The organism is Candidatus Tisiphia endosymbiont of Metellina segmentata (assembly GCF_964030715.1).
Lineage (GTDB): Bacteria > Pseudomonadota > Alphaproteobacteria > Rickettsiales > Rickettsiaceae > Tisiphia.
The window spans coordinates 229,037-344,379 of record NZ_OZ034919.1 but is presented as its reverse complement, the minus strand read 5'-3'; the positions used below and the strand labels follow the sequence as shown (position 1 = coordinate 344,379).

At 32.6% G+C, this 115,343-nt stretch carries 121 protein-coding genes, 7 tRNA genes, 2 other RNA genes and 2 pseudogenes (1 of these 132 cut by a window edge); 60 read left to right on the top strand and 72 right to left on the bottom strand.

Annotated features, from left to right (window positions below; genetic code table 11):
* Positions 1-152 precede the first annotated feature (152 nt).
* The 5 genes from AAHM80_RS01970 to tnpA (AAHM80_RS01950) all read left to right on the top strand — a co-directional run bounded on the left by AAHM80_RS01970 (position 153) and on the right by tnpA (AAHM80_RS01950) (position 4,295).
* Positions 153-527: a cupredoxin domain-containing protein gene (locus AAHM80_RS01970; protein ID WP_342260115.1), complete on the top strand. Its 375-nt coding sequence runs from the start codon at positions 153-155 to the stop codon at positions 525-527.
* Between the two features lie 16 nt (positions 528-543).
* Entirely contained in the window at positions 544-1,371 is an 828-nt protein-coding gene (locus AAHM80_RS01965; RefSeq protein WP_341747632.1) for an FTR1 family protein, read from the top strand.
* A gap of 8 nt (positions 1,372-1,379) precedes the next feature.
* Positions 1,380-1,922, top strand: a complete 543-nt coding sequence (locus AAHM80_RS01960) for a septation protein A (RefSeq protein WP_341751322.1) — start codon at positions 1,380-1,382, stop codon at positions 1,920-1,922.
* A 229-nt stretch (positions 1,923-2,151) separates the two neighbouring features.
* Positions 2,152-3,012, top strand: a complete 861-nt coding sequence (lpxC, locus tag AAHM80_RS01955) for a UDP-3-O-acyl-N-acetylglucosamine deacetylase (protein WP_342260114.1) — start codon at positions 2,152-2,154, stop codon at positions 3,010-3,012.
* 851 nt (positions 3,013-3,863) lie between these two features.
* Complete coding sequence (gene tnpA / locus AAHM80_RS01950; protein ID WP_342260113.1) at positions 3,864-4,295, top strand: IS200/IS605 family transposase; 432 nt, start codon at positions 3,864-3,866, stop codon at positions 4,293-4,295.
* Here the strand turns inward: tnpA (AAHM80_RS01950) and AAHM80_RS01945 are convergent.
* The 6 genes from AAHM80_RS01945 to AAHM80_RS01920 all read right to left on the bottom strand — a co-directional run bounded on the left by AAHM80_RS01945 (position 4,240) and on the right by AAHM80_RS01920 (position 9,343).
* A complete protein-coding gene (locus AAHM80_RS01945; RefSeq protein WP_342260112.1) occupies positions 4,240-5,220 on the bottom strand; it encodes an MFS transporter in 981 nt (326 codons plus the stop codon). The genes tnpA (AAHM80_RS01950) and AAHM80_RS01945 overlap by 56 nt on opposite strands.
* 737 nt (positions 5,221-5,957) lie before the next feature.
* A tRNA-Arg gene (locus tag AAHM80_RS01940) sits at positions 5,958-6,034 on the bottom strand.
* A gap of 57 nt (positions 6,035-6,091) precedes the next feature.
* Positions 6,092-6,856, bottom strand: a complete 765-nt coding sequence (locus tag AAHM80_RS01935) for a M23 family metallopeptidase (RefSeq protein ID WP_410521507.1) — start codon at positions 6,854-6,856, stop codon at positions 6,092-6,094.
* A gap of 78 nt (positions 6,857-6,934) precedes the next feature.
* Positions 6,935-8,212: an APC family permease gene (locus tag AAHM80_RS01930; protein WP_341748489.1), complete on the bottom strand. Its 1,278-nt coding sequence runs from the start codon at positions 8,210-8,212 to the stop codon at positions 6,935-6,937.
* 329 nt (positions 8,213-8,541) lie between these two features.
* Positions 8,542-8,616: transfer RNA gene (locus AAHM80_RS01925), tRNA-Glu, on the bottom strand.
* A gap of 265 nt (positions 8,617-8,881) precedes the next feature.
* Entirely contained in the window at positions 8,882-9,343 is a 462-nt protein-coding gene (locus tag AAHM80_RS01920; protein ID WP_341747623.1) for an outer membrane protein assembly factor BamE, read from the bottom strand.
* Between the two features lie 108 nt (positions 9,344-9,451).
* On the opposite strand from AAHM80_RS01920, the gene rpmF reads away from it, so the two are divergent.
* The 3 genes and pseudogenes from rpmF to AAHM80_RS01905 all read left to right on the top strand — a co-directional run bounded on the left by rpmF (position 9,452) and on the right by AAHM80_RS01905 (position 10,905).
* Positions 9,452-9,652, top strand: coding sequence for a 50S ribosomal protein L32 (gene rpmF, locus AAHM80_RS01915; RefSeq protein WP_342260110.1), 201 nt, complete (start codon positions 9,452-9,454; stop codon positions 9,650-9,652).
* Between the two features lie 6 nt (positions 9,653-9,658).
* A complete protein-coding gene (locus AAHM80_RS01910) occupies positions 9,659-10,612 on the top strand; it encodes a beta-ketoacyl-ACP synthase III (RefSeq protein WP_342260109.1) in 954 nt (317 codons plus the stop codon).
* Positions 10,606-10,905: pseudogene (locus AAHM80_RS01905) on the top strand (HU family DNA-binding protein). Before AAHM80_RS01910 ends, AAHM80_RS01905 begins: the two are co-directional and overlap by 7 nt.
* Here AAHM80_RS01905 and AAHM80_RS01900 read toward each other — a convergent pair.
* Positions 10,886-11,143, bottom strand: a complete 258-nt coding sequence (locus AAHM80_RS01900; RefSeq protein ID WP_342260108.1) for a palindromic element RPE1 domain-containing protein — start codon at positions 11,141-11,143, stop codon at positions 10,886-10,888. The pseudogene AAHM80_RS01905 and the gene AAHM80_RS01900 overlap by 20 nt on opposite strands.
* 90 nt (positions 11,144-11,233) lie before the next feature.
* On the opposite strand from AAHM80_RS01900, the gene AAHM80_RS01895 reads away from it, so the two are divergent.
* A complete protein-coding gene (locus AAHM80_RS01895) occupies positions 11,234-11,536 on the top strand; it encodes a MerR family transcriptional regulator (RefSeq protein WP_341751314.1) in 303 nt (100 codons plus the stop codon).
* Positions 11,537-11,689: 153 nt separating this feature from the next.
* Here AAHM80_RS01895 and AAHM80_RS01890 read toward each other — a convergent pair whose 3' ends face one another.
* From AAHM80_RS01890 to mnmE, 9 genes are all read right to left on the bottom strand, one after another.
* Positions 11,690-11,845: a hypothetical protein gene (locus AAHM80_RS01890; protein WP_342260107.1), complete on the bottom strand. Its 156-nt coding sequence runs from the start codon at positions 11,843-11,845 to the stop codon at positions 11,690-11,692.
* 329 nt (positions 11,846-12,174) lie between these two features.
* Positions 12,175-13,923 carry an ABC transporter ATP-binding protein gene (locus AAHM80_RS01885; RefSeq protein WP_410521518.1) on the bottom strand — a complete coding sequence of 583 codons (1,749 nt, stop codon included), beginning with the start codon at positions 13,921-13,923 and terminating at the stop codon, positions 12,175-12,177.
* A gap of 23 nt (positions 13,924-13,946) precedes the next feature.
* Positions 13,947-14,021, bottom strand: a tRNA-Thr gene (locus tag AAHM80_RS01880).
* Between the two features lie 193 nt (positions 14,022-14,214).
* Positions 14,215-14,550: a 30S ribosomal protein S16 gene (gene rpsP / locus AAHM80_RS01875; protein ID WP_342260105.1), complete on the bottom strand. Its 336-nt coding sequence runs from the start codon at positions 14,548-14,550 to the stop codon at positions 14,215-14,217.
* Positions 14,551-14,564: 14 nt separating this feature from the next.
* Positions 14,565-14,735, bottom strand: a complete 171-nt coding sequence (gene rpmG / locus AAHM80_RS01870; RefSeq protein WP_341747615.1) for a 50S ribosomal protein L33 — start codon at positions 14,733-14,735, stop codon at positions 14,565-14,567.
* 130 nt (positions 14,736-14,865) lie between these two features.
* The gene (locus AAHM80_RS01865) at positions 14,866-15,156 is read right to left on the bottom strand and encodes a SemiSWEET family transporter (RefSeq protein ID WP_342260104.1); all 291 of its coding nucleotides are present in this window, start codon (positions 15,154-15,156) and stop codon (positions 14,866-14,868) included.
* A gap of 281 nt (positions 15,157-15,437) precedes the next feature.
* Positions 15,438-15,857, bottom strand: coding sequence for an RNA polymerase-binding protein DksA (gene dksA / locus AAHM80_RS01860; protein WP_341747613.1), 420 nt, complete (start codon positions 15,855-15,857; stop codon positions 15,438-15,440).
* A 63-nt stretch (positions 15,858-15,920) separates the two neighbouring features.
* Positions 15,921-16,865: a tyrosine recombinase XerC gene (locus tag AAHM80_RS01855; protein ID WP_341751310.1), complete on the bottom strand. Its 945-nt coding sequence runs from the start codon at positions 16,863-16,865 to the stop codon at positions 15,921-15,923.
* Positions 16,866-16,868: 3 nt separating this feature from the next.
* Positions 16,869-18,287 carry a tRNA uridine-5-carboxymethylaminomethyl(34) synthesis GTPase MnmE gene (gene mnmE, locus AAHM80_RS01850; protein ID WP_341755243.1) on the bottom strand — a complete coding sequence of 473 codons (1,419 nt, stop codon included), beginning with the start codon at positions 18,285-18,287 and terminating at the stop codon, positions 16,869-16,871.
* 323 nt (positions 18,288-18,610) lie between these two features.
* On the opposite strand from mnmE, the gene AAHM80_RS01845 reads away from it, so the two are divergent.
* The 7 genes from AAHM80_RS01845 (at position 18,611) to tnpA (AAHM80_RS01815) (ending at position 27,613) form a co-directional block, all read left to right on the top strand.
* The gene (locus AAHM80_RS01845; RefSeq protein WP_342260103.1) at positions 18,611-23,434 is read left to right on the top strand and encodes an NAD-glutamate dehydrogenase; all 4,824 of its coding nucleotides are present in this window, start codon (positions 18,611-18,613) and stop codon (positions 23,432-23,434) included.
* 6 nt (positions 23,435-23,440) lie between these two features.
* Entirely contained in the window at positions 23,441-23,785 is a 345-nt protein-coding gene (locus tag AAHM80_RS01840) for a helix-turn-helix transcriptional regulator (protein WP_341751307.1), read from the top strand.
* A 5-nt stretch (positions 23,786-23,790) separates the two neighbouring features.
* Entirely contained in the window at positions 23,791-24,000 is a 210-nt protein-coding gene (locus tag AAHM80_RS01835; RefSeq protein WP_341751306.1) for a hypothetical protein, read from the top strand.
* 2 nt (positions 24,001-24,002) lie between these two features.
* Positions 24,003-24,320: a cell division protein ZapA gene (locus AAHM80_RS01830; RefSeq protein WP_341751305.1), complete on the top strand. Its 318-nt coding sequence runs from the start codon at positions 24,003-24,005 to the stop codon at positions 24,318-24,320.
* Positions 24,321-24,362: 42 nt separating this feature from the next.
* A non-coding RNA gene (ssrS, locus tag AAHM80_RS01825) (6S RNA) lies at positions 24,363-24,521 on the top strand.
* A gap of 15 nt (positions 24,522-24,536) precedes the next feature.
* Entirely contained in the window at positions 24,537-26,762 is a 2,226-nt protein-coding gene (locus AAHM80_RS01820) for a DNA translocase FtsK (RefSeq protein WP_342260102.1), read from the top strand.
* A gap of 419 nt (positions 26,763-27,181) precedes the next feature.
* Positions 27,182-27,613 (top strand): IS200/IS605 family transposase, encoded by a 432-nt coding sequence (gene tnpA / locus AAHM80_RS01815; RefSeq protein WP_342259383.1) that lies wholly within the window; start codon positions 27,182-27,184, stop codon positions 27,611-27,613.
* Between the two features lie 208 nt (positions 27,614-27,821).
* Here the strand turns inward: tnpA (AAHM80_RS01815) and AAHM80_RS01810 are convergent, their stop codons facing one another.
* The 3 genes from AAHM80_RS01810 to AAHM80_RS01800 all read right to left on the bottom strand — a co-directional run bounded on the left by AAHM80_RS01810 (position 27,822) and on the right by AAHM80_RS01800 (position 29,812).
* Positions 27,822-28,676: an Rpn family recombination-promoting nuclease/putative transposase gene (locus AAHM80_RS01810; RefSeq protein WP_341755239.1), complete on the bottom strand. Its 855-nt coding sequence runs from the start codon at positions 28,674-28,676 to the stop codon at positions 27,822-27,824.
* A gap of 81 nt (positions 28,677-28,757) precedes the next feature.
* Positions 28,758-29,318 carry an IS630 family transposase gene (locus AAHM80_RS01805; protein ID WP_342260101.1) on the bottom strand — a complete coding sequence of 187 codons (561 nt, stop codon included), beginning with the start codon at positions 29,316-29,318 and terminating at the stop codon, positions 28,758-28,760.
* Positions 29,312-29,812, bottom strand: coding sequence for a helix-turn-helix domain-containing protein (locus AAHM80_RS01800; RefSeq protein ID WP_342259385.1), 501 nt, complete (start codon positions 29,810-29,812; stop codon positions 29,312-29,314). The genes AAHM80_RS01805 and AAHM80_RS01800 overlap by 7 nt, the downstream gene beginning before the upstream one ends.
* Positions 29,813-30,069: 257 nt before the next feature.
* On the opposite strand from AAHM80_RS01800, the gene AAHM80_RS01795 reads away from it, so the two are divergent.
* Entirely contained in the window at positions 30,070-30,231 is a 162-nt protein-coding gene (locus tag AAHM80_RS01795; protein ID WP_342260100.1) for a hypothetical protein, read from the top strand.
* Here AAHM80_RS01795 and AAHM80_RS01790 read toward each other — a convergent pair.
* On the bottom strand, positions 30,223-30,930 hold the full coding sequence (locus AAHM80_RS01790) for an IS630 family transposase (protein WP_342260099.1): 708 nt from the start codon (positions 30,928-30,930) through the stop codon (positions 30,223-30,225). The genes AAHM80_RS01795 and AAHM80_RS01790 overlap by 9 nt on opposite strands.
* Positions 30,931-30,988: 58 nt before the next feature.
* On the opposite strand from AAHM80_RS01790, the gene AAHM80_RS01785 reads away from it, so the two are divergent.
* Positions 30,989-31,522 carry a hypothetical protein gene (locus AAHM80_RS01785; protein WP_342260098.1) on the top strand — a complete coding sequence of 178 codons (534 nt, stop codon included), beginning with the start codon at positions 30,989-30,991 and terminating at the stop codon, positions 31,520-31,522.
* On the opposite strand, the gene AAHM80_RS01780 is transcribed toward AAHM80_RS01785, so the two are convergent.
* The 3 genes from AAHM80_RS01780 to AAHM80_RS01770 form a co-directional block, all read right to left on the bottom strand.
* Positions 31,493-31,569, bottom strand: a tRNA-Arg gene (locus AAHM80_RS01780). The two genes, AAHM80_RS01785 and AAHM80_RS01780, sit on opposite strands and share 30 nt — an antisense overlap.
* 494 nt (positions 31,570-32,063) lie before the next feature.
* Positions 32,064-33,227: a lipid-A-disaccharide synthase gene (gene lpxB / locus AAHM80_RS01775; RefSeq protein WP_342260097.1), complete on the bottom strand. Its 1,164-nt coding sequence runs from the start codon at positions 33,225-33,227 to the stop codon at positions 32,064-32,066.
* The gene (locus AAHM80_RS01770; protein WP_342260096.1) at positions 33,220-34,794 is read right to left on the bottom strand and encodes a phosphoethanolamine transferase; all 1,575 of its coding nucleotides are present in this window, start codon (positions 34,792-34,794) and stop codon (positions 33,220-33,222) included. Before AAHM80_RS01770 ends, lpxB begins: the two co-directional genes overlap by 8 nt.
* Before the next feature lie 39 nt (positions 34,795-34,833).
* On the opposite strand from AAHM80_RS01770, the gene ruvX reads away from it, so the two are divergent.
* Positions 34,834-35,307, top strand: a complete 474-nt coding sequence (gene ruvX / locus AAHM80_RS01765; protein ID WP_341748294.1) for a Holliday junction resolvase RuvX — start codon at positions 34,834-34,836, stop codon at positions 35,305-35,307.
* Positions 35,308-35,550: 243 nt separating this feature from the next.
* Here ruvX and AAHM80_RS01760 read toward each other — a convergent pair.
* The 6 genes from AAHM80_RS01760 to AAHM80_RS01735 all read right to left on the bottom strand — a co-directional run bounded on the left by AAHM80_RS01760 (position 35,551) and on the right by AAHM80_RS01735 (position 38,464).
* Positions 35,551-35,627 (bottom strand) — tRNA-Met (locus AAHM80_RS01760).
* 262 nt (positions 35,628-35,889) lie between these two features.
* The gene (rpmE, locus tag AAHM80_RS01755) at positions 35,890-36,117 is read right to left on the bottom strand and encodes a 50S ribosomal protein L31 (protein WP_341748295.1); all 228 of its coding nucleotides are present in this window, start codon (positions 36,115-36,117) and stop codon (positions 35,890-35,892) included.
* Positions 36,114-36,407, bottom strand: a complete 294-nt coding sequence (gene rpmB, locus AAHM80_RS01750) for a 50S ribosomal protein L28 (RefSeq protein ID WP_341748296.1) — start codon at positions 36,405-36,407, stop codon at positions 36,114-36,116. Before rpmB ends, rpmE begins: the two co-directional genes overlap by 4 nt.
* Positions 36,408-36,510: 103 nt before the next feature.
* Positions 36,511-37,263 carry a 4-hydroxy-tetrahydrodipicolinate reductase gene (gene dapB / locus AAHM80_RS01745; RefSeq protein ID WP_342260095.1) on the bottom strand — a complete coding sequence of 251 codons (753 nt, stop codon included), beginning with the start codon at positions 37,261-37,263 and terminating at the stop codon, positions 36,511-36,513.
* The gene (locus AAHM80_RS01740; RefSeq protein WP_342260094.1) at positions 37,260-37,742 is read right to left on the bottom strand and encodes a flavin reductase family protein; all 483 of its coding nucleotides are present in this window, start codon (positions 37,740-37,742) and stop codon (positions 37,260-37,262) included. Before AAHM80_RS01740 ends, dapB begins: the two co-directional genes overlap by 4 nt.
* A complete protein-coding gene (locus AAHM80_RS01735) occupies positions 37,727-38,464 on the bottom strand; it encodes an ABC transporter substrate-binding protein (RefSeq protein ID WP_341755231.1) in 738 nt (245 codons plus the stop codon). Before AAHM80_RS01735 ends, AAHM80_RS01740 begins: the two co-directional genes overlap by 16 nt.
* A 220-nt stretch (positions 38,465-38,684) precedes the next feature.
* On the opposite strand from AAHM80_RS01735, the gene ssrA reads away from it, so the two are divergent.
* Both ssrA and AAHM80_RS01725 read left to right on the top strand, forming a co-directional pair.
* Positions 38,685-39,042, top strand: a transfer-messenger RNA (tmRNA) gene (gene ssrA / locus AAHM80_RS01730).
* Between the two features lie 244 nt (positions 39,043-39,286).
* Entirely contained in the window at positions 39,287-39,769 is a 483-nt protein-coding gene (locus AAHM80_RS01725; protein ID WP_341762000.1) for a ClpXP protease specificity-enhancing factor SspB, read from the top strand.
* Positions 39,770-39,866: 97 nt separating this feature from the next.
* Here the strand turns inward: AAHM80_RS01725 and htpG are convergent, their stop codons facing one another.
* From htpG to AAHM80_RS01690, 7 genes are all read right to left on the bottom strand, one after another.
* Positions 39,867-41,726 (bottom strand): molecular chaperone HtpG, encoded by a 1,860-nt coding sequence (gene htpG / locus AAHM80_RS01720; RefSeq protein ID WP_342260093.1) that lies wholly within the window; start codon positions 41,724-41,726, stop codon positions 39,867-39,869.
* A gap of 116 nt (positions 41,727-41,842) precedes the next feature.
* Positions 41,843-42,403, bottom strand: coding sequence for an IS630 family transposase (locus tag AAHM80_RS01715; RefSeq protein WP_342259384.1), 561 nt, complete (start codon positions 42,401-42,403; stop codon positions 41,843-41,845).
* Entirely contained in the window at positions 42,397-42,897 is a 501-nt protein-coding gene (locus AAHM80_RS01710; protein ID WP_342259385.1) for a helix-turn-helix domain-containing protein, read from the bottom strand. The genes AAHM80_RS01715 and AAHM80_RS01710 overlap by 7 nt, the downstream gene beginning before the upstream one ends.
* Before the next feature lie 47 nt (positions 42,898-42,944).
* Positions 42,945-43,208, bottom strand: a complete 264-nt coding sequence (locus AAHM80_RS01705) for a DUF167 family protein (RefSeq protein WP_342260092.1) — start codon at positions 43,206-43,208, stop codon at positions 42,945-42,947.
* 21 nt (positions 43,209-43,229) lie between these two features.
* Positions 43,230-44,318, bottom strand: coding sequence for a methionine adenosyltransferase (gene metK / locus AAHM80_RS01700; protein ID WP_410521506.1), 1,089 nt, complete (start codon positions 44,316-44,318; stop codon positions 43,230-43,232).
* Positions 44,319-44,364: 46 nt separating this feature from the next.
* On the bottom strand, positions 44,365-44,925 hold the full coding sequence (locus tag AAHM80_RS01695; protein ID WP_342259405.1) for an IS630 family transposase: 561 nt from the start codon (positions 44,923-44,925) through the stop codon (positions 44,365-44,367).
* The gene (locus AAHM80_RS01690; RefSeq protein ID WP_342259385.1) at positions 44,919-45,419 is read right to left on the bottom strand and encodes a helix-turn-helix domain-containing protein; all 501 of its coding nucleotides are present in this window, start codon (positions 45,417-45,419) and stop codon (positions 44,919-44,921) included. Before AAHM80_RS01690 ends, AAHM80_RS01695 begins: the two co-directional genes overlap by 7 nt.
* Before the next feature lie 46 nt (positions 45,420-45,465).
* On the opposite strand from AAHM80_RS01690, the gene AAHM80_RS01685 reads away from it, so the two are divergent.
* The 6 genes from AAHM80_RS01685 (at position 45,466) to AAHM80_RS01660 (ending at position 51,358) form a co-directional block, all read left to right on the top strand.
* Positions 45,466-45,951 carry an IS630 family transposase gene (locus AAHM80_RS01685; protein ID WP_342260395.1) on the top strand — a complete coding sequence of 162 codons (486 nt, stop codon included), beginning with the start codon at positions 45,466-45,468 and terminating at the stop codon, positions 45,949-45,951.
* A 274-nt stretch (positions 45,952-46,225) separates the two neighbouring features.
* A complete protein-coding gene (locus AAHM80_RS01680; protein WP_342260091.1) occupies positions 46,226-47,395 on the top strand; it encodes an MFS transporter in 1,170 nt (389 codons plus the stop codon).
* Complete coding sequence (locus AAHM80_RS01675; RefSeq protein WP_341755225.1) at positions 47,396-48,643, top strand: lipoprotein-releasing ABC transporter permease subunit; 1,248 nt, start codon at positions 47,396-47,398, stop codon at positions 48,641-48,643.
* Positions 48,636-49,301: an ABC transporter ATP-binding protein gene (locus AAHM80_RS01670; RefSeq protein ID WP_341751125.1), complete on the top strand. Its 666-nt coding sequence runs from the start codon at positions 48,636-48,638 to the stop codon at positions 49,299-49,301. The genes AAHM80_RS01675 and AAHM80_RS01670 overlap by 8 nt, the downstream gene beginning before the upstream one ends.
* 15 nt (positions 49,302-49,316) lie before the next feature.
* Complete coding sequence (gene truA / locus AAHM80_RS01665) at positions 49,317-50,072, top strand: tRNA pseudouridine(38-40) synthase TruA (protein ID WP_341751124.1); 756 nt, start codon at positions 49,317-49,319, stop codon at positions 50,070-50,072.
* Between the two features lie 245 nt (positions 50,073-50,317).
* Entirely contained in the window at positions 50,318-51,358 is a 1,041-nt protein-coding gene (locus AAHM80_RS01660) for an HlyD family secretion protein (protein ID WP_342260090.1), read from the top strand.
* 38 nt (positions 51,359-51,396) lie between these two features.
* Here AAHM80_RS01660 and AAHM80_RS01655 read toward each other — a convergent pair whose 3' ends face one another.
* The 8 genes from AAHM80_RS01655 to AAHM80_RS01620 form a co-directional block, all read right to left on the bottom strand.
* Positions 51,397-51,954, bottom strand: coding sequence for a phospholipase D family protein (locus AAHM80_RS01655; protein ID WP_342260089.1), 558 nt, complete (start codon positions 51,952-51,954; stop codon positions 51,397-51,399).
* Positions 51,955-51,963: 9 nt separating this feature from the next.
* On the bottom strand, positions 51,964-52,875 hold the full coding sequence (lipA, locus tag AAHM80_RS01650; RefSeq protein ID WP_342260088.1) for a lipoyl synthase: 912 nt from the start codon (positions 52,873-52,875) through the stop codon (positions 51,964-51,966).
* A 66-nt stretch (positions 52,876-52,941) separates the two neighbouring features.
* Positions 52,942-53,937, bottom strand: a complete 996-nt coding sequence (locus AAHM80_RS01645; RefSeq protein ID WP_342260087.1) for an Mrp/NBP35 family ATP-binding protein — start codon at positions 53,935-53,937, stop codon at positions 52,942-52,944.
* A gap of 89 nt (positions 53,938-54,026) precedes the next feature.
* The gene (locus tag AAHM80_RS01640; protein WP_342260086.1) at positions 54,027-54,758 is read right to left on the bottom strand and encodes a coenzyme F420-0:L-glutamate ligase; all 732 of its coding nucleotides are present in this window, start codon (positions 54,756-54,758) and stop codon (positions 54,027-54,029) included.
* Positions 54,739-55,401 carry a CADD family putative folate metabolism protein gene (locus AAHM80_RS01635; protein WP_341755221.1) on the bottom strand — a complete coding sequence of 221 codons (663 nt, stop codon included), beginning with the start codon at positions 55,399-55,401 and terminating at the stop codon, positions 54,739-54,741. Before AAHM80_RS01635 ends, AAHM80_RS01640 begins: the two co-directional genes overlap by 20 nt.
* Complete coding sequence (locus AAHM80_RS01630; RefSeq protein ID WP_342260085.1) at positions 55,389-55,910, bottom strand: dihydrofolate reductase; 522 nt, start codon at positions 55,908-55,910, stop codon at positions 55,389-55,391. Before AAHM80_RS01630 ends, AAHM80_RS01635 begins: the two co-directional genes overlap by 13 nt.
* A gap of 4 nt (positions 55,911-55,914) precedes the next feature.
* A complete protein-coding gene (gene folP, locus AAHM80_RS01625; protein WP_342260084.1) occupies positions 55,915-57,183 on the bottom strand; it encodes a dihydropteroate synthase in 1,269 nt (422 codons plus the stop codon).
* Positions 57,183-57,545, bottom strand: a complete 363-nt coding sequence (locus AAHM80_RS01620) for a dihydroneopterin aldolase (RefSeq protein WP_410521517.1) — start codon at positions 57,543-57,545, stop codon at positions 57,183-57,185. The genes folP and AAHM80_RS01620 overlap by 1 nt, the downstream gene beginning before the upstream one ends.
* A gap of 890 nt (positions 57,546-58,435) precedes the next feature.
* On the opposite strand from AAHM80_RS01620, the gene AAHM80_RS01615 reads away from it, so the two are divergent.
* The 9 genes from AAHM80_RS01615 (at position 58,436) to AAHM80_RS01575 (ending at position 67,086) form a co-directional block, all read left to right on the top strand.
* Positions 58,436-59,941, top strand: a complete 1,506-nt coding sequence (locus tag AAHM80_RS01615; RefSeq protein ID WP_342260083.1) for an Npt1/Npt2 family nucleotide transporter — start codon at positions 58,436-58,438, stop codon at positions 59,939-59,941.
* A 97-nt stretch (positions 59,942-60,038) separates the two neighbouring features.
* Positions 60,039-60,114, top strand: a tRNA-Phe gene (locus AAHM80_RS01610).
* A 157-nt stretch (positions 60,115-60,271) separates the two neighbouring features.
* Positions 60,272-61,300 carry a UDP-3-O-(3-hydroxymyristoyl)glucosamine N-acyltransferase gene (gene lpxD, locus AAHM80_RS01605; protein ID WP_342260082.1) on the top strand — a complete coding sequence of 343 codons (1,029 nt, stop codon included), beginning with the start codon at positions 60,272-60,274 and terminating at the stop codon, positions 61,298-61,300.
* Positions 61,290-61,724: a 3-hydroxyacyl-ACP dehydratase FabZ gene (fabZ, locus tag AAHM80_RS01600; RefSeq protein ID WP_342260081.1), complete on the top strand. Its 435-nt coding sequence runs from the start codon at positions 61,290-61,292 to the stop codon at positions 61,722-61,724. Before lpxD ends, fabZ begins: the two co-directional genes overlap by 11 nt.
* Positions 61,725-61,726: 2 nt before the next feature.
* Entirely contained in the window at positions 61,727-62,545 is an 819-nt protein-coding gene (gene lpxA / locus AAHM80_RS01595; RefSeq protein ID WP_341751114.1) for an acyl-ACP--UDP-N-acetylglucosamine O-acyltransferase, read from the top strand.
* Between the two features lies 1 nt (position 62,546).
* Positions 62,547-63,374: an LpxI family protein gene (locus AAHM80_RS01590; protein ID WP_342260080.1), complete on the top strand. Its 828-nt coding sequence runs from the start codon at positions 62,547-62,549 to the stop codon at positions 63,372-63,374.
* Between the two features lie 317 nt (positions 63,375-63,691).
* On the top strand, positions 63,692-65,050 hold the full coding sequence (locus AAHM80_RS01585; RefSeq protein ID WP_341748317.1) for a PleD family two-component system response regulator: 1,359 nt from the start codon (positions 63,692-63,694) through the stop codon (positions 65,048-65,050).
* A 217-nt stretch (positions 65,051-65,267) separates the two neighbouring features.
* Entirely contained in the window at positions 65,268-66,209 is a 942-nt protein-coding gene (locus tag AAHM80_RS01580) for an IS110 family transposase (RefSeq protein WP_342259457.1), read from the top strand.
* A gap of 373 nt (positions 66,210-66,582) precedes the next feature.
* Entirely contained in the window at positions 66,583-67,086 is a 504-nt protein-coding gene (locus tag AAHM80_RS01575; RefSeq protein WP_342260079.1) for an RNA pyrophosphohydrolase, read from the top strand.
* A gap of 67 nt (positions 67,087-67,153) precedes the next feature.
* Here the strand turns inward: AAHM80_RS01575 and AAHM80_RS01570 are convergent, their stop codons facing one another.
* Positions 67,154-67,654, bottom strand: a complete 501-nt coding sequence (locus tag AAHM80_RS01570; protein WP_342260393.1) for a Na+/H+ antiporter subunit E — start codon at positions 67,652-67,654, stop codon at positions 67,154-67,156.
* On the bottom strand, positions 67,644-69,197 hold the full coding sequence (locus AAHM80_RS01565) for a DHA2 family efflux MFS transporter permease subunit (RefSeq protein ID WP_342260078.1): 1,554 nt from the start codon (positions 69,195-69,197) through the stop codon (positions 67,644-67,646). The genes AAHM80_RS01570 and AAHM80_RS01565 overlap by 11 nt, the downstream gene beginning before the upstream one ends.
* 157 nt (positions 69,198-69,354) lie before the next feature.
* Between AAHM80_RS01565 and AAHM80_RS01560 the strand changes: the two genes are divergently transcribed.
* Positions 69,355-70,281 (top strand): hypothetical protein, encoded by a 927-nt coding sequence (locus tag AAHM80_RS01560; RefSeq protein WP_342260077.1) that lies wholly within the window; start codon positions 69,355-69,357, stop codon positions 70,279-70,281.
* Positions 70,282-70,414: 133 nt separating this feature from the next.
* Here AAHM80_RS01560 and AAHM80_RS01555 read toward each other — a convergent pair whose 3' ends face one another.
* The 3 genes from AAHM80_RS01555 to AAHM80_RS01545 all read right to left on the bottom strand — a co-directional run bounded on the left by AAHM80_RS01555 (position 70,415) and on the right by AAHM80_RS01545 (position 73,884).
* A complete protein-coding gene (locus AAHM80_RS01555; protein ID WP_342260076.1) occupies positions 70,415-72,040 on the bottom strand; it encodes a hypothetical protein in 1,626 nt (541 codons plus the stop codon).
* Between the two features lie 140 nt (positions 72,041-72,180).
* Positions 72,181-73,593 carry a DASS family sodium-coupled anion symporter gene (locus tag AAHM80_RS01550; RefSeq protein ID WP_342260075.1) on the bottom strand — a complete coding sequence of 471 codons (1,413 nt, stop codon included), beginning with the start codon at positions 73,591-73,593 and terminating at the stop codon, positions 72,181-72,183.
* A gap of 21 nt (positions 73,594-73,614) precedes the next feature.
* On the bottom strand, positions 73,615-73,884 hold the full coding sequence (locus AAHM80_RS01545; protein WP_342260074.1) for a BolA family protein: 270 nt from the start codon (positions 73,882-73,884) through the stop codon (positions 73,615-73,617).
* 81 nt (positions 73,885-73,965) lie between these two features.
* On the opposite strand from AAHM80_RS01545, the gene AAHM80_RS01540 reads away from it, so the two are divergent.
* The 3 genes from AAHM80_RS01540 (at position 73,966) to AAHM80_RS01530 (ending at position 77,785) form a co-directional block, all read left to right on the top strand.
* A complete protein-coding gene (locus AAHM80_RS01540) occupies positions 73,966-75,177 on the top strand; it encodes an EAL domain-containing protein (RefSeq protein ID WP_342260073.1) in 1,212 nt (403 codons plus the stop codon).
* 488 nt (positions 75,178-75,665) lie between these two features.
* A complete protein-coding gene (gene lipB / locus AAHM80_RS01535) occupies positions 75,666-76,289 on the top strand; it encodes a lipoyl(octanoyl) transferase LipB (RefSeq protein ID WP_342260072.1) in 624 nt (207 codons plus the stop codon).
* A gap of 167 nt (positions 76,290-76,456) precedes the next feature.
* Positions 76,457-77,785 carry a DUF2748 family protein gene (locus tag AAHM80_RS01530; RefSeq protein WP_342260071.1) on the top strand — a complete coding sequence of 443 codons (1,329 nt, stop codon included), beginning with the start codon at positions 76,457-76,459 and terminating at the stop codon, positions 77,783-77,785.
* 136 nt (positions 77,786-77,921) lie between these two features.
* Here the strand turns inward: AAHM80_RS01530 and AAHM80_RS01525 are convergent, their stop codons facing one another.
* The 3 genes from AAHM80_RS01525 to AAHM80_RS01515 all read right to left on the bottom strand — a co-directional run bounded on the left by AAHM80_RS01525 (position 77,922) and on the right by AAHM80_RS01515 (position 80,451).
* Positions 77,922-78,512, bottom strand: a complete 591-nt coding sequence (locus AAHM80_RS01525; protein WP_342260392.1) for a ribonuclease HII — start codon at positions 78,510-78,512, stop codon at positions 77,922-77,924.
* A gap of 154 nt (positions 78,513-78,666) precedes the next feature.
* The gene (locus AAHM80_RS01520) at positions 78,667-79,536 is read right to left on the bottom strand and encodes a hypothetical protein (RefSeq protein WP_342260070.1); all 870 of its coding nucleotides are present in this window, start codon (positions 79,534-79,536) and stop codon (positions 78,667-78,669) included.
* Positions 79,537-79,539: 3 nt separating this feature from the next.
* Positions 79,540-80,451, bottom strand: coding sequence for a ComEC/Rec2 family competence protein (locus AAHM80_RS01515; protein WP_342260069.1), 912 nt, complete (start codon positions 80,449-80,451; stop codon positions 79,540-79,542).
* Positions 80,452-80,507: 56 nt separating this feature from the next.
* Here AAHM80_RS01515 and AAHM80_RS01510 point away from each other — a divergent pair, with 56 nt between their 5' ends.
* Positions 80,508-81,008 (top strand): helix-turn-helix domain-containing protein, encoded by a 501-nt coding sequence (locus AAHM80_RS01510; protein ID WP_342259385.1) that lies wholly within the window; start codon positions 80,508-80,510, stop codon positions 81,006-81,008.
* The gene (locus AAHM80_RS01505; protein ID WP_342259384.1) at positions 81,002-81,562 is read left to right on the top strand and encodes an IS630 family transposase; all 561 of its coding nucleotides are present in this window, start codon (positions 81,002-81,004) and stop codon (positions 81,560-81,562) included. Before AAHM80_RS01510 ends, AAHM80_RS01505 begins: the two co-directional genes overlap by 7 nt.
* A gap of 3 nt (positions 81,563-81,565) precedes the next feature.
* On the opposite strand, the gene AAHM80_RS01500 is transcribed toward AAHM80_RS01505, so the two are convergent.
* Entirely contained in the window at positions 81,566-82,537 is a 972-nt protein-coding gene (locus tag AAHM80_RS01500) for a ComEC/Rec2 family competence protein (RefSeq protein WP_342260068.1), read from the bottom strand.
* A gap of 120 nt (positions 82,538-82,657) precedes the next feature.
* Between AAHM80_RS01500 and AAHM80_RS01495 the strand changes: the two genes are divergently transcribed.
* Complete coding sequence (locus AAHM80_RS01495) at positions 82,658-83,410, top strand: IS5 family transposase (RefSeq protein ID WP_342259437.1); 753 nt, start codon at positions 82,658-82,660, stop codon at positions 83,408-83,410.
* A gap of 234 nt (positions 83,411-83,644) precedes the next feature.
* Here AAHM80_RS01495 and AAHM80_RS01490 read toward each other — a convergent pair whose 3' ends face one another.
* The 3 genes from AAHM80_RS01490 to AAHM80_RS01480 all read right to left on the bottom strand — a co-directional run bounded on the left by AAHM80_RS01490 (position 83,645) and on the right by AAHM80_RS01480 (position 87,687).
* Positions 83,645-85,525, bottom strand: coding sequence for an LTA synthase family protein (locus AAHM80_RS01490; RefSeq protein ID WP_342260067.1), 1,881 nt, complete (start codon positions 85,523-85,525; stop codon positions 83,645-83,647).
* A gap of 196 nt (positions 85,526-85,721) precedes the next feature.
* Positions 85,722-87,023 (bottom strand): sensor histidine kinase, encoded by a 1,302-nt coding sequence (locus AAHM80_RS01485; protein WP_342260066.1) that lies wholly within the window; start codon positions 87,021-87,023, stop codon positions 85,722-85,724.
* Positions 87,007-87,687 carry a response regulator transcription factor gene (locus tag AAHM80_RS01480; RefSeq protein WP_342260065.1) on the bottom strand — a complete coding sequence of 227 codons (681 nt, stop codon included), beginning with the start codon at positions 87,685-87,687 and terminating at the stop codon, positions 87,007-87,009. The genes AAHM80_RS01485 and AAHM80_RS01480 overlap by 17 nt, the downstream gene beginning before the upstream one ends.
* Before the next feature lie 53 nt (positions 87,688-87,740).
* Here AAHM80_RS01480 and AAHM80_RS01475 point away from each other — a divergent pair, with 53 nt between their 5' ends.
* The 5 genes from AAHM80_RS01475 (at position 87,741) to AAHM80_RS01455 (ending at position 91,234) form a co-directional block, all read left to right on the top strand.
* Positions 87,741-88,643, top strand: coding sequence for a branched-chain amino acid transaminase (locus AAHM80_RS01475; protein ID WP_342260064.1), 903 nt, complete (start codon positions 87,741-87,743; stop codon positions 88,641-88,643).
* Between the two features lie 25 nt (positions 88,644-88,668).
* Entirely contained in the window at positions 88,669-89,547 is an 879-nt protein-coding gene (dapA, locus tag AAHM80_RS01470; RefSeq protein ID WP_342260063.1) for a 4-hydroxy-tetrahydrodipicolinate synthase, read from the top strand.
* On the top strand, positions 89,534-89,992 hold the full coding sequence (gene smpB / locus AAHM80_RS01465) for an SsrA-binding protein SmpB (RefSeq protein WP_341752258.1): 459 nt from the start codon (positions 89,534-89,536) through the stop codon (positions 89,990-89,992). The genes dapA and smpB overlap by 14 nt, the downstream gene beginning before the upstream one ends.
* A gap of 96 nt (positions 89,993-90,088) precedes the next feature.
* Positions 90,089-91,003 carry a signal peptide peptidase SppA gene (gene sppA / locus AAHM80_RS01460; protein WP_342260062.1) on the top strand — a complete coding sequence of 305 codons (915 nt, stop codon included), beginning with the start codon at positions 90,089-90,091 and terminating at the stop codon, positions 91,001-91,003.
* 3 nt (positions 91,004-91,006) lie between these two features.
* On the top strand, positions 91,007-91,234 hold the full coding sequence (locus AAHM80_RS01455; protein ID WP_341747642.1) for an HU family DNA-binding protein: 228 nt from the start codon (positions 91,007-91,009) through the stop codon (positions 91,232-91,234).
* Between the two features lie 46 nt (positions 91,235-91,280).
* Here the strand turns inward: AAHM80_RS01455 and AAHM80_RS01450 are convergent, their stop codons facing one another.
* A complete protein-coding gene (locus AAHM80_RS01450) occupies positions 91,281-91,586 on the bottom strand; it encodes a hypothetical protein (protein WP_341755193.1) in 306 nt (101 codons plus the stop codon).
* Positions 91,587-92,378: 792 nt separating this feature from the next.
* On the opposite strand from AAHM80_RS01450, the gene AAHM80_RS01445 reads away from it, so the two are divergent.
* The 4 genes from AAHM80_RS01445 (at position 92,379) to AAHM80_RS01430 (ending at position 94,999) form a co-directional block, all read left to right on the top strand.
* Positions 92,379-93,008 carry a hypothetical protein gene (locus AAHM80_RS01445; protein WP_342260061.1) on the top strand — a complete coding sequence of 210 codons (630 nt, stop codon included), beginning with the start codon at positions 92,379-92,381 and terminating at the stop codon, positions 93,006-93,008.
* A gap of 21 nt (positions 93,009-93,029) precedes the next feature.
* Positions 93,030-93,635, top strand: coding sequence for a hypothetical protein (locus AAHM80_RS01440; protein ID WP_342260060.1), 606 nt, complete (start codon positions 93,030-93,032; stop codon positions 93,633-93,635).
* Between the two features lie 256 nt (positions 93,636-93,891).
* Complete coding sequence (locus AAHM80_RS01435; RefSeq protein ID WP_342260059.1) at positions 93,892-94,518, top strand: superoxide dismutase; 627 nt, start codon at positions 93,892-93,894, stop codon at positions 94,516-94,518.
* A 46-nt stretch (positions 94,519-94,564) separates the two neighbouring features.
* Positions 94,565-94,999 (top strand): hypothetical protein, encoded by a 435-nt coding sequence (locus AAHM80_RS01430; RefSeq protein ID WP_342260058.1) that lies wholly within the window; start codon positions 94,565-94,567, stop codon positions 94,997-94,999.
* Here AAHM80_RS01430 and AAHM80_RS01425 read toward each other — a convergent pair.
* Genes AAHM80_RS01425 through AAHM80_RS01415 form a run of 3 tightly spaced genes read right to left on the bottom strand, consistent with a single transcriptional unit; the run spans position 94,969 to position 96,425 of the window.
* Positions 94,969-95,361 (bottom strand): transposase, encoded by a 393-nt coding sequence (locus AAHM80_RS01425; RefSeq protein ID WP_342260057.1) that lies wholly within the window; start codon positions 95,359-95,361, stop codon positions 94,969-94,971. The genes AAHM80_RS01430 and AAHM80_RS01425 overlap by 31 nt on opposite strands.
* A gap of 9 nt (positions 95,362-95,370) precedes the next feature.
* Complete coding sequence (locus AAHM80_RS01420) at positions 95,371-95,931, bottom strand: IS630 family transposase (RefSeq protein ID WP_342259384.1); 561 nt, start codon at positions 95,929-95,931, stop codon at positions 95,371-95,373.
* Entirely contained in the window at positions 95,925-96,425 is a 501-nt protein-coding gene (locus AAHM80_RS01415) for a helix-turn-helix domain-containing protein (RefSeq protein ID WP_342259545.1), read from the bottom strand. The genes AAHM80_RS01420 and AAHM80_RS01415 overlap by 7 nt, the downstream gene beginning before the upstream one ends.
* A gap of 109 nt (positions 96,426-96,534) precedes the next feature.
* Between AAHM80_RS01415 and AAHM80_RS01410 the strand changes: the two genes are divergently transcribed.
* On the top strand, positions 96,535-96,735 hold the full coding sequence (locus AAHM80_RS01410; RefSeq protein ID WP_342260056.1) for a hypothetical protein: 201 nt from the start codon (positions 96,535-96,537) through the stop codon (positions 96,733-96,735).
* A gap of 56 nt (positions 96,736-96,791) precedes the next feature.
* On the opposite strand, the gene AAHM80_RS01405 is transcribed toward AAHM80_RS01410, so the two are convergent.
* Positions 96,792-96,882: transfer RNA gene (locus AAHM80_RS01405), tRNA-Ser, on the bottom strand.
* Between the two features lie 217 nt (positions 96,883-97,099).
* On the opposite strand from AAHM80_RS01405, the gene AAHM80_RS01400 reads away from it, so the two are divergent.
* The gene (locus AAHM80_RS01400; protein ID WP_341751650.1) at positions 97,100-97,513 is read left to right on the top strand and encodes a helix-turn-helix domain-containing protein; all 414 of its coding nucleotides are present in this window, start codon (positions 97,100-97,102) and stop codon (positions 97,511-97,513) included.
* On the opposite strand, the gene AAHM80_RS01395 is transcribed toward AAHM80_RS01400, so the two are convergent.
* The 7 genes from AAHM80_RS01395 to AAHM80_RS01365 all read right to left on the bottom strand — a co-directional run bounded on the left by AAHM80_RS01395 (position 97,510) and on the right by AAHM80_RS01365 (position 104,894).
* A complete protein-coding gene (locus tag AAHM80_RS01395) occupies positions 97,510-97,950 on the bottom strand; it encodes a tetratricopeptide repeat protein (protein WP_342260055.1) in 441 nt (146 codons plus the stop codon). The genes AAHM80_RS01400 and AAHM80_RS01395 overlap by 4 nt on opposite strands.
* Before the next feature lie 11 nt (positions 97,951-97,961).
* Complete coding sequence (locus AAHM80_RS01390) at positions 97,962-99,230, bottom strand: hypothetical protein (RefSeq protein WP_342260054.1); 1,269 nt, start codon at positions 99,228-99,230, stop codon at positions 97,962-97,964.
* Between the two features lie 78 nt (positions 99,231-99,308).
* Entirely contained in the window at positions 99,309-99,746 is a 438-nt protein-coding gene (locus AAHM80_RS01385) for a hypothetical protein (protein WP_342260053.1), read from the bottom strand.
* Positions 99,739-100,989: a hypothetical protein gene (locus tag AAHM80_RS01380; protein ID WP_342260052.1), complete on the bottom strand. Its 1,251-nt coding sequence runs from the start codon at positions 100,987-100,989 to the stop codon at positions 99,739-99,741. The genes AAHM80_RS01385 and AAHM80_RS01380 overlap by 8 nt, the downstream gene beginning before the upstream one ends.
* Positions 100,990-101,555: 566 nt before the next feature.
* A complete protein-coding gene (pgsA, locus tag AAHM80_RS01375) occupies positions 101,556-102,104 on the bottom strand; it encodes a CDP-diacylglycerol--glycerol-3-phosphate 3-phosphatidyltransferase (protein WP_342260051.1) in 549 nt (182 codons plus the stop codon).
* 145 nt (positions 102,105-102,249) lie between these two features.
* Positions 102,250-103,683, bottom strand: a complete 1,434-nt coding sequence (locus AAHM80_RS01370) for a hypothetical protein (protein ID WP_342260050.1) — start codon at positions 103,681-103,683, stop codon at positions 102,250-102,252.
* Positions 103,684-103,952: 269 nt separating this feature from the next.
* The gene (locus AAHM80_RS01365) at positions 103,953-104,894 is read right to left on the bottom strand and encodes an IS110 family transposase (RefSeq protein ID WP_342259457.1); all 942 of its coding nucleotides are present in this window, start codon (positions 104,892-104,894) and stop codon (positions 103,953-103,955) included.
* Positions 104,895-105,062: 168 nt separating this feature from the next.
* On the opposite strand from AAHM80_RS01365, the gene AAHM80_RS01360 reads away from it, so the two are divergent.
* The 4 genes from AAHM80_RS01360 (at position 105,063) to AAHM80_RS01345 (ending at position 108,937) form a co-directional block, all read left to right on the top strand.
* On the top strand, positions 105,063-105,731 hold the full coding sequence (locus tag AAHM80_RS01360; RefSeq protein WP_342260391.1) for a phosphatidate cytidylyltransferase: 669 nt from the start codon (positions 105,063-105,065) through the stop codon (positions 105,729-105,731).
* Positions 105,709-106,026, top strand: a complete 318-nt coding sequence (locus tag AAHM80_RS01355; RefSeq protein WP_341751337.1) for an FtsB family cell division protein — start codon at positions 105,709-105,711, stop codon at positions 106,024-106,026. The genes AAHM80_RS01360 and AAHM80_RS01355 overlap by 23 nt, the downstream gene beginning before the upstream one ends.
* Positions 106,027-106,040: 14 nt before the next feature.
* A complete protein-coding gene (locus AAHM80_RS01350) occupies positions 106,041-106,652 on the top strand; it encodes a ribonuclease H-like domain-containing protein (RefSeq protein WP_341748490.1) in 612 nt (203 codons plus the stop codon).
* A 209-nt stretch (positions 106,653-106,861) separates the two neighbouring features.
* Positions 106,862-108,937, top strand: coding sequence for an ATP-dependent DNA helicase RecG (locus tag AAHM80_RS01345; RefSeq protein WP_342260049.1), 2,076 nt, complete (start codon positions 106,862-106,864; stop codon positions 108,935-108,937).
* Between the two features lie 11 nt (positions 108,938-108,948).
* On the opposite strand, the gene AAHM80_RS01340 is transcribed toward AAHM80_RS01345, so the two are convergent.
* Positions 108,949-110,592, bottom strand: coding sequence for a hypothetical protein (locus tag AAHM80_RS01340; protein ID WP_342260048.1), 1,644 nt, complete (start codon positions 110,590-110,592; stop codon positions 108,949-108,951).
* A 193-nt stretch (positions 110,593-110,785) separates the two neighbouring features.
* Here AAHM80_RS01340 and AAHM80_RS01335 point away from each other — a divergent pair, with 193 nt between their 5' ends.
* A complete protein-coding gene (locus tag AAHM80_RS01335) occupies positions 110,786-111,508 on the top strand; it encodes an alpha/beta hydrolase (RefSeq protein WP_341747662.1) in 723 nt (240 codons plus the stop codon).
* Between the two features lie 37 nt (positions 111,509-111,545).
* A complete protein-coding gene (locus AAHM80_RS01330; protein ID WP_342260047.1) occupies positions 111,546-113,627 on the top strand; it encodes a hypothetical protein in 2,082 nt (693 codons plus the stop codon).
* Positions 113,628-114,028: 401 nt separating this feature from the next.
* On the opposite strand, the gene AAHM80_RS01325 is transcribed toward AAHM80_RS01330, so the two are convergent.
* The 3 genes and pseudogenes from AAHM80_RS01325 to AAHM80_RS01315 form a co-directional block, all read right to left on the bottom strand.
* On the bottom strand, positions 114,029-114,337 hold the full coding sequence (locus AAHM80_RS01325; protein WP_341755269.1) for a nucleoside triphosphate pyrophosphohydrolase: 309 nt from the start codon (positions 114,335-114,337) through the stop codon (positions 114,029-114,031).
* 26 nt (positions 114,338-114,363) lie between these two features.
* The gene (locus tag AAHM80_RS01320) at positions 114,364-114,618 is read right to left on the bottom strand and encodes a PD-(D/E)XK nuclease family protein (RefSeq protein ID WP_410521516.1); all 255 of its coding nucleotides are present in this window, start codon (positions 114,616-114,618) and stop codon (positions 114,364-114,366) included.
* A gap of 456 nt (positions 114,619-115,074) precedes the next feature.
* Positions 115,075-115,343, bottom strand: a pseudogene (locus AAHM80_RS01315) (UvrD-helicase domain-containing protein) (its annotated part continues 2,209 nt past the right edge of the window); the annotation flags it as partial.

Below are 115,343 nucleotides of genomic sequence, written 5' to 3'. Positions count from 1 at the left end.
TATATTGTATAATATAGGGAGGGTGCTTATGAATTTACCCAAAAAAATGAAGGATCATAAAAAACAAAAAAACTACACTCTATTATATATGCTTGTAGCTATGATTGTATTGGTGTATTTTGTAACTTTAATAAAGCTTTCAAGTTAAAACTATGGAAAAAAAAACTATCCTTCAATTTTTTGGAGGTATTATTCTAGTGGTAGGTGTAATAATTTTTGCAATTAATCATAAAAGCACATCTAAGAATGATGTAGATACTAATATAGTAGAAATTGTAACGGTTATAAAGAATCATAGATTTGAGCCAAATATTATTAGAGTAGAAAGTGGTAAGAAGATTCGTTTTACTATCCACAACCAAGATAGTACAGTAGAAGAGTTTGAGAGTCATGATCTGCACCGTGAAAAGATTATTATGCCAAATGACTCTATAAATATCATCCTTGCCCCTTTAGCCCCGGGTAAATATGATTTTTTTGGAGACTTTCATCAAGAGACAGCACAAGGGTCTCTCATTATTAATTAAATTTATTTAGGTTTAGATGTTTAAAATAGCATTAGTGGTATTCAGGGAATGCCTAGAAATAGCTTTGTTGCTTGGTGTAATACTTGCTGTGACAAAACAATTAGAAAAATCTAGAATTTATATAATTGCTGGAGTCATGCTTGGTACAGTTTCTGCTGCGTTATTTGCTTTCTTTACTCGTAGTATAACCGTAGCATTTAGTGGTCTAGGTGATGAGATATTTAACTCTGGAGTTATTTTGTTAACAGTTGCATTAATTGGTTGGACTATAGTATGGATGCAAGGTTATGGTATTAAGATAAAACAAAATCTTAATGATTTGTCTGTAAAAATTAGTAGCGGTGATAGTAGTTATATAATGCTAGTACTGATTGTTGCGGCAACTATTCTTCGAGAAGGAATGGAAATTATTATATTAGTTTATAGTATTTCTTCAGTCGAAATTATTGACAGTAATAGCTATCTATTAGGATTAATTATTGGTATAGTCAGTGGCCTAACTTTGGGTATCATTATCTATTTAGGTTTAATAAAAATAGTAAATCAACAATATATATTTCGTATATCTTCCATTTTATTAATGCTTGTTGCTAGTGGTTTTGCAGCAGAAGCTGCTGGTATATTGAGTTCTTCAGGGATTATTACTATTTTATCCGACCAGCTTTGGGATAGCTCTTGGCTCATTTCTGACAGAAGTATCTATGGTAAATTCCTAAAAATGATTACTGGATATATTGCTAGACCTAACGGATTACAAGTTGTTTTTTATGTTTGTACTCTAGGTTTAATTAATATCTTAATACAAATAAAAATCAGACACACAAAAGTAGTAACAGAGAAATAAAACTATTTATGATTAATTTTTTATCAGAAGTTGCTCCGCTTATAGCTTTTTTTATTGGCTATTTTTATGGCGGTAGTATACAAAGTGCGACGTTATATATACTTATTACTTCAATTATTTGTATTAGTCTGTGTTATCTTATAGAAGGCAAAGTTTCCAAATCCTCCTTAGTATCTTCTGGAGTGTTGTTAGTCTCAGCTAGTATAGTTTTGATTAGTGGTAACTCTATGTATATCAAAATCAAACCAACTATTCTATATGTAATTTTTAGTAGTACATTTTTTATCAGTGCCATAAGAAATAAGGCCTTTTTGAAATATATGTTTAATCATTTTGTCCAACTTGAAGATAAGAACTGGAATATTTTAAGCTATAGATCTGCTGGTTTTTTACTGTTTATGGCAGTGTTAAATGAAATAATATGGCGTAATTTTGCAGAATCTACATGGGTTATATTTAAAATATTTGGAGCAATACCTATAACGATCATTTTCTTTTTACTACAACTACCTTTTATACTGAAGAACAGACTTCCAGATTCAACAGAGTAAGGTATACTCTTCTGTTCCTACGAATTGTTTTTTGAAAATATCATGGATTCGCATGCTCACGTACAACTAGTCACACTACTACCATGATTTTAATTCTATCGTCTATCAACTCTTCATTTACGAGCAGTATATAGATTGATGAAATATTTTGTAACATAATGTAACTTGCATGTAATTGTTTAAGGCATTAAAATAAGTTGAATTTCTAAAATGTTAGCAAAATTAACCAATGCAAGTATCAATACTAAACCCAGTAAGTTGTTATGGTGTAGGCGTTCATTCCGGTAACATTACTCAGATGACTTTAAGACCAGCTGTAGAAAATACCGGTATTGTTTTTGTCAGAACTGATGTAAGGCAAGAGATAAATTTTATTCAAGCTAGTTGTTTAAATGTTTCAGAAACTTCTTTATCTACTACCATAAAAAATGAACATAATATTTATGTTTCAACTATAGAACATTTAATGGCAGCTCTTTGGGGATGTGGAATCGATAATTTAATAATTGAAATCGATGGTCCTGAAATCCCGATAATGGATGGTAGCAGTAAACCATTCGTCTTTATGATAGAATGTGCTGGTAGACAATTACAAAATGCTCCAAAGAAATACCTAAAAATCTTAAAAGAAATTAGGGCAATTCACAGAGATTGCGAGTTATTAGCTAACCCTGCTCATAGCATGACAGTTGATATGACAATAGATTTTGCTAGCAAAGCTATTGGCAAGCAAAATTTAGTCTTCTCAGAGAATGAGTCTTTCAAGAATAACATTGCTGATGCTAGAACTTTTGGATTTATCCATGAACTTGAATATTTAAAAAGCAAGGGCTTAGCACGTGGTGCATCTCTCGATAACGCTATAGGTATAGATCAAGATATTATAATAAACCACGATGGACTTAGATATAAAGATGAATTTGTACGGCATAAACTTCTCGATCTGTTCGGAGATTTATATACTACAGGAGGTCATCTAATAGCTGACATCACGGGTTATAAAACTAGTCATGCTCTGAATAACCAATTCTTACGACAAGTGTTTAGTGATCGCAGCTCCTATCAATGGGTTAGTGCTAGAGAAATTTAGGTTATTTTTTACCCAAAAACTTGAAAATTGGTTTACCAACTCTTCAAGTTTTTGCAGTATACTCGAATAATTTAAAGAGGGGATATTTATACGCCTTATGTGCAGCTATCGTTAACTCTAGTATCGGTATTATGTCAATTCGGGATAAGGTCATAATTTAGTGCTATAATAGGTCTCTTTTTTTTAACTAGCTATGGTAGAGGGATTGTGACCACAAAATTACCTCTCGAAACTAGTATTCAGATAATAAGAGGTTTATATGAGAAAAATAGTAGAAACGCTTAACACGTTACAAGATACCCGATATCTTAGAAAAATTATGCGTAAGGTCTATGGATTAATAAAACCAGCTTGCTTCTCTAACTTTTCAAAGTGATAGATGCCAAAAGCAAACCCTAGGGTTATTGGGATCATGAGAAATAATAACCCATAATTACCAAAATATTCTATTAGATATACAAGACCAAAAGAAGCAATAATATAGATTAAAGTACGCGATAAAGCGAAAGACAAACTAACGTAAGTACATCGTCTAAAAATAGGAATATGCCGGAAAAAAATTGTATCCGCTGGCATGGTACAGATACCAAATAGCCCCGTCATTAATTGGATTAGAAATATGACAATTGGGGTTTTATAATGGTCTAGTAAATAAGGACAACTAACAATAAAAATACAGAATATCGCTAGTCTTACCTTAAGAATTATTAATGGGTATATTTTATAACTCAATGATAGGTAAGCCACTAGTTTGACTAGTGAGACCATCAAGGCTTGGCCTTTAGATTTAGTATAAAATAAAAAGTTATCATATATAACTTCTTTGGCTTGACGGTCAAAGGAGAAAATATATGACAACATACGAAAGTTTAAATCATTCTAAATGGGATTGCAAATATCATATTGTGTTTATTCCAAAGTGTCGTAAAAAAGAATTGTACGGGAAGGTTAGAAAATATCTTGGGAACGTATTCCATGAGTTAGCTTTTCAACGTGGGAGAAAGATCATAGAGGGGCATATGGTACAAGATCATGTGCATATGCTCATCAAGATTCCTTCTAAATATTCTGTAGCTGAAGTAATAGGCTATATCAAGGGGAAAAGTGCTATAGCCGTTGCTAGGCAGTTTGGTGGACGAAAACGTAATTTTAATGGAGAAAAGTTGTGGGCTAGAGGTTATGCGGTCTCAACTGTAGGATTTGAAGAGAATCAGATCAAACACTACATTAAGAATCAAGAGCAACTTGATAGTTTAGGCTCTGACGAATCAGGAGAATTTTAATTAACAATGGCAGCCCTTTGGGCTGCTCATAACCGTCAAGCCCCTCGCTTTGCGAGGGCGTTCTGACTAAAGATAGCATTACAAGAAGAAAATTATGATGAATTACTGCCTCCGGCGAATAACCACAAGAGTTTTTTAAAATGCTACTACAATGGATATAAGCAAAATAGAAGCATATAGGCCATCCACACTGTATCACGAAGTAAGCTAACATTGTTGTCATGTTAAATTTTGTCGGCCCAATAGAATTATCCACTACTGATTTTTGTCTTAGAAATTTTGGTGTTTCTTTCAGCATCGTCCTAGCCATTGTCCCAACAATGGCTATTGTTGCACCTGCCCAAAAAGCTAGACGCCAACTAATTCCAAATGACGTACTAAAAGATGCTAAACCAAGTGCAAATATTCCTCCTATGATAGTACAAACTGAAACTAACGCTACAATTGGATATTGGATAGGTGGTTTGGTCATTTCAGTCAGATATAGTTCAACACCTATTATCTCTCCTACGGAAGATATACCTTGAAGAATCCGACATATTATAATTATCCAAGTAGAGACAATACCTATTTGATCATAAACAGGTAAATTAGCTATAGTAATACATGAAATAGCCATTATAAACGTTGTTATAATGATTGTTGCTTTATAACCAACATTATCTCCTATATAACCAAAAATCAAAGCACCAACAGGTCTAAATATATAGGTCAAACAAAAAGTTAAAGCAGCTAGGAGTGAAGCAGCGTGTGGATCAGTCTTAGGAAAAAATAGATCATTTAACAGAATTGCTAAATGAATATACAGCATCAGATCAAAATACTCTAAAAATGTACCTATTAAAAGTAAACCTGTAGTATATTTTTGCTCTGTTGTTAGATGAGTCTGAGTAAGTATTACCTTTGATTGAATAATTTCATCCATAGTTATACCCTTTGCATACTAATTTTTAGTATATCTTAACATTATTAATATTTAAGTTAAAATGAATTTCTTACTAATAGTATGTTAATAATAACAAATGTGTGTTATAAAAGTAATTAGATAAAAAAATAGAACTATGCACGTAATAGAAAAGAATATTAAGCTGCTTTGATAAAGCTAATTACTTCTTGGTTTTAGTAGATAGAGAAGCTGGAGATACTATAACTCAACTAAAATTGCAGAAATTAATTTATTTTGCACAAGGGGTAAGCCTTGCTTTATTAGATAGACCTTTGTTTAATAGACCTTATATCTTAAGAATGTGTTATAAGTAATTAAAGAGGGTACTTATTCTCTTAGCGACTATTTTAGTCAAGGTCTATTCAAGTCACCCTCTTTAATTACTTATAACACATTCTTAAGATATAAGGTCTAATGAAGAAATTGAAGCGTGGAAACAGGAGGCTGTAGTTAGGGTATTGCAGAAAATATTTGATAATTTTAAATATGTAAACATGTTGTACAATTTCAGGACGAATAACTTTGCCTTTATTATCTCTTGTAAATGCAGGAGGAGTAATTTTGTCTATAGCCTCTTTAGTAAAAGTAAATGAATTGTTTTGCATATATACTACCTAAATAAATTACAGTTATTAAATTAAATTGTTAAACTAAATCTAATTGTTCTAAAATATTAGAAAAAAATATGGAAATGTAGGGAATTTACTACATTTATTTGGCGAAGCCGGGGGGATTCGAACCTCCGACCTAGCGATTAGGAATCGCTCGCTCTATCCTGCTGAGCTACGGCTTCTTTTTTACTGTTTTTGAAGATTAATCATTAGACAAGAGGTCTATTATAGCAAAATTTTCAACAGTTACAAGCGTGTGACACAAAATCAAAAGGATTGACATGTTTATTATTAAGCCAAACCTCAAAATGTAAATGTTCTCCAGTACTATTGCCACTATTCCCTTGAAGCCCAATCATTTGACCTTTTATAACCATATCTCCTTCTTTTACATGTATTTTTCTCAAGTGAGCATATTTGGTGATAAATTTATTTGAATATTTTATTTCTATCAAATTTCCATAAGCACGTTCTCGCCTTATGGTAGTAATTATTCCATCAGCAGAGGCATAAATAGGAGATTTACTATAGCCTTTTAAGTCTGTCCCACAGTGGAATTTCTTTTGTTTTTTCCTAGGGTGTTTGCGTATGCCATAATGACTGGTAACCTTCACTTTATATTGTGGTAACATTATAGGAATAGTAGCAGTTAGCTTGTCTAATTGTGCTAGTTCATTAATATTATGGGAACTATTTTTATTACTAGCTTTTTGAACAAGCCGTAATTCTTCTTGGGATAAGAACTTATACTTACAATTTAATTTTAGTAGCAAGTCCTTAATTTTGGTTGACCGGATCATTGCTTGGTTATTAATATTCTCAGCACAGCTGGCTTTAAATTTTTGTAAAAAAACCTTATTATATTGGCTATTATTAATAATAAGACCAAAATCTTTTGCATAGATGCAGTTATTTTTACTTAGTGCTGCTAAATTATATTGTATAATTAAAGTGCCGTGATTTAGTTTATGATCTTTTTGTAATTGCTGAGTAGTAATAGTCAAAAGCGTCTTGTTGGTAGATGAGGAGCTACATCCTTGTAATAATAGTGTAGTTAACAACAATATACAAAATTTAAGCATTTATTGCCTTTTATACCAAAGAAAATAAACCGGTACTCCGCTTAATATAAATGAGATAGCTGGTATTATGACCTTTAATGGTGTCTCACAAATAATCCATAGGCAAAAAGCAATTGATCCGAAAGCAATTAACCATTTATATAGTGAAGATTCTTCTAACTTTGCTAGCAGTAATTTTAAAAAAGCTACACTACAGGCTAGATATACAAATAAAAAAGAGATAACTGAAAAACTAATTATTGCGGTAACTTGTTCTGACAAATCTTCATTTGTTGTACTAATCAATAATAATAATATTCCAATGCAACTTACAAACAAACTCCAAATTGGAGCTCCATTTTTATTTTTCTTAGCAAAAAAAGATGGCATTAAACCGTCTTGTGCTAATCCTAAAGCAATTTGTCCGCTGATTAATACCCAAGCATTTAACGTTCCAATGCAAATAATTGAAGCAAGCAAAGAAATAAGTAGATGCCACTGACCGCTAAAAATTATTTGAGTAGCATCTACATAAGGGGCGTTAGAATGTATCAAATCTTCTCGTGGAATTAAACCAATTATTCCAATACTATTAATAAGGTATAAAATAGCCACACAGAGTGTACCCATTACTATTGCTCTTGGTATTGTTTTTGATGGGTTAATTACTGAACCAGCTTGAGCAGTTGCTGACTCTACACCAATAAATCCCCAAAATGTCAGTAACGTTACTTCACCAAGAATTTGAGAAAAAGTTAAATTAGTTATTCTCTTATCCATAACAAAATTATTACTATCAAACTGATATAATGCTACAACTGGTATTATTATTAATGGAATAAATTTTAACATTGCTAGTATAAATTCAGCACGCCCCGCTACTCCTATACCTTTAAAATTTAGTAACATAACAGCAAATAACAATAATATTTGCAGAATTAAGCATATAAAACTATTATGCACACCAATTAAAGGTGTTAAATATGTAACAGCTGAAATAACTACTACAGCTGTACTAACCCATGAAATAATCCAATAAGTCCAGCCAGTGAAGAATGCTACATCATTGCCAAATGCCTGCTTTAAATAAACATGAGGTCCACCTGTTTGTGGAAATCGTGCACAAAGTATACCAAATAAAAGTGCTATTATTATGGCACCACAGGAAGATACTATCCATCCAACTAAACTAAAAATACCAAATGGGGCTAAACCTGCTGGTAATATCAAAATAGCAGTGCCAAGTTGGCTACCAATAACTAAACCCAAAACTGACCAAAAACCAAGCTTTTGTGACATGTAATCTTGTGACATATAATCCTTAAGATGTAGTAATCATAAACTTTACATAAAAAAATAAAAACTTGAAAACTGATCTATCAATTTTCAAGTTTTTGCAAGCAATATATTACATTCGACAATTATATTGTTGTTTCTTACGACCGCATATAGCTTTGCCGGCGTAGATCATGAGTAGGTCATTCCTAGCTAAAAGCGGGAATCCAAAAAATAGCCTGCAAAGGCTATTAGATATTATAGATTTCCATCATTGCTAAGAATGACATACTAGTGATCCACGTTGACAAAGTCTACGCAAGGATGACATCATTTTTACCACATAAAGATACTGGTGACCCCTACGGGACTCGAACCCGTGTTTTCACCGTGAAAGGGTAACGTCCTAACCACTAGACGAAGGGGCCATAAACTCTTTGGTATAGCTAAACAGAGAAGGTTTTAGCCATAGCAATGGTGATAGCCTTAATGTTCATTCCCACGTAGGTAGCGGAATCTAAAAAAATAGCCTAAAAGACTATTAGATATTATAGATCCCGCTACCTTCGCAGGGATAACATATTTTTAACTAAGATATCAACATGCAACTAAAACATTCTCAGATTATCTAATATTCTCAGAATCAGAGCGTTCTAGTTTATACAGTATCTATGAAATATTGCAAGTATGATTTTATCGTTTCTTCTTATTTTTTCCGTCGGTAGTTTTATTAAACCTACCAATATTTTTTACAAACTTTTGTAGTCCATTTAATTCTGTACCATAAGTTTTAGTATATTCTTTAATTAACATTATATCTTCTTTATGTGAGTCATTAAGTACTAAAACTTCTTCAATTATATCATTTTTATTAAAAGTAATTCTTACTATTCTTTGTTCAATCACTTTTGGTTTAAACCATGCTCTCCTAGCTAAAGAACGTTGAATATAATACCAAGTATTCGGTGTATAGTCAGGTATAATTGTTGGTGTGCCAATTAAATCTTTTACCTCGGACTTACTAAGCCTCCTCTCCTCAAGCGTAGGTAATAAATTATCATCCACATACTGCCCTCTTGATTCTATAGTTTGACAACTACATAATGTAAAGAATATTGATGAAACAAGAAAAGTCCGAATTATAAAAAATTTCATAAAATTTATGTTTGAAATACCTAGATTTTGCAATGGAAGTATAATATACTGCTTCATCGATTTGACAAACACTTTTTCACAAATTAAGTATAATTTTTAAGAGGCTATATGGCAGTTCCAAAGAAGAAAACATCAAAATCAAGACGTAATATGAGACGCTCTCATCTTGCACTTGGTAAGATTAATGTAGTAGTAGATTCTCAAACAGGAGAATATAAACTTCCTCATCATATATCTTTAGCTGATGGCACATATAATGGTCGTCAAGTTATTGTGAAGAAAGAAGCAAAAGATGAAGAAGTAGCATAAACCAGTATGGCTTGTAAAATTCTTGGGTGTGGTGCATATTTGCCGGAACGTATTGTTAGCAATGCAGAATTATCATTATCGGTTGATACCAACGATGAATGGATTCGCTCAAGGACAGGTATATTACAAAGGCACATTGCCGGGAATGATGAATACACTTCACATTTAGCTCTTAAAGCCAGTCAGAATGCTCTAGATGATGCTGGATTAAAGGCATCATCTATAGATTTAATAATTACCTGCAGCACCACTCCAGATAATAGTTTTCCTTCTATAGCTTCTAAGTTACAAGGTTATCTTGGGCTTAATAATGTACCTTCATTTGATCTCCAAGCGGTATGTTCGGGTTTTGTATATGGTTTACATGTTGCTGACTCTTTGATTGAATCTAGAAAATATAGAACAATATTACTGGTTGGTGCTGAAAAAATGTCGTCTCTACTAGATTGGAGCGATAGAACTACTTGCGTCTTATTCGGTGATGGTGCTGGTACTGTAATTCTGCAATATAGTGAGGATAGTTCTGGTATAATAGATAGTAATATTTACTCGGATGGTCGTTATTTTGATATTCTTTACACTGATGGTGGTGTAAGTACAGATGGCAAAAGCGGTAAAATAAAAATGAAAGGACGGGAAGTTTTTAGGCATGCAGTAGAAAAAATGAGCAAATCAGCTGAAGACATATTACATAATAATAATTTTACCATAGATGATGTTAATTATTTTATTCCACATCAGGCAAATATAAGGATTATAGATGCAGTTATAGAGCGACTAAAAATTAATCCAAGTAAAGTAGTAAAAACGGTTGTGCAGCATGCCAATTGTTCTGCTGCTTCAATCCCTTTGGCTCTTGCTTCTCTTAAATCTTATGCTAATATCAAAAAAGGTGATATACTCCTTTTTACAGCTATCGGTGCTGGAATAACTTGGGGATCGGTTTTAATCAGATGGTAACAACTAAGACTATTACTAGAGAGAAAATTGCTCACATATTAAAATCTAAGCTAGGGCTATCAAGTATTATATGCGAGGAAATAGTCGATCAAATATTTAAGAATATTTAGCAAATGGCAAGCAATCAAAGATTGACGTTAGCAGGTTTTGGAAGCTTTTGTACTAGCACAAAAAAACCTAGGCCTGGCATAAATTTTCATACAAAAGAGATAGTGATAATTCCAAAAAAAGAGGTAATGCGTTTTATACCAGCTAAAAAGTTAAAATTATTAATTAATTCACCTTACGTATAGCATTTAAAAATTGCATAAAAGTACAAGACGTTATTAGAAGACCATGTGAGTGTAGTGGCAATCCACATTCATTAGACTTCTTTCGAAACTCTACTTCTGCTGGTGATTTGTACGTCGATGCGGTACTCGAATCCTCACGTACATTAGAGTACGCTGCGGTTCTGCGTTCCGCGTCTCCTTCAAATCCCTCAGCACAAGCGAGTTTCGAAAGAGGTCTATTAGATTGCTTCGTCGCCACAAAGTGCCTTCTCGCAATGATGCCAAGCTATTTTTCCTATGACTTTTAAATTGCCAGCAACAGTAGAATTATGCAAGAGGTCTATTAAAAATGCAGAATAAGAAATATTACTCCATTAGTGAAGTAACAAAACTTCTAAATATTCACTCTCACCAGCTAAGATATCTAGAGCGGCTACTACCAAATCTAACTATACATAAGATACGTAACAGACGATATTATACAAGACAAGATATTGAATATTTGAAAACCTATATGACAACCAAGAATATACCAATAGAATCGCAGCCTATTATCTCAAAGCTATCCCATAATCAAATAAATAAAATTGATTGCCTGATCAAAAATTTTTATGACTTATCGTTGACTATCCAGCGAATTATTTCTAGATAAAAATTAATAATTCTTACATAGAATTGCACTTAAATAGGAATACTCTGTATGAATTGCCAAAGAAAAGCCTTGAAAAGACTGAATACGATTAATAATCATATTACAAAAAAGCTGGCATAGAAAAACTCCACACCAGCTTTAGAAAACAGGGATTTATTTTTTCACTTCTTCTTTCTTCGGGTCTTTCTTGTTCATGTTGTTTTCATCCACGTTCACTTCGTCTTGCTGCGGATTTTTCTCAGGAGTCGCTGCAGCAAAAGCAGAAATAGAGAAAGCTAAAGTTAGAAGAATAGTTAATAAATTTTTCATAATAAACCTCATTTTTTTGTATTGGTGATTCTAGCTTAAACTGTATAATATTCAAGTCAAAATAGGTAGAATTACCCTTTATTATAAAAATATATTATTAATGTAATAACTCTGTGTCATTTTGGTTAACATATTTATTCTAAACCTCAATTTCTGATTAATGAAATTAATCCAAAATTGGAATAAGAATGTAAACAATCAGGCTTAAATCGGGTTGACGCCTAGCGATAATAGATTAAAATGCATTCGTGCCAGCCGCTTCAAGAATGCATTTTTCTGAAGAACTTAAATTATTCTAGCCAGTTTTAACGAACTCTCTATTCATATTTTTACAAGTTTATTGACTGTTCTGTGCAAATTATTTTATAAATTTCACATTTCTCAAGCAGTTTAGCGTGAGTATCCCTTGCAATTAACCGTCCATGATCAATTACCAAAATTTCGTCAGCCTGCTCTATACTTGAAATACGATGAGCGATAGATAATATAGTTTTGTCTTTCATTATTTTTTGTAATCTATCTAGTAATTTTTGTTCACTCTCGCTATCTAAAGCACTCATTGCTTCATCTAGAAGTAAAATTTCTGGGTTATATAGAATTGCCCTACTAATAGCTATTCGTTGTTTCTGTCCTCCAGATAATTTAATGCCCTTCTCACCAATTTCGGTATCTAGTCCTTCTTGAAGATTTTGAACAAAATCCATTATTCCGGTATAATTAGCTACTTTTATTATTTCTTCTTCACTAGCATCTGGTTTAGCAAAAACAATATTTGACCTAATCGTACCAGAGAAAATACTTGAATCCTGTGGGACATAGGCAATCATACGCCTTATCTGCTGGTCATTAGTCTCTGATATATCTTGCTTGGCAATTCTAATAATTCCTTTTTTAGGAAAATAAAATTTTAACATTAACTGCATCATGGTACTTTTACCAGCACCTGATCTGCCAACTATACCAATAAATTTACCTCTATCTATTTTAAATGACAGATCATCTATAACTAAACTATCTAATCTTGATGGATATATAAAGCTTACATTTTCAAACTCTATAATCCTAGAAGTCTTATTATCTTGATAATCACATATTTGGATATTGGTGTGTTGATTATTTTTGGAAGAATAATCTATAAGAGCAAAAACCCTTTCTGAAGCTATAAGAGATGAATGTACCTCACTTAGAAGCTCAAAAATACCCCCGCTGCTCATACCGGCGATTATAGCGTAATAAATAAATGATATCATCTGACCTGATGATAAATCGCCATGTACTATATCTCTGCTACCTACCCATATAACTATAGTGATAGAGAATAGTATAACTGAAATAGCTATCGCGAAAAATATAGAACGGATTTTTAAGCGATCTGCCGTATACTTTAAATAATCAGAAATTTTCCTATTGAAATCAGCTATTTTATTTGCCTGCTGATTAAAAGCTTGTATCGTGCAAATATTTGATACAGTTTCTTCTAAATTAGCTGCAATATTGGCTTGCGACTTGAGAGCATTTTTTGATAAATTTCTTACATATTTGCCAAATTTCATTAGTGGTAACAATAATAATGGTATAATGGTAATGACAATCACAGCGAGTTTAGGGCTCTGAAAGAACATCAATATAATTCCACCAATTAGCATTATTGAGTTACGAACAAAGAAAGAGAGAAAATTGATAATCAACTTGGAGATAAGTTCTATATCTATAGTCAGGCGGGAGATGATATCACCAATTTTTAGCTCTTCAAAACAAGCAATATCAAAATTAATTATATTACTGTAAGCTTCTTGCCTAATTGTACTCACAATTTTTTCAGCAATATTATTAATGAAATAAGAACGGAAAAAACTACCTATACTAAAAATTACTATTAAAATAGTAATATATAATATCGATTGATCAATTGATTGCAGATAATGTGTTTTTAGACCATTATCAATTAACTGTCTAAAACTACTACCTATTGCTAGCAACGAAATTGACACACATAATAAGGCCAACATAACAATTGCTAGATCTAATTTATAGAGCTTTAAGTAACTAATAAATCTATAAGGAATTGTCTTATGTATTGTAAACATAATTATTAAATAGCTGGTGCCGGATGTCGGATTTGAACTGACGACCTACCGCTTACAAGGCGGTTGCTCTACCACTGAGCTAATCCGGCAAATAAGAAAAAGCTCTAAAGTCAAGCACCTATTAAGGTTGTTGTCATCTTCGCGAAAGCTGAAATCCAAAAAATAGCCTACAAAGGTTATTAGATATTATGGATTCCCGCCTACACGAAAATGACATCGATTTGGGTGTTTTATATTCCTGCCGCAGCTCGAATGACCTCCCCCTCAGAGGGGAAATCCACCTTAAGCTTTTTTTGACTCTTTCTTAGAAGGTTTTATTTTACGATTCTTAATTTTAACTTCCATTTTCTTTTTGATTGATGCCGGAAGTAATATACCGGCTTCCTCAATAAACCTAGCAACACGATCTGTAGGCTGAGCCCCCGTACTTAACCAATATTCTATACGATCAGATTTTAGAACCACACGATTTGCATCACCTCTGACAAGCATTGGGTCATAAGTACCTACTTTCTCCAGAAAATCACCATCCCTAGGAGCTGTTGCATTAGCTACAACTACTCTATAATGAGGACGCTTCTTTGCCCCACCTCTTGCCAAACGAATTTTTGTTGCCATATACCTCTATTTCACTATTTAATCTTTTCTTCTTTAAAAGGAACATGCTTCCTGACTACAGGATCATACTTCTTAAATGATAACTTCTCAGTTTGAGTTTTAGGGTTGCGTTTCTTTACCAAAAAATACCCTGTACCAGCTGTACTAACAAGTCTTACCAAAACATTCTTATTTTTTTTAGCCACAACTATCAGACCTTTTTGTATTATTTATAAAATAAACTGTTGGTCATAATAAAGTAAGCTGGAAAATAGTCAAGAGTAAAATAACGGTTGTTCAACTGTTTATCGTCCTTAATTTATCCCAAGACCGAGTTCAAGAAGCATAAAGCAATATACCAATCACCACCATTATCATTCCTACTAATCCAACTATTTGAGCAACAATGATTGTAATGTTATGGTGGATTATACCATAAATTAACCAACTCAAAGTAACAATAATTATCACAAGAAAACCATCAAGAGATAAATCATCTGCACTCTTAGTAGTAAAAATTTTATAGGCCTGAGTATAAAACAAATGTTGTCCCATTGTACCAGCAAGTATCATATACCTATCAAAAAAAATAATTAGTTTATTTTTTGTTTTCTCTGTATATGCCATATATGCACCTATTTAACTATTAGAACCTAAATAACCTCAGTTTTGGATTAAAATTAAAAATTTTAATCCAAAACTAGCTAAAATATCAGAAAAATGCATTCTTGAAACGCTTCTACGAATGCATTTTAATCTATTATCGCTAATAATCTTATTTTTATTGGTATAAAAATAAGATTATTAGCAAATGAAATATTTAACAATCAGGCGTCAAACCGCTTTAAACCTGATTGTTTACATTCTCATTCCAATTTCGGATTAATGAAATTAATCCGAAATTGAGGTTAAATATCTATATGCTGTTTCTCATAACTCTCATGTCGCTCTTGTGCTTCAATACACAAAGTTGCAACTGGTCTTGCCTCTAGACGTTTTAAGCCAATTGGCTCTCCAGTTTCTTCACAATAACCATATTCATTTTTTTCTATCCTTACCAAAGCTTCTTCGATTTTATCAAGAAGCTTACGATACCTATCTCTTGTCCTAAGTTCAATTGCTGTATCCGTTTCAATTGACGCACGATCATTTAAATCCGGCTCATTCCAATTTTCTTCCTTGAGATGGGTTAAGGTTTCTCGTGATTCCTCTAGTAAAGAACTTTTCCACTCAAGGAGTTTTTGTCTAAAATATTCTAACTGTTGAGGATTCATATATTCTTCATCATTGGAAGGTTTATACCCTTTTAGTAAAATAATTTTAGACATACAGGCTTCTCATATTCAAACATGGGATAATATAACCTATAATTAAAAAGCATGGCAAGAAGATTATAATACTTCCCCTTTAGATTTTGATATTGGGTGAGCATTATTATAAATATTTTCCAAATGTTTTAGACTAATTTTAGTATAACGCTGGGTAGTTGACAAACTTTTATGCCCAAGTAATTCCTGAATAGACCTTAACTCTGCTCCATTCTCAAGCAAGTGCGTGGCAAAACTATGTCTAAAGGAATGAGCTGATAAATGTTCTGATAATCCATAGAAGCGACGTAATTTTATCAGTTCACGATTAAATACTGGAGCTTGTAATTTTTTACCCATTTTACCTCGAAATATCGGATCTTTTTCATCTATACTATAAGGTAATTTACTTAAATATTGTTCTATTAAATTTCTAGCAACTGGTGTCCATGGTATTATCCGTTCTTTTTTACCCTTCCCTGTTATTTTTATAAAATCTAAGTTTTGTAAATGAGATGTAGTCATAGATAATGCTTCGGATATTCTAAGCCCAGCAGCATAAATAAGCACTAAAAGGGCTTTATTTCTTAACTCCACCCATTCTAAATCAGCGAAATCATCAATATGTTCAATGGATAATTGAGCATCTGACTGCGATAAAGATTTCGGTAATATTTTAGCTTTCCTAGGATTTTTGACGGAGAAAATTGCATGGCAAGTGATATTAGCAGTCTTCTCTAGATATTTATAAAAATTCTTTATAGCAGACAAACTTCTAGAGTTAGAAGCTGTTAGGTAATTATCTTGTTGCCTTTTAGAAAGCCAGCTCCGTACTAATCTTATGTCAACTTGCCTTATAGAACTAATGGTTATGATTTCAGAATTATAGTGAGTCATAAAATTCAGAAAATGTTCTAAATCATTCTTATAAGAAATTATGGTATGTTCTGAACAATTTTTTTGTAATTTCAGATATTTTTGCCATTTATCTATTAGCTCTAATACTTCTTGTGTTTTTTTCTGAATCATGGATCATTTACCTATACAAAAATTACTAAATATCTCTCCTAAAACTTCTTCAACACTAATCTTACCAGTAACATTACTTAAACTTCTGATAGCCATTCTAACATCTTCTGTGGCTAGCACTAAGTCATTTTCAATATTAAAATTTTCTAAATATTCCAACGCTTTTTCTATACAGGTTCGTTGACGTTGTCTAGTAATATGCGGCGATTCGGTTAAACCTGCTATATTATGAGCAATATTTTCGATTTCCTTTAATAAAATATCCAGTCCTATTTTTTCTTTTATAGAGATTTTTAAATAATTTTTGTTTAATGGCAGCAACCTATCTTCCATGATGTCATTCCCGCGTAGGCGAGGATCTATATCCCGCACTGAAGCAGGATGACAATGCCCCAAACTTTTATCCAAAAGATCAATTTTATTGACCAGCATTATGCTATTATCATCTATTAAATCTATAATATCAGCCATCTCCTCAAAATATGAGGGTGAGTTGCTTAACTTTATAGCATCAAGCATAATTATTTTGATATCAGCCATTTTTGCTGACTCAATTGCACGTTTGATACCTTCTAGCTCTATTAGATCATTACTAGACCTTATACCAGCCGTGTCTTGTAATATAATTGGGTATCCTCCTATATCTAGATGCCCCTCAATTATATCACGAGTTGTACCTTCAATGTTTGATACAATAGCAACGTCTCTTTGCATCAAAAAATTAAGTAAGCTAGATTTACCAACATTAGGAGTTCCTAAAATAGTCAATTTAATACCGGTTCGAAGCAGCTCCCCCCGTCTATTATCGTTAAGGTGTTTTATTATAGCATATTTAAGTTCACCACTAAGAGTCATAACTCTATTTAATATTTCTTGTGGAATATCTTCATCGGGGAAATCAATATAAGCTTCTAGGAAACCGATGATGGTCAGTAAAGTTTGTCTCCACCCATTGTAAAGTTCTTCAAGTCCTCCGCCAACTTGTTTAACCGCCTGCCTATGTTGCCAAACAGTTTCTGCTTCAATTAAATCAGCAATACCTTCTGCTGCAGTTAAATCAAATTTGCCATTTAAAAACGCCCTACGGGTAAACTCTCCAGGCTCTGCCATTCTTAAACCATCGATGGTTAACAATGTTTCAGTTAGCATGGCAGCAATTGCTATACTGCCATGTGTATATATTTCTACTACATCTTCTCCAGTAAAGCTAGCTGGAGCTTGGAAGTATACTACCACCGCATCATCAATTAATTCTTGATTCTTAGGATTTATGAGTTTTTTACAGTACATAATTCTTGGAACAAACTCTATATTATTATTAAGCAAATGTTTTAAGGCAAATAGGCTTTTATGTCCAGAGATACGAAAGACTGCAACACCAGCTTTTCCTAGTTTAGAGCTTTGAGCGAAAATAGTTTCCACAATAGTAGTGATCCTCTTGCTTAAGTAATTTATTTAATTATAATCAATAGCAAGTAGACAAGAATTAAACAACTTAAATTCTACACAAAGATGTCATTTCCGCTTTGACAGGGGACTATATTACTTAATGTCATTCGAGCTGCAGCGGAAATCTATATGCCTGCCTGCTTAGGAATGACATTAAGGGAAGTAGGAATGATTGCATGAACTTTGTCCATATATGACATCGAGTATACTGTGATATTATTCCTAATTTAAGCTATTTAAACACTTGTTGCCTACTTGGTAATCTATTGAAACAATTATAAAGTTTGGTAACAGCTATGACAACAGAAAAGACATCTTTAGCTTTGAGTAAGCTTACCTGTCAAGTTCCTAATTATAAATCAGAAATTTTATCACTGAGTACAGTAAAAAATGGGAATCCATTTTATAGCACCCCTCTTTATAGTAAGTTTGTACAGAAATTTCTAGCTTATATCCCTGTAGACTATAGATTTAGAGATAGACTAGAATTATTTGATGAGTTTACAAATAAGGCCTTTCAGTTCTTTCAAGAAAAACAGCCTGATAAAAGAAAGTTGCAGATTGTCAGTACAGTAATTGAAAATGATCCTGCAATTAATATTTTGCTACTGAATGATAACAAATCATTTATAGTTGATTCGATCATTTGTTTATTAACAAGTCTAAATTTAAAAGCTAAATTTTTACTTCATCCTATTATAGCTTGTGTAAGGAACAATGATGGTAACTTACAAGAAATATTGGATATAAAGAAAGATAGAGAGGAATCTTTAGTCCATATCACTATTCTAGGAAGTTTTGATCAAAAAGATATTAGCTCTTTGGAAATGACTTTAAATGAAGTTCTAGATCAGGTAGATACTACTTATAATGTATGGTCTAAAATCTTAAACAGAGTGACGTTAATTTCAAACGATATCCAAAATAATCAGCAATTATATAATGAGAATCATTTAGATTATCATGAATCTATAAATTTCTTAGATTGGTTAAAAGATGATAATTTTACTTTTCTAGGTATGATTAACTTTGATCTAACTTCTAAAAATTTTTCATTGGAAGATGGTATTAAAAAGATATGGCAAAATAGTGGTGAAGTGCTTGATATTATAGAACGTTCAGCAAATTCATTACATGAAAATAAACTAATTATTTTAGGTAAAATTAATATCTTATCAAAAGTACATAGAAGTAACTTAGTAGATTATATTTTAATTAAGAAAATTGATCAGGAAAAAAAATATCATTCAGGTAGTATAATTTTTGGCTTATATAGCTCTGCAATGTATTATCAATTAGTTACTGATATTCCCATACTGAGACAAAAACTAAAATTTGTTGTAGATAAAGCCGCTTTCCCGGTTGGTGGATATAATACCAAGAAACTTAAAAATATAATTCAATCTCTGCCTAAAGAAGCTTTGATACAAATTGATGAAGGTGATCTATACTGTATGTGCTTACATGTATTCTCAGGGATAACGAGTAAAAAACTCAAATTATTTATTCAGCAAGATTGGTCTGGTTCGTTTATTAATGTCATAATATTTTTACCAAGAGATCGTTTGACACTAGAAGTACATAGTAGCATAAATTATTATTTATCAAATATACTTAGTGGTCTAATACTTTTAGATTATACTGCAGAAGTGGTAGAAAATTTTTCATATTTATTTATTACGTTGGAGCTACAGGGTAAAAAGAATATTGATTTTGATGTTGAACTAATAGAGCAAGAATTAGATAAGCTCTCCACTCGTTGGAGTGAAGATTTTTACCAAAAGTTATGTAAAGAATTTGGTGAATACCAAGGGGGAGTAAATTTTAAGCTTTTTGACCCAATTTTTCCTATCGACTATAGAGAAAAATTTAATGGACAAACAGCTTTAATAGATATTGACTATTTAAAGGAAGCTAGTATTTATCGCAAACCGATATTTAATTTAATTGCTATAAATAATAAAGAGTTCCAGCTAAAAATTTACAGCCCAACACCTAAATTAGCTCTTTCAGACTTATTACCATCTATAGAAAATTTGGGATTCAAAGCTATAGATGAACAAAGCTTTACCATAAAAGGAGCAGGAGATATTGAAGAAAGTTGGATATATGAGTTCACTCTCGAAACATTGATAACTATTGAAAGCAATATTGATTTACTTAAAGCAAACGTAGAAGAGGCTCTAGATAAGATATATCTTGGACTTTTGGCTAATGATTCTTTAAGCAAATTAATAGTGTTATCGGGCTTTAATTGGTGGCAAGTTAAGTTGGTTAAAGCATTAACTAGATATTTACATCAAACCGGCTTTGTCTATGGCAAGGGCTACGTTCAGTTGACCTTAATAAAGCATTTTTTATATACTAAAATGTTGGTTGATTTGTTTGATACTAAATTTAATCCCGCAAATTTCTCAGATGAACGTTTAAAAACTATAAAAGATAGTATCTTTAACTATCTTAATACAATTACTAGCAGTAGTGAGGACAAGGTTTTAAGACAGATGTTTGATATTATTGAAGCTATTGTAAGAACTAACTGTTATCAGCCTAGCTCTAATGACTTAAAAAGTTCAGCTAACAAGCATAGTACAGTCAGTAAAAATTATTTTTCTTTTAAATTTGACTCGCAAAAAGTTCCTCACTTGCCTTTGCCAGTACCATTTGCCGAAATATTTGTTTACGATAATGATTTTGAAGCTATCCATTTACGAGGGGGCGTCGTCGCTCGCGGAGGTATTAGATGGTCTGACAGAGGTGAGGATTATAGAGTAGAAGTATTAGGACTAATGAAAGCCCAAATGACCAAAAATTCAGTTATTGTACCTGTTGGCTCAAAAGGTGGATTTTTCGTTAATTTCACTGATGATAATATGACTCGCCAAGAATATATGGCAAGAGTGGTGCAGTGTTATAAAAATTTTCTCCGTGGATTACTTGATATTACTGACAATATAATTGATGGTAAAGTTATTCAGCCAAAAAATACTATTATCTACGACCAAGAAGATCCATATCTCGTGGTTGCAGCCGATAAAGGTACGGCAACGTTCTCGGATTATGCAAATAGTGTGTCGGCTGAATATAATTTTTGGTTAGGCGACGCTTTTGCTTCCGGTGGATCAGTAGGTTATGATCATAAGAAAATGGCTATTACCTCAAAAGGAGCTTGGATTTCTGTAGCAAGCCATTTCCATGCTATGGGTATTGATGTACAAAAAGACCCTATTACTGTTGTTGGTATTGGCGATATGTCTGGGGATGTTTTTGGTAATGGCATGCTTAGGTCTAATACCATAAAACTTGTTGCGGCATTTAATCATAAACATATATTTATTGACCCACAACCTGATCCAATTATTAGTTTCAATGAACGTATGCGACTATTCAAGTTACCTACATCAAATTGGTCTGACTATAATCAACAATTAATTTCAAAAGGTGGCGGAGTTTTTGAGAGAAGCAGTAAGTCTATATCATTATCCCTAGAAGCCAAGTTATTGCTAAAGATAAACATTAACGAATCATCTCCTGAACATCTGATTAGAGCTATCCTACAAGCAGAAGTTGATTTGCTTTGGAATGGCGGTATAGGAACCTATATAAAAGCTTCAACGGAAAATCACCTAGAGATAGGCGATAAGGCAAATGATAATCTTAGAGTCAATGGTAAAGATATCAGAGCTAAAGTAATAGGAGAAGGAGGAAATATTGGCGTATCACAACAAGGTAGAATAGAATATAGCAAGCTAGGCGGGAGAATAAATACTGATTTCATTGATAATTCAGCTGGTGTTGACTGTTCGGATCATGAGGTAAATATCAAAATTGCTCTTAATCAGGCTATGTCCTCTAATAAGATTAGTTTAGAAGAACGTAATAAGTTCTTATTTACTATGACAAAACACGTCGAGGAACTGGTTCTAGTTGATAACTATAAACAAACTCAGGCACTTGATATAATGCAATTATCTAGTACTTCAACTATCGGAGTATTTAGCCAATTTATTGATACTTTAGAAGAAGAAAAATTAATTAATAGAACTGTTGAGTTCTTACCAACTCAGGAAGAACTCAGTAAAAGGGCAGTTAATAAGGAAAATATGACCCGTCCCGAGCTTTGTGTATTACTTTCTTATAGTAAACGCTCAGTCTATCATGATTTAATAACAGCAACATTTTCAAAAGATAAGTATTTTGAATCTTATCTGATTAATTATTTTCCAAAACTAATGCAAGAAAAATTCCGTGAGGAAATTTTAGCTCATCCGCTTAAACATGAAATTATTCGAACCGTTGTAACAAATAAAATTGTTAATCAATTAGGCGGACCATCACTTAATCTTATAAAACGTGAAACTCAGGCTGCTCTTTGTGATATAGTTCGTTCGTATACTATTATCTGTGAAATTTTTGATTTAGATAATCTATGGGCTATAGTAGAATCTCTAGCAAGTAATATAGATCATAAAGTTAAAATTGACATGTTCACTGAGCTTGCTAAAATTATGCGTAGAGGTATCTCTTGGTTTCTAAAGCATATAAAACATCCTATCAATATTAGCAATACCATTGATGAATTTTATGAACCAGCTAGAATGCTTAGTAAAGTGGTTGGTAATCTTCTTTTAGGAGAAGCAAAAAACAAATTCGATAATAAAGTTAAGCAATATACTTTATCAGGAGTGACAGATGAAATAGCTCGCAGGATTGCAACTCTTGACAGCCTAGTGTCTGTCTTTGATATAATATATATTGCAAAAAAGACAAAAGCTAAAAATAATGATGTTGCTAATTTATATTTCACTACTGGTAATAAATTTAGTATTGATTGGCTTCGGAAATCTTGTGATAAACAACTAAATGATTCCTACTGGAATAGATTATCAATTCAATCATTAAAAGATGACTTATATGATAAACAAAGACAATTATTGGCTAAAATAATTAACAACTCTAAATTAAATATTGATTTAGAGTTATGGATTGATAATAATATAGATGCCGCATGTATTTTTTTAGATTTTGTAAAAGGAATTAGATTGCAAGAAACTATTGACTTAAATATTTTAATTTTAGCAAACAAAAAATTTGAAACTTTTTTGCGTAAGCTTGAGTAATGCGTTATGTCGTCATCCCTAAAACAAGCGAGAATAGAATCTGGTAAAACTCTTGAAGAAATATCTAGCTATTTGAAGATTAGGAAGCAATATTTGGTAGCTCTTGAAGAGGAGGATTTTAGTTCGATGCCAGCGGAAGTTTATGTAAAAGGTTATCTTAAATTATACTCAAACTATTTAGGGATAGATGTAAATCTCAGTGAAAAAGACAATCAGGAATCTTCAAAAGATATTGACCTCAGAAATAGGTCAGATCCAATGATATTGGACTATAAATGGAAAAAACAACTAATTATTATTTCTGTTTTAATATTAATAATAATTCCAATAATTTATCACTTAATATTATAATCTGAATGAAAATAACTAATGATTTATTACTTAAGTTAATGCAAGAAGTGGATCAAGGTCTTGAAGGTCTCTTATCAAATATCGCTAGACAGCATGAAGAAATCAATAAACTGCAGGATGAAAATAAACAGCTCAGGGATAATTATGCAAAAATACTTGAGCAAATAGCCATATATATTGCTGAACTTGAAGCAATAAAACATAAAAATACATAAAGATGTCTATAGTAACAATAACACTTGGTAGCAAAACTTTCCAACTCGCATGTAGTGAAGGATCAAGAGAAGAATTATGCAATCTTGCAGCCAAATTAAATGAAAATATTGCTCAGATAAAAAAAGTTAACCCATCAGCATCATTTGAACTATTATTAGTTATGTCTGCATTGAGTTTACAGGAGCAAGTACAAAACTTGACTAACAAAATTGCTAAAATTGATGGTGCTAATATACCTCCCGAAGAAGAAAAATTTGCAGAAACGTTAAGTACTATAGCAGGATATTTAGAAGACCTTGCGAGAAAGATTGGAAAGTGATATTATATAATCCCGTGTATGAAACATCAATGTTTGAAATGTAATGGGCTGCTTGGTTCGTGAGCTTAACGTATTGCCCCGGGACTATAATTTTTATTATTAGGAAACCGTCCCTGTCTGAATCTATTATACAGATATATGGATTCCACCTTACATACAGGTTCTTTGAGGATCTTAGGCAACGACCGAAGTGGTTCATTTTTTTAGGCAACTTTTGTGCTATATTACATAAACAGGATTTTTACTAATAATAGAGTGCAGTCTGCTTTATTAATGCTGGTGGGCTGTTCTACTGCTCTATTACTAGTGACTTATAATCCAAATGATCCTTCCTTTAATTCTGTCACAGACAAATATCCTAGCAATTTATTAGGTCATTTCGGTGCTTATTTGGCAGATATTTTTTACCAGTTTTTTGGTATAGCGTCCTTTATTTTACCAATTTGTTGTATTTTTTGGTCTCTGAGTGTATGGCATTTAAAGAAGAAATGGGCTACCGTCAGGATAATTGTGATGCTGCTGTCAATTATATCATTATCGATAGTCTGCACTAATATAAAAATTAATTATTTACCGGCAGGTGCAGGTGGGACAACAGGTACTATTATTTATCCAATAATCAAGCAATTGGACGCTAGAGCCGATTACGTTTTAATTATTACTACATTTATTTTATTATTTTTATTGACTGAAATAAAATTTTCAGTTTTTGGGATCGCTATAATTAAATTATTCAAACTAATACCTTATAAAAAATTTATACTTTTACCTACAATATCAACAAATAGCAACTCAACTAAACCAGTTCTGACAAAAAAGACTCCTTTTATTAATCAAGAAGAAGCAACGTATGCTCATAAAATAGATGCATTACAAGAAAAAAATAATGACATACACTCCCATTGTTCAAAACAACAATCTCCATTCAAAAAAGAAAATGGCGAATTACCATACTTGCCCCCTATCGAATTATTAAAACAAGCTGACAGTCAAAATATAAAAGTAGAAACTGCATCAGAATTACAACATAATGCCCAAACGCTGTTAACTGTTCTGAATGATTTTGGTGTTAAAGGTCAGGTCATTAATATTAGCCAAGGTCCAGTGGTAACGTTATATGAATTTGAGCCAGCTGCAGGTACTAAATCTTCTAGGATTATCGGTTTATCAGATGACATTGCTAGGTCTTTATCTGCGATATCAACTAGAATAGCTGTAATACCAGGTAGAAACGTTTTAGGTATTGAATTACCCAATAAACAACGAGCTTTCTTTTGTCTAAGAGAATTAATTGAAACACCGGAATATCAAGATAGCAGTATTATGCTACCATTGATTCTAGGAAAGGATCTCGCTGGCAAACCTTTTGTTGCCGATTTAGCAAAAATGCCCCATTTGTTAGTTGCGGGTACAACTGGTTCCGGTAAATCAGTAGCAATTAACGCAATGATAATTTCCCTACTTTACCGTTATACTCCAGAAGAATGTCGGTTAATAATGATCGATCCCAAAATGCTTGAACTATCAACCTATGATGGCATACCACATCTTCTGACCCCAGTGGTTACCGAACCAAGTAAAGCCGTGGTAGCCCTGAAATGGGCAGTAAAAGAGATGGAAAATCGTTATAGAGCAATGTCAAATATTGGGGTCAGAAATATAGCAGGTTATAATGCTAAAATTTTGGAGGCTGCGTCAAGCGGTAAAATATTAGAACGCTCTGTCCAAACAGGATTTGATCCGGAAACTGGTAAACCTATTTATAAGACAATTGAAATGAATATGGAAAAATTACCATTCATTGTAGTAATTGTTGATGAAATGGCTGATTTAATGTTGGTAGCTGGCAAAGACATTGAATTGTCAATACAGCGTCTAGCTCAAATGGCAAGAGCAGCAGGTATTCATATTATCATGGCAACCCAAAGACCTTCTGTTGATGTTATTACTGGGGTAATCAAAGCTAATTTCCCGAGCCGTATCAGTTTTAAAGTAACTTCTAAGATTGATAGTAGGACTATTCTTGGTGAACAAGGTTCTGAGCAATTACTTGGTATGGGAGATATGCTTTATATGGGTAATTCATCCAAGATTACCAGGGTTCATGGTCCATTTGTTGATGATAAAGAGGTAGAAAAAGTAACCCAATATTTAAGATCAACAGGAGTACCTGAATATCTTTCAGCAGTGACTCAGCAATTAGATGATGATGAAGTAAATGCCGAAAGTCTAGGAGATGATTCAAGCAATGATGAAACTTTATATAAAAGAGCAGTACAAATCGTACAATTAGAACGAAAAGTATCAATTAGCTATATACAAAGATGTTTACGAATTGGCTATAATAGAGCGGCTACTCTTGTTGAAAAAATGGAACAAAATGGGGTAATATCTCCTCCTAACCATACTGGTAAGAGAGAAATATTATTGCCAGAAAATTAAGTTCTTATATATACTCAGGTAGAACTTCAAGAATTGGCGTTCCCGCGACCAAAGATCGAAGCTGCTCCGTTACTCATGTACGCTATGCCGCTCGACTTTGCTACTGCCTAGCTCTTCTTGAAGTTATACTATCGTCTACCAACTCTTCATTTACGAGCAGTATATAGTTATTATCAACTCTTCTGCCAAAAAAACCTACAAATTAATTGTAAATTGACAAGTAATAAAATTTTCTATACTATTAAATATTTAGTCTAATTAACCGGAGGAAATACCATGAGTATCATGCTTCTAACTCAATGATAGGTAAGCCACTAGTTTGACTAGTGAGACCATCAAGGCTTGGCCTTTAGATTTAGTATAAAATAAAAAGTTATCATATATAACTTCTTTGGCTTGACGGTCAAAGGAGAAAATATATGACAACATACGAAAGTTTAAATCATTCTAAATGGGATTGCAAATATCATATTGTGTTTATTCCAAAGTGTCGTAAAAAAGAATTGTACGGGAAGGTTAGAAAATATCTTGGGAACGTATTCCATGAGTTAGCTTTTCAACGTGGGAGAAAGATCATAGAGGGGCATATGGTACAAGATCATGTGCATATGCTCATCAAGATTCCTCCTAAATATTCTGTAGCTGAAGTAATAGGCTATATCAAGGGGAAAAGTGCTATAGCCGTTGCTAGGCAGTTTGGTGGACGAAAACGTAATTTTAATGGAGAAAAGTTGTGGGCTAGAGGTTATGCGGTCTCAACTGTAGGATTTGAAGAGAATCAGATCAAACACTACATTAAGAATCAAGAGCAACTTGATAGTTTAGGCTCTGACGAATCAGGAGAATTTTAATTAACAATGGCAGCCCTTTGGGCTGCTCATAACCGTCAAGCCCCTCGCTTTGCGAGGGCGTTCTGACCGAAATGTTGCTAAAAGTATTGGTGGACTCTAGTGGATGATTTACGAACCCAAATCGATGTAAGAATTGCTATAAATCAGCATCTATATTATAATACCAGTACACAACCCTAAAACTTCCAATAACCATATGGCTAATATACTATTTTAGTAGTTTGTTGATTTCTTCAATACTTAAACTAGTAATATTAGCTATATGCTCAGATGTCATATTTTCTTTAAGTAATTTTCTAGCTATAGCTATTCTTTCTTCCACTCTACCTTTTTCTAGTTGTTTTTTCAGAGTATTAGCTTCGATACGCAGCCATTTAAGATGATCTTCATAAGCCTCCCTTTCTTCGTCAGTAAAGTTCATAACACCTAGCACTGTTAGAGCTTTTTTTAAGCTGGCATTGTCTAATTCTTTAGGCAAATTATCTTTGTTCAGTAGATCGTGTCTTGTTAGAAAAGCTGTCCACATATCTAAAGAGTTTTTTACTTTAGCTACGATGTCAGGTAATTCTTCTTGAGAATTCTTAGTAAACTTATTGAGTTCGATAGTGTGTAATTCGAGATCCTTGAAATACACCAATCCACTATCTTTTTCAACTATATGAAAAACATTATGATATTTATCAACACTTGGAATAGAAGTGAAGTTTAGAATATGAATACCAATAGCTTTAGATAAAAGAGAGTAGTCCTCAGCGATTTTTAATTGCTCAGTATACAATTTAGCCCAATAATATAAAGCTCGCTTATCATAATCAGCTTCGTCGCTAATTTGAATTTCAATATTAAACCTTTTGCCATCAACAGATTTGGCTTTAATGTCTAATATTGAGAGTTTATCCTTCTTAAAGTTTTTAGGATTATATGGATTAAGCAGCGTTATCTCTGCCACTTGATCCTCTTGTCCAACGATAGAATTAATCAAGGATATCAGCAAGTCCTTATTCTCTTCTACACCAAAGATTTTCTTAAATGCCAAATCGACTCGAGGAGTTATTTTATCCATATATGCTATTAGGTAGTTATCAATTATAAAGCTAGTATAGCACAGAAATTATAAAGCACTAAGTAATACCAATTGCAATAATTAACACGGTGTATTTATCCAGTCTCTATACATAATTGATTTTACTAAATCTACATTATGAGCAAATTGATTCCAAGCGTAACAAGCCATAGTGACGATATCTTCATATACACCATAACATTGGTTAGACAAGAAATGATTTTTGATCCATGCCCAAACTTGTTCCATTGCATTAAGTTCCGGTGCATAGGGCGGAAGCGGTATCAAAGTGATATTGCTTGGCACAGTTAGTTTTTTGGCTGTGTGCCAACCTGCATTATCCGTTAGTAAAGCTATATGTCGGTTGCCTTGAATACTGCGAGAAAGGTCTTCTAAGAATTTATTCATTGCCTGTGTATTTGCATATGGTAAAATTAATGCAAAAGCTTCTCCTGTATCATGGCAAGTAGCTCCATAAATATATGTTGAAATGAATTGCTGTTGCCGAACTTTACGGGGTCTAGTGCCACGCTTAGCCCATATACGAGTTAAGCTACCTTGTTGCCCAACTCGAGTTTCATCCTGAGACCATATATCAACTTTACATCTATCGATATTTTTTGGTAATAATTCTGTTAGCATGTCTGGGAAGTTTTTTTATATGTATTTTGAGTCTCTTGATTTGACTTTGGATGCATTGAACGAGAAGTAATCCAGCTAAAACCAAGGCGGTGCATAGTATTGTAGACTGTTTTTAAAGTACATTTAGCACCATATTCCTCAAGTAACATGATATGTAGCTCCTTTCCAGTTATATACCCACCAGTTTTACTTTCACTGAGCGTATTGATTTTATCAAAAAGAGCAGACTCTTGTATAGTGTTAATCTTCCTAGGGGCACCGCTTCTTTGTGATTCAAATAATCCTTCAAAACCATGATTCCTAAATCTTCTGAGCCATGATTGCACAGTTTTCCAGTGTGACTTCACTATTTCAGATATGGCTTTAAAAGATTTGCCTAATTGAAGGTAATACATCGCCAATAAACGTATACGATTTCGACCATGCGGCTCATGTTTCATCATTTTTATAAAATCATGACCATGAAAACCTTGCGGTAATATTAACCTAGCCATTTGAGTACCTTTATCAGTTAAAAACCCATTTTACACCACTGCGTTAATTATTGCAATTGGTATAATATAATGTAAAAAATATAATGCAGGAATTAATAGCATAGTATCCATGAAAATTCAATGCACGCTACGCTATAAATGCATTGAGTTTCCATGGATACTATGCTGAAAAGGTCGCCTCAAGGATGAATGCCAAAGGGCATTCATATGATTATTTCTATTTTTTTATTAAATTTAACATTTTTTTGAGGTGATTTATGACTAAATATTTTAATAGTGGGCTTTATGAACTGACATTTTATGCCAAACATGAAATAGACTATCACACTGATACTATTATCGAGGATATAGAATATAATATGGAATTACTAATGGAATATTATGCCCCTGATCTTGAAGAGTATACTCAATTAACCTGAAGAGTTGGCAAAATAATTAAAAGTTATAGTCTGAAATTGGTCAGTTATAAGAGTAAGCAAATTACCTTTGTATTTATCAATATTAGAAAAAAATCTATCTATAGCTTCTGAGAATTGAGCAAAATTATGGTAAAATTTATTATTTGTTACAGTTCTATGCATAAATTTCCATAATCGTTCAATCGGATTAAGATTAGGGCTATAGGGAGGTAAAAATACTAATTCTATTTTGCTATTTACTAGATACTCCTTTACTGCCTTTGACTTATGATACCCAGCATTATCACAAATCAAATATATCTTCTCTTTATTAGGATTTTCTGCTTCTAATTTTTGTAAAAAATTGATTATATAATCACCGTTTACTTTAGGATTATCTGTACTAACTAATTGCAAATCAGATAAATTAATTGCTCCTATTAAATGCTTCCTTTTCCAGCCACTAAATGTTGGTAAAGTTTTATTTTGATTCTTTCTGATCCAACCATAACGGGCTTTTGTTTGATACTGAGGATGAACGCTATCCATAAAATATATAGCTTCTTCACTTAACAGCAATGCTTCTGCTATTTCTCCATAGCTCCAACCTTTATCATACAGCAAAACTGCCTTAATTCGGTCACATACTCTCCTATCTCGTTCATTACCATGACGTGACTTCAGTGCCGTTCTTTGTTCAGATGTTAAAATATTTCCCATTATCATATTCTAGCTTCTTTCTTCTCTTCCTTCAACTCTTCATTTACGAGCAGTATACGTGAAAGAAGAAATAATACTACAAGAAGTAGAAAAAGTATTAGCAACACTCCATTTAGAGCCTGAATTGCATTCTGAAGTAATTAGTTATATTAAAAGCTCGGCAAAAATAGAGCAAGGTTTTCATAAAATGCGTATAGGAGAGCTACATGCTGAGCATACTAAGATCAAAACGCGTATGGATAGGTTAACTGATTTATTTTTAGATGGTGATATTAGCAAGGAAGATCATGAAGGAAAACGTCAGCAATTAATACAAAAACGTGAAGATATCGTGAGAGAAATAGAAAGCCATAATAATGCTGATGATAAATTTTCAGAATGCTTGGTTAACCTAGTAGAACTGGCTTCCGGAGCGTTAGAAACCTTTAAAGGTTCGACTACGGAAGGAAAACGTAAATTGATGAATTTAGTATTTGCGAACCTAGAATTAAAAGACGGAAAGCTAGACTTTATGCTACGTCCACCGTTTGATGCATTCGTAAAATGCACTAAAATCGAAGAATGGCACACCCTAGAGGATTCGAACCTCTGACCTACGGATTAGAAATCCGTTGCTCTATCCAGCTGAGCTAAGGGTGCGTATACTCAAATGATTTGGAGAATTACGACAATAAATAAACAAGGGATGAGCGAACGCAAGCAGTACATAAAGTACGTGAGTACGCGAAATTCCTGCAAGTATTCGCAAAAGCCAATTCTTCAAAGCAGAAGAGTATATATACAAAGATGTTTTTTTATATCAGCTAAGATGATCTTTTTCAAGTGCAAAAAATAATAACTTTTCTTCTAATATAACTGGTTCTTGTATCTAATAGTCAACTTCATCGTTATTTTTGTTCTCGAGTTCTTACAAGAGGGGTGTTATCATAGTACCCTACATTTTTCTATAATCGTCATAGCAAGGCTCTTTAGATGCCGTGGCGATCCAAGTAAACAGCGAGGCTGTTTTTTTAGAGTAACGCTTCGCGTATCCTGGATTGCCGCGTCGCTGCTTTTTCGTGACTCCTCGCTAATAGACGATCAGTAGCCATTTTAATAGTGGTTATATAAAAAATGTAGGGTACTATGATATATCAGTTTAAACATTCTGACTTTATAATATGCGCTGCTACGCTTGAAGGAGAGCTAGGACTTTTAAAACCTAATTCTATTAAAATCTTCCTGCTTTCTTTCACTTGCTGTGCTGCTTTTTTCCTGTCAACTAATAGTGATGTAAGCTTATCTGCTATATTTGATTTAGTACAGTTAAACTGGATAAATTCTGGTAATATCTCTTTATTAGCAATAATATTAATCAAAGAAATATAAGGTATTTTTATTAGTAACTTTATTAATAAAAAGCTTAAGATATTTAATTTATAAGCAACAATCATTGGAGTATTACAAGCGGCAATTTCTAAGGTATTAGTGCCAGATTTTGCTAGAGCAAGGGTAGCTACAGCAAAAATCTTAAGTCTATCACTTGAGAAATGGTAGTTAAATGCTGCATCTGATAAAAATGGTTCAATTAAAGATTTATGACTAGACTCAGCCGTGACAAATATCACTTCAAGATTAGGGAATTTTTTTGCTAGTAGATTGATCGCCGCCGTGAATACCGGGGCATGTCTTGTTATTTCACCTTTGCGGCTACCACAAGTGACACATAACACTTCTGAATGAACAGGTATTTGTAATTCTCGCTTTAATAGCTCTTTATCTTTATCATCATAAAAATACTGCTCTAATATTGGATGACCAATATACCGACAATCTAGACCTACCTTCTGAAAGTACGGTGGCTCGAATGGCAGTAAAGCCAACAAATGATCATAAATTTTAGCGTATTTCATAGCCCGAGAAGGTTTGTATGCCCAAACGGATGGTGCTACAATGTGAATAATCTTTAAATTGGGCCGGACTGCTCGAATCTTCTTTGCTACTCTATAAGTAAAGCCTGGCGAGTCTATGGTAATTAACAAATCTGGGGCATGCTGAATTATATCAGCAATAGTACGCTTGATTAGCTTAGTGATCTTAAAAATATGTGGTATAATTTCGACGAAACCCATAAGATTTATTTGACTAATCGGGAAAAGGCTATGCTCTAACCCCGCTTCTTCCATCTTGCTTCCCCCTACACCAACGAACTCTAATTGTATCTCCTCCAGCTTATAGAGATCTTTTAGGCTTTGTATCAAATGACTCCCTATAAAATCTCCCGAGATTTCACCAGCAATTAGATAAATTTTAGCCATTTAACCTCTGCTTACTACATAGGCTTAAATTTTTGTCAATCACAGCAGAATGAATGCCAACACAATCAAGGATCGAATGAAATACATAGTCATGACTAATTTCAGTGCCTAAATGATTGGCTATAGAACTTACCAAATCAGGATGTCTTTTTTTAAATTCATCCGATATCCAAACTAGAAAAAGCACTGTGGTTTGTTCTGGGATCATAGGTCCACCGTGACCGTAATAACCATATTCTCCCAAAGATTCTGCATGATCAGAAACATATATTAGGATAGCGTTACTATTTTTTAATAGATCTATTACATTATACAAAAAAAAATCTGTATATAAAATGGTGTTATCGTAATCATTAATCAACTCTTCAATATCACAACTGCTCTGATCTACCTTAGTAATGGAATTACACTTAGGAGTAAATTTTTGAAATTCTTTAGGATATCTAGCAGAATATTTCCAATGACTACCAGCTGTGTGGATAACTAAAACATTTTTAGTAGTAGAATTTACAATATTATTTTCAATATGAGGTAACATTTTTCCATCGTGATCAAGCCTCCTTAATAAAATAGAACCACCAGGTATCATAGTAAACCTAACTTCATCATAAATTGTAATTGGGTTTTTACTTCTTAAGTATCCTACTATATTCTGAGTGCCAATCCAATTAGTGTTAAAACCAAGCATGGTAAAAATTGACAAAAAACTCGTTTCTTCTGTACTTTTGTCTAAGCTACTCGCAGGATGGCGAGATAGAAGAGATGGAACAGAAAGATGTGTGTGATTGGAAGCAGACTGTGCTTTAAATGAAAAAAGATTTTCAACAGAACTTAAATATGGCGTAGTATCCCTGTGATAACCATTAATACCAAAATGATCAAATCGTGCTGATTCTCCTATTACAAGTACCACTGTAATATTTTGATCCGATTGATCAATGAAAGAAAACTTCTTACTTATATCATCACGCATTGCACTTCTTTTGTTATTTAAAGATAAATATGTGTTATGTAAATATTGGATAGGAAAATAACCCCTTAGCAAATTAAACTGCGGCATAATAATATTATTAATGGTAATTAAAAGACAAATTGCCGCTAGTAATTTTGTAACAAATAGTTTACTATCTAAAATAGAGAAATGCTTCATCGTATAAATACAAGTAGCTATGCTAAAAATTAGCCAAACAATTAGCCTAATACTAACTATCTCATATACTTCATTGAAGTCAGTAGAGAAAAAGCTACCCATCATCTCTTTTGTAGGAGAAATTTTGAAAAGATATAGATAATAGCTGGCAATTGCTCCCGTTACAAATAAAAAGATTGCTCCTATTATAAAAACAAGTCGATGGATAGTTAAACCAAAAAAAATGATAAAGCAAGTAAAGCAAATATAAATAGAGTCCTTACTCAACTCCAATATTGCTTTAAAAAAAGTGAATTTGTAGTAGCTGAATTTATAAACAATAACTGCTGAATTAAAAAGTAGACAATAAATAAAAGAGAACACCAAAGATAGTTTGATTAGTTTACTATCTAAATGTTTTTGGATTAGTTTTAACATATAAATAACGTACTTTTGTATGATTGTAACTTAGGTATCATGATAACATCAACACTGCAAGAGTTTTTTCAACTTTTACAAGTTAATAGACCAATTATATCTGTTGATTATGGGACACGAAAAACAGGCATCGCTGTCTCAAATCAAGAACATACCATCGCTATGCCTATAAAAACTATATATGAGATAACAGAAGAAAATAAGATCAAATCAATATTAGACTTGATCACAACCTATTCTAGCTGTGGTGTTGTCGTAGGGCTGCCGATTAGTATGAATGGTCAGGCTAGTAATCAAACTGCGATTGTATTAAAATTTAGCAAAAAGCTTAGTTTAGCCATAAATCTTCCTATATATCTACAAGATGAAAGACTTACTTCCCTTGCTGCCAATAGTTTATTAAAATCGCTAGGAATCAAAAGACGAGAACGTAACCAAAAAGATGATTCAATCGCAGCAAGTATGATTTTAGAAACTACTTTAGATTCTATTAAGAAACTCCACAGAACCTAAGTGTATCCTAGTGTAATAAAAATACATAGACGTCATATACTGTTCGTAAATGAAGAGTTGATAGACGATAGAATCAAAATCCTGATAGTAGCAGGAATTACCAAATCGAGGTGCTAGGCATACATATTAGTACGTGAGTATCGCTAGAATCTTGGATAATGACAACGCAATTCTTGATTTTCATCGAGTATATATGGGATACTGCAAGAACAAACTCAGATAGACTAAAACTCGTACCATAATTGGTTGCGGGGGTTGGATTTGAACCAACGACCTTCAGGTTATGAGCCTGACGAGCTACCAAACTGCTCCACCCCACGATAATGGAAGTACCTGTGAATTGATTCTTCTTGGTAATTTTATTGTCAAAACTTGCTTCCGTTCCTTACGTATATTTGCGTACTGCTTGCGGTATACTCTTCTACATTTTTCCTAAAAATTATTCAATTCGTAGACACTCCTATAATACACGCACACACTTACCATGACGTCACCCTAAATTTATTTCAGAACCTAAACTACTTAGTTTTAACAAATCCTCCACCCCGCTTAGGATGACATCCACCTTGAGTAAAAGCCTAGCTATACTTTTTTACCAAAACTAAGCCCAGCAAACTTCTTATTAAAGTCACTGATATTTTTATTAGATTGGTTAACAACATTTCCAGATTCTTTAGTCCATGCTGGATGTTTCCTATAATCAACATCCATCAAAATCTCTTCTGCATGACCACCGGAGTTTGTTTCAAAAACATCCTTACTAATAATAATTTTGAATTTTTTATATTTTGGGTGTATTCCAGTTTTCATAATGAAGCACCAACTTTTTTCTCAGCTATCTTTCTTTTAATTACCTTTGCTTTATCTGAGAGTACATCACATGATATTTTAAGCATATATGCATCAAAACCACCTACTTTCTCAACAGAACGCATACATTTGGCATTTACCGAAAGCTTATATTCTTGCTTCGTCAGATCACTTGCAAACCTCACCACCCTTAGGTTAGGTTCAAATCGTCTTCTAGTTTTTCTTTGTGAGTGTGATACTTTATTACCATATAAAACACCTACTCCACTAAGCTCACATCTACGAGACATCGTGATCTCCCTTCCCATAATTTATAACACAGGATTATACTATATAATAAGGTCTTATGTCAATATGTATATTAATATTATATAAACTTTAATGTAAAAATCGTCAACACCTTTGAAGTAGCGAGAACATATCACGCATTGAATAAAGACCGGCTGGTTTATCAAATAACCAAATGGCAGCCTGAATTGCCCCATCAGCAAAGGATTCTTTACTTAATGCTTGATGTTTTATACTAAGAACTTGGTTATTACCTAAAAATAACACTTCATGTTCCCCATGTACCTGCCCTCCCCTAATAGAACTAATACCAATTTCATCAGGCTGTCTTTGACCTTTCTGACTACGATCAAATACTGCATATTCATCAAAATCTAAATTTCTAGCCTTAGCTACAGCCTTACCCAACATTATAGCTGTACCAGAAGGTGCGTCTTTCTTCATACGATGGTGACAATCTAGAATCTCTATGTCGTAAGTATTATCTAGAATTTTTGCTGCCTTTTCTGCCAGTACTGTAAGTAAGTTCGCACCTAAACTCATATTAGCTGAATATAATATAGCCAAGCTTTTGGAAGCTGCGTTTAAGTGATCAAGCTGATATTGAGTTAGACCAGTAGTGCCAATCACTAATTTATTGTTGTAGCTAATAGCATAATCAAGTAATTTTTCTAATATTTCACTGCTAGAAAAGTCGATAATTACATCAGAATTCTGACAAAACTCAGCAAGATCATCTATGCTATTTTTTCTAGTAAATGTTGTAGAAAGTGTACAAGCATTAAATCCATTCATTCTTTGAATTATCATCTGCCCCATTTTACCAGTTGCACCACAAACACCTATACAAACAGTCATTTTAATCCTCTATATTGTCTTAAACAATGTACTAGTGGGTTTAAGTTACTGTTCACTATAGTATTTATCACCTCACCAACCAATATAACATGATCTCCTACTTCATATTGACTAAATTTGTTGCATTCAATATGGCAAACTGCTCCCTCAATCAAAGGACAATTAGTAGTACACCCTAAATTATACGAAATACCTGCAAATTTATCAGTGTTAAACTTAGAAAAATGCCTAGAAATATCTTCTTGATTCTCAGCTAGAATACTAACAGCAAAATATTTACTACTAGTAAAAGCACTCATACTAAAAGCCTGTTTATCAAGACAAAACGATACCAAAGGTGGTAACAAGGAAACTGAGGTAAAGGAATCTGCAGTAAAACCAAATAGCTTATTATTGTATAAAGTAGTGATAATAGTAACACCTGTAGGCAAAGTGCTAAGAGCTTGTTTAAATCGTTCGGAATTCACTGTTGAAGCCATTTTTTAGTAATACGGCTAATTGTTCCATCTTCTGTCAATTCAGCAATAGCTTTATTAACACTATCAATAAGTTTAGAATTTTCTGGCATAGCAATAGCTAGTTCAGATGAAAACTCTGTTAAACCGAAGCTAGCAAGATCAGGATTATTCTCAATAAATTTCTTAGATTGGGATGCCTCTAGTACCACCGCATCTATAACTTTTGACTTTAACTCTTCGACTAGCATTAAATTATTTGATAAATAATTTATTCTAATATTAAACTGCTTAGCTAAATCCTGAACTATTACCGCCCATGTTGTACCAAGTTGTACACCCACAGCTTTATTATCCAAATCTCCAGTATTCTTTAAATTATCTGCTGATCTATACAATATTGACACATTTGTTGATATATAAGGAACTGAAAAGCTAATATGTTTTTTACGTTCTTCGGTTACCGATAACCCAGCTATCACTATATCAACATTTTCAGTAGTCAAAGATGCAAGTAGACCATTAAAATCAAAATTCTTAATTATAACTTTTTTCCCTATTTGTTCTCCTATAGCATTAATAATGTCAATATCAAATCCTACTATTTGACCATTTTGGATAAATTCATAAGGGGGGTTATCTGCAGAAGTTGCAACTATTAAATTTTGTTCTTTAGATTGATTATCACAACCAATCATTAAAAAGGAACAACATATAACAAGGAAGAATAGCTTTATTAGTTTCATAAAAATCAAATAACTGTTTTAATTAATCTGAGTTACCCGAATTTGGGATAAGAATTAGTCAATTCTTATCCCAAATTCGCGTGAGTTCGATGTAATAATTATCCTTCTATACTGGGTATAATGCCTACGCGGGAATGACATCGAGGGAATTAGAATCGAACTCATGTTAATTGATTATCGCACTTCTTATAAGTATATACAATAGACTTTTTTAAAATTTGCCCTTTACATCCTATTATAATTGTTGTAGTATAAGATTGCTGCTTTTGTAGCTATAGTAATAAACGTGATTTAGAATAGAGGTTGCGGACTCGGGGGCGGTACCCGACGCTTCCACCAAATTAAGTTGTGATAGAAGGATACTACAGGTTTTATCCATAAGCTTTCATGGGGGCGAAATAGGATCGACGTGCTTAATAAAAAAATTATCTTTACTCGGTATAATTCCGCCGGACCTTGTGTCGTTGGGTTAAAAAAAAGAAACGCAAATGATAATGAACGTTTCGTAGGAACTGCAGCACTAGCTGCCTAGTCCTACGCGGTTGGGGGCTTAACCGGGCAACAGAAAAAGCCCCGCTAGAATTTTACTTGCATAACTAGAGATATACAAAACCTCATGTGAATAAGGCTTGAATAAGACTATTTAAATTTTGTTCAGCCTATAGCTAACCTGAAAAGGTTTTAGTTATAATGTGACCTAGCTATAAGCTATGTCATTCCCGTTTTTAGCTAGGAATGACATCAAGGTTGTTACTATGGATCAAACATTTTCGGATTAGCTATATCTAGTTTTGTGTTATTTTCTTTGTTTAGTTTATAACTATGAAGACCCCATATCAACAATTTCTTAACGAATGTATGTTGGAATTTGTAAAAAAGATTCTTTCAAAAATTCGTACCGATAAGTTGCAGCTGAATCAACTCTTGTATATTTCTTACAAAACTGATAATCCTGCCGTAGTTTTATCTTCTAGGATAAAAGAACGTTATCCCAAAGAAATAACTATAGTAATACAATATCAATTTGAAGATTTAACTGTAGGACTCAATGGCTTTTCTGTAACAATTAGTTTTGATGGTATCAAAGAAACTATCTATGTACCATTTGATTCGCTTATCAGCTTTGTTGATCCTAATAATGGTTACAGCCTAAAGTTTAAGCTAGAAACAATCAAATCTAATGAATTGCCTAACGAGAAGAAAAGAGAAACAATTAAGGTGTCTAGCGATTCTAAAAGTAAATCTAATTCAGCAGATAATATAATAGTTTTGGACAAATTTCGGAAACCCAGTAAACCCGTATAACGCGAATTTGGGATAAGAATTTGTCAATTCTTATCCCAAATCGGTGAAATTATAGAAACAATCAGATTTAAGACGGCTCTGCATCTGATTGTTAAGTTTATAAGATAGCTTTTTGCATAATATCATTAAGTCTTTTTGCAAATCCACCAGTATCATTGACTGGCTCACCTTCTAAAATACAGGCTTGGTCATACATTAATCTAACCAATTCTTCATTAGCAGAATCTTTATTATTTGAGATTATATCAGCATTAATTTTCTCAATAATTTTATGCTTAGGGTTTAGTTCAAGTATTTTAGCAGATGCTGCCATTAATTGTTTTTGTTCAATTAAGAATCTTTCCATACGAATATCCATAGCTCCGTCTCCAACGGCGAGGCAAGCTGGGCTTGAAGTAAGTTTTTTAGAAATCCTTACATCTTTTACTAAATTACCTAATATTTCTTTAAAATACTCTGTTAATTTGGCATATTCATCATTGTCTTCTTTGATATCCTCAGTTTTTTGCTCAGATTTCTCTAAATCAATATCACTTCTAGTAACTGATTTGATTGCATAACCTTTATAGCTACTATTAACATTAACCCAAAAATCATCAACTGTATCAGTAAACAGCAGTACATCGATATTTTTACTTAAAAATCCTTCTATTTGGGGGCTAGAGAGTAATTTTGCTGGATCATCACCGCTAAGATAATATATAGTGTCTTGCCCTTCTTTAAAGTTACTAATATAGTCATCAAGGCTAATCATTTTACTTAAAAGGCTACTACTAAATATACATGTTTCAAGTAATTTGTCATGATCACTAGTTGCTTCACACAGCCCTTCTTTTAAAGCAGCTCCAAAATTGGACCAAAATTTGCTGTATTCCTCTATAGACTCGTCTTTTTTCTTTTTAAGTTCACTCAAGACTCTTTTAGTTATAGCTGCTTTAATCTTTTCTAAAGTACTATTATGCTGCAAAGATTCACGACTAATATTTAGAGGTAAATCTTCTGAGTCTACTACCCCTCTTAGGAATCTTAGGTAAGAAGGTATTAAGTCTACATTCTCATCAGAAATGAAAACTCTCTTGATGTATAATTTTACTCTTCTCTTACGATCGGGGTGGAATAAATCAAAAGTCTTAGTTGACGGAATAAATAACAAATTAGTAAATTCAACAGTACCTTCATTTTTATTATGAATAGTTAACCAAGGATCGTCCATCGAATAAGATAAAGCTTTATAAAATTCTTTATATTGCTCAAAAGTCAAATCAGACTTAGGTCTTGTCCACAATGCTGAAGCTGAATTAAGTTGTATTTCATTAGCAGTTGACTCATCAATAAAATATATAGGTATGGCTATATGATCAGAATAACTTTTAACTATATGCTTCAATCTAAAATGATCAATATAACTATCTTCATCTTGTTTGACGTGAATAACCACCTCAGTTCCCCTTGTAAAATCATGGTCTAGATCATCCACAGTATATTCTCCAAGACCATCTGACTGCCAAACATAAGCTTTTGTTTCTCCTGCTTTTCTTGAGGTAACGGTGATGCTATCAGCAATCATAAAAGCTGAATAAAACCCAACCCCGAACTGTCCTATTAACATACTGTCTTTTTTAGCATCTCCAGACAGATTGTTTAAGAAATTCCCTGTACCAGACCTTGCAATAGTTCCTAGATTATCGATCAAATCTTCTCGATTCATACCAATACCATTATCTCTAATAATAATCTGCCTTTTATCTTTATCAATTTTTACAGTAATTTTAAAGTGAGGATCATCTGCAATAAGTTTTGCATCGCTTTGGGCTAAGTATCTTAATTTATCACAAGCATCCGAAGCGTTAGATATTAACTCACGCATAAAAATCTCTTTATTAGTATAAAGAGAATGGATCATTAAATTTAAAATCTTACCAACTTCAGCGTCAAACTTCTTTTTTTCTTGGGTCATATAAGTCCTATAAAATACTATACTTCGATCTTATGTATATAATGCTTTAAATGTAAATTTAAATAGTCTAATTCAATATTTTTTATTGCTAAGAGTTTTAATACCAATTGCAATAATTAACACGGTGTATTTATCCAGTCTCTATACATAATTGATTTTACTAAATCTACATTATGAGCAAATTGATTCCAAGCGTAACAAGCCATAGTGACGATATCTTCATATACACCATAACATTGGTTAGACAAGAAATGATTTTTGATCCATTCCCAAACTTGTTCCATTGCATTAAGTTCCGGTGCATAGGGCGGAAGCGGTATCAAAGTGATATTGCTTGGCACAGTTAGTTTTTTGGCTGTGTGCCAACCTGCATTATCCGTTAGTAAAGCTATATGTCGGTTGCCTTGAATACTGCGAGAAAGGTCTTCTAAGAATTTATTCATTGCCTGTGTATTTGCATATGGTAAAATTAATGCAAAAGCTTCTCCTGTATCATGGCAAGCAGCTCCATAAATATATGTTGAAATGAATTGCTGTTGCCGAACTTTACGGGGTCTAGTGCCACGCTTAGCCCATATACGAGTTAAGCTACCTTGTTGCCCAACTCGAGTTTCATCCTGAGACCATATATCAACTTTACATCTATCGATATTTTTTGGTAATAATTCTGTTAGCATGTCTGGGAAGTTTTTTTATATGTATTTTGAGTCTCTTGATTTGACTTTGGATGCATTGAACGAGAAGTAATCCAGCTAAAACCAAGGCGGTGCATAGTATTGTAGACTGTTTTTAAAGTACATTTAGCACCATATTCCTCAAGTAACATGATATGTAGCTCCTTTCCAGTTATATACCCACCAGTTTTACTTTCACTGAGCGTATTGATTTTATCAAAAAGAGCAGACTCTTGTATAGTGTTAATCTTCCTAGGGGCACCGCTTCTTTGTGATTCAAATAATCCTTCAAAACCATGATTCCTAAATCTTCTGAGCCATGATTGCACAGTTTTCCAGTGTGACTTCACTATTTCAGATATGGCTTTAAAAGATTTGCCTAATTGAAGGTAATACATCGCCAATAAACGTATACGATTTCGACCATGCGGCTCATGTTTCATCATTTTTATAAAATCATGACCATGAAAACCTTGCGGTAATATTAACCTAGCCATTTGAGTACCTTTATCAGTTAAAAACCCATTTTACACCACTGCGTTAATTATTGCAATTGGTATAAAATATTAGTGTGACCTAATATTATCTCAAAATTATTTTTACAAATTTTCCATTCTTTGGATAGAAAATTGACAATAGCATCGTTAGCCTTACCATCCTTTGGAACTGCTTTTATAGATAATTTTAGATGATATTGAGTATTAATTATGACAAACTCGCCTATCTTATTTGTCTTTGCGTTAGCTTTAACCTTAAGAGCAATAATGGCTAATTTCTTATTGGGGTTATAGTTAAAAATCTTACTCATATATTGCATTATCAACTTATTTTATAGTCCCATTATATTATCTATTCTTTCCCAAGGAAAATCTTGATCTTCCCGTCCAAAATGCCCATATGATGCTGTTTTAAGATAAATTGGATTATATAAAGATAGTTTTTTTATAATACCGCCTGGGCTCAAATCAAAATTATTCTTTATTAATTCAATTATTGCTGATTCACTCATTTTGCTAGTCCCAAACGTTTCAATACTTATAGAAACTGGCTGGGCAACTCCAATAGCATAAGAAATTTGAATCTCACAACGCTGTGCAACACCTGCTGCTACAATATTTTTTGCTAGATATCTTGCTGCATAAGATGCAGATCTATCGATTTTTGTTGGATCCTTACCAGAAAAACATCCGCCACCGTGGCGTGCTATTCCACCGTAAGTGTCAACTATTATTTTTCTTCCTGTAAGTCCACAGTCTCCCAAAGGTCCTCCAATTACGAACCTTCCTGTTGGGTTCACAAGATATTTAGTATTTTTATCAATCCATTCATCTGGTAACACAGGCTTAATGATTTCTTCAATTACTGCTTCTACTAAATCAGCATGAGAGATATTAGGGTGATGCTGCGTAGAAAGCACAACGGTGTCTATACCAACTGGTTTATTCTCAACATATTTAAAAGTGACTTGGCTTTTAGCATCTGGTCTTAACCAAGGCAAGATGCCCTTTTTTCTGAGTTCAGCTTGTCTCATAACTAATTTATGAGCATAGATAATTGGTGCAGGCATAAATGTAGGAGTCTCATTCGTTGCGTACCCAAACACCAAACCTTGATCACCAGCACCTATTTCATGATCTTCACGATTATCTACACCTAATGCAATATCCGGAGATTGATTACTTATTGAAGTAATCACACTACAAGAGTCTGCGTCAAAACCTATATCAGAGCTAGTATAGCCTATCTCTCTTATAATATTGCGTACTATTTGATCAATGTTAACCCAAGCATCTGTTGTGATTTCTCCAGCTATAAATACTAGTCCAGTCTTTATAAGTGTTTCGCATGCTACCCGACTCTTTTTTGGATACTCCTTAAGAATTGCATCCAGTATAGCATCTGAAATTTGGTCAGCCATTTTATCTGGATGTCCCTCAGAGACAGACTCATACCAATTGCAATAATTAACACGGTGTATTTATCCAGTCTCTATACATAATTGATTTTACTAAATCTACATTATGAGCAAATTGATTCCAAGCGTAACAAGCCATAGTGACGATATCTTCATATACACCATAACATTGGTTAGACAAGAAATGATTTTTGATCCATGCCCAAACTTGTTCCATTGCATTAAGTTCCGGTGCATAGGGCGGAAGCGGTATCAAAGTGATATTGCTTGGCACAGTTAGTTTTTTGGCTGTGTGCCAACCTGCATTATCCGTTAGTAAAGCTATATGTCGGTTGCCTTGAATACTGCGAGAAAGGTCTTCTAAGAATTTATTCATTGCCTGTGTATTTGCATATGGTAAAATTAATGCAAAAGCTTCTCCTGTATCATGGCAAGCAGCTCCATAAATATATGTTGAAATGAATTGCTGTTGCCGAACTTTACGGGGTCTAGTGCCACGCTTAGCCCATATACGAGTTAAGCTACCTTGTTGCCCAACTCGAGTTTCATCCTGAGACCATATATCAACTTTACATCTATCGATATTTTTTGGTAATAATTCTGTTAGCATGTCTGGGAAGTTTTTTTATATGTATTTTGAGTCTCTTGATTTGACTTTGGATGCATTGAACGAGAAGTAATCCAGCTAAAACCAAGGCGGTGCATAGTATTGTAGACTGTTTTTAAAGTACATTTAGCACCATATTCCTCAAGTAACATGATATGTAGCTCCTTTCCAGTTATATACCCACCAGTTTTACTTTCACTGAGCGTATTGATTTTATCAAAAAGAGCAGACTCTTGTATAGTGTTAATCTTCCTAGGGGCACCGCTTCTTTGTGATTCAAATAATCCTTCAAAACCATGATTCCTAAATCTTCTGAGCCATGATTGCACAGTTTTCCAGTGTGACTTCACTATTTCAGATATGGCTTTAAAAGATTTGCCTAATTGAAGGTAATACATCGCCAATAAACGTATACGATTTCGACCATGCGGCTCATGTTTCATCATTTTTATAAAATCATGACCATGAAAACCTTGCGGTAATATTAACCTAGCCATTTGAGTACCTTTATCAGTTAAAAACCCATTTTACACCACTGCGTTAATTATTGCAATTGGTATAACTCGTATATGGGCTAAGCGTGGCACTAGACCCCGTAAAGTTCGGCAACAGCAATTCATTTCAACATATATTTATGGAGCTGCTTGCCATGATACAGGAGAAGCTTTTGCATTAATTTTACCATATGCAAATACACAGGCAATGAATAAATTCTTAGAAGACCTTTCTCGCAGTATTCAAGGCAACCGACATATAGCTTTACTAACGGATAATGCAGGTTGGTACACAGCCAAAAAACTAACTGTGCCAAGCAATATCACTTTGATACCGCTTCCGCCCTATGCACCGGAACTTAATGCAATGGAACAAGTTTGGGAATGGATCAAAAATCATTTCTTGTCTAACCAATGTTATGGTGTATATGAAGATATCGTCACTATGGCTTGTTACGCTTGGAATCAATTTGCTCATAATGTAGATTTAGTAAAATCAATTATGTATAGAGACTGGATAAATACACCGTGTTAATTATTGCAATTGGTATCAGAAGTAAATAAATGATAATTTGTCATAATATTATTTCCTAAAAGTTAGTATTGAACATTAAGATTGAATATTAAGGAGTTATAGAGTAAGTATTACAAATTGTGAAGTTTAAGTATATAATGGACTAGAAAATTTAGACAAAAAAGCAGGTGGTTAGCAGGTAGCTTTGCTTATGTTTATATTAACTGTTGATTATGACGTTTAGATTGCCTTGTTGTTTATCAACTCTTCATTTGCAAGGAGTATATATATTTTTATGAATTTGTTTATTACTATTTTAATTATGGAAGTTTTAGTTGGGGCTGAAGTGGATTTATTTGTCCCTAGTTTTCCAAACTTACAAGATACCTTTAATCTTTCTACTTTTAAGGTAGAATTTCTATTAGGAATAAATCTCATAGCCCACTGTGTTACTTCCTTGATAGTAGGAAATTTAGGAGATAGGTTTGGCAGGAAGTTAATTATTATTATAGGTCTTATAATATTTGTTGTTGGTAGTATCTTTTGTGTATTTGGCTCTAATTATTACATGGTACTATTTGGTAGATTTCTGCAAGGAATTGGTATATCTGGGGTGGCCGTGTTGGGTTATGTAGTACTTGCTGATTTATATTCGGTTAAGCAACAACAAAAAATGATGGGGACTTTAAATGGTGCAGTTAGTTTAGCCATGGCTTTTGCACCGGTAATAGGAAGTTATGTAAATTTTTTGCTTAGTTGGCGAGGTAATTTTGCTATACTGTTAATATTTGGGATATTTTGTTTGATAATCGGTCTATTATTTATTCCCAAAGGGCAGGTAAATTATAATGTTGAAATATCTCTAAAAGAGTATGGCTTGGTCTTTAAATCGAGAAAAGCTATTTATTATATAATAACCTTATTAATGCTTTTTCAAGGTTATTGGATTTTTATTGGTATCTCTCCTATCTTGTATATGCGAGATATAGGAGTGTCTATTCAAGAATTTGGTTTTTATCAGGGAGCAATGGCTGCAGTATTTTCAGCTGTAAGCTTTAGCAGTGGTTATTTATTGAAGAATTTTGGACAAAAAAAATGTTTTTTCTTTAGTATTTTAGCACTTGTAGCTTTTATAATTGCCGCTATAGTTTTGGTGATATGCAAGACTAATGATCCATTAACCATAACCATAGTAACACAACTAGTGGCTATTGGTATGATATTCCCTTGTAATATTTTATGGCCTTTGGCGATAGAGATTATACCAAATGCTAAAGGCAGGATTACTGCTGTATTGGTATCAGGAAGATTGATTGTTACCGCATTATGTTTGCAGTTGGTTAGTTATTTTTATCATGGTACTTTTAAGTCATTAGCAATTGTTATGTGTATCACTACAGTTATAGCATTGATTAGTTGTTATAAATTATTGCAAGTAGATAGAATATTTGATGAACCTAAATAAATGATAAAAGATAATTTTATTCTAAAAATAGCAGTTCGATATTTTAGAGCTAAGAAGAATGAGCGATTTGTTTCTATTATTGCTGGTGTTTCTTTGATGGGTGTAACTATCGGTGTTGCTGCATTGATAGTGGTTATGTCCGTTATGAACGGTTTTCATTATGAACTGACTAAAAACATTATTGGTCTTAATGGTGACATTAGCATAACACCAGTATCACGTTCTATCGCAAATTATGATGAAATTAACAAAAAATTAATTAGTCAGAATTATATAAAACATATTTCTCCAAGCATTGTCGGTCAAGCTCTTGCACTAGGTAAAAGAATGAATAGTGGTGCTATAATTAAAGGTATAGATTTAACTGAACTCAAATATAAAAATCAAATTTTACAGAATGTTAATACTGGAGATTTTACCGATTTTTTTGGTACAGATGTGGTAGCAGTTGGTAATGAACTTGCTAGTAACCTAGGAGTTCAAGCGGGTACAAAAATAAAATTAATTTCTCCCAATTCAATTTCTACTGCTTTTGGTAGTATGCCTAGATCTAAAGAATTCAGGGTTGTGGCTACTTTCACTAGCGGTATGTATGATTATGATTCAGCAACTATTTTAATGCCACTTATTGCTGCCCAAAATTTTCTGTCTTTCAAGGAAGTTATTAATCTAATCGAAGTAATAACGATAGAACCGAGTAACGCGGGAATTTATGCTTGGGAGATACAAAATCTTTTAGGATCAAAATTACGAGTGACAAGTTGGCAGAAATCACATTTACAGTTTCTAAATGCTTTAGCTGTTGAAAGGATAGCAATGTTTACTATTCTCTCTTTGATTATTATGGTAGCAGCCTTTAACATCGTGTCTAGCTTGTTTATGTTAGTTAAAGATAAGACTTCAGATATTGCAGTGCTTCGTACTATTGGTGCAAGTACTAGGCAGATTATGCTTATTTTTATTTGTAATGGTATGTTTATAGGTTTGCTCGGTACGATTTTAGGTATCATATTGGGTACAAGCTTTGCTTATAATATCCAGTCTATTAGAAATATCTTGGAGAAAGTAACCGGTACTAAAATTTTTGAAGCAGCGATTTATTTTTTATACACTCTACCGTCAGAGGTAAGATTAGAAGATGTTATATTAGTATCAACTATCTCTATAGTTTTATGTTTTTGTGCAACAATTTATCCTTCATATAAAGCTGCTAAGTTAAATCCTGTGGATGCCTTGCGTTATGAATAAAGCTGTATTAATGTTAAAAAATATTTCTAAAAAATATAAGCAGGGAAAATCTATTATTGAAGTATTAAGTAATGTTAACTTAACTGTAATGCAAGGAGAACTAGTTGCCATAATAGGCTCTTCTGGTAGCGGTAAATCAACTTTACTGCATATAGCTGGTCTACTTGATACCCCAAATAATGGAGAGGTGCAGATAGAGTCAACAAACTATTGCCAAAATCATGCTCATATAATAAGACTGCGTAATATAGGCTTTGTCTATCAACAACATCATTTACTCAAAGATTTTACTGCCTTAGAGAATGTAGCAATGCCAAAATTAATTGCTGGCGATAGTTATAAATTAACTCTTAAGAAGGCAGAAGAGCTATTATCAGAGTTAGGACTAGCCAATAAAATACATAATATGCCGGGTGAGCTATCTGGTGGAGAGCAACAAAGAGTAGCTATCGCTCGTAGCTTAATTAATAATCCTAAAATTATTTTAGCTGATGAACCTACTGGTAATCTAGATCCTAATACTGCTAATGAGGTTTTTAACTTATTACTTAAAACCGCCAAACAACAACATACCTCTATTATTGTGGTAACTCATAATCATGAAATGGCACATAAGATGCATAGAGTGTATGAATTGCAGTATGGAGAGCTGAAATAGGCGGTAAATAAATTCATGAATCAACTAGTAGATTTTTATAGGTATAAAATTACCATTGAATATTTAGGAACTGCTTTTGTTGGTTGGCAAAGGCAGTGTAATGCTATATCTATTCAACAAATACTGGAAGATGGTATATACAAATTTACTGGTGAAAAAGTAGTGGTTCATGGAGCTGGCAGGACTGATGCAGGGGTTCATGCTTTAGGGCAAGTAGCACATTTCGATTTAGTGAAATATATGCAGCCCTATAAAGTTATACAGGCTATTAACTATTTTGTAAGATCTTATCATATAGGGGTAGTTGATTGTATTCTAGTCGACGGAGATTTTCATGCAAGATTTTCTGCTGTAGAACGTCATTATGTATATAGAATTATTAATAGACCTAGTCAAGTGATAATAGATTTAAATCGTGCTTGGTGGATAAAACAACCTCTTGATGTTGAAGCAATGAAATATGGAGCTTTCTATCTCATAGGAAATCATGATTTTAGCTCATTTAGAGGTAAATATTGCCAAGCAAAGTCACCTATAAAAACCTTATCTAAGTTAGTTATTACACAAGAAAACAACGATATAAAAATATATGTTTCTGCTCGATCTTTTTTACATCATATGGTTCGAAATATTGTTGGTAGTTTAGTATTAGTTGGACGCAATATATGGCAGGAAGGTGATATACAAAAAGCTTTGGATGCTAAAAAAAGAGAGGCAGCAGGTATAAAAGCTCCAGCATGTGGGTTGTATTTTCTTAGAGTTGACTATTAACTCATGTATGGAGCTTCTGCGTACTAAACTCGCAATCAGGCTCTTTCGGCACTATTGCCTCGACGGTCTCTAGGTTGCTAACACTTTTTATACCATTTGTCATTTTTTTTGTACCTAAAAATTTATTTTTGGTGGGTAACTTGTAATGACGGTTTTTTAACTTTCAACAGTTGTGGACATCACCCCTAATGGCGATGATTACTTGAGGTTACTATTAATTTATTATATCAAACTGAGGTTAATTTATGTTAAAAATCTTTGAACAATATAAGTCTCATCCATTTGCTAAATATTTTCTGATTTTGTTTGGCGTAATAGTCGTCTACCTAGCTTATCATATTTATATTTGGAGTCATACAGAATCGACTGATAACGCGTATATTGAGGCTGACATATCCAACGTTAGCTCTGAGATTAATGGAGTGATTAAGAATGTATTTATTTCAGATAATATGAGGGTAAAAAAAGGTGATCTTATTGCTGAGATCGATGATCAGGATTATAAGTCGCGTCTTGCTTCACTGGAAGCTTCTATTAAGGCATCTATTAAAAATATAGAAATCATAGAACAAAAGACTTTAATAGCTCAAATTAGTTTAGAGCTTTGTCAAGAGGTTGTTGATTCTGCTAGTACTAATTTGGAGATTAACTCAATTGATTATATAAGAACTCAAGAACTTAACAAAGAAAAATTTGCTAGTAAAAAGACATTAGATGAATCTAAAATGTCTTTTACTAAAGCAAAGACTGATTATAATCAGGCAAAGTTAAACTTGCAAATTGCACAGCAGAACTTACTACTTTTAGCTTTACAGAAAACTGCTGAGGAAGAAAAAATGAAAGGGTTACTGGAAGATAAAAATATAGTAGCTAGAAGTTTAGTAAATACCCAAATTATAGCCCCAGTTAACGGAATAATAGCAAATAGTAGCTTGCAGGTAGGTAATTTTATTAATCCAGGGAGAGTATTATTTTTTGTTGTGCAGGATGAACAAATGTATGTAAAAGCTAATTTTAAAGAGACGCAAATTGCAAAATTGCAACCAAAGCAAAAAGTTAAATTACAGTTTGATTCTTTACCAAAAAAGATCATATACGGCAGAATACGTAATATATCACCAGCTACCGGCTCAAAATTTAGTCTAATTCCGACTGATAATGCAACTGGTAACTTTACTAAGATTGTTCAACGAATTCCTGTGCTAATAGATTTTGAGACTCCTAAAGATATTACTAGTAATTTGATACCAGGAATGTCTGCTATAGTTTCGGTCAGAACTAATTAACCCAAATTCGCAGAATCATTCGAGTATACCTCAATTAATTAATTTTTTGCTCGACGACTAAACCAGCTTTGCAAATAAGTTGCTGCAATATCGCTATTCTCTATTAATAATACGTTTTCGGCATTTCTATTATCAGCTGCATTGGTAAAATTAAAGCTACCGGTAATCACCTTACTTTTATCAATGATCATAACTTTGTTGTGAGCAATACCTGGTACTTTATCTATTGAAACATCAATACCAGCCCGTTTTAATTCATGTATTTTAGAATATCTATCGTGTAAGTTACTACGATCCAATAATACCCTTATTTGAACACCGTTTTGCTTAGCTTTAATTAGTTGTTCCACTATATTTTGCGAAGTTAAACCAAATGCTTGAACATAAATACTATCCTTAGCCTTGGATATTTCTTTTGCTATTAATGATCCGCAGCCGGATGGCGGGGTAAAACAAACATTTAAATTATCAGTTTCGGTATGAAAACTGTGCCAAGAAGCTGTTTCTCGTACCTCATTATATCCTATCCCTATAGTAATGCCGAGTAAGAACGATATTATTATGTGTAAATTAAGCTTTTTAGGTAGTTTTTTCATTTTCTTATACTATGCCGAAACCAAGGTCTTAGCCCCCTTTAATTTTTGGAAATCATCACCAGCATGATAAGAAGAACGGGTTAATGGACTGGCGGAAACCATCAAAAACCCTTTAACCCTTGCTACTCTTTCAAAATATTTAAATTCTTCTAGGGGAACATATCTAGCAACTGCTGCATGGTTTTTGGTTGGCTGTAAATATTGTCCTATAGTTAGAAAATCAACTTTAGCTTCCCTTAAATCATCCATTACTTGTATAATTTCATCGTTTGTTTCTCCAAGACCAACCATCATACCTGATTTAGTAAAAATCTCAGAGTCTAATTTTTTTACATTATGCAAAAGACTTAATGAATTATAGTATCTCGCTCCTGGTCTGATAGTTTTGTATAGAGAAGGCACTGTCTCTACATTATGATTATAAACGTCAGGTTTTGCTAATACCACTATTTCAGCTGCCCCATCTTTCTTAAGAAAATCTGGGGTTAGAACTTCAATTGTGGTATTAGGAGCAACTAGTCTTATTTCCTTTATACAATTGGCAAAATGCTCAGCCCCACCATCATCTAAGTCATCTCGATCAACTGAAGTAATTACTACATGTTCAAGCCCTAATTTCATCACAGCTTGAGCTAATCTTTGTGGCTCATGCGGATCGAGTAAATCGGGACGACCAGTTTTAACATTACAAAATCTACAAGCACGAGTACAGACAGATCCCAAAATCATAACTGTAGCATGTTTTTTTGCCCAACATTCCCCTATATTAGGGCAAGCAGCTTCTTGACAAACTGTATTTAATTTTAAACTCTCAATTAGTTTTCTTGTATCATGATATTGATATGAATTTGGTGCTTTAACCTTTATCCAATCAGGTCTTTTAAGGGGTTGAGCTTCTTCTATCTTGATTATGTTTGACATATAATCCTGCTTTATTTATGGTCTGCTTTTTTATGAATTTTATATTCAAATCATTTTAGTATATCATTAAACAAATTGTTTTATTGGTAGTTTAACTATATCTGTAAGGCTAGTGCTGTTATCACAGTTGTAAGATAATTTGGGTTCAATAGGAATCTTACAGATTAAAGGTATATTATATTCTTTGGCAAAATTTTCTCCACTATTACCGTTAAATATCTGAATTTTCTTTCCCGAACTTGGTTCAACTAAATAGCTCATATTTTCTATAATACCTAAAATTGGTAGGTTAAATTTTCTGTATAAATCAATCGATCTAACGACATCTATTGCAGCCATTTTTTGTGGAGTAGTTACTATTATTACTCCATCTAATTGATAATTTTCTAAAATACTCAAGTGAATATCACCAGTACCAGGAGGCATGTCAATAATTAAATAATCTAACTCCTGCCAATGGGTGAGAGATAATAGTTGATAAATGGTCTTGCTGGCAATTGGACCACGCCAAACAATAGCTGAATTATCCTTAATAAGAAATCCAATAGAAATAATTTCAATACCCCGCGATTTTAAAGGGGTCACTTTATTATACACTATTTCAGGTACACCACTAATACCAAATATTTGCGGAATTGACGGACCATAAATATCAGCATCCACTATTCCCACCTTATACCCTTCAAGATTTAATTGCTCCGCTATCAATGCTGTTATAGTAGATTTACCAACTCCCCCTTTACCGGATGCCACCAATATTATCTTCTTTACTCCGTCAATGAAATGCTTAACTTTTGGATTAGTTGATTTTTTAGCTACACCTTTGCTACTAGTTAAAACTATAGTTATTTTCCCAATATTAGGTATTTCATTTAATTTATTAATAGCTTTAATTTTTATTTTATCGATTTCCTTGGAATCTTTACCAAGAATATCAATGGCAAACCCAATATTTTTATCCTTAATTATAATATTAGATATAATACTGACTAATTTTGTATTGTCACTAAAAGTGATATCTGAAATTTTATTTAGTATTTGTTGTTGGTTTATATCAATCATCGTTTTTAAGTAAAATGAAGCTCTTACCGTTAATAATCTTATTTTTCAACGCACATTAATCCATTTACCGGATCATTATTGCACGCTTTTTAACCCACCCATTTCGCCGATTTTAATAATGGACCATATAAATCTTCTTCCATACTAATGACAATGCTAAGTTTTTCTTCTTCCGATGGAGGTCTGTCAAGAAAGGTCAAACGGGGAGCATGCTTAATAATAGTGATAGGGGTTTGCTCATTGCCTTCTCCCATAACAAAAACAGCTGCTCCTGCTAATGAATCTAATATATTAATTTGTGTGACATTTAAAGATTGATTATAAATATCATGCTTACCAATATAGGAATATACGGGGCTAAAACCACACCAACCAAGAGCAATTCCAGTTACACCTCGTCTCATAATAGTTGTATGACTATCGGTTATAACAATTCCCAGATCGCGAATATTATGTTTATTGCGTAAATATTGCCAAATCCAATAGGCTGTTTTCTGAACATCTTGAGGATATAATACATAAACACCATCGACATTAGATTCATCAATACCAGCAGAGGGAATTAGTAAGCCATTTTTTATAGTTAAGTAAATATTATACCTATTTTCTTCTGTCTCTAATATTTGATCTGCCTCTTGTAGAATTAATGTATATTTATCAATATCACCTTTTTTAACAAACCTTCCCTCTAATACACTAATTACTTTTGAAGTTATAGCTACAACATCACCTTCTTTTAAATCTGCAATATACTGAGTCAATATAGTTTGTAATGACTCACCATATTGGATTTTATGAGTCTTAATGGCATGAATTTGCATATAACCCTTCCATCCCATCAAGAAATTGCCAGAGTAATTTAGCCCCCTTCACAGCTCCATAATGTACTTGTTTTTGTTCTATGCTATTAAGTTTGTTAATCAGCTTAATAAGTTCATTGGTATGCCATATATCAGTTTTTGCATGGACAACGAAAAATTCTAAGGTTCTTTGATTGTGAATATTATAATGTTTTTTCAGACCATCAATCTTGACTTTTGATACTGTTGGAGTTTGTCTTTCATAAGCATATAAGGCTCCAAGTCCAGTAGGATAATCTGTTTGAGTTAACTCAAAAAAACCATTAACCAATCTTTTTGTTGACTCAAATTTTGGATTCTTATCATCATCTCGAGAACCCCCTAATCCTTCAATAAAACGTAACCATAGCTCCGGATGATTATTGTCCCCTTGTTCTTCATCAACCAAATTCTCTAATAAGACTTGTCTTGCCTGGATATCAACACATAAAGCGTGAATCTGACTGATATATCTAGGAAAAGCAGCAACATGATGATAATATTCTTGAGCATAAACGTTCAGTGTATTCTTATTCAAAATACCATTATTCCAAGCTTGATAAAATGGATGTTTAAGTAAAGACCATTTTTCCAATACATCATCTAAATTATTTATAAATTCCATGAAACCTCCTCAGGGTTTTTTAATAGATAAATTGTATAATCATTTGATTTCTTTAGTATATATCTTGTCCACCTGCTAAAATACCGAAGATCCAAATATACATCACCAGAATATAATTTATGTATTTCTGTAAGAATAAAGGAAGAAATTAAATTATGTTCTAGAAATAAATGAGCTATTTGCCTCCCTCCGATCATAAAAATCTTATCGTTAGTTTTCGATTCTTTAAGATGTTCTAAACATTTTTGTAGAGAGGTAAAAACTTTAGTATCATTTAATTGTAAGTTGTTATCATTAGATAAAACAAAGGCCTGCCTGTCTATAAATAGTGTTTTCGGCATAGATTGATAAGTATTACGCCCCATAATAACTATACTATTGTGGGTAGTAGCTCTAAAATGCTTGATCTCACCTGGATAATACCATGGTAAGGCATTATTACAACCTATGACCCCATCTTTTGTTGCTGCCATGATTCCTATAATAGATCTAGATTGTTTGCTTATCATGCCATTACTCGTTATTAGATGAGTGATAGGCAACCAAAGCCTTCATATGATCTTTCACATTATGTACTCGTAAAAAATCTACTTTATCTTTAATAGCCAAGGAAACTCCAATTGTTTCTATGTCTCTAGCATAAGCATGGGATTCTTCAGAAAAAGCATGAATATATGACTTTCTAGAATGACCTATCATTATCAAGGAATCTAAGGTTTTAAGCTGATCTATACTTCTTAATATTTCAATATTTTGATAAGCCGTTTTGCCAAACCCTATACCAGGATCTAGAACTATATTCTCTAAAGTAAATCCAAGCTTAGTAAGTCTTTGTATAGCACACTTGCCCCATTGAATCATATAATCAATTGGCTTGACGTTTAAAGGTATAATCTGATTTTTGCTTGGTGGAATAGTAATAGAGTGCATAAGACAAAATTTGCAACCAGCTTTTGCTATAGCCCTTAATGTGTTATCATCAAATCCTCCACCAACATCATTAATCCATCTTATATGATATTTTTCTATAAGATTTACAGCAATAAAAGGATGTAGTGTATCAACACTTATATCGATCTTTTTATCAGCAATAATAGGTGCAAGTTCCCCTAACACTTCATCTAACTTAGCATATTCAGATTCAATAGGTTGAATAGTTGCCTTAGGCCTTGTTGATTGAGTACCAATTTCAATAACGCTAGCTCCATCTTCTACAAGCTTTATCACTTGTTCTATAGCTCTATTTGTTTCATAAAAATTTCCGCCATCTGAAAAAGAATCCTTAGTTATATTAACGATTCCTACCAACCGAGGATTTAAAACAGAGCTTTTTATAAAAGAGTTCTCTATACTTGGTTGGAATTTCCACGGCTCTTTACCCATTAATGCTAATAGATGTTTGAGGAAATCACGATTTTCCAGTTTAGGATGGGGAATAATAAGATATTCTGTATTTATAATTAGATCGTTATAAAACAAAATATCTAAATCAATAATACGTGGAGCCCATAGTTCATACTTTCTAGGACGTCCTATAGTTACTTCTATATTTTGCAATGATTGCAATAATTCTGTTGGTGATAAGTTTGTTTCTCCAGCAACTATCATATTTAAAAATGGCTTATCCCAGTCAGCAGAAGCGCTGCATGGTAAAATTGCCTTAGTTTCAAGGATTATAGAACATCTAATATTTGATAAACAATATTTCCTAATTAAGTTAACAGATTCCCATAAATTATCAAGGCGATTACCTAAATTTGATCCCAAGCTTATATAAATCATCACGCATCCTCTAGGTTCTTATATCTTAAGAATGTGTTATAAGTAATACCCCCATGAATGTTGGGTACAGGAGGAGAAACTTTACGAGTCTCAATTTTAATTGATTGGATTAGATGTTGGAATGAATTTAAGTAATCAAAAATTGCCTTATAAATAGATTCTGTCAAATGCTCAACAACATTAAAGCACTTTCCTTGACAAAAAACGGTAATTAACTCAACTATCTTAAGATAACAAACAACATCCTTTAGATTATCTGTATAAGCACCTTGAGGACACACCTTAAAACACAAGTCAATATTGAAACTAACCATTTGGGGATGAACCTTCTCTTCCTCAGTACATCCAAGATGAACCCAAATACGAAAATCTATAATAGAAAGCTTAAAAATATTTTTATTGAATATAACCTCATTTTACTGATTAAATGTATTATGAAAAAATTGTTCTGTCAACAGTTTTCCGGACAGTTAATACGAGACAATATTAACAGAAAGATTAACAGAAAGGAAGTACAAAAATGACTAATAGCAAACCAAAGGTTTATTCGACCGAATTTAAAGAATCAGCAGTCAAATTGGCAATTGGAGACTATTCAAAAGCATGGACAAAGCTAAATTTGAATTAGAAATCTACGCCAAATCATTGGACTTATATCTTTAAAATGTACTTTAAATTGGTAAATCTTAGTATTGTCAGACATATAAAAGCAATTTATCAGTTACTATAAAAAGCTAGGCATATTTTTTAGCAAAATTTAGCTTTGCCCATGCTTTTGAATGGTCTCTACTCCGTATCAACTACAGGTAACTGGAGTGGATTACTCGACTTTATTTTGGTTGTACATAATAATGATAAGGAGTTAATAGAGTATATTTTGTATGCTGCGGTTGTGTGTTCCGTGTCTCCTTCAAATTCCTCAGAATAAATTAATTTTGGGAATTGGTATTACATCTAGACCTATTATTTTATTCTATAGTATAATTTCCTTCATCTTATTGTACAAGACTACTGCATTGCAACATCTTCCACAATTTGTTCAAAGCAAACTTAACGATAAGAGGGTACTTATTCTATGCACGACTATTTCAGTCTAGCTCTTATCAAGTCACCCTCTTATAACTACTTATAATATGTTTTTAAGATATAAGAACCTATAATTATATCTATCTAGCAAAAAATAATCATTTCGTTTGACTTTTCTTGTATATATCTGTATAAGTCCACTGACTTATAATGATAATAAAACAGTATGGATAAAGTGAAAGATAATAGTTATTTCTCAGAAATAAGAAGAGTAGTTTGGCCAATTGAAGGGCATGAAAATAAGAAATTCTTGCCTATGGCGGCTATGATGTTTTGCATTTTGCTTAACTATTCTACTCTTAGATCAATAAAAGACGGGTTTGTAGTAACAGCTATTGGTCCTGAATCGATAAGTTTTGTAAAAACTTATGTAGTTTTACCAATGGCAATACTGCTTATGGTTGCTTATGTAAAGCTTTGTGATCTTTTAAAAGCAGAAAATGTTTTTTACACTGTGACCAGTTTTTTTCTAGCATATTTTGTGCTGTTTACTTTTGTATTATATCCATATCCAGAGTTGGTACATCCTAATCCTGAAACAATTGATGCATTAAGTATTGCATATCCAAATTTTAAGTGGTTTATTAGGGTAGTTGGTAAGTGGAGTTTTGCAATTTTTTATGCTATATCCGAACTTTGGGGAAGTATGATGCTTAGCTTATTATTTTGGCAATTTGCTAACCAAATTACTAAAACTGAAGAGGCGAAACGCTTTTATTCTATGTTTGGTATGTTAGCAAATTTATCTTTACCAGTTACTGCATTAATACTTGGTTATTTTTTAAGCAAAGAAACTCAAATAGTTTCAGAACATTTAAAATTTACCCCACTGCTTCTTATTATGATGGGTAGTGCTGTAGTTATCATGTTATTGTATAGATGGATGAATAAGCATGTTTTAACCGATCCTACTTTATATGATCCAACAAGTAAAGCTAGCAATAAGAAAAGCAAGGTTAAGCTATCTCTTATGGAAAGCTTTAAAATGATTTTTAGCTCAAAATATTTAGGGCTTATTGCCTTACTAATTATATGTTATGGGGTGTCAGTAAATCTTGTAGAAGGTGTATGGAAGTCAAAAATTCAGCAACTATATCCAACTAAAGAAGAATATACTATGTATATGGGGCAGTTCCAGGCTTGGCAAGGTGTGGCAGCTATATTGTTTATGATTGTTGGTTCTAACATTTTAAGAAGGGTTTCTTGGTTTATCGCCGCTATGATTACTCCTTTGATGATGTTAATTACTGGGGTTGCTTTTTTTGCTTTTATTTTCTTTGATAGCACTATTGCGATGTATGTTACTGGTCTATTCGCTTCTGGACCTTTGGCAGTAGCAGTGATGATTGGGATGATTCAAAATATTTTAAGTAAGGCAACAAAATACTCACTATTTGATGCTACCAAGAATATGGCATATATCCCTCTTGATAAGGATCTTAGAACAAAAGGTCAAGCGGCAGTAGAAGTTATAGGTGGTAGATTCGGTAAATCTGGAGGGGGTATCATCCAGTCAACGTTCTTTATTTTGCTTCCTACTTTTACTTTTGTTGAGGCTACGCCTTATTTTGCTAGTATATTTTTTGTTATCGTAATATTGTGGCTATATGCAATTAAAGGACTTAATAAGGAATATCAAGCTCAGATATCTGATGTCAAATCCAAAAGTTAGTTGTAACGAAATTAGATTTATGGGACTACAACGCGAATTTGGGATAAGAATTTGTCAATTCTTATCCCAAATGGGGGTACAATAGGTCTGTTCATGCGGCTAGATAGCTCAGTTGGTAGAGCAAAGGACTGAAAATCCTTGTGTCGCCGGTTCGATCCCGGCTCTAGCCACCATCTCTATGATAAATCTCTTATACTATACTTCTAGATTGTATAATAACTATTATACAATAATGAACAATATTCTGAAATACAAATTATTGTAAGAAAACTTGAGTATTTTCTAACTGGCGTTTATACTGTTGCCATTATTTTATAAAATTAAATAACCATGATAAACTCACGTTTTTATAAAAAATCTGCTCCTTATAAATTATCAGAAATTGTAAAATTAATAGGTGCTGAGATAGTATACTCAAATGATTTGTTAATCCATAATGTTAAGTCATTAGAAGAGGCTGATGTTGGTGATATAAGTTTTTTAAGTAATATCAAATATATTACTCAATTCCAAAACACTAAAGCTTCATGCTGCATAGTTCCAGAGAATTTTTTACAAGAATCTAATAATGGAACAATATTATTAAGAGTAAAGAATTCATATTTCTTTTATGCAAAATTAGTGGATCTATTTTATAGTAAAGCAAAAACTTATCCTAACAAAATTATGCCATCTGCCTATATTTCGGATTCTGCCACTATAGGAAGTAATTGTTATATAGGACATAATGTTGTTATTGAAGCTCATGCTGTAATAGGTGATAATTGTGTTATAGAATCTGGGACTTTTATAGACTATGGAGTAGTAATAGGTAACAGAGCGTTAATATACTCAAATGTTTCAATAAGTTACAGTATAATAGGTGATGATGTGGTAATATTACCGGGAGCAAGGATTGGACAAGATGGCTTTGGTTTTGCAACAGATAAAGGGATTCATAAAAAGATTTTCCACACTGGTATGGTAAAAATAGGTAATAATGTTGAAATAGGTAGTAATACTACTATTGATAGAGGATCAATGAATGATACGGTGATAGGAGATTTATGTAGAATAGATAACTTAGTGCAGATAGGACATAATGCTATAATAGGAAGGGGGTCGATTATTGTCGCCCAAGTCGGTATATCAGGTAGCACTACAATAGGAGCATATTGTGCTCTTGGAGGACAGGCGGGATTATCTGGACATATAGTGCTAGGCGATAAAGTGCAAGTAGCAGCAAAAGCCGGTGTTATAAAAGATGTTGAATCAGGAGTAACAGTTGGTGGATTCCCTGCCGTACCTATTAGAGATTGGCATAAACAATCAGTAATTATGAAACAGCTCACAAAAAAACGGGATATAGATGAAAATTAATATTATAGAAATAATGGAAATGCTACCTCATCGTTATCCATTTTTATTAATAGATAAGGTACTAGAATTTAAGCTTCATGAGTCTATTGTTGGTATCAAGAATATCACTTTTAATGAGCCGCAATTTACTGGTCATTTTCCCACAAAACCAGTAATGCCTGGTGTGCTAATTATTGAGGCTATGGCTCAATTATCTGCTATTTTAGTAGCCAAATCAATGGATTTCAAAGATAAAGATGTTTTCTTTATGACTATTGAAGAGGCAAAATTTCGTAAAGTTGTTGAGCCAGGTGATACATTACATATTTATGCTAAAATAGAACAAAATAGAGGCTCTGTTTGGAAATTTTCAAGTAACAGCAAAGTTAATGATCAGATAGTTGCAGAGAGCAAATTTACTGCAATGGTTAAAAATAGGAATTAACAATGACCTTATCAGCTATACACGTAACTGCCATAGTAGATCCAAAGGCTTCGATTGGTGCAAATGTCAGAATCGGTCCTTTTTGTACTGTTGGGTCGGATGTGGTTTTGGCAGATAATATTGAGTTAAAATCACACGTAGTTATAGAGGGAAAAACAAAAATTGGTGCTAATACAGTTATATATCCATTTGCTTCTATTGGTCAGCCCCCTCAAATACTTAAGTATGAGGGAGAAGAGTCAGAGGTTATCATAGGTAATAATAATACTATTAGAGAATATGTCACTATTCAAGCCGGTAGTAAAGGTGGTGGTATGGTTACCTCTGTAGGTAATAATTGTTTATTGATGGTTGGAGTGCATATAGCACATGATTGTATTGTGGGTAATAATGTAATTCTTGCTAACTATGTTAGCCTAGCTGGTCACGTTAAAGTTGATGATTATGCCATTATAGGAGGACTTTCTGCTGTTCTGCAATTCGTACGTATAGGACAACATTCGATGGTGGGTGGTATGTCTGCAGTGAGCAAAGATGTGATTCCATTTGGGCTAGCTACAAATGAAAGGGCATTTCTTGAAGGAATAAACTTAGTTGGGATGAAAAGACGTGGCTTTGATAATCAGGAAACGCTTGATACTATAAAAGCCGTAGATGAGATTTTTATTGGCGAAGGTATTTTTACTGATAGAATTGAGATAGTTTTAAAGCAATATAAAGGTAATCCTATTGTAGAACAAATTATCACTTTTATAAAACAGGATATTAGTAGAGCATTTTGCCAGCCAAGACAAGTTGAACATGATAAGGTAAGTAAGTAAAATGTTGCAAATATACCCTTTAAAGCAAAAGAGTATAGTTGGAATTATAGCAGGAAATGGCTTATTGCCAATTTCACTCGCCAATAGTTTCCTTAAGCAAGGCGGGCAATGTTATATCGCAGCTTTGGAGGGAGAAGCAAATCCGGTATTGTATCAGGATTTTACCCACCAATTTTTTAAAATCGGTATGGTTAAGCCAATAATTGAATATTTTCGTAAGTATGATGTAAAAAATATAATTTTTGCTGGTAGTGTAAATCGTCCTAATTTGCGATCAATTAAAGTAGATTTAATGGGATCAAGGTTACTTGCACGCATATTGAAACAAAAATTTTTAGGAGATGATAAACTTCTTAGTATAGTAACAGATTTCCTAGAAGAAAAAGGGTTTAAAGTAGTTTCTAGTTATGAAATATTAAGAACAAATAATGATGTTATGACCATAGCTGTTCCATCTAGAATAGATAATACAGATATCGAACTGGGGATAAAGCTATTAGATAGTATCGGATATCTTGATGTAGGACAGTCAGTAATTGTTGATAATGGGTATATTATAGGTATTGAAGCGGCTGAGGGTACAGATAATTTAATAGAAAGATGTTCATATTTACGTAAAAATTCTACAGGTGGTGTACTTATTAAAATGATGAAGAAAGGTCAAGATACTAGAATTGATATACCTACAATAGGAGCAAAGACAATAAGTAACTTAGCTAATTATGGTTATAAAGGGTTAGCCATACAAAAAGATAAAGTGATTATTCTAGAGATAGAAAGAACTATTGAACTCGCTAATGAATGCGGACTTTTTATTAAACTTATTTAGTGTATCTAAAGAATTAGGGTAATAAATTTTATCTTACAACCCCTACTATAAAATTGTAGTAACTGATTTTCTTGACAAAACAGTACAAAAAATTCAGAATAAAATTCTTTCGCGTATAAATGATAATTTCTAGGCTATTATACCAAATTTTATTGATCTTTGAAACATCTTCTTCAAATTATTTGAGTAATATTACTTAGTGCTATGAGAAATTCATGCTAAAATAAAAAAAAAATTCTTCCAAGAAACATGAGACCTATTACAAAATTCACTTATGTGTAAGGATTTGAAGAGTCTGTAGAAAAATATATTACTTTATGACAGCCAATGTACTAGTAGTTGATGATATAGAATCAAATGTTAAATTACTGGAAGCTAAACTTTTAGGAGAATATTACACAGTCTTTACTGCCAATAACGGCAAAGATGCATTGGATGTTCTTGCCCTTAATAGAATTGATATTGTATTACTTGACGCCATGATGCCTAATATAGATGGATTTGAAATCTGTAAACGAATTAAGTCTAATCCTTACACTATTCATATACCAGTGATTATGGTTACGGCTCTTTCTGATACTGAGGATCGCATAAAAGGTCTTGAAGCTGGAGCTGATGAATTCTTAACAAAACCTATTGATGACACTGCTCTTTTTGCAAGGGTACGATCTCTTGCTAGAATGAAGGCGGTTATTGATGAACTCAAGCTTAGAAACACTACTAATGCTGAATTAGGTGGTGACGTTATAGAGGTAAAAGATAATTTTTCAGATAGTAAAATACTTTTAGTTAACGATGATATAGTGCAGGCAAGAAACATAAATAAAATGCTTCTAAGCCTTACCCCCAATATCAAAATAATATCTGATATTAATGAATTAGAGAAAGATAGCGAATATACCCCGGATTTAGTAATTATCAGCTGCCAATTAGAGCAAGGAGATCCTTTAAGAATAAGCGTGATGCTACGGTCTGATGCTAAATTCCATGATACGGTACTCATATTACAAGCTGAAGAAGAAAATACATCGATAGTTATCAAAGGTTTAGAGCTGGGTATTAATGATTATTTTACATACCCAGTAGACAAAAACGAGCTATTAGCTAGAATCAGAACTCAATTGAAAAGAAAACATTACCAAGATACTTTACGCAATGATTTAGAGTTAAGCGTAAATTTGTCGATCAAAGATGGTTTGACAGGCATATTTAATCGTCATTATTTTGATACACACATAAAGCAAATGGTAAAAAAATCTACTGATAGTAAAAGACCTTTATGCTTACTTATGTGTGATATTGATCATTTTAAGCAAGTTAATGACACTTATGGTCATCAAGCAGGAGACATAGTGCTAAAAACCATTGCTAATGTTCTGAAGAGTATTTTTAGGGTTACAGACTTGGTTGCTAGATATGGCGGAGAGGAATTTGCTATCCTTTTAAATGACATAACGATTGACGAAGCTATGTATATAGCGCAGCGGGCAAGAACAAGAGTGGAGTCTATCGATTTTAAAGTTAAAACGCAAAAAGACCCTATTAAGAAAACTATCTCCATAGGAGTAACTGAATACAAAATTGGGGAATCTATTAGTGATTTTATAGAACGTACCGATAAAGCTCTGTATCAAGCAAAGGAGGACGGAAGAAATAAAGTGATAAGAATAATTTAGATACACAAATGAAGACTAATCAGGTATACTAGACTTATTAGACCTTATATCTTAAGAATGTGTTATAAGTAATTAAAGAGGGTGACTTGAATAGACCTTGACTAAAATAGTCGCTAAGAGAATAAGTACCCTCTTTTTGGTAGTTTACCTTGAACAAATTGCAGAAGGTGGTCTTAAAAAGAGCAGCCTTGCACAATAAGAAGAAGGAGATTATATCATGAATAAAATAATAGGTCTAGACGTAAGTAAAAACTGGCTTGATATATGTGTATATAATACAAGAGATAAACCTAAATATCATCGTTTTGCCAATGATGCAGCTGGTCATGAAGAGATGATTAAATTAGCAAAAGAGCAAGAGATTAAGCTAATAATATGTGAACCTACTGGAGGATACGAAGCTGAGATTTGTCAAAAGCTGGATAATAATAACCAACAAATACATAAGGTCAATACATATAGTTTTAATTCTTTTAGTAAATCGGTGAATTTGTGTAAAACTGATAGGAAGGATGCATTTAAATTAGCATATTATGCGGATAAGATGCAGCTTTCAGCGAATTATATATATCAAGTTGAATCAGAGACTTTGAAGAGATGTCAACAAAGACGAGAAGATTTAGTATTAATGCTTAGCAATGAAAAGAAAAGACTACATCATAGCATTGATGGTATTGATAAAGAGAGTATAGAAAAGCTCATTAAATTTTTACAGAATGAAATAGCTGAGCTTGATAAAAAGTTAAACAAAACAATAGATGAGTCAGAAGAGTTAAAAGAGAAGGTAAAAATATTAGAGACTGTACCTGGTATTGGTAAATGTTTAGCTACAAAACTAATTAGTTTTGTACCTGAATTAGGGGATAAAAATTATAGTAGCAATGAATTGTCATCAATTGTTGGTATAGCTCCATATGCTCGTGATAGTGGTAATAAGCAAGGACGAAGATTTATTCGAGGAGGCAGGAAAATACCTAGAGATGCTTTATACATGGCAGTATTAGCTGGTAAGAATGGTTTCCAATATTTAAAAATTTTATATGATAGGCTTGTTAATAATTTTAAACCTAAGAAAGTTGCGATAGTTGCTTGTATGCGTAAGTTACTTGAAGTGTGCCATAAACTTATTCAACAAAAACGTGTTTTTGTTATTAAATAATATTTATCTATTTTTATAAAATTTAGATAAAAGATAATTGCTCTTTCGAAACTCGCTTATGCGCAAGGGTGTGAAGGAGACGCTTCACCTCGAACCGCAGCGTATACTCAAATGATTTGAAGAATTGGATTTGAAAATGAATGGTGAGCAAGCGGAGTGTACATATAGTACATGAGCATGCGAATCCATGATATTTTCAAAAAACAATTCTTCAAATCATTTGAGTATACTCTAATTCCGTTACGGATTCGAGTGCCGCATCGACGTGCAAATCACCAGCAGAAGTAGAGTTTTGAAAAAGGTCTATTGTAAAATTAGCTTATGAGATGGTAGTTCTTAAAGAAGTCTACCTTTCATATAAAAACCTAAAATCATGAAAAATGAAACTATTTGTAAATGTTATCGTGAATTGCCATATAGGCCAAGTGTAGGCATGATGATAATAGATAGTGCTAATAGAGTATTTGTTGGTAAAAGAATAGATACCAAAATAGCAGCTTGGCAAATGCCTCAAGGTGGTATAGATCTAGGAGAAACACCTAGTGTTGCTGCCCTTAGAGAAATGTTCGAAGAGATAGGTTGTAATAAAGGTTATATTATTGCAGAAAGCAAATATTGGTATAGTTATGATGTACCTAAAATTTTAATACCTAAATTATGGGGTGGTAATTTCCGAGGTCAAAAACAAAAATGGTTTCTAATTAGGTTTACCGGTACTAACGAAGATATTAATATTAATACTCATAACCCAGAGTTTGAGGAATGGCGTTGGGCTAAGTTTGATGAGTTATTATCAATTATAATTCCCTTTAAACGCAAGCTTTATAAAGCTGTAGTTAAGGAATTCGCCCCTATCGTTCATGATATAGTCAATTGATGAGAATTTGGTGATGTCGTCTTCGATCGCTCGCCTATTATCTATAGGCTTCGCTCCATCGTTCCTGCTATCCAATTCTCCTGAATTGACTATAGTTGTTCTTTGAAATGTGCTGAACTCTTTTACTCATAGTAAAATTACCAAATTTTAGATTGTCGATGGATGATTGTTCTAGAGCATGAACTAATAACATACCATTTGATATGTTAAGTGTTACAGTTCCTGGTGTAAGAGTAATAGAATTACCATATATTACAAGACTTGTATCGTTTTTTTGTTCTGAATTAATCCACTCAAAGACTGGCTGTAGATTAAGATTTCTACGCCATATGATCTTCATTACTCCTAAGCTAGATACAACTATTTCTTTAATTAACCAAATAAAATATAATATAGAACGATAATTTAAATAGATCCTATCAGGGATCAAATTGAGTTTTATTGCCACAAGATAAGATATACTGGGGATAATCAAGAAAACCAACAATGCAAAAATATCATTAGGTACTCCTGTTAGACCAAACAACACCAATAACAAAGTAATTAAAGTAAAGATTTTAGTGTGCATCATACTTTCCTCCACCTTTAACAGTTGATGTAAACGGTAGAAAGATCATTACCACAAAAAATAATGCACTTATAATACCAAAAATGCTATTTATCGCAATTACAAATGCTTCCTTATTTATATTACTGGCTAACCAAAAATACGAAGCCTTTTCTGGATCAACCACTTTACCATCCAATAATTGTCCTAGAAATTGTAATTTCATTAGAATAGAGGGTGAAGTGGAAGAAATATTCTCATTTAAATATTGGCTAAAAATCTTAGTTTTATCTGTAAGAAGGGTGCTAATAACTGCAAGACCAACAGCTCCTCCAAGATTACGAGTAAGATTATACAACCCACTAGCATTCCCCACCTTGTCTTTACTCATACTGCCTAAAGCAATATTATTAGTAGGTAAAAAGCAAAACATCATCGCCAGTCCCCTAATAAATTGTGGTAAAAAAAATTCGGCAAATTTAGCATCTGCTGTTAAAAAACTATTTAGGTAGCAACCTAAACTAAACGTAGCTAGACCGATAGCCAAAATAATTCTTAAATCTAATCCAGAACTAAGCATTTTTCCTGCAAGTGGAGCTGACAGAAATTGTGCTATACCAGTAACCATCATGGTGAAACCAATTTGTACAGTATTAAAACCAGCTATTGTAAATAAAAATAAAGGTAATAAATAGACTGCACCATACAATCCTATACCTATGACAAAAGAGTAGATACAACCAAAGGTAAAATTTTTGTTAGCAAAAGTTGTTAAATCTAAGATTGGATTAATAAATGTCAGTTCTCTAATAACTAGCATAATAAATCCAACAACAATTAGTATGATAAGGAATAATATCAAATTATCTTCTATCCAACCTTTCTTATTTCCTTCTTCTAAAACATATTGCAAAGAAGCAAGAGTAACAGTCAATAAAATAATGCCAACAAAATCAAAATTCTTGAGCAAATTGTAATTAGGTTGATCAAAATCAGCGTATAAATATACGACCACACAAACAAAAATACCAGGTATTACATTGAGTAAAAACATAAAATGCCAAGATAAGTTTTCAGTAATGTAACCACCAAGTGTTGGTCCAAGTGTTGGGGCTATTGTTACGACTAATCCTACTATCACAGTAACTACGGGGCGTTTTGAGGCAGGAAAAATTATAAATATTGTACTAAAAACAGTTGGTATCATTGCTCCACCAAAAAATCCTTGTAAAGCTCTAAAAATAATCATTGTTTCTATATTGCTGGCTAGAGAACATAGAATACTCATAACGGTAAAACCAAGAGCAGCAATAAAATAAGAAATTCTAGTGGAGAGAAGCTTGGCTGTAAAACCGGTTATTGGTATTATAATCACTTCTGCTATAAGATATGATGTTTGAACCCAAGATAATTCATCACTAGAAGCAGAAAGACCGGCTGCAATGACTGATAAAGAACTGGCAACAATTTGAATATCCAACACTGCCATAAACATTCCCACTATCATTGCAAAGAATGCAAGTAACTGCTTATTTGATAGTGGAGGAGCAAGGTCTTGTTGCATAGAAAATAAGCTATAATTATAGCATATAACTTATATCACAAAAGTAACAATCTTACAAGCAAATATCTTAAAAAATATACATTTGATAAAATTATTTAGTAGTATCTAATAGAATAAACTATAATAATTCATGTATTTAAATAGCGGGTTAGTTACTATGTCCAAGAAAAAATCTAATAATTTGAGTAAGAAAATACAAAATATTAATGAAAAATTTGAGAAAACACTTGGCGAGTTAGATAAGAAATTGTTGGAATCCGAGATGGTGACAGATATGATTAATGACTCATTAGATAGAACGGGTGGTTCTGTTTCGTCTTCGGAAGTAGATAAGTTGATGGAAGAAATGCAGTCTGAAGTTAATTTAGATAATAAATCTGCTGAATTAGGTAAACGAAAAGATCGAGAAATAGAAGCTAGACTTAATAAATTAAAAAAAGATCCGACTCCAACTGTGGAAGGTCCAATTCCAACTGTAGACGATTTGCGAGAAACACTGAAAAAATTAAAAGAAGATGAGAAAAAAATACTTCAGTCAACAAAACCAATAGGTAAAGTAGCCCCACGCCCAAGGAATAATAACCCAAGGAATAATAATTTAGCAGCTAATTCTCGTAGGGTACAGGAGCAGAAACCATCTAAGCCACCGGAAATTAACAATAATAATAGACGATACGATGTTCCAAAGGAAAACGCTATTTTGGATGATATAAAGCCGGAAAAAAGCTGGTTTGCAAAGATTATAGATAAGGTTATTGATATTGTTAAAGAACTCTTGAACAATTCACAAAATCAAGATACTCCATCTCCTAAACAACAAGATTTACAACAAGAACTACAGGAGTTCAGGCAGAGAAAACAAGAAATATTAGCACCAGTAATACAGGCACAAAAGAAAGCAAAATTATTAAAAGAAGAACAAAAAACAAGCAGAGAAGTATCTAGGGCAAAAAGACTAAGGCGTAATTTAGCAGGGCATGATACTCATAAACCTTTGCGTTCTAGTACTTCATCTATTACTTCACCTCCTAGTACTCCTCCAGTAAAACCACCAGTAAATAAGAACGATAGGGGTGGTAGGTAACTTACATCTTTTTAAAAGCCATAAACTTTGAAGCTATTGACGTCATCCTGAATTTATTTCAGGATGACGTCCCATGAGTTCAAAGATGTGGGTAATAGTAATGGTATACTCAAATCAGAAGAGTATAGGTAAGTCACATAGAATGTTGATTATGGTTATCTATAGAATTACTTCTCTGCAGTTTTTTCCGATGAAGAAAGCTTTCTTCTTCTTGTAATAAATTTGGTGCAGATTTACTTTTTCGTAACTGTGCTATAACCTCAGGTGTTACGATCTCTTTAGCAGATTTTTTAGCAGCCTCCATAGCTTTTGTTAATGGGCTATAATCCCTTATTACCTTAGGTTGTTTATAAAAAGGATTATGTGTCCTACCTAGATCTTTTAAAAGGCTTAGTGTACCTTTTGCAGCTGCTGTCAGTATATTATTACTTTTGTTCTTTTCTTTAGTTTCAGGTTCAGTTGCTTTTTCATTAGGTTTTTCTTCAAACTTATTGACTGTTGTATGAAGTGTAGCTCGTTTTTGCTCATCGGTTAACTTGTTATAATTTTTGTCAAACATCAGTTCAGTTAAAGCTTGTTGATATATATCAAATTTATTTTGTTTTTGCTCATCGGTTAACTTATAATAATCCTTATCTTGCATTAATTCAGCTAAAGCTGCAGTTTGGATATGTTGTTTTTGGGCGATCTCACGTAGTTCTCGTAAATTCCTATAATAGGCAACATCATCCTTACGGAGTTCATCATTAATATTGATTTTAAATGCTGTAGTAAGGTTAGCTGAGTCCTTTTCAGTTACACCTGAGCCAATCATAGAAATAGCTGAAAGTGTACCACTTTTTAGTGCTGTAAGAATCTTAACAGGATTCCCACTAGTAGCAGCAGTTATGTTAGACGCTAAATTAGCGGAATTTTGAAGATTATCAACTATGAATTTGCTTGCACTAAATGCCATTTCTACTTTGGGATCTACATAGTGGTAATGTTTATCTTTGCCATTTGGAACATGGTTATTTGGGACATGTAATTTCTTTTCCAATGTCTTGGCTAATTTGGGATCGAGTAGTAGTAAGTATTGTTGCTTGTCTATGTCCCCTCGATTTTGCATCAATAGGTCATTTTCTTGTGCAAGTTTACGGAGTCTTCTTGTTTTGATAACATCAGCTACTATTTCGCTAGTTACTCCAGCTAATGCTATTGCAGCCGCGGTCAAGGCTACTGGAGGGGAAACCCCGGCTAGTGTTACTACTGCAAGTGCAATTGTAACAGTACGACCTATAGCACTACCAAATAGCACCTTCGCCAATTTTGTATCTAACAGCCACTCTATACCTTTGAAAAGCCTCGTACTCTTTGTCCAATCCCAAGCAGCTTTAATTTTATTTAAAAGTCTCTTAAATTTTGATTCTGTCTTTGGTTCTGTATTTTCCTGTTCTAAAGATTTTGCAAATTCATCTGAAATTTTAACTTCATTTGTTTTAACCGATTTTAATCTTTCACTTTTCTCTTGCTCAATTATATGTAAATCATCTTTACTTTTTACAGATTTTTGAGAGAGAGTACGTTTTAACTTATTTTCACGTTCAAGCTCCATATCATCAAAGCTTTTGGAAAGCTCTGCTTTTCTTTGCTTGGGTTGCACTGTTTGATTGTCTAACGTATTAGCTATTTCTATCTCTTTAGGCACAATTGTAGTACTACCTATCTCAGAACTTTCAAGGTTTTCAAACGGCGTAGATTCTTTTTTGTCATCTGTCATAATATATAACCTATTGGTATAGACTCCTATCATATTTAATCTTAAAAGAGAGTCTAACAGCAAATTATACAAGGTTAAAGACTAATTTTATAATAAATAAAATTAGTCAGCAATGATTGCTATATATTCTAGTAGCAATTCTACCACAAACCTAGTGTTTTCCACCACATACCGCCTATAAAAATCCATATAATGCCATATACTAGACTCAAAACTAAACCAAGATACCACCATGTTCTGATCTTCATATATCCTGTCTCAAAATATATTGGAGCACTACTAAGTCCATAATGAGTAAGACCCGAAGATAATATTGATAAAAAACTAAGTAGCAATGCAGATAGTAAACTAGGCATTTTAGCATGCATAAATAACGCTAGAAAAGTAGGAAAAAGTATAGCAATATGGGTTGTAGTACTGGCAAAAAAGTAATGTATATAAAAATATATTATAGAAAGTATAATTATACCAATCATTGGAGAGAAAAAACTTAATAAATTGTCTCTAAGTTTATCACTAACCCATGATATTAAACCAAAATCAGACAAAAAACTTGAAATCATAACTAAAGTGCCATACCAAATAAAGGTATGCCATGCCCCTTTATCTGCAAGAGTATCTTCAAACTTAATTACTTTGCATAATAATAAAATACATACTCCCAACAGTGCAACTGTAGTAGCTGATAATCCCCATTTGCTGCCAAGCATCCATAAAAAAATTAGAATTACAAAAGTCATTAGCATAATAATCTCTTGCAATGATATATCACCTATTTCTTGCAATTTTGCCCTAGCTATTTGTATAGCAGATGGATCGTATTTAATTGAGGGTGGATGTAAATAATAAATAATAAGAGGCATTACAGCAAGAGAAACCACGCCTGGCACTATAGCTGCTATTGCCCAGTCACTCCATGTAATTATAATCCCAGCATCAGCTGCAAACTTAACAGCTAAAGGATTAGCGGCCATAGAGGTAATAAACATAGCACTAGTTATCACATTTGATTGAAAGACTACTTTCATGAGAAACCCACCGTTTGAAACGGATGCTTTGTAATTTGTTTTATCAGAGTAAGCGGTGCAGAGTGACTGAGCGATAGGAAAAATTATCCCTCCTCCCCTAGCACATACACTAGGAATAAAAGGTGCAAGTATAAAATCAACAATTACCAAAGCATATGAAAGACCAAGGGTACTTTGTCCGACAAGTAGAATGATGTGATAAGCTATCCGTTCCCCACAGCCTGTTTTTATAAAACCCTGAGCAATAAAAAAAGCAAACAGCACCAGCCATATAATGCTATGACTAAACCCGGATAGACTTTGTTCTAAGGAAAGGGTTTGCGTCAGAATACAACAGAGTATGCTAAATAAGGCTATAGCACCCATAGGTAAAGGATTAAGAATTATAGCTGCAATAGTGGTAATAAATATAATAGAAAGATGCCACACCTTAACATCAAGTCCTTCAGGGACCGGTATATACCATATTACACAAGCTAAAATAACAAGCATTAGAATAGGTAAATTTTTGTTCCAATTACACATATTAAGCATAATAAATTTATTTCAAGATCGAGTAAGGTGAGTGGGGGGGTTCGTATCAATTGATAATGCGTGTAGTCCGCTCGCTAGTTCATCTGCTAAAAGATTGTGAATTATTTTATGCTGTTCTAGCAAACTTTTTCCTATAAAAACTGCTGTAAAAATTTTGATCTTAAGATGACTTTCAGTAATGCCACCATTATGGCTGGCATGTTTGTAACTTTCGTCAACTATTTCGCAATAATGTGGTTTTAACACATCTAGTTTTCTTTTTATTCTATTTATTTTGGTCATAGTTATATATATATAAAACTTTTACTTGTATCAAGTCTACTGGGATTTTAGTATTTAGCAAATATTATTATTTAGTTGGTTATGGCAAAATTAGATACAAAAATTAGAAATTTGCAATCTGAGCTTGATAAAGCCGGGCATGGGTATTGTATCTCTTTTAAGTTATTAAATTACGACGAATTGAATGCTATGATGGGAGGAGATATTTATATAATTGACAAATTTAATAAAATTATTTCTGAAGTTTGTAATAAATTAATTACTGCTCCTTCTATATCAGTTTATAAACAAATTGAGCATGATAGAATATTGTTGCTTTTACCCACACTAGACCAAAATCTAGTTAAGGAAGTTGTCCTAAAAATATATTTATTATCTCAACTTTATGTCGATGATCTATTACCTGCAGTTTATATGAATTGCAGTAGTGCTAGCATAGAGTTTCCCAAATTTACCAATAAAGCTGAAGAAGTATATAATCTATTAAATTGGCTAGGTTCTTATCAAGGTGACCAAAGTTATTATCGTGAGTATGATAAATATTATAATATAGAGTGTGTTAAAGAGTCTAATAAGCAGCTGAATCTCTTAAGAAAAGCTTTATTAAACAAAACAATGGTTTTTGCTTATCAGCCAGTTATTGACCGTAAAACAATGAAAATTCATTACTATGAATGTTTACTAAGGATTCCTGACACAAATAACAATCTATTTTCTGTAGGAGCAATAATTCTAGAAGCTGAAAAGAAAGGTTTAATTTTTATAATAGATCAAATAGTGCTAGAAATGGCAATCAAAGAACTAGATGCTAACCCTAGCTTAGTGCTTGCAGTTAACATTTCAAATATTGGTATATTAGATGCTTCTCTCCTGGAGATAGCAGAAAAACTATTACAAACATATGATGTTTCAGGAAGGTTAATTATTGAGATTACTGAGACTACCCTTAATCAGCATTACCAACAAATAAAATCCTTTATGCACAGACTAAGAAAATACGGTTGTAAATTTGCTTTGGATGATTTTGGAGCTGGGTTTACTTCATTTAAACAATTACAAAATCTACCGATAGATATTATTAAAATTGATGGTAGTTACGTACGTAACATCACTAGCGATATACAAAGTCAAGATTTCATTAAACGATTAATTAAAATTTCTGAGAATTTAGGCGTTCAAACTGTAGCAGAATTTGTTGAAAATGGGGAGATAGCCAATTTTTTAATCAACTTAAAAGTTGATAATATGCAAGGCGATTTCTTCTCACCGGCATCGGTTAACAGAATAAAATAATCATCAGAACGATGCCCCCACAACTGTTGAAAGTTAGAAAAGGGAGCGGTTTTAAAGCTCATCATGGCAATTTAAAAGTTGCAGAAAAATAACCAAGGTCATTGCGAAGAGGCGATTCCATCGCCTCCTCGCAATGATGGTTAAGGAAAAACTTGATTATCGAGTTCTACACCTGATTGTTAAAATATAATACTCCATTCAATATGTGATTTTAATTATTAAAATCACATATTGAATAATGAAAAAAGTTAAAATGCACCCGCAGAATTACTTCAAGAGTGCATTTTTCCTTATGACAAAGCCAGTTCTAATAGTTTGTTTATGTTTTTACATAATGCGTAGCATTTTGTTTGGTGCTTATATCGAACTTAGGTTATTATAATATACTCTTCTGCTTTGAAGAATTGGTTTTTGCAAATAATTGCGGGGATTTCGCGTACTTATGTACTTCATGTACTGCTTGCGTTCGCTTACCCTTGGTTAATATTATGGTTCAATTTGTTACCTTATCAGGCTTTTCAGAATATGAAGACACAGTAAAGTTGATGGAAGATAAGGTTACAAGTTTAATCAATAAATCTTCACAAGAGATTGTTTATTTAGTTGAATATAAGGATATTTATACCGCAGGTACTAGTTTTAAGGCAAATGAATTATTAAATCCTAGAGATATACCGGTAATTTATACTGGTAGGGGGGGGAAGTTTACCTACCACGGTAGCGGACAAAGAGTAATATACCCCATTCTTGATTTAGCCTCAGAGCGAAGGCAAAAGGATTTAAAACTATATATTAAACTATTAGAAGAATGGATTATAAATAGCCTTTTATATTTTGGGATTAAAGCTTTTACTATAAGTGGTATAGTGGGAATATGGGTAAAAGAAAACGGTGTACCCGCAAAGATTGCATCAATAGGTATTAGAGTTAGAAAATGGGTTACATATCATGGTATTGCTGTAAATATTTCAACAAATCTTGATATGTTCTCCGGAATTATTGCTTGTGGTTTGAGAGATATGCCTGTAACCTCGTTAAAGAAACTTGGTGTTGATATAACGTTAGATCAGTTTGATGAAGTTATTAAGGATAAAGTCTTTGAGGTCTTTTAAAATATTCAGTATATACTCGGTGAACTTCAAGAATTGGCGTTGTCGTGTCTAAAGATCTCCGCTGCTCACGTACTAATGTACGCTCCGCTGCTCGACTTTGACACTCCTAGCTCTTCTTGAAGTTGACCTTCGTCTACCAACTCTTCATTTACGAGCAGTATACCACTATGAGTTCAATTTATCATATACTTGATAAGATTCCTGCTATTTATCCTGAGGACATGCAAATAGAATATGAACAATTAGCTCAGCAATTAATCAAATCAGGAAAACTTAGAATAGATACCGATAATAGTTGTAATTTTGCAAGATTTTCTGATCCAAAGTTCAATATTAGTTTGATGGTAAGTAAAGAAGAAATAACTGAGCCAAATTTAATTGAACAAACTAATCAGTTATTAAGATATCTATACAAATCTTCTATATCAGATAAAAAATTGGCATCGATTTATACAGATCTGAAAAAACAAATTCAAAAATTACAACCAGTTGACCAATCTATTACTGAAAAATTAACAAGGCTTTTTGTTCAGTCAGCCCATCCTATAGTTATTAGGTGGTTATTACATGATAAGGTCCAAGTATTTATTACTTATTCCCATAATATTGGTGATATGATGGATATAGTTGATTGGCAACGTTCTGGTTCTAATAGCGGTATGCAAAGTACTGACGGTAAGAATGTAGCAGTCTTTGTTTCCTGTGGTGGAAATCCATTTGCTGAAAATGATAAAAATCACCCAACTTATGGTGATGGATGGGCAGCAGTTGCTAGGTTGCAAATTATAGCTGGGCAGGAACTTGGGCATTTTGCTGATATTAAAAGAGATGCAAATGGTCGTCAAATTAGTCGTCATTCAGCAAATTTCTCTGGAACGAAAGCAACGCCTCATGTAAAACAGGCGAGGAAAGATGATATTATTAATTGCAATAAATTATTAGCTAATCTTCTCTCTATGGGGATGAGGCAAATGATTATTTATGAAGAAAAGGTAGAATTTTATAATAAAAACAAGGTACATGGCATAAGGGTTTATTGGGCAAAATTACTTGGATTAATCCATAAACAGAAATTTTTATTTTCTGTTAATAGGAAGGGCTTGCTCTTTATTAAGAGATTTGCAAGGGAACAATATATGGGTTTGATGATTAGAGCTATGATTGAAGATATGCAGTTTAATTTAGCACCAGTCGCAGATGTTTATAAAAATAGTGACCCTGAGATCGAAGAGACAATTGCCTGTATAGAAGCTCTAGCAAGAGTACCCCAACAAGTGATGAAATGGGGATATTTAACGACTATGGCAACAATGCAAGGATTATATAAAGTATATTATTCCGAAGTTATACCTTCCTTAATTTCTAACTATGTATTAATGACTAAGCAAAGCTATAAACGTGATATGTCAAAGCCAAGATCTCTAACTAATTTTTTTCGTAAAATAAACATATTTAGTAAAAAAAAATTAGTATTTAAACAAATCAGAGAAGTATAATTAGCTTTAAAAAGGTTTAAAATGCATTCGCAAAACCGCTTTAAGAATGCATTTTTCTTTTCCATGATATTTTCAAAAAACAATTCGTAGGAGCAGAAGAGTATAATCAAGTTTTTTTAAATAACCCTGTTATAGCCTATAATGTAGAACTTCTTATCTTAAAACTTTTTCTATGATAAGGCGAAAGACCGTGAAGGCTTATAGCATTTAAATGTTCTTTAGTACCATAACCGGAGTTTTTGTGCCACATATATTCCGGAAATTCTTTGGCATATTCAAGCATTAAGCGATCTCTAGTAACTTTCGCAATAATAGACGCTGCTCCAATAGAAATTGATAAATTATCGCCATTTATTATACTAATAAATCTTGGATCGTGAAATTTCATGTTACCATCTATTAATACCGTATCCGGTTTAACAGCAAGATTTGCTACTGATATAGTACAAGCTTTTTTAGTTGCTTCAAGGATATTAATTATATCTATCTCATCGTGATGCACTATACCAACAGACCAAACATAATTTTGGGTTATTTGTTTATATAACAACTCCCTCATTGTTTTAGTAAGTTTTTTAGAATCTTTGATACCATGTATGATTTTTGTTTGATCAATGATAACAGATGCAGCTACTACAGGACCAACTAGCGACCCTCTGCCAGCTTCATCTACTCCAGCGACTAATCCTGAATATGTTTGTTCTAATTTAAACATCATGCCTCCCATAAAATGACAGTCTATGTATTTCCACCTTATATATAGTTCCTTATCACCGCTATCATCTATTGTTACTGTAGTAACAGACATTATGAACTCAAAATAAAACAGACTACTTAAACTACTTAAATTGACACCCATGAGTTACGGCTACGGCGGGGATCTACCGTCCCTTATCTTTATTAGAATGCTTTGTGTTAGAAGGGGTAGTATTGGGTTTAATAGTACTACTACCATTTCCCATAGATATATCGTTTTTATTGAAAGTTTCTCTCAGACGGTGATATATTTGAGATCCAGCTGTACTCTCAAGTTTGCTTAATATATTTTCTAATGCAGTCTTACTAGTTTGCAATCCATCGCTTCTATTTGCTTTATCAATAGCTTGAATTGTCCCAGCACCATTTTCAATAAAAGCCTCTTTCTGTTCCTCAGGTGATTTAACAAATGATTTAATATAATGCCTTAGTTTTGCACCTAAATCTGTAATGGTTCTAACATGTACTGGATCAGCCGGTGAAAATTCCAATGCCGAATACATTTTTTCTGTACCAGCTCCTATAGTTGCAATTGTCTCAATCTGTTCGGTTTTCTGTAAGGATTTATGTGGAAACTCTTCTATCAATGTATCCATTTGTTTAGCTTGTTGACCAAATTTATCTAAATTAGGTTGTCCTTTAACATATTCGGCAGAATATCCTTTAGCAAGTTTACCATGAGCATCAAGGGTGGTGCTAATATTGCCTTTAAATTCACCAAATTTCTGGTCAGTAGTTTCAACAGCTTGTGAAAGTACATTTGTTGAGTCATCATCCAACGACACCTGTATTTTTACTTCTTTCTCTATTCCCATGCTTTCCATAGCTTCAGCAAGTTCAGGAGTATATTTCGAATCAAAGCTAAAGTTGAGTAGACTTTTGAACCTATCTATATCCTGTACAAAGCCTTCCTTTGGTTCACCAACAATATTAGCTATATCTGATTTAAACTTCTCTAATTTGGGCATAAAAATATCTTTAATTAATGTTAGCAATCACTAAAAACTCTTGCAGTTACCCTGCCATCTTTTTTTATTATTTGTTTTAATTGTACATTCGTGCTGATTACAAAATATCATTATTACTTCAAACTCTCTTAGAAGTTCTCTAGTAATAGTAATTTTGTTACCTTTACATTGGTTTCTACTTGATATGTTAATATATATATCGGCATTTTCACATATTTTATTTGGAGCAATTGGTTTATAGTTTACCAAAATTGTGTATCCATCGGAAGTAAAAATATTTTTTTCTATAGGAAATATTTTAGCATCCTTTTGACCAAACCAGTTAGCCCAATATATACGTTTAAATTCTGGCATCTCATTGACATAAATGTCAAGTTCACCATTGTTATTTTTTATACCAATAGCATTTAAATTCATATCAAATATGAAATTAGGCTTAGGAGAATTTAGCATTAAGATTACAGATATAATCATTATAATCAGACCTAAGAAATGCCACTTTGTTCTCCATAAACAAGTCCAAAAAAATCCAAATAAGAAAGTAATTAAACTAATTTTGGTTATATAACCAAAATACCATACTGATAATGGTAAGGTATTAGTAAATTTCACTGCTGCAATAATTATATCAATGAAAAAACCTATTAATTTTAAACAATATTGATCTATACCAAATATCATTAAGAATAATGAGATAATAGATAACGGCATCAGAAAGAAAGACATTATCGGTACAGCAATAAGGTTCATGGGAATAGAATAAGTAGGAAATGTATAAAATTGGTTTATTACCACAGGAGCAGTTACTATACTTGCAAGGAAGCTTGAATAAATATTAGAAGCAATATAAAATTTTATGGAAGAAAAGATGCCCTTGCTTTTACCTAAAATCCATTGATTCCTGATATAAAATTCGTAACCAGCAGTTAGCGATAATACCAATTGCAATAATTAACGCAGTGGTGTAAAATGGGTTTTTACCTGATAAAGGTACTCAAATGGCTAGGTTAATATTACCGCAAGGTTTTCATGGTCATGATTTTATAAAAATGATGAAACATGAGCCGCATGGTCGAAATCGTATACGTTTATTGGCGATGTATTACCTTCAATTAGGCAAATCTTTTAAAGCCATATCTGAAATAGTGAAGTCACACTGGAAAACTGTGCAATCATGGCTCAGAAGATTTAGGAATCATGGTTTTGAAGGATTATTTGAATCACAAAGAAGCGGTGCCCCTAGGAAGATTAACACTATACAAGAGTCTGCTCTTTTTGATAAAATCAATACGCTCAGTGAAAGTAAAACTGGTGGGTATATAACTGGAAAGGAGCTACATATCATGTTACTTGAGGAATATGGTGCTAAATGTACTTTAAAAACAGTCTACAATACTATGCACCGCCTTGGTTTTAGCTGGATTACTTCTCGTTCAATGCATCCAAAGTCAAATCAAGAGACTCAAAATACATATAAAAAAACTTCCCAGACATGCTAACAGAATTATTACCAAAAAATATCGATAGATGTAAAGTTGATATATGGTCTCAGGATGAAACTCGAGTTGGGCAACAAGGTAGCTTAACTCGTATATGGGCTAAGCGTGGCACTAGACCCCGTAAAGTTCGGCAACAGCAATTCATTTCAACATATATTTATGGAGCTGCTTGCCATGATACAGGAGAAGCTTTTGCATTAATTTTACCATATGCAAATACACAGGCAATGAATAAATTCTTAGAAGACCTTTCTCGCAGTATTCAAGGCAACCGACATATAGCTTTACTAACGGATAATGCAGGTTGGCACACAGCCAAAAAACTAACTGTGCCAAGCAATATCACTTTGATACCGCTTCCGCCCTATGCACCGGAACTTAATGCAATGGAACAAGTTTGGGAATGGATCAAAAATCATTTCTTGTCTAACCAATGTTATGGTGTATATGAAGATATCGTCACTATGGCTTGTTACGCTTGGAATCAATTTGCTCATAATGTAGATTTAGTAAAATCAATTATGTATAGAGACTGGATAAATACACCGTGTTAATTATTACAATTGGTATAATACTGCCACAAAAGATAATTGGAAGCTTGGATGAAATATATATTCGGGATTTACCGATAATATTATGCAAGCCGCAATCGCGAGCGATCTTAGGGGGTATGGCTTCCGTCCTATCATAACTGCATAAATAAAAATTGCCGTCATAATGAAGGCTCTGGTAGCTGCGATTTGTGTGCCACTTAGTTGTAAATAACCATAACTTCCTATTAAAGAACAAATTGCTGCTATTGACTTTATGTTGTAATTGTAAGCAATATAATTTGATAGATTTAATAAGAATCTTGCTGATATGAAAAACAGCATAGCTACCAATGACAAATGTAAACCGGATACGCAAAGTATGTGAGATATACTGCTTTGTCTCATTTCTTTCATTAATTTTCTATCAATGGCTTTGGTTTCTCCTAGTAATATTGCTGCGGCGAAATTACCTTTAATAGGACCAAGTATTTGGATTAGGCGGTTGTAAATATTTTTTTTAATTTTATAGATAAAACTATTAGTGTAAAGATTACTATGTGCTATAATTTGAGGGGGGGACAGTGCATAGCCAGTGGCGTTGATATCTGCCAAATATGCATAAAAGCCAAAATCATAGCCACCTGGTAGGATACTACTTTGAGGCTTATAAAGCTGAGCCACTAGGCTAATATTATCGTTAATATTAATTTCTTGAACATATTTTGCTGGCATGCTTATCCTAACTTTCTCTAAAACCTGATTAGACCTATTAAGTTTTTGAATTTTGACCTGATGTAAGATAATTTGCATACCATGAGTGGTCGGTTTCATCAATTCTATAGTGCCACCTATTTGTGAAATTATTGGCTTTTTAATACCAACAACATGTAAATTTGATATACGATATTTGCCAACTAGCATACCACAGGAAAAAGCGATAATTATCCCCGCAATAAATCGCCCAAATATGTTATTTCTTAAGATTATTAGTGACAAAGAAATTGTGAAAATAGCTAGGTTCTGTTGACAAAAATTATAGTTAGGCAAGAGGAATAAAAAGTTGCCATAGTAAGAAGAAATGGTAGTTTCTAGTTATCAAAAAAAGGAACTACCAATATGAAGTATTACATAGAAGAACAAGCATGGGAAGTAATTTTATCATTTTTTAAGGAAAGAAATGGTATACACAACAAGAATGAAGAAAAAATGAGACATTTTATTGAAGCAATATGGTTTATTGTTAGAACAGGTTGCCAATGGCGTCTTATAGCTGATGATTATGGTTGTTGGTACAGTATTTATCGCAGATTTAAGAGATGGGTTGACAAAGGTATATGGGAGGATTTAATGGATTATGTTAAAGTAGATGCAGATATGGAATCAATTATGATTGATGCAACTATTGTGAGGGCACATGCTTGCTCATCTGGATATATCAAAGGTAATCAAGAAGAAGCGGCTTTAGGTAGAAGTAGAGGTGGTTTTAGTACTAAAATTCATGCCCTTGTTGATGCCCTTGGTAATCCATTAAAGTTTATACTAACTGCTGGGCAAAGAAATGATATAACTCAAGCGGGAAATCTTACTCAAGATGTTCAGAATACGACTGTGATAGCCGATAAAGGATACGATAGTAGTGCATTTGTAGAAAGTTTAGAAAATAAGGGGTGTGAGATTGTTATACCACCAAAATCTAACCGTAAAGTACAACGTGAATATGATAAACATAATTATAAGGAACGATATTTAATTGAGTGCTTATTTGGTAAAATCAAACATTTTAGGCGTATATTTTCTAGATTTGATAAGGCTCCAGCCACTTTCTTAGCTTTTCTAAATTTCGTTGGAACTTTAATATGGTTACGTTAAAATTTTTGTCAACAGAACCTAGAATAGATATAAAGGAAGGTTCGCTACTTAAAGTAAAATAAGTACCAATACCGCAAATGAAACTAACAAAATACCAAAGGCTGAGATTGTGATATTCTTGTTCTAAAATGCTTTTGGCAAGTCTAAAAATTAATTTATAATCTCTTAGGGTCATTGCATCTAATAGTAGATTTTTATTTAAAATAAGCTACTATTAGATATAATTCAAGAAATCTATTCCCTCATTTCACCCTGAATATATAAATCATGAGCTACCTGATAAAAACTACTAGCTTCTTCCACTAAACTAGGAATATTCTCAACCTCTATTTTATCTTCAGCAATTAATTTATAAGTTTTCGCTTGCTCCTGTGGTCGTAAGATAACTAAGTGATTATCCTTCATGAAGCCAAGCAATTGATAAGTGCTGATAAAAGCTCTGTTTGCTGGCATGTTTAATATATCTTGACCAAAAAACTTACTATTATACGAAAAATTTAATAATCCCAAAATAGTAGGAGCAATATCAATTTGACTGGCTAAATTATCAACTATCTGTGGTTTTAATATATTGGGAGCATATATTAATAGAGGTATGTGATATTTATTAACTGGTAAATCAGTTTTACCAGCACTTGATGCACAATGATCAGCCGTAATAACAAAGATAGTATTATCAAACCAAGGGTGAGTTTTAGCTAATTCAAGAAACTTACCAATAGCATAGTCAGTGTATTTAACAGCTGCACGACGTCCACCACCAGATGGCAAATCAATCCTACCTTCGGGGAAAGTATAAGGACGATGGTTAGAGGTAGTCATAATTAATGAGAAAAAGGCTTTGCCTTCCTTATAATTTTGATCAGCTAACTCTAGTGATTTTATTAATATATCCTCATCAGCTACTCCCCAAATATTAGAAAAACTTATTTCGTTGGATTTTAGATTGCCTTGATCAACTATATTATAGCCATTACCATGAAAATAATTTTGTAAATTATCAAAGTAACTATAGCCACCGAATAGGAAGTTAACAGCATAGCCTTGATTCTTAAAAATAGTAGCTATATTAAATAATGACTGATTATCAGGACGACGGATAATAGAAGAGCCAGGAGTTGGCGGTACTGATAAAGTAATAGCTTCTAAACCTCGTACTGTTCTAGTTCCTACTGCATATAGATTGGTAAAAAATATGCTTTGCTCAGCTAATTTATCCAAATTTGGCGTAATATTTTGTTGATTACCAAATTTTCCCATGAATTCGCCACTCAGACTTTCTACAGTAATAAAAATAATATTATATTTATTACTGTTAAAAGAACTTGCCCTGATATTACGTTCTATAGTAGTAGCATTTGAGTATATTTGTTGTTCTTTCGATAAATTGCTGCGAACGATATTTAAAGCCTGGTTTTTATCAATTACTGGATAAAATTTATTATAATCTAAGCTATTATTAAAATAGGCAGAGAAAAACTCATATGGACCGTTTTTAGCAAGTTCGATAGCATATTTATTAGAATTAAAAGCAATTTTATTAGGGTTATAGAAATTAAAAGCAACTAGGCTAAGCAAAAATAGCATTATCACACAAAAAATATGTTTCTTGCCATTTAGAGTACTTGCTTGATTAATTATGTATTTTCTCAAGAAAAAAACAATTAATAGTGTAATAATTATAATGCCTAGTAATATTTCTATATAGGGCAAAGATTCCTTTACAGTACCAATGATTTCATGGGTATAAATTAGATAATCTACAGCAATAAAATTAAATCTAACACCGAACTCATCCCAAAAGATAATCTCGGCAATGGCAATAAATATTAGTAAAGCAATAGTACAAAAATAAGCGATAAAAGAGCAGCTTACATACAAAAATTTATACCGAGCCAATAACTTGTAGAAGCCAATGATAACAAGCGAAATTACTGGTAAAAAATAACAAAGAGATATTAGATCATTAAATGTACCAATAACAAAAATTGACACTAGATCATATATGGTTATTTGTTGTTGCCATAAAGCATATGAGCTTAATAGAATACGAGTAATAAAATGAAATATTAGGTAAATTCTAACAATAGGAAAATGAAACAGTGTTTTTATCATATATATCTAAATTACCGTCATATATGGACGAAGTCCATATATGACGGTTTATTTCTTTCCTTTAAAGGGACGATTTTAACTTATCTCTCTAGCTATTAGTCTTCCTATTACCATAAATGTCAAGAAAAACTTATGGGTAATAGTAAGCTGCTTACGTAGGGATTGACACCCTAGGCTATTAAACCGATGCCTTACATCAAAACTTGAGGTTAGGTAGCGAAATTTCAACCAATAAACCACCTAAAATTTTACTATCCTGCAAGGATATTGTTCCATTATGATCAATGATTATTTCTTTAGTAATAGCAAGACCAAGTCCAACATTACCTGAATTATTAAGTGGGCGTGACTTATCTGAACGATAAAATGCTTTAAACACTAATAATTTCTCTGCATCCTTTATGCCAATACCATTATCTTCAATTTTTATTATGGCATTAGTAGAACTAGAATATACAGTAATTCTTATTTTTGTAGAATATTTTATAGCATTACTTATTACGTTAGATATTGCACGTTCAAAGTTGATAGGCTTGATTTGTGCTGTTATCTGCTCTGTTGCAAGCAACTCAATATTGGCAACAGGCCATTTATTTATGATAGTAGACATCCAAGAAGATAACTCAATTATTTGAGCTTCTTCACCATTTTCACCCTTAGCAAAGTCAAGGTATGATTTTATCATTTGTTGCATGGTCAGTATATCTTCCTTAAGACCTTCTGTTTCTTCAGATTTGTTCATTAACTCCAGTTGTAATTTCATTCTAGTTAAAGGAGTACATAAATCATGTGAAATCATAGCTAACATTCTAGTTCTTGTAGTGATTTGTTTTTCAATTCGTTCTTTCATTTTAAGAAAAGCAATACCAGCCTTTTTAATTTCTTTTGCACCAGAAGGTTTAAATGTTTGTAATCTTGTAATTCCTTGTCCGAATTGATCAGCAGCATCTGCAAGAGTTAAAATGGACTTAATTTGATTTTTAGAGAAGATCAAAGAAACAGAAAGTAATAAAATAGTTAAGAAAATTAACCATAAGACAAAAATATAGGCAGTTGGATTCATCAATAATTTTGCGGGGAAAGTGATTTTTAGTAAACCATCAGTCAATTGGAATAATACTTCAATTCTTCCTGCATCATTAATCTGTACTATATTTTTCTTATTAATTTTTACGTTAATAATATTTTTAAAAATCTCTAATTCTTCACTAATTCTAGGTTGTTTGCGTGGCAAGTTTAATTTTTGATGAAACTGATACGACAAATTTAAATAATTTGTCTCTGTTGTGTTTTTTTCTAATAGATTATTGTCGTCTTGTTCAAGAAGGGAAATAATTTCATTAGCAATAATATTGCTAGTATAATAAGAAACATTATACCAGTGACGATCATAGAACAAAAACACTGCTAGAATTTGTCCTATTAATGTTGGAACAATAATAATGAGAACAAATCTAGCCAGTAAAGTTTGTGGTATAAGTTTATGTATAAATAGCATAACCGCTATTCCGTATGGTTTTTAGATATTTTGGTTCTTTAGGGTCATCTTCAATCTTACTTCTTATTCTGACAATTTGTACGTCGATAGAGCGAGGGCTAAGCCCTCCCATTATTTTTGACAACTCATCACGTTTCATTTCTTGTCCATTGTGTTTTAATAATACTTCTAGCAATTTTTGTTCTGTAGAACTCAATTGTACAGGTTGATTATTTTTTATAAATTCCTTTGATTCTAAATTATAATAATTATTGCCAAATCGCTTGATTTCATCTTGTTTTTTATAATTATTATAGCTATTTAATAGGTTATTAATCCTGAGTAATAATTCTTTCGGTTCGAAAGGTTTGGTCAGATAATCAGATGCACCAGATTCTAATCCCTTGATACGATCACTTGGTTGTGATAGTGCAGTTAGCATAACAATTGGTATAAGGTTTTTACTTGATCTTATAGTATGGGCAAAATCAAGCCCTGTAACATTCGGCAACATAACGTCTAGAATAATTAAGTCATAAATAGAGGATTTTAATAGTTCCTCAGCTTCTTGGACAGAAGCTGCTGTTGATACTAAAAAGTTGTTTTTATACAAAAACTGTTTTAAAAGTTTTTGTATTCGAGTATCATCATCGACTACAAGAATGTGGGGTTTTGAGCTTTGCATAAATAAATTTTCGGTGATAAGAATTACTATAGTTTAATAGTGGAACATTGACAATGACAATAATACAAGAAAATACATTAACTGAAAAGTCGTTTAAAAATCTTAATCAACTATCAGGTTATATTTGGATTAATGGTAGATTTATTGATTGGCAGGAGGCTAAGATACACGCTCTTACTCATAGTTTACATTATTCTGGTGGAGTTTTTGAAGGAGAAAAAGCCTATAATGGCAAAATCTTTAAATTAGAAGAACATACCCAACGTTTGATAGAGTCGGCAAAAAGTTTAAGTATAGAGGTACCATATAGTTTTGAAGATATTATAACAGCTCACCAGTTACTTATAACAAAGAATAATATTAAAGATGCGTATGTTCGTCCTTTAATTTGGTATGGTAGTGAATCTCTTAATCTAACTAATGTAAATTTATCGGTTAATTTATTAATTGCTGCTGTTCCATCAACTCCTAGACCTTCTGATGATTTAAGTTTGCATATTGCACGTTGGCGGAAATGCCATCCAAACTCGTTGCCGCCGCAGTGTAAATCGTCAGGGCATTACAATATGATGATAGTATGCCAAAAAGAAGCTAAGTCTTTGGGTTATAGTGATGCAGTTCTATTAGATTGGCGAGGATTTATTGCTGAATGTACTACTACAAATATCTTTTTTGTAAAAGGAGAGCAGTTATTTACACCGATAGCTGATAGTTTTTTAAATGGCATAACGCGTCAAACAGTTATAAAACTTGCTAAAGAGTTAAATCTTGAGGTTAAGGAAGAGTACATAACTCTAGATAGGTTAGGGGAGTTTAATGAATGTTTTATGACTGGTACAGCTGCAGAAGTTAAGGGGATTAAATCGATTAACCGTGGTGATCAAAATATTATCTTTGAAGATAGTAAAATTACTAATTTGTTAAAAAAAGAATATAATAGCTTAGTGCGTAAATAAATAGTGATATAATGGAACTGATGCGATGAACAATAATATATTTAAAGGGCTTATTACAGCAATGATCACTCCTTTTAAGGATAATAAGTTAGATTTTGTTTCTTTGGAGAAAATACTTAACTATCAAATTGATAATAAAGTTGATGGAGTAGTGATTGCTGGTTCTACTGGTGAAGGCCCTAGCTTAACTTTGCAGGAATATCAATCTTTGTTGCAAGCGGTTATAGAAATTACTAATAAGCGTATGCCAGTCATAGCTGGTTGTTCAGCTATGACTACCAGCACTGCTGTAGATATGATACAAATATGCACAAAAATTTCAGTTGATGGGTTTATGTGTAGTATTCCTTCTTACGTAAAGCCAACTCAAGAGGGAATCTATTTGCATTTTGAAACTATTCATAATGCAAGTAATTTACCAATAATGCTATATTCAGTACCTAGTAGAGCTGTGGCAGATTTCTCTGATGACACGATAGTTAGACTCAGTAAACTACCGCGTATTATAGCTCTTAAAGATGCTGGTAACGATTTAGAGCGTCCTTTACGAATTAGGGCTATGGTTAAAGATTTTAATTTATTGTGTGGTAATGATGAATTAGCGTTATCTTATAATGTTCATTCGGGAGTAGGGTGCGTTTCTGTTGCATCTAATGTTACGCCTAGCTTGTGCAAGAAGTTACAGGATAATTGTCGTGATGGTAATTACCAAGAAGCTCTGCAAATTCAACAGCAATTATTGCCTATATATAAGGCATTATTTGCAGAATCCAATCCAATACCGGTAAAATATGCTGTGGCAAGATTAGGGTTATGTTCTAATGAGTTACGGCTTCCTTTAACTTCAGCTGGCAAAGTCACTGAGGAGAAAATAAATAAAGCTATGGACTATGTCGGAATATAAAAAAGTAATAGCTCAAAATAAGAAGGCATATTTCAATTACTTTATTGAAGAAAAAATTGAAGCTGGCATAATATTGACTGGTAGTGAAGTTAAATCGTTGCGTCAAGGAAAAGCCAGTATAGAAGATAGTCATGCCGAAAATTCGGCAAATGAAGTGTTTTTGTATAATTGTCACATTGCGGAATATGAAAAAGCTAACAGGTTTAATCATTCGACTAGAAGAACCCGTAAGTTGCTTCTTAATTCGAGTGAGATAAAAAAAATAATTGGTAAGATTCGCCTGAAAGGTTATACTCTTGTTGCTCTTTCTTTATATTTTAATAAGAAAAATAAAGTAAAAGTTGAGTTAGGCATAGCAAAAGGTAAAAAATTACATGATAAAAGACAGTCTATTAAAGAACAAGATTGGAAGAGAGATCAGGGACGGATTATGCGTGCGAAGTAGGATAAAAATAATTTTTATGCGACACTCTACAGCACCTTAACTTCTTAGAGCCTAAAGCACCCATTATACTTCCATATAAACAAATAGGTAAAGTTAATGACAATAACTCCTGACTACATAATTGAAAGAAAACAAAATAAATTAAAATTAAGGCTGTGGAAGTTAGCAACAATTTTAATGTTTATAGTTTTAATTGTTGTGATGATTAAGAAATTTGATTTGCCAAGTTCTGAATATGTAACTACTAATAGTAACTATATAGCTGCAGTTTCAATAGAAGATATAATTTTTGAGGATACAAAACGTGATAAAAGATTGGAGAAAATCATTGATGATGATAAGATTAATGCTCTAATTGTTAATGTTAATTCTCCTGGTGGAACTGTGGTTGGATCAGAGAAAATTTACAATATACTCAGAAAAATATCAGCAAAAAAACCGGTAGTGATTGTTATGGGTACATTGGCAGCGAGTGGAGGATATTTGATATCATTAGGAGGGGATTACATAATTAGTCATAATGGAACGATTACTGGTTCAATTGGTGTGATTTTCCAAACTCTAGAAGTAACAGATTTAGCAAAGACACTAGGTATTACCTTCAATAATTTTAAATCTGGGGAATTAAAAGCTGCTCCTAATCCTACTGAGAAAGTTACAGAAGCTGTTCGTCAAGCTATAATGTCTAATGTACAAGATACTTATGATTATTTTATTGAACTCGTTGCTTTAAGAAGGGGATTAGCAATTGAAGAAGTTAAAAAAATAGCTGATGGTCGGATATATTCTGGTCGCCAAGCTTTGAAACTAAAACTTGTTGATGCTGTGGGTTCTGAGGATGATGCTATTAAATGGTTACAGGAAGTCAAAAAAATTGATAAAGATTTGAAGGTAAAAGAATTTAAAATAAAACCGAAATCAAAATTTCTTGAAATTATTATGGAGGATTTTGATAGTGTTTTACCAAGTTTTTTTAAAAATAAATTTCAAGGAATAAAAGCAATTTTTTAATTTATGGCAAGAAAGTCTGATTTAGTGGATAAAATATCTAAGGAACTTAATTATCTTTCTAAGGAAGATATAAAAGATTCTATAGATTTGGTATTTGATTATTTACAGTTTAGCCTCGCTGAGCAAAATCGTATTGAAATTAGAGGCTTCGGTAGCTTCTCAATTAGGGAGCGGAAATTTCCCAATAGTGAGCGGTCATATAAAACTATCTATTATCGTGGACATCGCTAGGCTTTTGGAAAAGGGAGGGAATAATTCTTATCCCGAATTCGCGTTCTCATGTTATACTATTAGCCAAAGCCAACTTCCTAGCCTCTGCTGATTTACCAGTATAAACTATATTTTGGTAATTAAGTTTGATAGCGGTAAATAAAGCTGCGTGATCGTTTCCTACATTAACAATAATTTTTACGATTTGGGGAAATTCTTCAATTAGTTTTTTAAAAATATAATCCCACACTAGCATACCGTAATATCTCGTGCTACCACTTTTGTTAGTTAAAATAACCGGCTCATGGAATTTGGATAAGAACTCTCGTGCATCGCTTAAGTTTTCTATTGTGTAAGTTATTGGATTTGGCATATTTTTTGACTTTTTACTTACTCAAATTAGGCTCTTATATCTTAAAAACATGTTATAAGTAGTTATAAGAGGGTGACTTGATAGGTTCTAGACAGAAATAGTTGTTCACAGAATAAGTACCCTCTTACAAGGTTTGCTTTGAACAAATTGCAGAAGGTGCTTGAAATACAGTAGCCTTGCACAATAAGAAGAAGGAGATTATATCATGAATAAAATAATAGGTCTAGATGTAAGTAGAAAATGCCTTGATATAGAAGTAGGGTTAGTTTCATAATTATTAGCAGTTACTTCTTTGCTCATTTGCTTACTCTTCCAACAAACTCTACATAACATATTGATTTTCAGTATTTTCTGCTGTTAAAGTAAATCCTAATTCTTTTGCACGTTTTTCAAGAGCCTGTACTAATTTGCTCTTGTATTTTTGTTCATAATTGCTCATACCAGCCGATTACGGTGGACCTACCACCATGTTAAGTACAGCACCACTCCTCACTTCTACAGTGACTCGTACTCTTGGTACACCGAAGATAAGTCGCCGCTTGCAGCGACTCCTCGCAATGACGGTTTAAGGCTTACAACAGCACTTCGCTAATAGACGATTTTTAACTTTCAACAGTTGTGGCTAGCAGGGGGGTGACATCGAAAGGGAATCAATGCTTCAGCCCTAAGGGAATTATACTGATAATTTATTACATCGAAATTTGTGTTTTTTTACTTAGAGTCCTTGACTTCATTAAATTAATAACGTTATATTGTATACTTAAGAAATATTAATTAAGTGGGAGTAGTTGTATGACAAGTGGTAAAGAAAACTTAAGGTTTGCCAATGAATCTGTGAATAAGCTAGCTGAGGCTGCAATTGCAGCCTATGTTAGCTTACCACCATCTTCTCCTGATAAGAAAAATTTAGAAGATGTTGCTGAGATTATAACTAGTACGATAAATGTTGCGGATGGAAATAACTCACAGAAAAATCTAGAAGCATTAACCAAAAAGGTCGAAAACAGTAAAAATCGTTCCTCAATTGTTATTAAAGTAAAGGAATGGGCTCGTTCTCTTATTAAGTTTTTAAAATTTCCATTTAGTAAACCACATCAAGAAGAGTTAAAACAAACAGAAGAAGATTTTCTTAAAGCACTTGAAGTTATACGTAAAATTTACGATAAGGATATTCCCCCTGTGCAGGAACAAATATCTACAAGCATTCCAGCAAAAGAAACTGAGGTTTTGCCTCCATCTTTAGTAGAAACTCAGCAGAAACCTCATGTAACGACGGCTACCACAGCACCGGTAGTAGTACATGAAACTGCACACTTTACTATTTCAGTGCAGGCAACAGTTACTCCTCCTAACGATCCAGTTACACCACCGCCACCACCACCACCTCCTCCTTCACCTCTTCATTCTAATGTAGTGCTGTAACAGATATCTCAAGCTGATTTGTTGGCGGCTATAACAAAAGGTAACTTTAAATTAAACAAAGTAGAAGACCGAACATTAAATGAATTACCTTCAGACCAAGCAGATGATCCCTTTATGAATGAGTTGCAGGAAAAGTTGGTAGCACGTCGAGGATTTGTTGAGGGGCAAGGCAATAAGAAGGTATCTCCAACATATGCTAAAGATGCTGCTGAATTTGAAAGGTTGGGAAGAGAAGAAGAAGCGCGCCAAAAAAGACAAGAGGAGATAGATGCTCCAAGGATAGAAGCAGCACTAAAGGAAGAGGTGAAAAAGAGGGCAGCAGCTGAAAAGATACTATCTCCTCCTGAGGTTCAACTTAAGCCTGGAGAAATTCCACCACCACCTCCTACGCCACTTTCTTCGTCTAGTACAAACTTGCTATCTAATATTAGAAAATTAGAAACAGCTGTAGAAGTATCTCCAACAACCAAGACGCAGATTGGGCAGAGACCGGGGTTTGTTGTTGGCTCAGAAGATATCACAAATGCACTAGCAGGGTTGAGAAAAGCAGTTACTTCTCCTCAAAAAGAAACAGAAACACCTACACCGAATTTGGGGGTAAAAAAAACAGATACACATACTAGGTAACCGACAAAACAGTTCAATCCAGCTCAATAATCCCAATTCTAGATAAGAATTAGTTAATTCTTATCCCGAATTCGCCTTAATAGGTTTCGATATCATTCCTAGCTAAAAGTAGGAATGCAAAAAATAGTCTGCAAAAGTTATATAGTTATGATATACTAAACCTCAATTTCGGATAGATTTTATTAATCTAGAATTGGAATGACAACGAGAGTGCTTAATAAAAAAGTAAATATTTTATACTAAAATTGAGGAAATTATGATATATTGCAAACAATCTAACCAAACATCTTATCCTTTTGTCTTACCGGAATTACCTTATGGTAAAAGTGATTTTGTTCCGCATTTTTCCCCTGAAACTTTTGACTACCACCATGGGAAACACCACCAAACATATGTAACTAACCTGAATAATCTTTTGCAAGATAACCAGGAGTTGCAGAAAAAAAGTTTGGAAGAATTAATAATTTCTACAAGCATAAAACCAACTGAAGCAGCCATATTTAATAATGCAGCACAAATATGGAATCATACTTTCTTTTGGCATTCTATTAAGCCTTCAGGTGGAAGAAAGCCTACTGGTAAGATATTGGAACAGATAAATAAAGATTTTGGCAGTTATGAGAATTTTGCTACTGAATTTAAGCAAGCAGCAGTAAGTCAATTCGGTAGCGGCTGGGCGTGGTTAGTCTCTAATAATGGGAAATTACAAATAGTAAAAACTAGTAATGGTGAAACTCCTATTACTAAATCTATGAAACCTCTGCTTACCTGTGATGTTTGGGAGCATGCATACTATATAGATTATCGTAATAAGCGTCTAGACTATGTCTCAGTTTATATAGAACATATGATTAATTGGCAATTTGCTGAGAGTCAGCTTTGAAACTTAATTTTAGAAAAAATACAATCAATAATTAAGGTAATTAGTTATGAAAAGAAAGCATACTGATGTAGAAAAATCATTAGAAAACGTAAAGGAATATCAAGACCTTTGTTCCTATGCAGGTTCACAACACTACAGAGAACTAGAACAGCATGATAAGATATATCTTAAAACAGCACTAAGAGAAGCACAAGATTCATTGGACATAAAGAAGAAGAAAGAACTCTGTAACAATTATGATTCAAACTACTACGGTGCTGTAGGCGTATTAAAGGTTATTAAAATAGCTCAAAAATATAAAATAGAACTACCAGATAGATTAACATTCCGTAACTCTATGGATAAAAAAACAAGTTGCTCAGAAGATGAAGCTAAAAATATAAAAGATAGAGTTGAGAAGTCTATTACAGCAATTATCTTTTATCTAAATTTTATAAAAATAGATAAATATTATTTAATAACAAAAACACGTTTTTGTTGAATAAGTTTATGGCACACTTCAAGTAACTTACGCATACAAGCAACTATCGCAACTTTCTTAGGTTTAAAATTATTAACAAGCCTATCATATAAAATTTTTAAATATTGGAAACCATTCTTACCAGCTAATACTGCCATGTATAAAGCATCTCTAGGTATTTTCCTGCCTCCTCGAATAAATCTTCGTCCTTGCTTATTACCACTATCACGAGCATATGGAGCTATACCAACAATTGATGACAATTCATTGCTACTATAATTTTTATCCCCTAATTCAGGTACAAAACTAATTAGTTTTGTAGCTAAACATTTACCAATACCAGGTACAGTCTCTAATATTTTTACCTTCTCTTTTAATACCAATTGTAATAATTAACACGGTGTATTTATCCAGTCTCTATACATAATTGATTTTACTAAATCTACATTATGAGCAAATTGATTCCAAGCGTAACAAGCCATAGTGACGATATCTTCATATACACCATAACATTGGTTAGACAAGAAATGATTTTTGATCCATTCCCAAACTTGTTCCATTGCATTAAGTTCCGGTGCATAGGGCGGAAGCGGTATCAAAGTGATATTGCTTGGCACAGTTAGTTTTTTGGCTGTGTGCCAACCTGCATTATCCGTTAGTAAAGCTATATGTCGGTTGCCTTGAATACTGCGAGAAAGGTCTTCTAAGAATTTATTCATTGCCTGTGTATTTGCATATGGTAAAATTAATGCAAAAGCTTCTCCTGTATCATGGCAAGCAGCTCCATAAATATATGTTGAAATGAATTGCTGTTGCCGAACTTTACGGGGTCTAGTGCCACGCTTAGCCCATATACGAGTTAAGCTACCTTGTTGCCCAACTCGAGTTTCATCCTGAGACCATATATCAACTTTACATCTATCGATATTTTTTGGTAATAATTCTGTTAGCATGTCTGGGAAGTTTTTTTATATGTATTTTGAGTCTCTTGATTTGACTTTGGATGCATTGAACGAGAAGTAATCCAGCTAAAACCAAGGCGGTGCATAGTATTGTAGACTGTTTTTAAAGTACATTTAGCACCATATTCCTCAAGTAACATGATATGTAGCTCCTTTCCAGTTATATACCCACCAGTTTTACTTTCACTGAGCGTATTGATTTTATCAAAAAGAGTAGACTCTTGTATAGTGTTAATCTTCCTAGGGGCACCGCTTCTTTGTGATTCAAATAATCCTTCAAAACCATGATTCCTAAATCTTCTGAGCCATGATTGCACAGTTTTCCAGTGTGACTTCACTATTTCAGATATGGCTTTAAAAGATTTGCCTAATTGAAGGTAATACATCGCCAATAAACGTATACGATTTCGACCATGCGGCTCATGTTTCATCATTTTTATAAAATCATGACCATGAAAACCTTGCGGTAATATTAACCTAGCCATTTGAGTACCTTTATCAGTTAAAAACCCATTTTACACCACTGCGTTAATTATTGCAATTGGTATTAGTGGTGAACTTAGCAAAAAAGAATTTCAAACAAAAAAACAACAATTGAAAGATCGCCAATATGAAATTGATCGTTTAGTGAAAACTTATGATGAAGCAGACGATAAATTTACTGATACCGCTACAACACTGATAACTCTAGCATCTGAAGCCTATGAAACTTTTAAGGGTTCTGAAAGCCCTCAAAAACGCAAAATGATAAATTTCGTATTTCAGAACCTTAAACGTCAGGAGCAAAAAACTTGAGACCTCTCTACGTTTCCCTTTCGATATTTTAAAAAAAACGATGACTTGTACCACAGTGGCGGATAGGGTGGGATTCGAACCCACGGTACGGTTGCCCCGCACGCTAGTTTTCAAGACTAGATCCTTAAACCACTCGGACACCTATCCAAGGTAATACATATCAGATAGATTAAAAAAATTCAAGTATAAATGTTTATAAGAGGGGTCAGGGTAATTTAAATTTTTTAGTAGATCATTAAAAATTAGTGTTACAAACTCCCATGATCTAAAATAATTAATTATAATTAATTATTTTAGTTATTTACTTTTTGATGGTTATACCTTATTATCTAGAAATATATATTTTATATATAGAATCTTATCTATGGCAAATTTACAAACCAAACTTAGCTCATTAATGGTGCAAAAAAATATAAATGCTGTAGAGATAGAGAAAAAAACTGGATTAAGTAGAAATACTGTTTATAGCATTTTGTATGGTAGTTCAAAAAACCCTAGTGCTAATAATTTACAATTAATTGCAAAAGCCTTAGATATTAGCCTAGAAGCTCTTGTTGTTGATAACGAAATAAGCCATGAAGTGCTAACTATTGATCAAATGAAAATTTTTAGTAAAGCCACTAGTGCAACAATTAATATGTTAATTGAAAGAAACTTAAATTTTTCATTTACAAATCTTACAGTTCTAATAAAAGAAGTATATGAATATGCACTGAAAAAACAGTCTGTTGATAATACATTTATAGATTGGATGATTGATAAATATCACAAACCTTAATCTTGCTTTACCCATAAATCCATGTCATATTGTTTACAATATTCAAACATGGCAATAGTATTAGGGTGATTTATTCCAAATTCCTTAATTTGTGGTTTACCAAAGAATTTATAATTATATAAATCTTTGTTTTTACAAGCTGCTTTTGCTCCTTTGTTATATAACTCACTTACTTGAACAACATTTTTACTTTTATCCCCATAGAAATAGTGGTATATAGCATAAGCTTTTTTATAAGATTCTATACTTCCTTTAATGTTACCTTGAGCAAGTAAAATATCACCTTGTACTACATAACCTGCTGCTAAATCTGGATCTTCCAAATGATCTATATTCTTAGGATTTCTACGTTCATCTGCTAAAAATATTGTTATAGCTTTATTAATATGATCTAAAGCAATATCTATTTTATTTAATCCTAATTCACTTTTTGCCATTTGTGTATAAATTAACCTAATGCCTCTTGGTTTACAGATTTATGCATATTATATACTTGTTGAGTTTGAACATAAGCTTCTTGATATTTGCCAATAGAGCTTAATATTGCTGCCCTAAGTAAATAATCTCTAGTAAAACCTAGATCATTAGGATCTAACGTCTTCCATACCTCGATGCCTTTATTGACGTATTCTAAATCTTCATTATATTTACCTTGAATAAAAAATATTCTAGCTTTCACATGATATAATATAAATATATCTCCTCCCTCTATCCTATGTTTAAATAGCTTCTCCATTTCGTTAATAATTTCTTCAGCAGTTTTTATATTACCTAAATATACATGAGTTAGAGCAATGTTTAAGCTACAGTTAAATTTAGAATAAATATAATCATAATCATCACCTAGGGTATCTAAAACTTTAAGTGCTTTAGTTAAATAAGAAATAGTTTTTTGATAATTTATCGATGTTATTCTATTGTAAAGTCCTACTCCTACTAAATATCTAGCGTAACAGAATTTTTGATAAGTAGACATTTGCCAAAATTTAAACTGTTCGTCTTGTTCTTTTTGCTCAAACCAGTTAACCATTGGCTTTGATTTGTATAGATTCCAGGCATTCATATATGAGGCAAATAATTGCAATCTTAAGTTAAGCATTAAATATATGTTAATATTATATTTTTCAGCATTTTGAAAAATAATCTCTAAATTTTCGGATATAGTCTTAGTAGCTCTCCATACATGGGCAGAATGCACTCCTTTGAGTTTAGGTAATTTTAGAATAATATCCTCTAAACATATTTTATTGTTTTTATCCCCATTTATCTCCATTATTTTGTTGCTAACTACATCATTCATTTCATAAATAGGATTATCCTGATTAGAATCAATATTGCTAATCAACATAAACTTAGATAATTGGTATATATCATCATCGAGAGTATTCTTGTTATCAGTAATTATAGCAAGTAATTGTTTTGAGAAACTTTGGTTATTTATCAAAGCTATTTTATTAAGTAACTTTACCGCACTAGGCTTTAATTCCTTTATAGCCATACTAATATTTGTTGCTATTTTATCAGTTGATTGATAAATTTTCTTTTTATATTCTTCTTTATCTAGACCTTTAATTTTATTTAGTAATTGGATTCCTTGAACTATAAGTATTGGATAACCACTAAAAGATTGCGTTAAAAATTCGATACTATTTTTATCTTTATTATCCAATAAAGTATTAGCCAAAGTTACGATAGTAGGTTTATCAAATAAGGTCATTAATATAACATTAGGTAATCTTTCGTTATTTTGAGAACAAAACACGACCTGACCATTATGTTCCCAATCAATAAAGTTTTACACTTTTTTATTTTCATTAACTTTTAAATTATCAAACACCAATAACCATTTACTAGTAGAAGTTAAATATGACATTACTTCTTTTTTGGCTAGAGTTACTGCCTCAGATATATTAGTTTGTTTGACCATATTGAGTTGTTGGGCTAATTTAACAAATTGTTCATTAAGGTCTAGGTTACAATCAAACAACCAGATTAGATCATAATTATTTTTATTCTCATAAGTATACATCCTAATTAACTGAGTTTTACCTATACCACTAGTACCAACTATACTTGCTTGTCTATATTTACTTAAATATTCATCAAGCATTTTAATTTGTTGCTCATGATTAATAAAATAGCTAACTGGAGTGATCAAATTAGATATTTGTGTATGGGCAAATGAATTATTGACTATAAATAACACCATAAGTGGTAATAAATATTTATTCATTTTTTTTCCTCGTTAAAGAAGCTAGTATAATCACATTATTTTCTGTTTTTATTGGTTGTTGGTTACTTTTATTTTCCTGTCTTATGCTTGAATCATTTGGATAGATTTCTATAATATTGCTTTGGTTATAACTTATTTTATAGTTGAATCCATCAGCTCTTAATATATTAAATACTTGACTTAAATTAAGTAAAAAAGGGTTAGCATGCGTTTTGAAAAAATGATTTGATGTTTTGAGCAGCTCTTCTGCTGTCATTATAGGATAACCGTCATATTCAAAACGTAGCTCTATTTTTTGTTTTATATCATCAATAGTTAATCTAATATTGTGTTTGGTAGTAGAAGATTGTTTTTTTAACAAAAAAAATAGATAGTTAATAATACTATAAATGATTTGGTACAACGCTGCATTAGAAGCAAAATATAATACTTTTGCTTTGCTTAAAATTTCAATCGATATATTTTCGTCTTCCTGATTAAATCTATCAGTAAATAAGTCAACTAATTTACTGGCATTAATTTCTTCTATTTTATTTTCTTGATACAGAAGTATAGAGCAAGGTACTTTATCACCAAAGTTTTTTAACCTATAATCCTTGATCATATCTTCTTGATTGTTAGAACTCTTATCAAGCAAGGATATTTGATTAGCTTCCTGAGCAAATAAACAATTAATTTCTAAATCTTTTTGTTTATTGAAATCATTATTCCAAATTTTTCTCATTAAAGAGGTCTCGCAATTTTTTAATTCCTGCTGATAATTAAACTTAAGCTGTTCTAATTCTGTAGCATGTTTGTCTTGATAATGTAATGCATACGATTTATTGAAACTCTTAAATAAGCTTTTAAAGAGAAAATATAACAATAGAAGATTAGCAGTAATAAATGCTGTTAATATCCAAAATGGTCTTTTAATATCTGCTTTTACTTTATGCCAATATGTACTATTAATTGCCAAACTAATATTAAGTTGGTTAGAAGCGTTGATAGGATATATTTTATCTATTTGATAATTTTGAGTTTTGATATTTGAATAAAGAAATTTTTTATTGAGTTCTATCTTGTAATAAATGAATACCGGAACATGCTTATTTAATAATGCTCCAAAATTAAAAAGATTATAGTTTATACATTTTTCTGCCTCATTACATATCTCAAGTTCACTACCATTACTATTGATTGTAACATTTTTTTCCTGAATATTGCTAGATAAATGATACGCTAGAGAAGAGATTTTATTCATACTTACTGCTAGTATTTTATTATACTGGTTTTGTAGAATTTGTGTTTTTTCCATTTCAACTTTAGCATTATAATATTTATACAATGAAGCTATGATTGTACTATAAACTATAAAAATTAAGATAAATATCTGGAATAAATTTTGCTTTAATTTATCTAAATATGGTGAATTTTGCTCCTTCATAACCCAATAAACTAATAGTTAGAGATTACACAGCTATTCTTTTGTTTGAAACGTAAGTTGGCTGCTTATAATAGTTGCGTAATGTATACTGCTCGTAAATGAAGAATTGATAGACGATAGAATCAAAATCATGATAGTAGCAGGAATTACCAAGTCGAGGTGCTAGGCGTACATATAGTACGTGAGCACCAGCAGATATTGGATAATGACAACGCAATTCTTGATTTTCATCGAGTATATCTAAAACATCTAGGATTAATACCTATTATTTAATTATATATCATACTTTTTATGCTACACTAAGTTACTATTATAATAAATAATTGCTCTTAGATGGTACAATTTAAATCAATAGTGATATTTTGGCTTAGGGACTAATTTGCTCAGAAATATTTACTACAAGCCTTCAAATATGAATATCCAGTTACTACAGTTAAAAGTGCGGCAATCCATAAAGCTATTTGGCCTATTAAATCCATATAAATTATACCTGAACCTTTAGAACCAAGAATTAACGCTGACAAAGCAAACATTTGGGTAAATGTTTTAATCTTAGCTAATCTAGATACAGGGATACTTACTTGAATTAAAGCTAAAAATTCACGTAACCCAGCCACTAAAAATTCACGAGCCAAAATTAATAAGCATGGTATCTCCCCTGCAACCCCTTTTTTTACCAACATTATAATTACACAACCTACTAATAATTTATCAGCTATTGGATCGAACATTTTACCAAATCCTGATACTAAATCGAACTTCCTAGCAAGATAACCATCAAAAAAATCAGTAATACTAGCCAAAATAAATAATATCGCTGCAATTCTATGAGCGAGTTTAGAGTTATCTAGATAAAAGGTTATTACAATAATTGGAATAACCACAATACGAGCTATCGTCAGATAATTTGGTATATTTTTATCAATATTCATTTATTATATATTTTTACTTCTTGATTTCTTGAGGAAATGACAACGACGGATTATGACCTAAATCCAAGAAAATAGGAACAAATTTTTATAGAATAACTTAAAAGAACTAATCTATCTTGCCGTAACTTAAATGCTAGTATCATTATCAACGCCTAATGGTTCTATCCCCTCTACTTTGTAAGTGCATTGCTAAAATCGAGTCTAAATCTAACTTTAACTCTAACTCTTGTGTACTACTACTACACTCAGACTCTTTAGGAGGAGGAAGTGCAAAAGATGTTTTTTTAGTTTCAATAATTTTTAAACCTTTACTTGCTATTGCTGCCTCCTTTGTCTTCTTATGATTACCGTGATTGTTAAAAACAATTAAGTATTTGCTAGGCTTTTTATATGACCCCTCTGTATATGCCTCCACTGTATATACCTCACCTGTATATAATCGATCATCTTCGCTAGGAATTTTAACTTCCATCAATTTGTTAGGTATAATTTTTATCCCTTTACTCTTCTGCTCTTTATCAATTAACCCTCTTGATATGGCATCCTTAAATTTCTTGAGTAGTTGATGATCCAATTTACCCGCTAGCTTTCGATCGATCGTCACATAAAAATCTGGTTTATCTTCTATAGGACAAACATCATCGTGATTAGAAGCATAAGTATATTCACCAATACACCAAATATATGGTTGTTCTTTAATAGTAGTGTCTACTGATTCTGCAAGTAAATCTTGTTTCTTTTTTTTGAAATAGGCATTCACTGCCCTTGGATCAAAATTATCTAACTCTGCATGATCTTCTATTAAATCGATTAAAACAATATTACTTTTTTCTTTTTCCTCTTCTAGTTTAGTGAGCAGGGCTAGATTTATACGATCATTTTCAAGATATTGTTTAAGTTTGTTTAATAAATATATTGACTTGTTTGTTTTGTTATTTAATGGAACTAAATATAAATACTCTAATGCTTTGTCAAAATTTCCTTTTTCTACATTTATGTAAAAAGCAAACTCATTAGCATAAGATAGTAGTGATAGAGCTGACTTGTCACCTAAATTAGCATTAGTTTTTAAAAAATTTAAGCAGGCTTCAGATTTTTCTTCCAAGTTATTTTGCTTATAAAATACAAATTCTAGATATTTAAGAGGAAGGAAACCATGATGTTGTAAAATTTCGTTATGTTTTTGGTACTTCTCTTCAATAAATTTTAACCCCTTATCCCAAAATCTAGCTTTTTTACAAATTTCCAATATTTTAAACAGCTGAATTGGTACATTACGTCCTGCCATACAAATATTGATTTCATAGCAACACTCAATGGCCTTATCAAATTCCTCCTTTTGTAAAAAGAATTCTATCCATATTTCTTTATAAATCTCTAGATAAGATCCAAGACCTTTAAGTGTATTCTCCTGGAAGAACGTACCTAATAATTGCGAAAGAGAAGCACCTGGTTTAGATACAAATTCAAGCATTATACTAGATAAATCTTTAAGTGTTGGATTTGTTACCTTCTGTGCATGATTTGTTAATGATGTTACACTAAGAGCATCTGGAGTAAATTTAACAATATTAAGCATTAATGCATATAAATTGCTAAGATCACTATCTTTAATTTTTGCTATTTGCTTTGAAGCATTGTCAATATCAACACGAGCAATATAATGTTTTAATTGCTCTATTATTGCGTCCTGATCACCTGGCTTTGTTTCTTCTGCTTGGGCAAAATAGTCTAAAGACTTTGTTGGATCAAGATATTTCCACGCTAACCCTAGATTAAATAAGATTTCATATAACGCTCCCTCATAGCAATTATCTTTTATCTAAATTTTATAAAAATAGATAAATATTATTTAATAACAAAAACACGTTTTTGTTGAATAAGTTTATGGCACACTTCAAGTAACTTACGCATACAAGCAACTATCGCAACTTTCTTAGGTTTAAAATTATTAACAAGCCTATCATATAAAATTTTTAAATATTGGAAACCATTCTTACCAGCTAATACTGCCATGTATAAAGCATCTCTAGGTATTTTCCTGCCTCCTCGAATAAATCTTCGTCCTTGCTTATTACCACTATCACGAGCATATGGAGCTATACCAACAATTGATGACAATTCATTGCTACTATAATTTTTATCCCCTAATTCAGGTACAAAACTAATTAGTTTTGTAGCTAAACATTTACCAATACCAGGTACAGTCTCTAATATTTTTACCTTCTCTTTTAACTCTTCTGACTCATCTATTGTTTTGTTTAACTTTTTATCAAGCTCAGCTATTTCATTCTGTAAAAATTTAATGAGCTTTTCTATACTCTCTTTATCAATACCATCAATGCTATGATGTAGTCTTTTCTTTTCATTGCTAAGCATTAATACTAAATCTTCTCGTCTTTGTTGACATCTCTTCAAAGTCTCTGATTCAACTTGATATATATAATTCGCTGAAAGCTGCATCTTATCCGCATAATATGCTAATTTAAATGCATCCTTCCTATCAGTTTTACACAAATTCACCGATTTACTAAAAGAATTAAAACTATATGTATTGACCTTATGTATTTGTTGGTTATTATTATCCAGCTTTTGACAAATCTCAGCTTCGTATCCTCCAGTAGGTTCACATATTATTAGCTTAATCTCTTGCTCTTTTGCTAATTTAATCATCTCTTCATGACCAGCTGCATCATTGGCAAAACGATGATATTTAGGTTTATCTCTTGTATTATATACACATATATCAAGCCAGTTTTTACTTACGTCTAGACCTATTATTTTATTCATGATATAATCTCCTTCTTCTTATTGTGCAAGGCTGCTCTTTTTAAGACCACCTTCTGCAATTTGTTCAAGGTAAACTACCAAAAAGAGGGTACTTATTCTCTTAGCGACTTTTTAGTCAAGGTCTATTCAAGTCACCCTCTTTAATTACTTATAACACATTCTTAAGATATAAGGTCTAATATAGTAGTAAGAATATTATCAGCCCTAGTAATAGGACCAGTATTTATTATAGCGATAATGTTCATTAAGTCATTATTTTATATAATTATGTTATTAATTGCCATAATTATGTCATATGAATGGTATCAAATGACAAAATCGTCCTTTTCCCATATATTACTGGGCTTTGTTATCATTCCCATTCCCACTATATCTTTAATAATAATTGCTACTGAAGATAAAAATCGATGGCTATTATTACTATATTTCATTATAATATGGTCAGTTGATATATTTGCTATGATTGGTGGGAAGAATATAGGCGGACCTAAGCTGACCCCCAAGATTAGTCCTAACAAAACTTGGAGTGGATTAATCATAGGGGTATTAGCTAGTGGGCTTACAGCATTTTTATTAAGTTTAGTACCTAGCTTTGACTTACCAACTGACTATTTATTAAACAAACGGCACTTAATTATAGCAGCTATTTGTTTAGCACTAATAGCACAAATGAGCGATTTATTTATTTCATATTTTAAGCGTAAATTTGCTATAAAAGATACTGGTACTATAATACCAGGTCATGGCGGTGTTCTAGACCGATTTGATAGCATAATTCTTACCGCCCCAATATTATTTTTATTATTAAAATATTATGAATTATCAGTATTTTATTGATTCAGTTAAAAATTCCAAAAAGATAATATTTAATGTTTTGCTATCTTTATTATTAGCTTATTTTATCTTCCATTCTATTTGTGGTAATAGAGGGATTATTGCTTATTTTACATTAAATCAACGACTCGAAAAAACCTATAGTGAACTAGAAAATTTAAGGGCAGAACGCATTGAACTTGAACATAAAGTAAAACTACTTAGACCAGAATCTCTAGATAGAGATATGCTTGACCAAGAAGCAAGAAGAGTTCTAGGGGTAGCGTCGCCAAAAGAACAGGTTTTTACCATAAAATAACTTAGGAGGTTATTATCAGTATTATAGTTTTTCAGAATGATCTCCCGGAAGATTTTAATATTGCAGGAGACCTAGCAATCGATACAGAAACGATGGGATTAAACTTACATAGGGATAGGTTATGTCTTTTGCAACTGAGTAATGGAGATGGTAAGGCTTACTTAGTAAACTTTATTGACAAGAATTACGCAGCACCTAATTTAAAAAAACTATTGCTTGATAAGAATCGATGCAAAATATTTCACTATGCTAGATTTGATTTAGCAGCAATAAGAAAATATCTTGGAATAGATTTGGAGAACATATTTTGTACAAAGATATCTTCTAAACTAGTTAGAACCTATACTGATGCTCATGGTTTAAAAGACTTATGCCGTGAATTACTTTCAGTCCAAATTTCTAAACAACAACAATCTTCCTACTGGGGAAGGTTGGATCTTACAGCTGAACAAAAAGAATATGCTGCCAAAGACGTCCTTTACCTACATCAACTTCGCGCTACCTTGCAAGATATGTTACTGGCCGAAAATAGGTTAGATATTGCAAAACAGATTTTTAAGTTTTTACCTATTAGAGCCAACTTAGACCTAGTAGGATGGAACGATATTGATATTTTTATGCACTAAGCTCTAGATGCTGTAAATAAAATATAGTTATTATTAACCTAGGTTCGATATAACCAAGTTAATATACTCTTCTGCTCCTACGAATTGTTTTTTGAAAATATCATGGACTCGCATGCGTAACTATACTATATGTACGCTACGCCTGCTCACCATTCATTTTCAAATCATTTGAGTATATTACATCGAATTTAGGTTAATTAAAAAAATATATGTTAACAATTAACAAGTTTTTTTTCTCGCTGATTAAATCACGTATTAACGTTGGTGATAATATAATTATTGGACTTAAAAGATTGGGAATAATCAATTTAAGAGATTTGTTATTTTACCGCCCTACTTCTTATCAAGTTAAAATAATTTCACCAAATTTATCTTCACTAAAAAATGGTCAGTTAATTCAAACTGAAATAACAATAGAAGAAGTTCTTGTGCCTAAGAACAAAAAACAGCCTTTGAAAATCTTAGGATCTAATGAAACTGGCTCAATTCTGCTGATATTTTTTAATAGACTCTCTTATTTTATTCTAAGTAAACTTACAATAGGCAGTAAACATACAATTAATGGTAAGGTACAAGTTTTTTCTAGCTTACCTCAAATAGTCCACCCAATATTTATTTTGGATCAAAAACTTACCAGCCCCCTAGAACCAATATATCCTTTGACCTATGGGATAATTAATAAGCAACTTTATTCCTATATAATAAAGGGGCTTGATTTGTTTGAGAAAGAGTGGTGCTGTATTCCTGAGAGTTTTCAAGAAGTAAAGGATTATACTAAATCATTATTAGAAGATTTAAAAACTTTACATTTATATCAGGTTAAAACTAAGCAATTAGAAGAATTACATACTCAAGCTTTAAGACGACTGGCAGAAAAGGAACTTTTTGCTAACCAAATTTCATTACAATATCTCCGCCAACAAACAAAATTAAAACAAGGCAATTCATTTGCAGGGTCTAGTCAGCTACAACAAGCAATACTTAAGACATTAGGCTTTGAACTCACACCTGACCAAAAGAACGTGATTGAGGAAATTGCAAAACATCAATTATCTCCTACAGAAATGATGTGCTTACTCCAAGGTGATGTTGGTTCTGGTAAAACCCTAGTAGCTTTATTGACAATGGTCACTGTATCATACCATAAATTTCAAGCTGCACTAATGGCCCCTACCGATTTATTAGCAAACCAGCATTACCAATTCTTTGTTAAAGCCTTAAGTGAAACTGGAATAAGACTTGGTTTACTTACTGGAAAAATATCTACCAAAGAACGAAACAAAGTTCTATCAAGCCTAGAAAACGGAGATATTGATATATTAATTGGCACTCATGCATTATTTCAAGAAAAAGTAAACTTTAAAAATTTAGGTTATATCGTCATTGATGAACAGCATAAATTTGGTGTACAACAACGGTTAGATTTAATTAATAAAGCCTCTCATCCCGATGTTTTGGTGATGACCGCAACCCCTATTCCTAGAAGTCTTACTTTGACCATGTTTGGAGATATGGATATTGCTAAATTAACAAGCAAACCAAAAAATCGACTACCAATTATTACTAGCATATTGCCAAAGACCAAGCTAAATGATGTAATCTCAGTTTTAGATAAAAAGCTAAAATTTGGAGAGAAAATTTACTGGATATGTCCCCTTATCGATCAAAATGATGAAGAGTTAACAACACAGTCAAAAAATACAGGATTAATCGACATCAATACTAGACTAATTACCATTGAGAATGCCTACCCTAACATTACAGGTATAATACATGGCAAAATGAAAAATGAGCAAAAAGATATGATTATGCACCAATTTAAGAATGGTAATATTAAAATCTTGGTTGCTACAACTGTAATTGAAGTGGGTATCGATGTACCAGAAGCAACCTTAATAGTCATAGAAAATGCTGAACAGTTTGGTTTAGCTCAGTTACATCAGATAAGAGGTAGAGTTGGACGTGGAACTTTACAATCTCATTGTATTCTTCTATATGATCCTCAAAAATTAACTATGGTTGCAAAATCTAGATTTGAAGTGATGAGAAATAGCAATGATGGTTTTTATATAGCAGAGCAAGATCTACTCTTAAGAGGTAGTGGAGAAATATTAGGAACAAAGCAAAGTGGTGAAATAAGATTCTTTTTCGCTGATCTAGCTAGAGATTTAGACCTTTTAACTAAAGCAAATAAATTAGCAGAAGAAGGTTCAAAAGATCATTCTGAACTCTCTCTACTTCAAATAAAATTATTTGCTAGAGTAGAGTTTAATGAATTGAACTAACAGTTCAATCGTTATTCATTCAGATTATATTTAGCAGAATATTCCCACATAGGATTCCAATAGGATTCCAATAATATTTTACTAGCTTCTATACTATCTACAATAATGCCAAATTGTTGTAATGATGTTGGGTAAAAATTATGACTACCAAAATAAAAAACTTTGTCATCTACTATCCAAAACTTATTATGGCTTCTTGCATTGGTATTGATAATATGATTATAACTTATATAAGCAAGATGGAGATGCTGTTTTAATTCTTGTGCGGCTATTTTACTCTCAACATGATAATTAGAAACTATCGTATTAAGTATATAATCATATAAATATTGTAAATCTACATGATCTGAGTAATTAAATCTGAATAAGTTGCTGGTCACTATATATGTATCTACTGCATTATTATGTATAGCATATGCTATTGCTTGAATAATATTGCCATTAACAGTACTAATTGGCGGCAGTACTTTATCTAGCAGTGGATAATTACTCTCTTTAAAAAATAGGGCTTGTTGGCTAATTTTGATAGAGCGAGTAGCATTTTTTAGAGCAAATACCCTTGCAATTTCTGATTGATCAGCATCATCACCAATGCCAACTCCATTGTTCAATTTACTAATAAACATTGCCTGTACAGGTAATGAACTATTAACATTAAATTCGTTATTTAAGGAAATAGCTTTAGCACATTTTGTTGAAATATACCCCTTCTTATATGTATAATAATGGTTTACTGCTATAGCTCGATGATGTTGTACATATTTCCATAATATATTAGCATAAGTTGTTGCCCCATTTACAACAGGTCCAAATATTTTAATATTGGCATCATTAACTGGCTCTGCTTGAGTGTAATCCTGACCAAATAAATTTTCTCCACCAGTGATTAATATATTACCATCCACTGCAATAATTTTGCCATGATTCCAAGAGAGATCAAGAGAGATATCATGTTGTTTCTCCTGATTTCCACAATTGGATTTAAATGTACATGACCTAATATTAGCAATTGATATAATTAGTTTATTATTGGCTGGTAATTTAGAAATAATATTATTTAAATAGCTTTTCATCCATTCAGGTGGAACTTCTTTATACGTACCATATAATAAGCGTATAGTTATAAAATGAGGAGAATTAATGCTTTTTTTACCTAGTGTTATGACAGCATTTTGCAACATAGCAGTAAATGCTCCTGAACTAAAGTAGTATTTACCGAGAGTTGTAATATCTACAGATGTAGTGGCATTAATAATTGTGTTATACATAGTGTTTAACACATTATATGCATTTGTTAAACATAATGTTCTATTATCCAAAGTAAAATCAGCAGTTTTACAAGTACTGATTCCGCGACAATCTGATTGAGTACGGCATGTTGGGACAAAAAATTGTGCATCTATCACGTTATCTGCAACTGGAGTAAGCCCTTCTCCATATTCTTCTAAAGTAGCACCCCAAATATTTGGTGTTTGCAGTAACCAATTATTTGGTATTAAATAATTGGTTGAAGGTTTATTATAGGTAATATTGTTGTAACTTGGAGATGTTATCAATAAATGTTGATATATGCTATCAATTGACAATGGCTGTGCCAAAGCGGGTTTAATCGTAAATAATAAAATTAATAGTTTAATAATTAATATATTCTTCATAGTCATTTAAACATACAAATTTGAATAATAAGAATCCTAGCAGAAACACTAATTAATATCTAGTGGAAGTTTAAAAGTCAGTCTTATAACATTACTAACATATAGTTATCTTGAAATCTATAAAATGGCATGTTATAATTTTATTTTTTGGTCTTAGTGATCGATATAAATTGATATATTATATGTTATAATTATGGCTAACGTTTTTTTTAATGGTCCTGCCGGTCGGATCGAAGGGCTTTATACTAAATCTAGTAATCCTAAAGCCCCCCTTGCTTTATTATTACATCCACATCCGCTTTACGGTGGTACTATGAATAACAAAGTGATTTACAATATATATAAATCATTAGTAGCTAATGGGTTCACAGTACTCAGAATTAATTTTAGGGGCGTTGGACGTTCCCAGGGAGAGTTTGATAACGGTATTGGCGAAATGACTGATGCTGCAACAGCACTTGATTGGCTGCAACTTAACAATCCTACTAGCAGTCTAAATTTGATAGCGGGGTTTTCTTTTGGAGCATGGATAGCCATGCAACTGATCATGAGAAGACCAGAGATTAATAATTTTATTGCGATATCTCCGCCAGTGAATAAATATGATTTTTCGTTCTTGTCTCAATGCCCTATTTCTGGCTTTGTAATACAAGGTGACAATGATAGTATTGTACCCGAAGAATCAGTGCTTGAATTAGTAGATAAATTATCTAAGCAAAAACATATAACTGTCGATTATAAGATTATCCAAGGAGCTGATCATTTTTTTCGAAACAAGCTTGGTGAATTTACCCAAGCAATTAATGATTACTTACAATTAAGGTTATTGAATAATCAGGTTACGCATTTAAAGAAGGATTTTTTTACTGAAGAAAATTTAGCAAACAAACCGCTACAAAAGGTTTTTTTAGATTAACTGCAATTAACAATTAATTATAAAGAGTTAGATTTTTATGGCAACAAACCAAGAAGAAATTAAACAATCTTTACATACCCAATTATTTACAACTTTAATAAAACTGACAAAGTCAAATGGTAAAGATCAAGTTGTAAATGATAGAATCTCTAAAAAATGTGAAAAACTTGCTAGTAGCGTGATAGCACTTGCTCAAGAGCCATCAGACTCTAATATTGATTTGTATAAAAAGAAAATGCGGAAACTTACACATTCTAAATACATTGTAAGTGAAGCATTAAAGGTAATAAAAGAAGCGTTTCCTGGAGATCAAAATCAAGCACTAAGAGAGCTAATAGATATTCCGCTTATGGATGCATTAGCTAAAGAAAATAAGCCAGCACGTCCAAAAAAGCTAGAAGAATCCAAAAAAGATCCGCTTGAAACTATGCTACGAGATAGAATAACGGTTAAAAATACAGAATTTACAAAAAAAGGTAATAAGCAAGCTGGTGTATCTGCTGGATATATTGCTAAGGAAACCGCAACTGGTAATACTTTCATGTTAAAACGTTTCTATAAACAGCATAGGAGTTGTTTAGCTCTACAGGGAGAAAAACAGCAACAGCAAGCTTTAGCAGATCGGGATGATGGTGTGCGGGAGTTAATCGGTTCTTCTATGTATCAGTTTTTATTATATGATCGCACCCCTAAAGAGGCATTAGTAGTATCTGATCAGGTCAATTCACCATCAATTGCTATACGTTCTAAATTTTTTAATAACGTGGTGCAGCTTGCAGAATTTGCTAAGGGTACTTATACTACTAGCATTGGAGCAAATGATCAAAAGTTAAAAGAATTAGAAGGATTTGAAAAGGTTATTGCTGCTTGTCATATGTTAGGGGAATTGGATTATCATGCCGGTAATTTGATGGTGCAGGATGGGAAGACTGTAACTAAAATAGATCACGGTAGATCTTTTGAAATGTTTCACCAAGATTTTGCTGCTATGATTGAGGCAACACATAAAATGTTTTCAGAGAATGCAGTTAACTATACTAAAGCTATTAAGGTAGGTAACTTATCGTTTAACATTGAAAAATATAGTAAAGCATTAGCACAAATGACCAATCAGTTAAATGATCAGCAAATAGATGCTATAATTGATCAAAAAGTTGATGAATTGAAAAAACATGGGTTCTCTCCAGAAGGTCTCATTGTAGCAGCTAGATTTGAAGGTAATAAATTTGAATTAAAGCAAATTAATGATTTTAATGAATTAAGTACATTTTATAAAGAACATATCAAGGAAAACCTCAATAATATGAAAGAGGTAGCAAGAGCAGCAGACATAGTGGCTAAATTTAGTAATGTATCTCCTGAATTTAAAAACGGTCAGTGGTTAGAAACTTTTGCTGAATCTCCTATTAAAGACCCAGTAGCCTATGCAGCTCACCATAATATTAAAATTGAAGGAAAAAGTGCTTTACAGTGGGCTAGCGAACATGATTATCAAATTAAAGTACCTGCTCAACCTGTAACAACAACTGTTCAAGAACAACAATGGCAAAAGAGTCAAGATGGTAAATGGCAAGAGGTAGAAGTCTCAATGCCGAAGGTTCAAAAAAGTGTAACAAGTTTGAATCCAACAGAATATGTTGCAGATATAGACAAACGTCTTGAATCTTTTGGAAAGAAAGTTGAGGATTTCATAAAAGAAACAGTAACAGCAAGTAAAAAGATTACTATAGAAAAACTAGAAAGGTTTTACGACAAATTATTAACCCATCTAAACAAAGAAAAACATCTTACTGATGAGGATGTTAAGGCAATACAGAACGATCTGCATTATAAAGAGAATATTGTAGCAACAGCTCACTTAATGGAAATGACGACCCCTAATTTAACTGTTGCAGATAAGATGCGTTATAAGGTAGCAAATTTTTGTGAGAAAATAGGACTCTCTAGTTTATCGAAGCATTTGATGCATAAAATTACTCCTGAAAAATTGGCTAAGATAGATGACACAGAAAAGGTTGTAGCTGAAAGCCTAAAAATTAAAGAAATATTGTTAGAACCCAAAGTAAAACCTGTAACGGTAAAATCTACACCAAAAGCTAGAATGGGTAAAGTAAGATAAACAAAAGACCTTGCATGGTATACTCAGATAGAAAATCAAGAATTGCGTTATCGTCTTCAGGGATCGTAGGTCAGAGCTATCGAAAGTTCGAAGAGGAAGCGGTTTTAGAGTTCATCATGGCAGTTTAAAAGTTATAGAAAAATAACCAAGGTCATTGCGAGGAGGAGGCGATGGAATAGCCGACGTGGCAATCTTTTGAAGTAGCAACCCTTACTTCACAAGATCGCTACGTTGCCGCTTGCAGTGCCTTCTCGCAATGACATTTATGCATTTAAAAAAACAAACTTTTCTATCATTAGTTGTGACTTTTAAACCGCCATGTCTTCCAGCTTATCACTACAATCTTTGAAATTAGTCACCAGCCCTTTAATAATTGACTCACTTGATTGTTATTGAGTAGCTTAGGTTTTTATGGTTATTTTTTCTAAAACTATTTTATTGTCAAAAGCACCATTGGTATCTTTTTTGTGCTTTTTAATGTTTAGTATATCCTTTAATTTATAAGAGTTGCTATTACATATTGCCTCAAGTACTTCTATGATATCAGCAATTTCTTCGATAGATTCACTTTCTAAAAATTCTTCTACCTCTTCAGAAAGTTTCTGTCTTAATAATTGTTTATACTCAGCCAATTCTGCAATACGAAAGACTGGTATTCGACCAGATTTTAAGATAATTTGCGGAACTAAATCTCTCACTAATTTTGTCATATTACCTGTGTATTATTGGTTAAAGGTTAACCAATCGTCATAAAATTGGCATTTTCTAGCCATAAAATTCTGCAAATAATTTCCTTGTTAGGATATAGTTTTGCTACTATATGTCGATAAAAATTCAACTGGTCAATATAAGATTCCTTAACTAATTGACAGGTTTTAGGTGGACTAGCATCGGATTTATAATCAATAATGGTTATTTTTCCCGTATCAATAGCAAGTAAATCAATTCGTCCTATTTTAACCTCATCATTTAGAGTTGTCCCTATCGCCATTTCAGTTTTTAGCTCTTGGGAAATAAGTGCCATAAATTCTATATTATTCAGTAATTTATCAATATTGCTATGAATCTTTTCTTGCAGATTTATTGGTAACTTGTGAATAAACGGATGTTTATTCATCATAGAAAAATCATTGATCTTTGTGGCATCTTCTAGAATTTTATGAAATATCTTACCATATTCCAAATGATCATTAACTATAAGAGGAGAATTGACTGAATAATTTTGCTTTGTATTTTTGGTGATTTTATTAATTAAAAAAAGGTTTGGTATCCAATCTTCAATGTCATTCCGGCTGCCTTCAATGTCATCCTGCTTTGGTGCGGGATCTAGAATATCTAAAGCACCTTTTTGGTCTATTTCTTTAGATTCCTGCCCATTTCCACTTCCTTCAATAACTGATTCATAAACTATAATACCATTTTCCTGTACCTTCCCGTGCATATTCATTGTTCTAGCAACCAACTCATACCAACAATTTTGTGGTAGCTTACTACTTGACTGATAACCACATATCACTAAATGGTCTTCGGCTCTAGTCATTGCAACATAAAGTAGTCTGATATATTCTTGTAAGTCTTTTTGTTGCTCCTTTTCTTTGAGAGCTTTAAAGAATTCTGGGCTATTGGCTGATTGAGTGGTAGAGAACACTTGATTTTCGTCCCAAATGAATTTATTACTATTAGTTGGTACTGAACTAGTATCGCACAGAATAACAA

Bases quoted from the DNA above. Each gene is read 5' to 3' on its own strand.
- AAHM80_RS01970 (WP_342260115.1), top strand. From the start codon at position 153: ATGGAAAAAAAAACTATCCTTCAATTTTTTGGAGGTATTATTCTAGTG.
- AAHM80_RS01965 (WP_341747632.1), top strand. From the start codon at position 544: ATGTTTAAAATAGCATTAGTGGTATTCAGGGAATGCCTAGAAATAGCT.
- AAHM80_RS01960 (WP_341751322.1), top strand. From the start codon at position 1,380: ATGATTAATTTTTTATCAGAAGTTGCTCCGCTTATAGCTTTTTTTATT.
- lpxC (WP_342260114.1), top strand. From the start codon at position 2,152: ATGCAAGTATCAATACTAAACCCAGTAAGTTGTTATGGTGTAGGCGTT.
- tnpA (WP_342260113.1), top strand. From the start codon at position 3,864: ATGACAACATACGAAAGTTTAAATCATTCTAAATGGGATTGCAAATAT.
- AAHM80_RS01945 (WP_342260112.1), bottom strand. From the start codon at position 5,220: ATGGATGAAATTATTCAATCAAAGGTAATACTTACTCAGACTCATCTA.
- AAHM80_RS01930 (WP_341748489.1), bottom strand. From the start codon at position 8,212: ATGTCACAAAAGCTTGGTTTTTGGTCAGTTTTGGGTTTAGTTATTGGT.
- AAHM80_RS01920 (WP_341747623.1), bottom strand. From the start codon at position 9,343: ATGAAATTTTTTATAATTCGGACTTTTCTTGTTTCATCAATATTCTTT.
- rpmF (WP_342260110.1), top strand. From the start codon at position 9,452: ATGGCAGTTCCAAAGAAGAAAACATCAAAATCAAGACGTAATATGAGA.
- AAHM80_RS01910 (WP_342260109.1), top strand. From the start codon at position 9,659: ATGGCTTGTAAAATTCTTGGGTGTGGTGCATATTTGCCGGAACGTATT.
- AAHM80_RS01895 (WP_341751314.1), top strand. From the start codon at position 11,234: ATGCAGAATAAGAAATATTACTCCATTAGTGAAGTAACAAAACTTCTA.
- AAHM80_RS01890 (WP_342260107.1), bottom strand. From the start codon at position 11,845: ATGAAAAATTTATTAACTATTCTTCTAACTTTAGCTTTCTCTATTTCT.
- rpsP (WP_342260105.1), bottom strand. From the start codon at position 14,550: ATGGCAACAAAAATTCGTTTGGCAAGAGGTGGGGCAAAGAAGCGTCCT.
- AAHM80_RS01865 (WP_342260104.1), bottom strand. From the start codon at position 15,156: ATGGCATATACAGAGAAAACAAAAAATAAACTAATTATTTTTTTTGAT.
- dksA (WP_341747613.1), bottom strand. From the start codon at position 15,857: ATGTCTAAAATTATTTTACTAAAAGGGTATAAACCTTCCAATGATGAA.
- AAHM80_RS01855 (WP_341751310.1), bottom strand. From the start codon at position 16,865: ATGATTCAGAAAAAAACACAAGAAGTATTAGAGCTAATAGATAAATGG.
- AAHM80_RS01845 (WP_342260103.1), top strand. From the start codon at position 18,611: ATGACAACAGAAAAGACATCTTTAGCTTTGAGTAAGCTTACCTGTCAA.
- AAHM80_RS01840 (WP_341751307.1), top strand. From the start codon at position 23,441: ATGTCGTCATCCCTAAAACAAGCGAGAATAGAATCTGGTAAAACTCTT.
- AAHM80_RS01835 (WP_341751306.1), top strand. From the start codon at position 23,791: ATGAAAATAACTAATGATTTATTACTTAAGTTAATGCAAGAAGTGGAT.
- AAHM80_RS01830 (WP_341751305.1), top strand. From the start codon at position 24,003: ATGTCTATAGTAACAATAACACTTGGTAGCAAAACTTTCCAACTCGCA.
- tnpA (WP_342259383.1), top strand. From the start codon at position 27,182: ATGACAACATACGAAAGTTTAAATCATTCTAAATGGGATTGCAAATAT.
- AAHM80_RS01810 (WP_341755239.1), bottom strand. From the start codon at position 28,676: ATGGATAAAATAACTCCTCGAGTCGATTTGGCATTTAAGAAAATCTTT.
- AAHM80_RS01805 (WP_342260101.1), bottom strand. From the start codon at position 29,318: ATGCTAACAGAATTATTACCAAAAAATATCGATAGATGTAAAGTTGAT.
- AAHM80_RS01800 (WP_342259385.1), bottom strand. From the start codon at position 29,812: ATGGCTAGGTTAATATTACCGCAAGGTTTTCATGGTCATGATTTTATA.
- AAHM80_RS01795 (WP_342260100.1), top strand. From the start codon at position 30,070: ATGACTAAATATTTTAATAGTGGGCTTTATGAACTGACATTTTATGCC.
- AAHM80_RS01790 (WP_342260099.1), bottom strand. From the start codon at position 30,930: ATGGGAAATATTTTAACATCTGAACAAAGAACGGCACTGAAGTCACGT.
- lpxB (WP_342260097.1), bottom strand. From the start codon at position 33,227: ATGGCTAAAATTTATCTAATTGCTGGTGAAATCTCGGGAGATTTTATA.
- AAHM80_RS01770 (WP_342260096.1), bottom strand. From the start codon at position 34,794: ATGTTAAAACTAATCCAAAAACATTTAGATAGTAAACTAATCAAACTA.
- ruvX (WP_341748294.1), top strand. From the start codon at position 34,834: ATGATAACATCAACACTGCAAGAGTTTTTTCAACTTTTACAAGTTAAT.
- rpmE (WP_341748295.1), bottom strand. From the start codon at position 36,117: ATGAAAACTGGAATACACCCAAAATATAAAAAATTCAAAATTATTATT.
- rpmB (WP_341748296.1), bottom strand. From the start codon at position 36,407: ATGTCTCGTAGATGTGAGCTTAGTGGAGTAGGTGTTTTATATGGTAAT.
- dapB (WP_342260095.1), bottom strand. From the start codon at position 37,263: ATGACTGTTTGTATAGGTGTTTGTGGTGCAACTGGTAAAATGGGGCAG.
- AAHM80_RS01740 (WP_342260094.1), bottom strand. From the start codon at position 37,742: ATGGCTTCAACAGTGAATTCCGAACGATTTAAACAAGCTCTTAGCACT.
- AAHM80_RS01735 (WP_341755231.1), bottom strand. From the start codon at position 38,464: ATGAAACTAATAAAGCTATTCTTCCTTGTTATATGTTGTTCCTTTTTA.
- AAHM80_RS01725 (WP_341762000.1), top strand. From the start codon at position 39,287: ATGAAGACCCCATATCAACAATTTCTTAACGAATGTATGTTGGAATTT.
- htpG (WP_342260093.1), bottom strand. From the start codon at position 41,726: ATGACCCAAGAAAAAAAGAAGTTTGACGCTGAAGTTGGTAAGATTTTA.
- AAHM80_RS01715 (WP_342259384.1), bottom strand. From the start codon at position 42,403: ATGCTAACAGAATTATTACCAAAAAATATCGATAGATGTAAAGTTGAT.
- AAHM80_RS01710 (WP_342259385.1), bottom strand. From the start codon at position 42,897: ATGGCTAGGTTAATATTACCGCAAGGTTTTCATGGTCATGATTTTATA.
- AAHM80_RS01705 (WP_342260092.1), bottom strand. From the start codon at position 43,208: ATGAGTAAGATTTTTAACTATAACCCCAATAAGAAATTAGCCATTATT.
- metK (WP_410521506.1), bottom strand. From the start codon at position 44,318: ATGGCTGACCAAATTTCAGATGCTATACTGGATGCAATTCTTAAGGAG.
- AAHM80_RS01695 (WP_342259405.1), bottom strand. From the start codon at position 44,925: ATGCTAACAGAATTATTACCAAAAAATATCGATAGATGTAAAGTTGAT.
- AAHM80_RS01690 (WP_342259385.1), bottom strand. From the start codon at position 45,419: ATGGCTAGGTTAATATTACCGCAAGGTTTTCATGGTCATGATTTTATA.
- AAHM80_RS01680 (WP_342260091.1), top strand. From the start codon at position 46,226: ATGAATTTGTTTATTACTATTTTAATTATGGAAGTTTTAGTTGGGGCT.
- AAHM80_RS01675 (WP_341755225.1), top strand. From the start codon at position 47,396: ATGATAAAAGATAATTTTATTCTAAAAATAGCAGTTCGATATTTTAGA.
- AAHM80_RS01670 (WP_341751125.1), top strand. From the start codon at position 48,636: ATGAATAAAGCTGTATTAATGTTAAAAAATATTTCTAAAAAATATAAG.
- truA (WP_341751124.1), top strand. From the start codon at position 49,317: ATGAATCAACTAGTAGATTTTTATAGGTATAAAATTACCATTGAATAT.
- AAHM80_RS01660 (WP_342260090.1), top strand. From the start codon at position 50,318: ATGTTAAAAATCTTTGAACAATATAAGTCTCATCCATTTGCTAAATAT.
- AAHM80_RS01655 (WP_342260089.1), bottom strand. From the start codon at position 51,954: ATGAAAAAACTACCTAAAAAGCTTAATTTACACATAATAATATCGTTC.
- lipA (WP_342260088.1), bottom strand. From the start codon at position 52,875: ATGTCAAACATAATCAAGATAGAAGAAGCTCAACCCCTTAAAAGACCT.
- AAHM80_RS01645 (WP_342260087.1), bottom strand. From the start codon at position 53,937: ATGATTGATATAAACCAACAACAAATACTAAATAAAATTTCAGATATC.
- AAHM80_RS01640 (WP_342260086.1), bottom strand. From the start codon at position 54,758: ATGCAAATTCATGCCATTAAGACTCATAAAATCCAATATGGTGAGTCA.
- AAHM80_RS01635 (WP_341755221.1), bottom strand. From the start codon at position 55,401: ATGGAATTTATAAATAATTTAGATGATGTATTGGAAAAATGGTCTTTA.
- AAHM80_RS01630 (WP_342260085.1), bottom strand. From the start codon at position 55,910: ATGATAAGCAAACAATCTAGATCTATTATAGGAATCATGGCAGCAACA.
- folP (WP_342260084.1), bottom strand. From the start codon at position 57,183: ATGATTTATATAAGCTTGGGATCAAATTTAGGTAATCGCCTTGATAAT.
- AAHM80_RS01615 (WP_342260083.1), top strand. From the start codon at position 58,436: ATGGATAAAGTGAAAGATAATAGTTATTTCTCAGAAATAAGAAGAGTA.
- lpxD (WP_342260082.1), top strand. From the start codon at position 60,272: ATGATAAACTCACGTTTTTATAAAAAATCTGCTCCTTATAAATTATCA.
- fabZ (WP_342260081.1), top strand. From the start codon at position 61,290: ATGAAAATTAATATTATAGAAATAATGGAAATGCTACCTCATCGTTAT.
- lpxA (WP_341751114.1), top strand. From the start codon at position 61,727: ATGACCTTATCAGCTATACACGTAACTGCCATAGTAGATCCAAAGGCT.
- AAHM80_RS01590 (WP_342260080.1), top strand. From the start codon at position 62,547: ATGTTGCAAATATACCCTTTAAAGCAAAAGAGTATAGTTGGAATTATA.
- AAHM80_RS01585 (WP_341748317.1), top strand. From the start codon at position 63,692: ATGACAGCCAATGTACTAGTAGTTGATGATATAGAATCAAATGTTAAA.
- AAHM80_RS01580 (WP_342259457.1), top strand. From the start codon at position 65,268: ATGAATAAAATAATAGGTCTAGACGTAAGTAAAAACTGGCTTGATATA.
- AAHM80_RS01575 (WP_342260079.1), top strand. From the start codon at position 66,583: ATGAAAAATGAAACTATTTGTAAATGTTATCGTGAATTGCCATATAGG.
- AAHM80_RS01570 (WP_342260393.1), bottom strand. From the start codon at position 67,654: ATGCACACTAAAATCTTTACTTTAATTACTTTGTTATTGGTGTTGTTT.
- AAHM80_RS01565 (WP_342260078.1), bottom strand. From the start codon at position 69,197: ATGCAACAAGACCTTGCTCCTCCACTATCAAATAAGCAGTTACTTGCA.
- AAHM80_RS01560 (WP_342260077.1), top strand. From the start codon at position 69,355: ATGTCCAAGAAAAAATCTAATAATTTGAGTAAGAAAATACAAAATATT.
- AAHM80_RS01555 (WP_342260076.1), bottom strand. From the start codon at position 72,040: ATGACAGATGACAAAAAAGAATCTACGCCGTTTGAAAACCTTGAAAGT.
- AAHM80_RS01550 (WP_342260075.1), bottom strand. From the start codon at position 73,593: ATGTGTAATTGGAACAAAAATTTACCTATTCTAATGCTTGTTATTTTA.
- AAHM80_RS01545 (WP_342260074.1), bottom strand. From the start codon at position 73,884: ATGACCAAAATAAATAGAATAAAAAGAAAACTAGATGTGTTAAAACCA.
- AAHM80_RS01540 (WP_342260073.1), top strand. From the start codon at position 73,966: ATGGCAAAATTAGATACAAAAATTAGAAATTTGCAATCTGAGCTTGAT.
- lipB (WP_342260072.1), top strand. From the start codon at position 75,666: ATGGTTCAATTTGTTACCTTATCAGGCTTTTCAGAATATGAAGACACA.
- AAHM80_RS01530 (WP_342260071.1), top strand. From the start codon at position 76,457: ATGAGTTCAATTTATCATATACTTGATAAGATTCCTGCTATTTATCCT.
- AAHM80_RS01525 (WP_342260392.1), bottom strand. From the start codon at position 78,512: ATGGGAGGCATGATGTTTAAATTAGAACAAACATATTCAGGATTAGTC.
- AAHM80_RS01510 (WP_342259385.1), top strand. From the start codon at position 80,508: ATGGCTAGGTTAATATTACCGCAAGGTTTTCATGGTCATGATTTTATA.
- AAHM80_RS01505 (WP_342259384.1), top strand. From the start codon at position 81,002: ATGCTAACAGAATTATTACCAAAAAATATCGATAGATGTAAAGTTGAT.
- AAHM80_RS01495 (WP_342259437.1), top strand. From the start codon at position 82,658: ATGAAGTATTACATAGAAGAACAAGCATGGGAAGTAATTTTATCATTT.
- AAHM80_RS01490 (WP_342260067.1), bottom strand. From the start codon at position 85,525: ATGATAAAAACACTGTTTCATTTTCCTATTGTTAGAATTTACCTAATA.
- AAHM80_RS01485 (WP_342260066.1), bottom strand. From the start codon at position 87,023: ATGCTATTTATACATAAACTTATACCACAAACTTTACTGGCTAGATTT.
- AAHM80_RS01480 (WP_342260065.1), bottom strand. From the start codon at position 87,687: ATGCAAAGCTCAAAACCCCACATTCTTGTAGTCGATGATGATACTCGA.
- AAHM80_RS01475 (WP_342260064.1), top strand. From the start codon at position 87,741: ATGACAATAATACAAGAAAATACATTAACTGAAAAGTCGTTTAAAAAT.
- dapA (WP_342260063.1), top strand. From the start codon at position 88,669: ATGAACAATAATATATTTAAAGGGCTTATTACAGCAATGATCACTCCT.
- smpB (WP_341752258.1), top strand. From the start codon at position 89,534: ATGTCGGAATATAAAAAAGTAATAGCTCAAAATAAGAAGGCATATTTC.
- sppA (WP_342260062.1), top strand. From the start codon at position 90,089: ATGACAATAACTCCTGACTACATAATTGAAAGAAAACAAAATAAATTA.
- AAHM80_RS01455 (WP_341747642.1), top strand. From the start codon at position 91,007: ATGGCAAGAAAGTCTGATTTAGTGGATAAAATATCTAAGGAACTTAAT.
- AAHM80_RS01450 (WP_341755193.1), bottom strand. From the start codon at position 91,586: ATGCCAAATCCAATAACTTACACAATAGAAAACTTAAGCGATGCACGA.
- AAHM80_RS01445 (WP_342260061.1), top strand. From the start codon at position 92,379: ATGACAAGTGGTAAAGAAAACTTAAGGTTTGCCAATGAATCTGTGAAT.
- AAHM80_RS01435 (WP_342260059.1), top strand. From the start codon at position 93,892: ATGATATATTGCAAACAATCTAACCAAACATCTTATCCTTTTGTCTTA.
- AAHM80_RS01430 (WP_342260058.1), top strand. From the start codon at position 94,565: ATGAAAAGAAAGCATACTGATGTAGAAAAATCATTAGAAAACGTAAAG.
- AAHM80_RS01420 (WP_342259384.1), bottom strand. From the start codon at position 95,931: ATGCTAACAGAATTATTACCAAAAAATATCGATAGATGTAAAGTTGAT.
- AAHM80_RS01415 (WP_342259545.1), bottom strand. From the start codon at position 96,425: ATGGCTAGGTTAATATTACCGCAAGGTTTTCATGGTCATGATTTTATA.
- AAHM80_RS01400 (WP_341751650.1), top strand. From the start codon at position 97,100: ATGGCAAATTTACAAACCAAACTTAGCTCATTAATGGTGCAAAAAAAT.
- AAHM80_RS01395 (WP_342260055.1), bottom strand. From the start codon at position 97,950: ATGGCAAAAAGTGAATTAGGATTAAATAAAATAGATATTGCTTTAGAT.
- AAHM80_RS01390 (WP_342260054.1), bottom strand. From the start codon at position 99,230: ATGACCTTATTTGATAAACCTACTATCGTAACTTTGGCTAATACTTTA.
- AAHM80_RS01385 (WP_342260053.1), bottom strand. From the start codon at position 99,746: ATGAATAAATATTTATTACCACTTATGGTGTTATTTATAGTCAATAAT.
- AAHM80_RS01380 (WP_342260052.1), bottom strand. From the start codon at position 100,989: ATGAATAAAATCTCTTCTCTAGCGTATCATTTATCTAGCAATATTCAG.
- pgsA (WP_342260051.1), bottom strand. From the start codon at position 102,104: ATGAATATTGATAAAAATATACCAAATTATCTGACGATAGCTCGTATT.
- AAHM80_RS01370 (WP_342260050.1), bottom strand. From the start codon at position 103,683: ATGCTTAATATTGTTAAATTTACTCCAGATGCTCTTAGTGTAACATCA.
- AAHM80_RS01365 (WP_342259457.1), bottom strand. From the start codon at position 104,894: ATGAATAAAATAATAGGTCTAGACGTAAGTAAAAACTGGCTTGATATA.
- AAHM80_RS01355 (WP_341751337.1), top strand. From the start codon at position 105,709: ATGAATTATCAGTATTTTATTGATTCAGTTAAAAATTCCAAAAAGATA.
- AAHM80_RS01345 (WP_342260049.1), top strand. From the start codon at position 106,862: ATGTTAACAATTAACAAGTTTTTTTTCTCGCTGATTAAATCACGTATT.
- AAHM80_RS01340 (WP_342260048.1), bottom strand. From the start codon at position 110,592: ATGAAGAATATATTAATTATTAAACTATTAATTTTATTATTTACGATT.
- AAHM80_RS01335 (WP_341747662.1), top strand. From the start codon at position 110,786: ATGGCTAACGTTTTTTTTAATGGTCCTGCCGGTCGGATCGAAGGGCTT.
- AAHM80_RS01330 (WP_342260047.1), top strand. From the start codon at position 111,546: ATGGCAACAAACCAAGAAGAAATTAAACAATCTTTACATACCCAATTA.
- AAHM80_RS01325 (WP_341755269.1), bottom strand. From the start codon at position 114,337: ATGACAAAATTAGTGAGAGATTTAGTTCCGCAAATTATCTTAAAATCT.
- AAHM80_RS01320 (WP_410521516.1), bottom strand. From the start codon at position 114,618: ATGGCGATAGGGACAACTCTAAATGATGAGGTTAAAATAGGACGAATT.